Below are 115343 nucleotides of genomic sequence, written 5' to 3'. Positions count from 1 at the left end.
GCCAAGCAAATCGCCTGGGAATCCTCTCCCATGGCAGATTTGGATCAATGGACCTCCCCTGTCTTGTTCATTCATTCGGACGATGACCGTAACGTGGGATTTTATCACAGCGCCGATCTGGTCCGGCGTTTTGACGAGTTGGGAAAACCCTACGACTATCTGGTCATTCCGGGAGATACGCACCATTGGATGCAGTTTTCGAATCGGCTACGGGTTAACGAAGCCACCGTGGCGTATTTGGGAAGGCACCTGCTTCAAAAATAATAAAGCCGATGCGTTTCGCTGGCATATAAGCCACTAAAATGGACTATTCCAATAGGAGTTGGTTTGATTGACGGTCCAGCAAGAGGGTCGAAGGAGTGCTTTTCGTTTCAATCTCCTTCCCACCCGGTAGCACTTTGGTACCGGCAGTTTTGCTATGAATCATGATCCAGTCGCGGTTTCCATACGCGATATCTCCGTTGTCTGTATAGATGCTTACCCCTGCTTTTTCCCAGATTTGGCGAAACACTTCCGCGTTCACAATGGGGACCCCGCTGTACCAGGCAGTATGCGTTGCCTGTTCTTTCATGCCAATTGCAGGCAAATTCAGGCCCTGATAGGTACCCAGTTGAGTCATCTCGGGATCCTCCGGGTAAAAGACGGGATCATAGGCTGCCGTAGCCTCCATCGGGTCCAGGGTTGTCCAGGTATCTCCAAAAATAATTTTCAGGGCTTCATCGTAGTGGGTTGTCTTTAGGTTGATTCCAGTCAATTCCGAAACAAACCGGGATTGGTGGCCTTTTCCGTCCAGGTATCCCGGGGCGTACATCCAAACCAGATGCCGACCTTCAGCCGCTACTTTATTTTTTATCAGTGCTCTGCTACCTGCGTCCATTACAAACGTGTTGAAGAAAACCACTGCTTTATAAGAGGATAAGTCTGCTTTCTCCAAATCCGCAAGGTGTATGGCATCAAAAAGGGCTCCCGAATAAAACAAGGCAAGGCTGCTGTAATTGATCAATTGGGGGGTAATGGGGCAGGGTTGCTGCCGGGTGCTTCTCGTGTATTTGATACTTTCCGTGTCGAACACGGCAAGTACCTCTGCCCCGGACTCGTATTCCTGGTGGAGCAGGGTGTCGGCAATGGCCTTTAAGGCACCAATGGTCTCCATGTACCGCGGATGATCCCAGTAACCGTTGGTACCCGCCTGGTCGTTTCGCTGGTTGTTTGGGTGGAGGTGCATACTGGCCGGGCCAAAATCGTAGAACCACAGGCCCTGTCCCTTCAGCAATGGGTACAACACGTTGCGGCGAATCATGGATACATTGGCCGTCAGGGCTTGTTCGTAGGCTTCCCGGTTTTCGGTCAATCCCTGATAGGGCCAGACCCTTCTGGGTTGTTGATCGTATTCGTCCAGCCATAGTTTTCCATTCAGTAGGAGAGAATGGTTGAGCGTTCTGGACCGGTAGGGCTCCCCGGGCTGGTAGCCACTATCCGGATAGTAGGATTGGGGTCCACTCAGGTAGTCGATCTGATCCGAGGCCAGGACTTTCTGAAGTGCCAGGTGTCCTCCCGCCGCCTCCCGACCAAACACGGAAAAATAGTATCCGTAAAAGGCTCCGGTGAGGATGGGCCGGGGCCAGTTTTCCTTGACGGTTGAACAAAAATCGATGATCAAATCCGCTACCAGTTCGTGCTGGCAGCTGTAATAATCGATTACATTTCTTTCGGCCTGCGGATCACGAAAGATACCGGCAGATGTATGACTGCGTTCCTCGGTATCGGGTATACTTGCGCTAGCAAAAGAAGCGGTACTGTCAGCCCATGCCCGCTGCAGCGCGGTCTGACTACCGTATTTCTGTTGTAGCCATTCGCGGAAATGGGCTTCCATGGCAGAACAAAAATCCGCTTCGTTGCGCATGAAGCCCCATTGATGCCACTCTCCATAGACTCCGTTTGCCAGGTGCATCCCGATGAGTCGATCTCCCTGTGGAGTTTTTGAAAAGGATTGGCAAAAGGCAGCCAATTTTTCCCTGGCCTCGGATTGCCAGCGCTTGGATGCAAAACTGGCCCGCATGGGAATTCGGGCATCTGCTTCCAAAATCCGGCTAAAGCCTAGTTGTTCATCCGGCATGGGTTCCACACCATCGTATCGGGTCATCTCTTCCGGATGTCGCTCCATCCACCACTTTGGAGCATTGAGGTGGAATCGAAAAACCACCCCGGCATCGGGGCAAACTTCCAGGACACCGTCTACCTGTTTTTTGGCCAGGGAGAGATCCAGGCTTCCGTCCGCTTGCCAGAACTGCTCCAAAAACAAATCCAGTTGGTACAGCCGTATGCCCTGCTCACAAAATTGCCGGATATTGTGCTGGGGGATTTCCTCCCAGGACCAGCGGCCGCCAGGGACATCGGTTAATCCGTATTGAACCGGCGCTACCGGCGTTCCGTTCAGGAAGATGGTGGGCTTTCCTTTGTAGGGACCTACCGCTGCGGAATAAGCTGCGCCATCTTCCTGGTATTCGGATTGGCAGCCAAAAGCCCATCCGAACAGGGCCATTAAAAGCAAATTCCTCCCAAGAGTACCACACAATAGGCTTACATGCATCGCGATCAATTTATTTTGACTAGCTTTTCTAAAACACTTTTGTGAACGGATAGAAAATTCTCCGTACCGGAATGGTTGACAAAGTAAGGGACCGGTCGCTCATCCGCTATCACTTGCTTGTATACCTTCCTTGCCGCAGTTCGAACCGAAGGGCTTTGCTGAATCATCAGGACCCAAACCTCCTCATCCGCTTCCAGTTTCTTTTTTAGATCCTTCGAATTTACTCGGTTTCTGGTACGAGTACCCGGGTCTTTTCTCGTACGCATGGCCGCTTGCGTGTTTCAGACCTATGTTATTTTAAGCGTCGGTCAGCAGCACGGTCTTTTCATCGGTTTAGATTCACTGGATAAGTTACTCAATAGCGGCTATATTTTTAATCATCCCTCCAAAGATAAATCCATGAAAAGGTAGCACGGAATACCAATACAGCCTGCCCAACAAGCCCAAGGGTCGAAAGGTTGCTGTTTGAATCAACACCTTGTCTTCAATCTTGAATTCCAGCCAGGCCTCTCCGGGTAATTTCATTTCTGCGTACAGCAGGAGCCGCTTTTCCTCCTTGTCGGCAATGAGCACCCGCCAGAAATCCAGGGTCTCGCCTGCGGAAATTTCCGTCTCACTTTTTCTTCCGCGGCGCATGCCGACACCGCCTACCAACTGATCCAAAAAGCCCCGCATTTCCCAAAGCCAGTTGCCGTAATACCAGCCGGTTTTTCCACCAATTTTCCAGACGGCCTGTAGTACCGCTTCCGGGTGGCTTATTTCTTGCCTACGTACTTCCACAAAGCAGCCGTTTACCGGTACTTCCATGTATTGGGTGAGCCCTTTTTGGAGCAGGTCACTGGTCTGCGCATCCTTCCAGCTTGACAAGACCTGGTTTTGTTCGATCTTATCGAATGCCATTCGTATGGCATCCTCGTAGCCGATAGGGGTAATACCCAGTGTGGACGCCAGGTTATTCGGTGAACAAATCACCTCAATTTTCATGCTGTTGACCAGGTTCTGGGCCAGGGCGTAGGAGGTGGAGGTGACAAAATACAGCCAATAGGAGGAGATTTTTGGTGTCATGACCGGCACGATCCCAATCCTTCGGGTCAACCCTCTGATTTTTGCAAAACGCTGCAGCATTTCCTTGTAATTGAGAATGTCCGGTCCGCCAATATCGAAACTTTGGTTATAGGTTTCTTCTTTCAAGATGACCCCATTTAGAAATTCGATCACGTTTCGGATGGCTATCGGCTGACACTTGGTTTTTAGCCATTGTGGAGCAATCATGACCGGTAGTTTTTCTACCAGGTCGCGGATGATTTCGAAGGAGGCGCTGCCGGAGCCGACAATGATCCCTGCTTTGAGGGTAGTTAGGGCAAAGCGAGCGTTGGATAAGATGTGTTCGACGTTCTTACGAGAGGAGAGGTGTTTGGACAATTCCGCATCGTTGACAATACCGCTCAGGTAGATAACCTGCCTGGCCCCGGTCTTTTCCAGGCGGTCCCGGAAATTGTTGGCGCAGGTAGCCTCCATTTCTTCAAATTTCCCACTTTGGGTAGACATGGAGTGAATGAGGTAGTAGGCCAGGTTAATATCTTCAGGGATATTTTGCAGGCTGTTTGTATCCAGAAAATCGACTTCAATTACACGAAGGTTTTCCGGAGCAAAACGGTGGCTATTGAAGCGGTTTTTGTCCCGGACACAACAGATTACCTGGTGTCCTTCCTGTAAAAGTACTGGCAATAAGCGCTGGGCAATGTATCCGGTCGCTCCTGTAAGTAGTATTTTCAATGTGGTGGTATTAATTGGTTTTTGGGAGCCAAACCAGGGCATTTTTTGAAGTTCCGATTGTACCTGCACCGCTCGGTCCCAAGTACCGTCTGGATGGCTTTTCGGATCCCCTGCCTGCGCCCGTTTTTCCTTAATGTACGAATTCTTTCCGGCATTCCAGCGTTGTAAACGAAAGTACTGCCTGAACCGTCGGTTAATGTTTTATGCCGTGGGCAGTAACTCAAAGCGCAGCTCGGGTAAAATAATCAGCGTCTCGTCTTTCATGCCTTCCTTTTGCCAGTAAACCTGATGGTTGACCCTTGCGGCTTTCAGTTGGTATCCTTTCTTTGCCAGGTGCTCCAATTGTTTGAGAAACTGTTTCGAAAAGGTCAGCACGGTTTTTCCATCTTCTGTCACACAACGCTGCCCATCCACCTTGAGTGAGGCACCGCTTTGTAGGTTTTCCAGCAAGCCTTGTCGGCGCATAAAAAAGTCCAACCAAACGTCTTTGAAGGACAATTGCATGGCCAACTCTGTGGGAGCTGTGTAGACCCGGTGGTCTGTTTTTCGTTCCACGCCTTCCGCGGCAATGGTGTCCAAAAATGGCCGGTTGAGGTGAATGCTGAGGAAATTTTTGGCACGTGTCAGCGCTACGTATAGCAGCCGCTTCTCGGGGTCCGTTTTGGGCGTAAAATTGGGCAGCAGGACATACACATTGTCAAATTCCTTTCCCTTCGCTTTGTGAATGGTGGAAACCAGCACCGTATCGCCGTAATCCGCATAAAAGTCTTCCAACTTGGATTCCCGGACAAAGACCAATAGGTCCGACAGGTATTTTTTTACAGGGTGACTTCGTTCAAAATCTGTCAACAATTGGCTGATAGGAATAAACTTGGAACTTGATCGGAATTTTACCTCCCATTTCCGTCGGGCCTCGGCCCAAGTTTGGTCATCGATTAGAACGACGGCTTCACCTCCATACAGCAGGCTCAAAAAAGACCGGATCTCGTACAATTGGAGCAGGTTGAATCCCTCGTTGCTTTGGATCAGCCGGCAGGGGAACCCGTTTTTGGTGAGTAAGCCGGCGACCTGAAGGGATTCTTCATTGGTCCGGGTCAACACACAGGTACTGCCCGATAGTCCAGCCTGTATGATGCGTTGCACCAGTGGTATCACCAGTTGGTCGCTGTGGTACCGAACCAGCTCGATTTTTCCAGCCTCGGTCTGCGTGGCGAGGATGGGGGTTTGTTTAAGACGGGTTTTAATAGTACCTGCGAATCCGTTCGCAAATGCGACCAGGTTGGGTCTGCTTCGGTAGTTTTCGACCAGTTCGTATTGAACTGCCTTTTTATCGCTGATAAATTGCTCCAGGTATTTTCCACTTGCGCCTCTGAATTCGAAGATGTTCTGGTCATCGTCTCCCACGGCTATTACGCGCATTTCCTCGTTTTCTTCCATAAGGGCCTGAATCAACGCAAATTCATCCCCGTCCATATCCTGTGCCTCGTCGATTACCAATACGGCTTTGCTAATCCAGCTTGGCTCCACCTCTCCGTTTCTGATTTTTTGGACGGTCATGGGAAGTATCTGCTCGGATTTTTCCAGGTTGCCCACTTTTCCCAGCAGGTCGAAGCAATACGAATGAAAGGTTTTGATGGCGATGTAACCGGCAGCATTGCCCAGCAGGCCAAAGAGGCGTTTTTTGAACTCGGTGGCGGCCGCTCTGGAGAATGTCAACATCAGTAGCTGCTCGTACTTAATGTCCTCCATCAGTACCAGGGAGGCTAATTTGTGCACCAGAACTCGCGTTTTTCCGCTTCCAGGTCCGGCCGTAACTGCCAGGTACTGGTTTTTATGATCGTTGATGATGCGCAATTGGGTTGGGGAAAGTTCGCCAAAAAGCTGCCTGAATTTTGCCGGGGTGATGTTTCGTTTGATTTCATTTTGCCGGCTTCCTTTGAAATATTTTTGCAGGAAGGCGGCATAATTTAGGTGAAAATAATCTTCCACAAACTGTAGCGCATCTTTGTAATCGCTGATCATCCGATTGGCATACTCGCCGACAATGTGGATTTGCTGGACTTTGTTTTCGTAGAAGTGTTGAAGTTTCTGGTAATCTTCCACTTTGTATCGCCGTTTATTGTCCTGCTCCAGCCGCTCGATGTTGAGACGGTTATACACCACCAAAAAACCACCTTCGATCTTTATGGCTTCGATACGCGACAAAAAAAAGAGGGCATCCTCCACTTCCTGACTGCTCGCTTCCCGACGGAATAGGCCGGGGGCTGTTTCGAATTGCGTTTTTAACTCTTGCACAGAAAAATCCACGAGGATTTCCTGTGCCTGAATTGACGCGGTATCCCTGACCTGGCTGGTTTTGTCAAACAGGTAGCCGATGACAAACCTGCTTAATTCATGCCGCAGTTCCAATTTGCTTTTCAACGCCTCCCTGTGCAGCATACAAACCACCGCCAGGTGATTTTTTGAGGTATAGTGTTGCTTTTTCTTGATCCAATTTTTGATTGCCCAGAAATTAAAGATGGTTTTGATCTTTTGCGGAGAGGCATCGGTACAGCCCGAGTTTTCGGCTTCTTCATTCAATGCTTTGAGGTGAACGGTTCGTTCGGTTTCCCCGATTGCTGTCAGTAGGAAATTTTCCAGTTTCCCGTAGGATTCCAGGATTTCGAGCGACCGGGTTTTGTTTGCTCCTTTTCTGAGATAGGCTTTGAGGTCTTTGGCATCGGCCAGAATGTTTTCCTCCCGTAATAAGTTGATGATGTTGATGACTTCCTCCCGAACCATGCCCAGGTGGTCGGAGATGTAGTCGATTCTGGATTCGCCGACTTCATCCGATGCCTCGCTTCTGGTTTTGCTGGAAAATAGCTTTTTTATGATGCGCACACCGCCCTCTTTTTCCTTTTCGAGAAATTTGTTGGAGGCATGGATTTTTTCGATGGCCTCGTTAGCATTTTTGGAAAGGATACTGTTTGCAAAAATCCGGGGCATGTTCTGCCCTCGTTTGAGGTAACCGGCTTCTTCCAATGCTGCGATGGCCGTGGTGACCCGGGTTTCCAATTCGATGATGTTGTCATCCCAGCCCGCTTTTCGCGCGATTTCCAGCGCCGATTGGGAGGCGACGGATCGAAATCGGGTGATGTCTTTGATTGCTTTCCAAATCTGCTGTATTTCTTTGATGCTGAGTTTTGTTTGATTCAGTAGGATAAAATGCTTGCTCAAGTCGTCTTCATCAAACAGCACGTAGCAATCCGCCGTGATTTGTTCGTCTCTGCCCGCTCGCCCCGCTTCCTGAACATAGTTTTCCAGGGAATCGGATATGTCAAAATGAACGACCATTCCAACATCCTTTTTATCGACGCCCATTCCAAAGGCGGAGGTCGCCACCATGATGGAGACATCACCCCGGATAAAGGCATCCTGGTTTTCCGTTTTTTCGTTTTTGGGCATCTTACCGTGGTACGGGCGGGCAGGAAAGCCGTCCCGATCGAGCCTATCGGCCAGTAAATTGGCTTTGCGTGTCCGGGATACATAGACGATCGTAGGACACTGTTTTTCTTCGAGGAGGTCCCGTAGCGTTTGGTATTTTTCCTCTTCGCTGCGCTTGGGATAGACCTTGTAATGCAGGTTGGTGCGCGAGGAAAGGGATTGGAACAAAATTAGCTCCAGGGATAACTTTTCCCGAAAATAGGCGCGAATGTCCCGAATCACCTGTTGCCTGGCCGTGGCGGTGAAACACGAAACCGGAATGGCGTCTTCCAGTTGTTTTTTATTTTGAAGGTTATTGATGAAATCGCCGATGTACAAATAGTCGACCCGAAAATCCTGGCCCCAGGAAGAAAAGCAATGGGCTTCGTCAATAACAAACCGGGCGATGGTTCGTCCCAGTAGGAGGCGTTCAATGCTTTTGGAGCGCAAGGATTCGGGCGAAATGTAGAGTAGTGATACGGAACCATCCTCCACCCGCTCAAAGGAATTGGCCCGTTCGATTGGGTCCAACAAGCCGTTGATGGTGGCGACTTCTGTTATGCCGGATTTCTCCAGATTATCCACCTGATCTTTCATCAGCGATTGCAGGGGAGAAATCACCACCGTAAGTCCTTTGGTGCTTTCTCCCGACATGAGTGCAGGTACCTGAAAGGTAATGGATTTTCCGCCTCCGGTAGGAAAAACCGCTAAAATCGACTTGTTGTCGATAGCCGCCTGAACGGCTTTTTCCTGCAAAGCTTCCCCACCAAAGGTCCGGTAGGAATCGTAGCCAAAATAGTGCTTGAGTGCCCGATGACTATCCAGCGACTGCTCGCAATACGAACAGCCCTCCAAGCATGGCTTGCCTCTGAGCAAAAAAAGTAGCCGTTGAACCTCTGGATAATTTTTGTTCACCCAGGGAGGTGTAATGGAGAATTTGTCCGCAGCACCGATCAAAGCCAGGCAATAGGCCAGTTCGACTGGCTGCTCGGAGATGAGCTGCGATAGCTGACTGTTTTCACAGATTTTGGAAGCGTATACCTGCCGAATTAAATTTTCGGTGCTGTTTGGTTTGCTTTCGTACGAGATATACCGAAAAAAGGCCGAAAAATAGCGTTGCTTTCCCAACAGTAAAAAATAAAGCGCCTGCATTTCGGGATCTAGTTTCTGGAAGGCGGCCACTTCGTCGAAAAAAAGATCCTTCGCCTTGCGGGCATCGTTTAAGGGGTTGTTCAGCTCATCTGTCTGCAGTTTATCGTCTTTGAGCAAGGCATGGTAGGGCCGGGATGGAAATAGCAGCGGAGAAAAATAGAGGGTATCGATCACCCGATCGTCGCTTAGCCAGGAGAGGTGTCCCGCTTTTTTGAAAAAGGCGATGTCGTGGTTAAAAATATTGTGGCCACAGATAAACCGTGAATTTTCGATAAAGTACAAAAAGCCGCTAATCGAGCGGTCCCGGTAGAACGTTCCTTTGTCAGAAACTGCGGCCATGTCAAAAATGGTATGGCTCACAGGGTCGATCTCGGCATCTATAAAAGTGATGGTTTCCATGCGCGATTGGTCAGAAAAAACGGACTATGGGGTGGAGAGAATGTCCTATTCACCCAACTAGCTAACCGATTTTTTCCAAGTTTAAAAAAATCGTTTAAAAAATATGCGTTTTACATGGAATTTCGTCCCAGGTACTGACAAACTTACGTACAAAAAGGGGGATAACCGCTCCCTTTTTTTAAATCGGGGTTTTGTCCTCAAGCCTATCTTGACCATCTATTTCATGGCAGCTATTGGCAGGTCCAGCGCTTTTTCCGGAGGTATTCGGGACATCACGAAAACCCTATTACGGTCGCATTCCCCGGTAAAAATCCCGCATCACCTGTATCTTTTCCGGATTTTCCAGGAGGGACTGTTCGGAAAATAGCATGATGCCGGATGCGGGGGCGCTGGACCCTTGTTGCAGGGCTTTTCCAAACTCCTCTGGGCTTACCTCGCCAGGTTTGTCGTGTGCTTGCACAATGGGCCAGACCAGCGGGCCGGCGGAGGTGATGGTCTGCCCCAGCCATTTTAGGTAGTCTCCCGACCAGCTTACGGGTCGGGCCAGCATCCGGTGGAAAAGCATGGGGGCGAGTACATCCACCCGATCGGCCAACGCCGGTACGTGTATGCCCAGGGTTTTGTACAAGGCCCCGCCGTGGTCTTCCGGGAACCAGGCGCAATAAAAGGCCCCTAAAAGTGCCTTGTGCTGCTCCTCTCGTAGGATTTTCCCTAAATCGTCTACCCATTGATTCAATACCTCATTTCTCCATTCCCTCCAGACATCCTCCTGGTTTTCGAGGACCCATTGTGCCCTGCCTGCGGTGCCTTCGGATGGAATGTGTAGCGCTTTTGCTGCTTCAAAGAGGCCGGTACACCGATCGCAAAAGCAGGTTTCCGGAAGTATCGGTCGGTCCGTTTCAAATTGAGCATGCCAATGTAGGTAGTCTAAGAACACACCATCAACCGAATAGTCACGTAGCGTCTCTTTGAGTTGTTCGACGCGGAAGGATTTGAAATCGGGATCGGTCGGGCATATCCCCATAAACCAATCTGCCGGAGCTGCCCGTTCACCCGCTGCATTGATAGGCCAGGCCTCCGGATGGGTTTCGATGTAGCCTTTGCCATTCAGGGTGGGGAACTCTACGAACACCTTGCAGCCTTGAGCCTTGGCTGTAGCATGGAATTCTGGATTCAGGGAGGCTCTTCTGACGAAAACGGCATTGACCCCCAGTTCGTCCAGTTGATAGCCGGCGGTAAGCATTCTTTCCGGATTGCCATAAATCCCTTTGACAAACGCACGCTCGCCGATGGTTTGAGAAATAACGGCAAAGGGAAACAGCAGTAGGAAAAGCGTCAAAAAGACAACATTTTTTATCGGGGATATCTTCATTGGGTTGGGTGTGTACTGGTTTCTGTGGCTACTCAATTATTTGCGCAAGCTTTCCCTCAAAAATCGTGAGGTCCGCCTGATCAAAGAGCACCATTCGTATTGTTCGGATGGTTTGTAAGGAAGGAATGCTGGATTTGATGGTACGCAACGCTATTTCGGCTGCTTTTTCTTTCGGGAATCCGAAGATGCCGGTGGAGATGGCCGGGAAGGCGATTGACTTTACCTGTTGTTTATCTGCCAGTAACAGGGCATTGCGGTAGCAGTTTGCGAGCAAGGTATCGGAAGGCTCATCCCGCCCATAAACCGGTCCCAGACAGTGGATCACATAAGAATTGGGAAGTCGAAAAGCAGGCGAAATGACGGCTTTTCCCGGACGGATGGGTGCCAGGGGGCGACAGGCTTCAGCCAGGTCGGGTCCGGCAGCTCGATGGATGGCACCGGCCACACCTCCCCCTGATTCCAATTGAGCGTTGGCGGCGTTGACGATGATGTCAGCATCGGCTTGTTGCGTGATGTCTCCCACCACGAGTTCAATCTGGGCCAGCGGTGGTTTTATTTCGTTCATTCCTGAATGTAATCTTTTTGTGAAGGATTACCAAAACCAGTCACTGAAAGGGTTTACGGGTTTTCCAGACAAGTATTCTGGTTCGATCGGATTGCTTTTTGCCTTCGAATCCGTTCAAAACACATCGGTAGCTGTCAATTGGCAAGCGCTATTTTTGCAATAAGTGGCCAATGATCGGCGATAAAGACTCCTTCCCGGATACGATGGCTAATCTCGTAGGAATTCACGATAAATTTATCGTTGACAAAGATGTAGTCTACCGTAGGTTGAGGCCTGAGTTACCAGTCTTCCTCAAACGCACTTTCTTCTGTATTCCCGCCCGGGAAGTAAACGATCTCAGGAGCAAGGCGCAGCCTGTTGGTGCGGTGGTAAGGACAGGCATCATGGGTATCAACATACGCAATTCGTATAAAATGAATGAGGGACAACGCAGTGAAGAATCGTTTAGCAACTGGACTTATTCGCTCCACCACACGGGACTCTTGCGGAATTTTTCCTTTTTTTTACATCTGGGTTGGTTTTCCGTCCTCACCGCATGGCGTCATGCAGGCCAGCAGCTCGGGTACGGGCACGGTAGCAATTCCGGATGTGATATCGGACATGGCATAGGGTATCACCAGTACGTTGTTGTGGATCAAGGCTCCGCAGGAATACACCACGTTGGGTACGTAGCCTTCCCGCTCTTCTTCGTTGGGTGTAAGCAGGGGTTCTTCCAGGCGGGCGATTATTTTCGTCGGATCGTTCAGGTCAAGCAACATGGCCCCGATGAAGTATTGCCGCATGGCGCCGACCCCGTGGGTAAGTACCAGCCAGCCTTCGTTAATCTCGATCGGGGAGCCACAGTTTCCAATCTGAAAAAACTCCCAAGGCAATTCGGGCTCTTGAAGAAGGATGGCCTCATCCCAAAAATGCAAGTGATCCGAAAACATGATGTAATTATTTTCTCCGTCCACACGGGACAACATGGCGTATTTCCCGTGTATTTTCCGAGGAAACAACGCCATGCCTTTGTTTTGGACGGCTTTGCCGTTCAGCGTAATGATGTCAAAATTGATAAAATCCTTCGTTTCCAGTAATTGGGGCAAAATGCATACACCGTTGTAAGCGGTATAGGTAGCGTAATAGGTAAAGGAATCAGTATCCGTATAAAATTTTACAAACCGGGCGTCTTCGATTCCGCGGCTTTCGTTTGCAGACAAGGGAAAAATGACGTGCTCGGATATGTCGTGTTTCTCCTCAAATTTGATGAAGTAGTTTGAATCGGCCAGCCAGGCGATATTTTTCACGGCTTCGGTATCGAAAGCGCGTTCGGTATTTAGTTGTACCGCGTTAATCCTGTTTTTTAGTTCATTAAAGCTAAATAAATTGTCCAACCCTTCGAAAATTCGGACGCTGGTTTCGTTCCAGGCATGCATGTTTTCAAGCTTAAGTTGAAATAAATGACGGTCATACGACTGATCGTGCCTGATTCGGGGCGTATCCACAAATTCGCTTACCGGGTTAATCAAGAAGGTGCAGTCGGCTTTAATGGTACCGCTGCGAAAGACGATGGAGGAGATGTGGCCCTCTCCGGTGGCTCTCAAACTCATAATAAACCGAATACTTCCTTCCGGTAACCCCTCCTGATTCGGATGTGGCACGATGGATGGATTGAAAAGGGCGGCGGACTCAATGGAATATTCCATGGTAAAAAAAGCACCAATCAGTAATTGCCGTGTATGGCTTAGGCTGAAGTCTTCATCCAGGTAGTGGGCTACCTTACCGAAATTTCGGGTATAAATCGCTTCGATGTTTTTATGCCGACCGATAAAATGCTGATTGATGTGAAAAAGAAGTTCCTCGGCTTTCGCTTCGGTCATCTTTTGTACGCGGTCGATTATTTTGGGTATTCGGTGGATCTCCGGAATGTGTGCCCGGGTAATCACCCGGGAGGTATTTCTGACGATTTTGATTCGTGTGCGTTTTACCATTGGTTTATTAAAAGAGCGGTCGTACATGTCCGGGTTTTTCTCGTTTTGTAGGCAATTTTGCCTGAATAGGTGGTTTCTGCGGCTAGGTGGTTACTAGCTGTTCGTACACTTGAAGGTACTGATCCGTCATTTTTTCCTTGCTGAATGAAGCGTTTGCCCAATCCCGGCAATTCTTTCTTTCGATGGAGGGAAGGGCGTTGACAGCGGCCACGGCTTCTTCGATCGTATCGACCAGAAATCCTGTTTTTCCGTCCAGGATAAGTTCCGGCATGGAACCCAGGTTAAACGCAATGACGGGAGTACCGCAAAACATGGCTTCTGCCACACTCAAGCCAAAGGGTTCTCGAAAGGAGATCGGATGTAACAGTGCACAGGCATCCCCCATCAAGCGATCCCTATCCACCGGTCCCGAATTGCCAACAAAAACGATATCTTCGTCATTGAGGAACGGAAGTACCCGTTCGTCGAAATAGGCCTGGTCCTGGATTAGGCCGGAAATGATTAATTTTTTCCCGGATTTTTTTGCAATTTTTATGGCCTCGTAGGTGCCCTTATCGGGGTGTATTCTTCCAAAAAACAACAGGTAATCTTCTGGCTCGGGTTGAAAGGTGAATTCACTGGCATTGATTCCGTTATACACGGTCTGCAGGTAGTCCAGGTCCGGATGGCGGTCGGAGTTGCTTATTGACACGTAATACGTGGAGGCGTTGTATTTTTTATAGACAGGTATGATCCGCTGGGAGGAAAAGCCGTGAATCGTGGTCAGCATGGGTGGCCTGATCAAGCGGGAATAGCTCAGTGGAAGGAAATCGAAATGGTTATGAATCAGGTCAAAATCATCTGCTTGTTCCATTAAATGGCTGATATGGAGGCATTCCCAGACTTTCGGGTCACTATCGGGGTTTTCGGCGTAGCCGGTTTGGCTGACATAGGCCAATTTTCCCTGCGTAATGGAATTTCCGGTGGCGAATAGCGTGACGTCGATGTTTTTTTCAAGCAGTCCTTCGGTTAGGTTGGAAGCCACCTGTTCCCAGGGACCATAGGTCAGCGGTGGGGTTCTCCAGGCAATGGGTGAAAGAACGGCGATTTTCATAGGAATTAACGCAAAAGATGAATTAGGCAGAATACGCGGTAGCTGGCGGGATTTTTCTGCCTATCGACCCTGCCCGGTGGTTTTTACCAATTGCTTTTCTTCAAATTCTTCAAAGGCCTGCAACACGATCAAATAGGAAATCAGGTATGCCAGGGAGCTTTCGGCCCCCTGGTTTCGGTTGATTCCATTGCTTTCGAAGCCATCGCAACAACCTTTGGTTTCGAAGTCGAATAGACTCATTCGTAAATCGTTCTCGCCGAGAAACCACATAAAACAGGAAAAGAGCTTTGATAGGTATTCCTTGTCTTTGGTAAGGTGAAAGGCCTGCTGATACATCAGAATCATGGCCAGTGCATCGATGGGTTGTTGGGCAAACTGAGACCGCTCGCCCTCTTTTTGATACCAATTTTCGTTACCGATAATGGATAGGTAACCGTCATGGAGGGTTGTTTTTGTTAGAAAATCCATGCTTTCCAGGGCCACTTCCCGGATTCGTTCCTCCGGAAGTATTTCGGCTGCATGCAGTAGCGCAAGGGGTAAAATTCCATTGTCATAGGCCAGCAATGGCTCAAACCATTTCCAATCTTCCGTTCTGTTTGCCCCGTAGTGATTGACCAGTTTGTGTGCCAGGTTTCTTAGGGTTTCTACCATGGACTCGTCGGAAGGGTTGGATGTAAGGTAGTAACTAATTCCCAACATGGTATTGGCGATGCCCCGGATGGACTGAATTTTTTCGAAGTTTGGCAAAGCGTCGAAAAACACGAGCTTTCCAGTCTGGTAGTACGCATCATTGGGGGCGTTGCCCAGGAGGTATCCCAGTGCCCAGATGGTGCGCCCAAAGGAATCCTCGGATCCCACCTCGTCCAAAAATTGCCTGCTGAAACTAAGAAAATTACGGAAGGTGCCGTCTTCATTCTGCATAAAATGGATGTAGCTCAGGTAGATGGGGGCGAGGCTTAGGGCTATTTTATTTTTTGTCTGCCGATAGTCCATCAATACCATTAGTAGCGCACGGGCATTGTCATCCAGGCAATAGCCTTCTTTGAGATTGGGAATGCCAAATTTTGCGTGCTGAATAATGCCCGTATCGTCGGTCAGGCGTCGGATATGGTCCAAGGAAAAAGGCGGAAGCATCAGGGGGTCAATCAGGGTCTCCGGCCGGGACACAACCTCCGGTTTATCCCGGCAGACAGCCCTTGCAAGCGCTACATACTTGTCGCCGGATTTGGACCAGGTGATGGTTTTTCCGTAGTCGCGTGCTTTTTTGCGGATCTTTTTCAGCGCTTCCGGGTCATCCAATAGTTCCAGCAGGATGGTGGAAAGAGCCACAGAGTCATTAAAACCAAACAATCGGCCCCGTCCCTCGGCCAGAAGCTCAGTTGCGTGCCAGTAAGGGGTGGAAATAACGGCAGACCCGACGCCAACTGCATAGGAAAGGGTACCACTGGTAATCTGCGCCTCGTTTAGGTAGGGCGTGATGTAAATATCGGAAGCAGCCAGGTATCTAAATAGTTCGTTTTGATCGATAAACTCATTTAAGAAGATTACATGTTCTTGCAGGTGTAGGGTTTTTACGAGCAGGTGTAGGAAATTGCGGTATTCTTCGCCCGAGTGGTGCAACACGTTCGGATGGGTTTTTCCCAAAACCATATAAACCACATCGGGGTGTTTTTCAATCACCTTTGGCAAGGCCTTGATGACGGTTTCGATCCCTTTGTTCCTGCTGATGATGCCAAACGTGAGTAAAAATTTCTTTTTTTCGAGTTTGAAGGCCTTTTTCGACTGTTCCTGATCGTACTGAATATCGGGAACACCGTGTTCAATCAATTCGATTTTACCTGGATCTACATCGTAGATGGAATGGAGAAATTCAATGGCCTTGTGACTCATTACAACAATTTTGTACGCCATTTTGCAGATTTGCTCCAATACTGCCTTTTCGTTGTAGGAGGGTTTTTCCAGAATCGTGTGAAGTGTAACGATAAGTGGAATTTCCAACCGATGCAGCAGCGGCAAAATATACATGCCATTCTGCCCACCAAAAATACCGAACTCGTGCTCCAAAATGCACAGCTCTGCCCCGCTTAAATTGATGTATTTCACGGCTTTCAGGTAGTCGCGTTGCTGTTCCTGGCGAATGACTACTTTCACTTCCTCTGGATAGGCATATTCCAGGTCATGATCATTCATGGCTACCACGAAGCCTTCCACCGGATTTTCTGCCGGGAGGGTATCAGCTTTTTCCTTGTCCGGATCGGCGACCATGGCCTGGTAAAGGTCTTGGGTGAAAATACCAATGCCGCATTCGCGAGGGGGATAGGTGCCGATGTATACAAGTTTCATGGTTTCACCACAGCAATAATTAGGCCTCGATGGGATTTGGTAACATATAAATCGGAATCGGGGAATACGCACAAAATACCGGACGGCTCTCTCGCGGCAATAAAGAAGTAGTTGTGGCAGTCCGGTATTTCTGCTAAGCGCACCCCTTTTGCAGGCTATCTGGAATATACCGCTGAAACGTAGTGCCCGCAATGGTGTCAGTTTGCCAAATCGGGATTTTTGTAACGTTGGTAAAGGACTAGGAATCCGGGGTACTAGCGATCGAGCAAAAAATCGTGTAACAGTTTACGGTAAGCCTGACTGTATTGTCCGGCTGCATCTTTTAAGCAGATTCCGAGCGAATGGCTGTTGGGTTGTACAGACTTTCTAAAGCAACAGATTTCCCGGTGGGGTGGGCGTTCCGGTCGATCGTAAATCTGATACCGGACACTCCGGTGGAGGTCGGAATGGAGCGCTAACTCGGCAAAACGTTTCATTTCCGTGCCAGGCAAAATCAGCCAAAAGGAGCCTTCCTTACCTAAGACTCGATTGACGCCTTTCACCAAATCTGTCAACGACAATTGATCATCGTGAAGGGCCCAATTTCTTCCGGGGTCTTTCGACTTGAGGTGATTCGCAAAATAGGGGGGATTGCTTGCGATCAAGTCGTATTTTTGGTTGGAGTTTTTCGCATACGCTTGAAAGGGAAGATGAAATAGTTTCATTCTTTCTTTCCATGGACTCTGCTGAATGTTTTCGGAAGCCTGGGTAAAAGCTGCTTGCTCAATTTCCACCCCATGCACTTCTGCGTCTGGAAATCGTTGGGCAAGCATAAGTCCAATAACACCCGTTCCCGCTCCGATGTCCAAGATTTGTTTTGGGCCCGGGTGTTGAGCCAAGGCTCCTAGCAAGATCGCATCGGTGCTCAATTTCATCGCACAGCGGTCCTGACGAATCAAAAATTGTTTGAATTGAAAATAACTATTCGCCATCCCTATAACAGGCCGTTCTCCTGCGCGGCTTCGTAACCTGCGTCGATTTTCAGACCAGGACCCGAGGCAGCAGCGACTGCCAATTGGTCGCAGCGTTCGTTTTCTATGTTGCCATCGTGGCCCTTTACCCAATGAAACCGAGGTTTATACTGAAGATGAAGCGGAATGTATTTTTTCCAAAGGTCGGGATTTTTTTTATCCTTAAAGCCCTTTTTTTGCCAGCCCCAGATCCAACCTTTTTGGATGGCGTCTACCACGTATTTGCTATCGGAATAGATGGTAATGGGGAGGCCCGCTACCTTAAGCGCCTCCAAGCCCCGGATAACCGCTAGCAGCTCCATGCGGTTGTTGGTAGTCAGGCGAAAGCCCTCAGCGAGCTCCTTTCGCAGGTCTTTGTATAGCAACACCACGCCGTATCCCCCGGGGCCCGGATTGCCTCGGGAGGAGCCGTCCGTATAGATTTTTATCATAACTGTTCGTCATATCAACGATCAAAAGTACATTAAATTCTGATAGTGCTAAAATCTCGCCACCCTTCCTGTGATAAATCGACTGCTACCTGGAATGGGGTATCCCGGTGGAAGGCATTTGTAAGAAGCTGGGGCGATGTGCTGGAAGATTGACATTTCTGTTGTAAATTCAACGCTGATTCAAAACCAATTGCCATGTCCGAACGTGCTTCCTCTCTTCTCAAAACGCTGTTAGCTGGCCTGCTCTCGCTCGTTGTTTTCTGTCCGCCTACCGCAAATGCCCAGGAAATGGGTTTCGAGGAATACGAGCCTGTATCCACGCTGGTAGTTCCCGAAAACCCGGTAAAATCGGCAAAATTCCCCTTTGTCGACATTCACAGCCATCAATGGAACGTGACACAGGAACTGATCCATCGCCTGGTATCCGAAATGGATGAACTGAATATGGCCACCATGGTGAATCTTAGCGGTAAGGGATTTGCCAGGAGCCGGAGTGAAATCGATGCCCAGGCCTACTTGAATTCGATGATCCGCCGGTTTAACGGCGTCGCTCCGGGTCGTTTTATTGTCTTTACCAATTTGGGGTTCGAGGGTTTTGGAGGCGAAGATTGGGTGAAAAATGCAGTAGAGGAGCTGGAAACGGACGTAAGAAATGGTGCCAATGGCTTGAAGATTTACAAAAGCCTCGGACTTTCTATCAATGATATCCAAGGCAACCGGGTACCGATTGACCATCCTGACCTGGACCCGGTATGGGCCAAGTGCGGCGAACTGGGCATTCCGGTGCTTATCCATGCGGCAGACCCGGCCCCCTTTTGGCAGCCCATGGATGCCCGCAACGAGCGCTGGCTGGAGTTAAAAATTAACCCCAACCGAAAACGAGGCCCGGACAACCCGGCGCCTTTCGAGCAAATCATTGCCGAGCAACACCATGTGTTTCGCAAGCACCCCAAGACCACCTTTATCAATGCCCATATGGGCTGGATGGCTAACGATCTGGCAAAAGCCGGACGTCACCTGGAGGAATATCCCAATGTAAACTTTGGTATTGGAGCAGTTATAGCCGAATTCGGTAGGCAGCCCCGCATGGCACGGGAATTTTTTATCCAGTACCAGGACCGGATTCTTTTTGGAAAGGATGCCTACAACAAAGAAGAATTTTACACCTATTTCCGGGTGTTGGAAACAGCCGATGAGTATTTCCCCTACTACAAGAAATACCATGCCTTCTGGCGCATGTACGGCCTGGACTTGCCGGACGAAGTATTGAAAAAAGTTTACTATAAAAATGCCTTGCGGATTATCCCCAACATGGATGCGAGCCTTTTTCCGGATTGATTCCCTACGAGATATCTACCGCCGGATTGCTTTTTCCTCGTACAGATCCATTAGTAGGAAGTGACGGTTTCCCGGCCTTTTGCTGGTTTCCTTGTCTGTTTTTTCTTTTTCATCTTATTGATCCAGATAAGGGTGCCGGTGACAGGCAGGCTGGTTGCTATCAGGCAGGAAATAAAATACAGCAACTTGCTAAAGGACCCGTACACGTCCCCCACATGCAGGGCTTTGATGGACCGGGAAATACGTTGGTTGAAGGGTTGATCGCGAAACAACGCCACTTGCTTTACTGCTTTTGTGCCGGCATCCACTACCACCTGGTCCGAAGCGGCGGGCGCAAAAAAGCCTGCCCTCTTTTTGCTAATGCGTACGTCTGTTGCCCCTTTCTGAGGCAGATCAATGCTGTAGCTTCCTTTGTAGCCCAACGCCAGGTCGGCCACTTCCACGTATTCTTCCATAGGAAACAAGGCCATTGCTCCACTTTCTTTCGGTGCGGCATTGGTCGTTGCAGCACTTTTTTCCGGTTTGGCTTCCCTGCGCTCCTGATAGGTGCCGAGGGTTTTTTGCAAGCCTTCCCGGTACCAGGGGAAGGACCAGAAAGGCCCGGTGACCCCCATGAGGAAAAGAACGAGTGCGGAATAAAAAGCCAGGGTATTGTGTAAGTCGTGGTTGATCCGTTTCCAATTGCTGTCGAATTTGATTTTCAACCCTTTCCGCCAATAGCGGGCTTTTCTGGGCACCCAGATGATCAGACCGGTCAGGACTCCTATGGTAAACAAAATAGTGGCACTTCCCGTGATGTAACTTCCCAGCTTGCGGTTTTCCAACCCACCGATCAATGGCTCTTCTATTTTGTCCAGGAGCAGCCAGCGATGCAGGCTAAAGAGCTTCCCCATTACCTCCGCTGCAGGGTTGGGTTCTTTGCTATTGCCCAGGTAGGCAGCGGTATACGGATTGAAAAAATAGGTCGTCCCAAAACGGCTAAGGTCCCCCTCGGCCCTGGCGGTCACCTGCAAGCTGCGGTTGGCCTCGTAGGGAATTTTTAGTCCGGTAATATCTCCTTCGATATATTTCTGTCCATTCTCAAGAATGGTTTCCACCGCTAACCTGGTTTGCCCGGGAGGCACCTCTACCCGGTAAAGATGGGAGGCAGCCCACTCCCTAATTTCGGTATTGTAGACATACAAGGTTCCGGTTAGACATACGATCAGCAACACAATGCCGCTAATCAGTCCAGCCCAGAGATGAATGTCGTTAACAAATTTTCGGATTGTAATCCAGGACAGGTTGGTGCCAGGTGTATTCATGGGAAAAACATTTGCTAGTATTTTTAGCGGAATCAAGTCAGTACGGATGTCCCCGCCTTGTTTGAAACCGGATCAAATGGGTATTTATTCTCACTGCCTTCGTTTGGGGTAATGCTACTAGCGGAGCATCCCGCAGCAGTGTCTGTCAGCCAAGCAACAAACCAGCCCTGCGAAAGCGCAGTGCAAACCTCCGACAAAGGACGGCGCCTTTCCGACCAAATATATACAATTATTATTTAGATTTAATCTAATAAAGCCTGAAATTTTTTATCTCCGGGTAGCACTGCTTTTTTCGGGTAGTGGAGGGCGCTTTAGCCCCGTCGAAAATTGAGGAATAGAAGGACCAAACTATCCATGGCTACGCGATTAGTTCTAGTGGAACCCATTCGTCTGGGTGTAAGCGAGTCACTCCTAGTGCCTCCTCATCCAGGTCTTTGTCCCCTTCGTTTGGGATAAAGGGATGTATGATTCTTCCATCTTTGGTACTGGTCACCACCACGCCAAGCGTCCCCGATACTCCCTTAGCGAATGCGGTCGAGGGGTACGTGCGATTAGTGGCCAAAAAAATGGTAGAATTGTGCGTCGCCTCCCAACAAAACAAGCCTGGCTCCGGTGTTCACCTGGACCAAATTCTTCCATTTTTGGGTGTTTTTAAAAAAAAAGGCAGTTTCAAAAAACTGCCTTTTATTGTATTTTATTCAATCAACTCCTCAAGTTTAGGCCTCCGCCTCGCTTTGCTCGTAGGAGTAGAAGGACTGATCCCTTCGGGCCAGGGAAGATTTTCCACCGCTTAGGAATTTATCCACCTCTACGGCACATTCCCTACCCTCGGCAATGGCCCATACCACCAGGGATTGACCCCGACGCATGTCCCCGGCAAGAAAAACCTTAGGGACAGAACTTTGGTAATTTTGGGATTTGGGCAGCCCGTTTTCCATCAATTCCACGTCAAAAGCTTCCAGAAGCCCAGATTTGGGCCCTAGGTAGCCGATCGCTAGCAATGCCAGGTCGCAAGGAAGCGTCTTTTCAGTACCTTCGATTTCGTAAAACTGCATTCTTCCGTTTTCTTCCTTCCACTCGATTTCCACTACTGTAAGACCTGTAACATTTCCATCGGCATCTTTGGTAAACTCTTTGGTAAGTACCGACCATACGCGTTCCGCTCCTTCTTCGTGGGAACTGGAGGTTCTCAGCGTCATGGGCCATTCTGGCCATGGATTGAGGGTGGTCCTGCCCTGTGGAGGCTTGGGAAGCAGTTCCAGTTGCGTTACGGAAGCTGCTCCGTGGCGGTTAGACGTACCGATGCAGTCACTCCCCGTATCGCCGCCACCAATTACAATCACGTGCTTGCCTTTTGCATGGATCGGATTTTCATCCAACTCTCCGGCGATTACCTGATTTTGCCGTCCCAGAAAATCCATCGCGAAGTGTACGCCCTGGGCATCCCGGTTGTTGATTTTCAAATCCCGGGGGTGCTGTGCTCCAGTGGACAAAACAACGGCATCGTAATTTTGAAGTATGTTTTCGGCTTTGATATTGAACCCAACCTCGGTGTCCTTGCTGAATATGACACCCTCTTCGTTCATCACATTTACCCTGCGCTCAATCACCCATTTCTCCAATTTGAAGTCAGGGATGCCATACCGAAGCAGGCCACCTACTTCCTTGTCTTTTTCAAATACGGTGACTTCATGCCCCGCCTGATTTAACTGGTCTGCCGCGGCAAGACCCGCAGGCCCGGAACCAATGACTGCTACCTTTTTACCAGTCCGATGGGCTGGGATTTTTGGCTTGACCAAATCAAGTTCGTAAGCTTTTTCTGCAATGCTCTTTTCTATCAACTCGATCGCCACCGGGTCTTTGTTGATGCCCAGTACACAACTGGCCTCACAGGGCGCAGGGCATATCCTACCGGTAAACTCCGGGAAGTTGTTGGTGCCGCGAAGGATGTTGTAGGCCAATTCCCATTCCTTGTGGTAAACCGCATCGTTAAAATCCGGAATGACATTGCCCAGGGGGCAGCCGTTGTGGCAAAAGGGGATGCCGCAATCCATGCATCGGGCTGCCTGCTGATTCAATACCTTGGGGTCCAAGGGTTTGTATATTTCTTTGTAATCGTTTTTCCTATTTTCAGGCGACCGTGAGCTTTGTAGCTGTCGTTTGTATTTTAAGAAACCTTCCTTATCCGCCATATTACACTAATGTTTTTGAATTTTCCAACGCTCTTTTTCTCAGTACTTCTTTGTAGTCTCTTGGGATAACTTTGATGAAGCGCGCTTTGTTTGCTTCCCAATCTTCCAGAATTGCGTTGCCGATATTGCTGGACGTGTATTCCAAATGTTCTTGCAGTGAAGCTTTGATGGTAGCGTAATCGTCTTCGTTCAGTGGGTCGATGTCTACCATTTCTTTGTTGATATTGCCTATATTTTCTTTGAAAATGTACGCAATACCCCCACTCATACCGGCAGCGAAGTTACGGCCGATTTCGCCAAGAATCACTGCCAGGCCACCGGTCATGTATTCGCAGCCATGATCCCCGATTCCTTCAACGACTGCTTCGACTCCCGAGTTCCGCACGCAAAACCGCTCTCCGGCTTTTCCTTTGATAAAAGCCTTGCCCGAAGTGGCACCGTAGAAAGCCACGTTGCCGATAATGATGTTATCTTCGGCTACGAAATTGGCATTTCGGCTTGGGAAAACAACCAGCTTTCCACCAGAGAGCCCTTTTCCGAAATAGTCATTGGCCTCTCCTTCCAATTCAAAGGTGATGCCTTTGGCCAGGAAACCACCGAAGGTCTGTCCGGCCGATCCCTTGAATTTAAAGTGGATGGTATTGTCCGGTAATCCGGGGCTGCCAAAAAACTTGGAAACCTCGTTGGATAGCATGGCACCCACCGTTCTGTCTACGTTTTTAATCTCAAAACTTCCCCGCACCGGATTTGCTTGTTCGAGCGCCGGGGTGGCCGCCTGGATTAGCTTTCTGTCGAGTACTTTTTTCAGTCGGAAATCCTGATCGATTTGCTTGTAAATACCCACGTGGTCCGGAACTTCCACTTTGTGGAAAATCGGGCTCAAGTCCAATTTATCCCATTTCCAATGGTTCATCTGCCCATTGGCTGCCTTAAGCACATCGCTTTGACCGATCATTTCGTTCACCGTACGGAATCCCAAAGAGGCCATGATTTCCCGAAGGTCTTCGGCCAGGAAACGGAAGTAGTTTACCACGTGATCCGGATCGCCTGTAAAGAGCTTTCGGAGTTCGGGGTTTTGGGTAGCGATGCCTACGGGACAGGTATTGAGGTGGCATTTTCGCATCATGATGCAGCCTTCCACCACAAGGGCTCCGGTAGAGATACCCCATTCCTCGGCACCAAGCAGCGCGGCGATGGCGAGGTCCCGGCCCGTGCGCAATTGCCCGTCGGTTTGCAGGGTTACCCGGCTTCGCAGGTTGTTTTTCACCAGGGTTTGGTGGGCTTCAGAAAGACCTAGTTCCCAGGGTAATCCGGCATGCCGGATGGAGCTCAAGGGAGAGGCTCCCGTACCACCATCCGCTCCGGAAATCAAGATTACATCCGATTGGGCCTTGGCTACCCCTGCTGCCACGGTACCAACACCGGCCTGAGAGACCAGTTTTACGTTGATCCGGGCTTTCCGGTTTGCATTCTTGAGGTCGTAAATAAGCTGCGCCAAATCCTCAATCGAATAGATGTCGTGGTGTGGCGGAGGTGAAATCAATCCCACGCCCGGCGTTGAGTGCCGTACCCGACCGATCCAGTCGTCCACCTTATGCCCGGGTAGCTGTCCACCCTCTCCAGGCTTGGCTCCCTGGGCCATTTTGATTTGCAACTCGTCGGCATTGGCCAGGTAATTACTTGTAACGCCAAACCTTCCCGAGGCCACCTGCTTGATCGCAGAGCGTTCCCAGTCTCCATTGGGCTTTTTCTCAAAGCGGATTTCGTCTTCTCCACCTTCCCCGCTATTGCTTTTCGCACCGATTCGGTTCATGGCAATGGCCAAGGTACTGTGGGCCTCGTGGGAAATGGACCCAAACGACATAGCACCGGTGGCGAAGCGTTTCATAATCTTTTCTACCGGTTCCACTTCCTCTACAGGAATGGAAATACGTTTTTTAAACTCCAGTAGTCCCCGCAAGGTCAATGCATCCTTGGTTTGGTCGTTTATCTTTTTCGCAAATTTTTTGTACAATCCGTAATCCCCCAGCCGGGTCGATTTTTGCAATAAATGGATGGTTTCGGGGTTAAACAAATGCTTTTCTCCCCGCCGCTTCCATTGGTAAATTCCACCTGCTTCCAACAAGGGACTTTCGGTCTCGTAGGCGGCATGGTGGCGGACCAATACTTCGTCTGCCAATTCATCGAAGGACACTCCGCTGATTCTACTTACAGTGCCTTTAAAGCACCTTTCGATGACTTCCGGACCCAAACCGATCGCTTCAAAAATCTGTGCACTTTGGTAGGATTGCAGTGTACTGATTCCCATTTTGGAGAGTACTTTAAGTAAGCCTTTTCCAATCGCTTCTTTGTAGTTTTCAAACAGCTTTTTCTGCGGTATCTTTTTGGAAAGCATCTCGTTCTCGTTGAGGTAGAGAAGCGTTTCCAAGGCCAGGTAGGGATTTATGGCACTGGCACCGTACCCGATTACCGTGGCAAAATGGTGGGTTTCACGGATATCTCCGGCTTCCACCACGATTCCCGCTTTGGTTCGGATTTTCTGATTCACCAGGTGGTGATGCACGGCCCCAACGGCCAGGAGTGACGGAATGGGGGCCGTTTCCTGTTTGCAGTCTCTATCCGAAATGATCAGTATATTTTTACCTGCCTTGATCGCGTCCTCTGCGTCCTGGCAGAGGCGGTTCAGTGCCTCCAGGAGGCGACCGGGTTGGTGGTCGGCTGTAAAGTGTGCATGCAAGGTGGCAGACCGATACCCTCTGTCTTCCAGGTTTCTCAATTTTTCCAGATCCTCGTTCAGCAACACGGGCTGAGATATGTGGATTTGCCGGGTATGTTGCGGACTTTCTTCCAGGATGTTGTGGCTTTCACCGATTCGGGTGAAAAGTGACATCACCAATCGCTCCCGGATGGGGTCGATGGGTGGATTACTTACCTGGGCAAAAAGCTGCTTGAAGTAATTGGAGATATGCTGGCTTTGTTTGGACAGTACGGCAAGTGGCGTGTCGGCACCCATGGATCCAATCGGCTCATAGGCGGTATCACCCATGGGAGCGAGCAGGACTTTCAGGTCTTCCTGACTGTAGCCAAAAATGGTCTGCCGCTTGCGAATGTTTTCGGTGCTGTAGGGTAGGGAAAGCTCCTTCGGTGAAGGAATCAATCGCAACTTCAGCCGTTCTTTTCGAATCCAGGCGTCATACGGTTTTCGATTACACACCTCAGCTTTGACTTCCTCATCGAAGGCTACCTTTCCTTTTGCCAGATCGGCTAGCAGCATTCGGCCGGGGCTAATTCGGCCTTTTTCCAAAATGGTGGCATCCCGAATAGGCAAGGCTCCTGCTTCCGAGGAAAGGATAAGCCGATCGTCAGAGGTAACGAAATAGCGGAGTGGACGAAGCCCGTTACGGTCTAGTGTCGCACCCAGGGATTTTCCATCCGTAAACAATAAGGCCGCAGGGCCGTCCCAGGGTTCGACCAGGGACGCATGGAATTTATAGAAGGCTTTCTTCTTCTTGTCCATGGTTTTATTGTCTTGCCAGGCTTCCGGCACCAGCATCATCATGACGTGAGGGAGGCTTCTTCCGCTAAGGGTCAATAGCTCCACCATGGCGTCCAGATTGGCAGAATCCGAATGCTTGGCATTGGTGATCGGCATGAGCATCTGAAGTTCCTCGTCCGTGAAAAGCGCCGTTTTCATCAGCGTTTCTTTGGAGCGCATTTTATTTAGATTGCCCCGGATGGTGTTTATTTCCCCATTATGCGATAGGAAACGGAAGGGTTGCGCCAATCGCCAATTTGGGAAGGTGTTCGTCGAAAAACGAGAATGCACGAGTGCGATTGCGGAGGTAAGCTTGTTGTTTTGCAGGTCTTTGTAGAAGGTTAGCACCTGATCCGTTCGCAGCTGTCCTTTGTAGATGACGGTTTGGCTGCTGAAACTTGCAAAGTAAAACGCATCGTTGACACCGGGGATGGTTGCATTGATGACGCGGGTGGCATAGTTTCTCAGCACGTACAACTTACGCTCCAGGTCGATGCCCGAAAGCCCGTCCTGATGCCGCACAAATACTTGCTCAATAATGGGCATTACTTCCAATGCACCGGATCCGGGTACTGTTTCATCGGTAGGTACGGACCTGTAGCCGAGCAAATCGAATCCAAGCTCCTGAATTAGTGTGTTTAAATGTGTTTTGCTTTTTCTGTATAGTTGCTTGTTTCTGGGGAAAAAGACCATGCCAACGCCATAGCTTCCTTCTTCCGGTAACCCAAAACCAAGCCTTAGCGTCACCTCTTTCAAGAACGTATGGGGAAGTTGGATGAGGATACCGGCACCGTCCCCGGTTTTGGGATCACTTCCTCTTCCACCTCTATGCTCCATATTGCTAAGCATTAGCAAAGCATCACTTATCGTTTCGTGGCTTTTTTGGCCTTTCACATTCACAACAGCCCCAATTCCGCAGGCATCATGCTCAAACTGTGAACGATATAATCCTTGATTCATTCTGGTATATTTATTTGTAATAGGTATTCCAATCGGTTTGAAAAATTCACAATAAATTTTTCAAATTTTAAATTCTAGACAATAAAGGTAAAACAAAAATGAAAGAAATGTTCAGAACCAAATAAAAAATTATCATTAACAGAATAAGAGATTACCCTTAAATCCGAACCTATTTGAGCTTATTTTACGTTTGTTTTGAATTTTCTGGTTCGATTTTTAACCACTTTTTAGAAAGTCTTCGGGTTGAAGTGCTCATTCAAGCTCGCTTTTCGTAATTTTAAAACTACAAAAAAAAATCAGAAAAATAAACCGGTCCCTACAAAAATTAAACTGAATCTTTTAATAGTCCGGTAGATCGGTAATGGGCTCAGTCGGAATGGTCCGGAATGTTTTTGTCTATCGGGGCATCCAATACCACTTTTACTTTTTTTATTTTCCGGGTGTCTACGGCAATGATGGTAAACTCAAAGTTTTCAAACCTGATTTTAGTCCCGTTTTTTGGTAAATTGGAATTTAGTTCCAGTAATAACCCCCCCAAGGATTCGCTTTCCCCCTTCACCTCGTCGAATAGTTGAATGTCCAAATCCAGCTTTTTGCAAAAATCGTTCAACGATATCTTTCCTTCAAAGATATACGTTCGCTCGTCGATTTTTCGAAACAGGTGTTCTTCCACATCATCGAATTCGTCGTTGATGTCTCCGATGATCTCTTCGATCAGGTCTTCCAAGGTCACCAGACCCGAGGTTCCGCCGTATTCGTCCACGACGATCGCCATATGTACCCGTCTGTTTTTAAAATTCTTTAACAGGTCTGCCAGTTTTTTATTTTCAGGAATAAAATAGCCTTTTCGAATCAGATCCTGCCAACGAAAATGTTCATCTTTATCAATGTGGTCGAGCAGGTCTTTGATGTAAAGGATACCTTTGATTTGATCGATGGTGTCTTCGTAAACGGGTATTCGCGAATAGCCGCTTTTATTGATCTTATCCATCAACTCATGAAAGTCCATATCCACATCTACTGCTGTAAGGTCCATGCGCGAACGCATCACTTGTTTGACAGACAAGGTGCCGAAATTTACAATCCCCTTTAAAATATCCCGTTCGTTATTGCTGGTATCCACCGAGGTGATTTCCAGCGCCTGGTGCAATTCATCCACGGATAGGGAATAGCCTTTTCGCTCGATGCGTTTTTCAATGACGTTACTCATGGCCATCAGCGCATAAGACAGGGGGCTGAGCAGCAGGGAAAAAAAATACAGAAAAGTGGACGTCAGCCGCGAAAAGGCCACCCTGGCGGCATTGGCATAGACCTTGGGAACGATCTCTCCAATAAATACAATGGCGAAGGTCACGCCTACCGTTTGAAAAAGGATGATGACAATGCCAGTGGTATCCGTTCCGAATACCGTCCAGGTAAAAAAAGTAGTCAGCGTGACGATGCTGATATTGATCAGGTTGTTAAGGATTAAAATGGTGCTCAACAATTTCTGGGGATTTTCTATGAGCGCAATCACTTTTTCCGATCGGGAATCCGGAGTTTCCCGGATAGACGCAATATCCTCGTGGTTCAACGAAAAAAAAGCTACCTCTGAGCCAGAGACCAATGCGGATATAACCAACAAGACGATGAATAGAATCGCATTGGATACCACGTAAACCGGTGAAACAGCCAGAACATCTGCCAGCAGCAGCAAACTCGGGTAGGGGTCGTCCATTAATGTATGAAAATTAATTTTTGCAAAACTACAGAATTTTAACGGAACCCGGTTGGCTTAGAACGGTAAATCGTCAGAACCATCTTCCTCATTTTCAAAGGATGGCTGCTGGGCCATTTGGTTACCCCGTACACTTTCCGGATTGGCGGCAGTTTGGCCCGATCCCGAGGAGGGATTATCCGGTCCCATATTTTTGGAGCCCAACATGGTAAAACTCAGTACCCGGATTCGGACTTTTTTGCGATTGTTTCCTTGATCGTCTTGCCAGGTATCGGATTTGATTTTGCCTTCTACGTAGATTTGGCTTCCTTTTCGTAGGTATTGCTCGGCTACTTTGGCCTGTCCGTCCCATAGCTCCAGGTCATGCCACTCGGTATTTTCTACGCGATTTCCGGTCCGGTCCTTGTAAGCCTCCGTAGTGGCCAGCCGCAAATTCGCCACGACTTTGTCGCCTTCCAGGTGTTTGACTTCCGGGTCGGCACCCAGATTGCCTACTAAAATTACTTTATTTACTCCTGCCATGGTTTGTCGTTTTTAGTCAGATTGGATGTAAAAATTATAAATGAAATATATTGAATTATTTTTTTTGATTCAAGTACCGAACAATCAATTTGGGCTTTCCCAATTCCTCCAGTCTTTGGCGGTCTACCAGTTGGTACCCGTTTTTCTGCGCCCATTTTTCAAGCTTGACTTGTTGGTCCTCCGGGATGGTAATATTCACAAAGGACGCATATATTTTCTGGTGACTTAGCAAGTGTTTCCAGGGCTGTTGTGTTCCTTGTTCAAAAACCGGTCCAAGGGACGCTAATTCCCGTAGGACTGACAGGTTTTCAGGTCTTGGAGAAAGAATCTGCTCCAAAGAAGTAAATTCTTCCAGGGGGAAGTCGACCAAACCTTGCCAGATATCGCTTTCGGTCCGTTTGTGAATGACAACATGGCCTTCCACCTGTATGTGGTGGTAGGTAAAAAACCGGGAGCGGACTTTGGTCTTTTTTTCTTTCAGGGGCAGGCTGGATACCAGGTTGCGGTTCCAGGCCAGACATCCGGATGAAAGCGGACAATTTGGGCAATCCGGGTTCGAGGGGGTGCATTGCAGGGCGCCAAACTCCATGATCGCCTGGTTGTATTGATCCGGATGCTCGCCTGGAATGAGCTGATTGGCAAGGACCTGAAATTCTTTCTTACCTGCATGGGAGGCAATATCGGTGGAAATGCCAAAAAACCGCGCCAATACCCGGTACACGTTTCCGTCTACCACTGCCACCGGCTCCTGGTAGGCAAAGGAGGCAATGGCTGCTGCAGTGTAGGGGCCTACGCCCTTTAGCTGCAGCAAGGACTCGTAGTTTTCTGGAAACTTACCCCCTCGTTCCTGGACGATTTGCCGGGCACAGGCATGGAGATTTCGGGCGCGGCTGTAATAACCCAGCCCCTGCCAGGTGCGGAGAATGTCTTCCTCCGGTGCTGCTGCCAGATCTTGTACGCGGGGAAATCGGCTAACAAACGCATGAAAATACGGCAGGCCCTGAGCTACCCGTGTCTGCTGGAGAATGATTTCGGACAACCAAATGATATATGGATCCCGGGTGGCTCTCCATGGCAAATCGCGACGGTGAAGGGGATACCAACCGAGAAGTTTTTCAGTAAAATAGGTACTAGTCAAAATATTTAGAGTTTGTTTATTCACCACTTATCTAACAAAACAAGGTAATTTTATTCATTTTATTTTTTAATTGGAATGGTTATTGTAAATTTGCACTCCCAAAATTACTTGGTTAATAGGAGGTTAAGCCTCTATTAAATTACACAACAAAATTTTAAGACAGTGACTAAAGCAGAGGTAATCACAAAGATTTCGGAGAAGACAGGAATTCAGAAGGACGATGTTACACAAACCGTGGAAGCGTTCTTCAGGGTCGTTAAGGATTCAATGGCAGAAGGAGAAAATATCTATGTCAGAGGTTTTGGCAGCTTTATTAACAAAAAGAGAGCTAAAAAAATTGCGAGAAACATCTCTAAAAACACGGCAATCGTGATCGACGAACATTACGTTCCGGCATTCAAGCCATCAAAAACTTTTATCGAAAAAATCAAAAATAGCCAAAGCGTGAAAGAATTGGCTCCGCAGGATTAATTTCTGGTAAAAAGAAAAGATGAAGAGATCCCAAATTATTTTCGTTGTTGCAGGGTTGTTGCTGATTTATTTTCTCTATTCCCTACCCCTGGTAGTGGTGGATAATGATCAGGAACAAGGAATGGCAGGTACCGAAAGTAGTTTGGGATCTGACGTTAATCCGGACGCTACTTCCCACGGAGGTTCGCTGAATGCAGCCGATCAGGAAATGATCGAAAAACTGATGGCAGAAATGGAAGGGGAACCGGATGACGAAAATTTTGTTATATTTGCTGATTCCATAGGTAGGGTCTATGAGAAGAGTGGAAAGCTCGACAGCGCTGCCTACTATTTTGGGCTGATCGCAGAGAAAGTGCCTGGCCCTGAAAACTGGGAAAAAGCCGGAAATCAATACTACGAAGCATTTGGCTTTGCCATGGAAGAGGAAAAGACCAGAAGGCTCGCAGAAAGAGCGCGGTTTTACCTGGGTAAAGTCTTGGAGGCTTCTCCCGAGCGGTTGGACCTGAAGACGAAAGTGGCGATGACGTACGTGTCTTCCTCCAATCCCATGCAGGGTATCACCATGTTACGGGATATTCTCGAACAGGATCCCGACAACGAGGAGGCATTATTCAATATGGGCATATTGTCCATGCAGAGCGGTCAGTACAAACGCGCCGTTGAGCGGTTTGAACGGCTGGTAGCCAATCACCCTGACAACATTCAGGGTCAGTTTTATTTGGGCGTGAGCCTGTTTGAATCCGACCAACGAAGTCGGGCGAAGACACAATTGGAATCCCTTAGGGAACTAACAGATGATCCACAGATTTTATCCGGGATCGAAAATTATTTGGATAGACTATAATTTAAATGAGTGTTAAACTTTAAACCATAAAATTATGCCTTGCGGTAAAAAAAGAAAGCGACACAAGATCGCTACGCACAAGCGAAAAAAACGATTGCGAAAAAACCGACACAAGAAGAAGTAATTTTTACCCTTCTTTCATTTTAAACGTTCTTTTATTTCATAACAGAGACACAATTTGAGTTCAGAATTATTAATTGATTCATCTCAAAACGGTAGTCGCATTGCTTTGTTGAAAAACAAAAGCTTGATTGAGCTTCACGTTGAAGAAGAAGACAACAAGTTTAAAGTCGGAGATATCTATCTTGGTTCTGTAAAGAAAATCGTCAATGGTCTAAACGCCGCGTTTATTGACGTAGGTTTTGAAAAAGACGCATTTCTACATTACCAGGATCTTGGACCCCGGGTGAACAGCCTTAACAAGCTGGTGAAACTTATCCGGAACAAAAGCCATCAGGGAATCAGCCTGAAGGGCTTTGAAAGCGAGCCTGAAATTGACAAGCTGGGAAAGATTTCCCAGGTATTGTCAAAAAACAATCAGGTTTTGGTTCAGGTAGTGAAAGAACCGATTTCAACCAAAGGACCGCGACTGTCCTGTGAGCTCTCCCTTGCTGGTCGATACCTGGTTTTAGTGCCTTTTTCTGACACGGTAAATGTATCCAAAAAGATACGCAGCGCCGAAGAACGACGAAGACTTGCCCGGCTTATCACATCCATCAAACCTGCAAATTTTGGGGTAATCATCCGTACCGTGGCAGACGGACAATCTGTCACCGAACTGGATAAAGATCTCAGAAATCTCCTCGAAACGTGGGAAGATGGCATGCGGAAGCTGCAAAAAGCCAAGGTGAAAGACAAAATCATCGGAGAAATGAGTTTGGCCTCCTCTATTATTAGGGACCTGCTCAACGAATCGTTCGACGCAATCACGGTAGAGGATGAAGTAATTTACGATCAGATGCGATCTTACATACGATCGATCGCTCCAGAAAAGGAAAAAATTGTTAAGCTTTTCAACGGAAAAGCAAAGCTCTTTGAAAGTTTTGGTATAGAAAAGCAGATCAAAAGCCTGTTTGGAACCACCGTCAGTCTGCCTCAGGGCGGGTACCTCATTATTGAGCATACAGAAGCCCTTCATGTGGTGGATGTCAATAGCGGAAATAAATCCAATCAGGAAAATGATCAGGAAAATACCGGCCTCAAAACCAATTTGGTGGCGGTAAAGGAAATTGCAAGACAATTAAGGCTACGCGACATGGGTGGTATCATCGTGATTGATTTCATTGACATGAAAAAGGCCGATAACAAGCGGGCCATTTTCGAAGCAATGAAGGAAGCGATGCGGGATGACCGATCCAAAAACACGGTTCTCCCGCTTACGAAATTCGGACTGATGCAAATCACCCGTCAACGCGTCCGACCCGAAATGAACATTGTCACCAAAGAAACCTGCCCTTCCTGTAATGGAACCGGAAAAATCCAGGCATCGATCCTGGTAGCAGATAAATTGGAAAAAGATTTAAACCATCTTGCAACACACCAAAACGAATCGAAGATTAAAATAGCCTTGCATCCTTATCTGTATGCCTATTTTACACACGGCATCTTTTCCAAAAGGATACGATGGTTTTTTAACTACTACAAATGGATAAGTCTGATCAAAGATTCTTCACTACCGGTGACGGAGTACAAATTCCTGGATAGTTCAGGAGAACCTATAGAAGTTATTGTAAAAAGCGAGTCTGAGTAAGACTCGCTTTTTTTCTTTTTACAGCAGGGTTTTTGGGTTTGGACCGTATTGATTGTCAGGCTTGCTGTCTTCAACGAAAAATACGAGCAACACAATCAGCCCCACGATCGGAATCAGCCCGATGGCGATCCAAAATCCCGACCTGCCCGTATCGTGTAGGCGGCGGACGGCAACGGCTATTCCGGGTATCAATACGGCCAGGCTGTAAAGCCCACTTAAAAACGTGGAATCCAGAATGGCGCCGACGATACCGATACCGATACTCACCAAAACGTTGAACAAGACAAAATACCAGTATTCACTTCGTCTTGCCCTGCCGTCAAACTTGGCATACTTGTATTTCAGCGCATTCAGATAGTAATCGAAGGGTTGTGGTTGGGGGTTCATACGTGTGCGGTTTTATGGATGGATGGTTACGAGAAATAAACTACTGATTTTTGTGTAAACTTCCAAATGATCCGGCCTTACCTCGGGCCAATGCTCAGCTGTTCAAGCTGGTGATTTGGTGAATTCCTTTCAGCGTGAGGTGTATGTCCACCAAGTCAAACTGATCGTTTAAATGGTCCATGACGGCCGACAAGCCCCCGGTGGCGGCGATCTTGTAGCTGCAGTTGGTCTCCGCGGAGATGGATGCCAGCATGCCTTTGACCAGGGCAGTATATCCGTAAAAAATTCCCGCCTGAATGGAATGAACCGTGGTTTTTCCCAGAATGGAAGCCGGCATTTCGAATTGCACTTTTGGCAATTTGGCCGTTCGGCTGAACAAGGAATTGATGGCTGTTTTGATACCCGGAACGATGTTAATTCCGATCACTTTTCCCGCATCGTCCACGGTGCTGAAAGTAAGCGCCGTCCCAAAATCCACCACAATACAGGCCTCTCGGAATACGCTGTATGCAGCGGTGATATTGGCCATCAAATCGCTGCCAATTTCGTGGGGATTCCCTGTATGCACCGGGAGTTTGTCGTAGCTGTAGCCATTGATAAGGTAGGGTTTTCTTCCAAAAAAGTTTTTGCAGCACTGCATCAAAACGGGTTCCAGGTCCGGTACCACGGTACTCAGTCCGATCGCGTCTACCGATTCCAGCTTCCAATCATTTTCCAAAAAGTAGTGACCAAGCAACTTTTCCAGCTGCAAAACACTCAGCTTTTTGCGCGTATCTACCCGCAATGTGGGATGCCAGGTAGCGGTTTCTTCGCTATACAAGCCAAAAACGACCGTTGAATTCCCTGCGTCGATGGATAAAAACATGGGTTGAGGCATTGGTTTCTCAAAGATAAACAGGCAAGCGAGTCCCGTTGGTATGGATCCCGGTTTATTTCGCAAGAAACCGGGATGTTTTTGGGACAAATAAGCTCCTTTTTACTAATTTCAACCTATGTTTCAAGTGAGAAAAGGAAAAAAAGCGGACCTGCCGGCAGTATTCCGCCTCATTCAGGAGTTGGCCCTGTATGAAAAAGCCCCCCACGAAGTGACGAATTCCGTAGAACGGATGGAAAAGGACGGTTTCGGCCCCAATCCCGTTTACGGATTTTTTGTCGTAGAAAGAAAAGAAGATGCTTCCATCATTGGGACGGCGATTTATTATTACCGATACAGTACCTGGAAAGGCAAAAGACTGTACCTGGAAGATTACATCATTACGGCCGAAGAACGAGGCAAAGGCGCGGGAAAACTTCTTTTTGAAGCCGTTTTGGCGAAAACATTGGAGGACGGCTGCACGGGCATGATGTGGCAGGTGCTGGATTGGAACGAACCCGCCATTGGTTTTTATAAAAAATACGGAGCCAGTTTTGAGGGGGAATGGCTCAATTGCCACCTTCAGGCAGAGGAGATCGCCGCACTTATCGAAAATGACTAAGGTATTTCCAAAAGTGAAAACCTCTGGCAGTTAAATTTTGTTGTACACGTATGAAAGGTTTCAGATTCACCAAGTTTTCACCCCAAAAAGATCCCGACAAAAATACCTTTGAACAGCTACTGGATATATTTCTTCAGTTGGTCACCATGACCGGTGGAGACGTGGCGGAAGCGCTCAGCTGGCTGACCAATCTGGACAAACGGTACCAAATGACCAACCCCGGTTATGGAATCGGTGATTTCATCGAAGATTTGAAAAGTAAAGGGTACCTGGACGAAAAGCAAGGAAAAGGGGAATTCAAAATCACCGGTAAATCCGAACAAACCATACGGAAGAGTGCGCTGGAGGAGATTTTTGGTAAGCTTAAAAAGGGCAAAGGCGGTCAACACAAGACCACGCACACAGGGCCCGGTGAGGAACGGGGTACCGACCGAAGGCCTTTTCAGTTTGGCGACAACCTGGATCAAATTGCGCTTACCGACTCGCTGCGCAATGCGCAGGTAAACCACGGCTTTTCCGGGGATTACCTGCTGACAGAGGATGACCTGGAAGTGGTCGAAAGCGAGGTGCGCACGCAGACCTCCACCGTGTTGATGATCGATATCTCGCATTCCATGATTCTTTACGGAGAAGACCGCATCACGCCGGCCAAAAAAGTGGCCATGGCCCTGGCCGAACTGATCAAAACCCGGTACCCGAAGGATACCTTGGATGTCATCGTTTTTGGAAACGATGCCTGGCAGATCGCGATCAAGGATCTCCCCTACCTGCAGGTAGGGCCGTACCATACCAATACGGTAGCTGGCCTGGAACTGGCTATGGATTTGCTACGGCGGCGCAAAAATCCAAACAAGCAGATTTTTATGATCACCGATGGGAAACCCACCTGCCTCAAAGTGGGCATCAAATACTACAAAAACAGCTTTGGTATCGATAGCAAAATTCTGAAAGAAACCTTAAAACTGGCTGCGCAATGTAGGCGACTGAAAATACCGGTTACTACGTTTATGATTGCTTCCGACCCCTACCTTAAGGAGTTCGTGAAAGAATTTACAACCGTCAATAACGGCAATGCCTATTACAGTAATCTGAAAGGCCTGGGTCATTTGATTTTCGAAGATTACAGGAGAAACCGAACGAAACGCTTTTAACGCATGGAATACGAAAAAATGACCAACAAAGAACGAGTAAAAATACAAACGCTGGGGCAGTTGAAAGCCGTCGGCTATGCCAGCAAATCCATTAAAGAAGAATTAAGACAAAACCTCATCCATAAAATCAAGAACCAGGAAAATGTGTTTGAGGGTATCTGGGGATACGAGGATACCGTGATTCCAGATATCGAACGAGCCATCCTATCAGGACATAACATCAATCTTCTGGGTTTGAGGGGTCAGGCCAAAACACGGATTGCGCGGATGATGACGCTTTTACTGGACGAATACGTACCCGTGGTCAAAGGCTCCGAACTTAACGACGATCCCATGCGGCCGATTTCTTCCTTTGCCCTTGAGTTGATTCGGGAAAAAGGAGACGATACGCCCATTGTCTGGTGGGCCAGGGAAGACCGGTATACCGAGAAGCTGGCAACACCCGACGTGTCCGTGGCCGACCTGATCGGCGATGTGGACCCGATCAAAGCGGCTACCATGAAGTTGTCCTACAACGACGAACGGGTGATCCACTTTGGGCTTGTGCCGCGCTCGCACCGCTCCATTTTTGTTATCAACGAACTTCCGGATTTGCAGGCCAGAATTCAAGTGGCCTTGTTTAATATCCTTCAGGAAGGAGACATCCAAATCCGGGGTTTCAAATTACGGTTGCCTCTTGACATTCAATTTGTCTTTACCGCCAATCCGGAAGATTATACCAACCGGGGTAGCATTGTGACGCCCCTAAAAGACCGGATTGAAAGTCAAATCATCACCCACTATCCGAAAAGCATTGAAATTGGCAGGAAAATAACCGCTCAGGAAGCCAAACTGGCAAACCGCCCGCTGGAAAAAATCCACGTTCCGGAGTTCATGAAGGATCTGATCGAACAAATAGCGGTGGAGGCTCGGGAGAGCGAATACGTAGACGAGAAAAGCGGTGTGTCCGCCAGACTTACCATTTCTGCCTACGAGAATCTGATCTCAGCGGCAGAACGCCGCCTGTACCTCAACAATGAAAACGAAACCATGGTACGGGTAGTGGATCTGATCGGAGTCGTTCCGGCGATTACCGGCAAAGTGGAGCTGGTCTACGAAGGGGAGCAGGAAGGGGCCGGACTGGTGGCCCATAACCTGATAGGGAAGGCCATTCGAAGTTTGTTTACCCGGTATTTTCCTTCCCCGGAACAAAAAAAGAAGGACAAGGAAGGCAATCCCTACGTATTGCCGTTGTCCTGGTTTGGGGAGGGCAACGAGTTAGACCTCCTGGCATCCCACAGCGATAAGGCCTACAAAACGGCCCTACACAACGTGCCCGGTTTGGAAAAAATCGTTACGGAATACGTGAAAGACCTGCCGGAAAAAGAAAAGGAATTCTACATGGAATTTGCTCTGCATGGACTAGCCGAGTACAGTCAGTTAAGCAAAAAATTGCTGGATACCGGCATGCAATTTAAGGACTTGTTTAGTAGCATGTTTGATCTGGGGAACCCCGGAATGGATGACGATGACGAGGAGGAAAATCCCTTTGAATAAAAGGTCTGCCCCGCTGCTCTGGTAGTCAAAACGGGTTCTCCCATTACTTACCTTACCCTTCCTTTCGGATCCTTTGGGATCGGCGGGACGGGTATTTTTATTTTCAAAAAGCTAATAGTACCGACCGATCATGGGGTGGTCGACGATGGTTTTTTTTAGTGCCAGCGGATCGATGGTACCGGGCACCTTGTAATGCACCTTTCCTCCAGGTTCGATCAACAAGGTCAATGGCAGGCTGCCGTCCCAATCGTTCTTTACCACGTCGATGATCGCGTACTTGTCTTCGGTATCCACCAGGTAATTGGTGGTGGCGGAGTACTTTTTCTGAAGAAACTTGAGCGCTTTATCCGCCGATCCGGGATCGTCCAGGCTGACGGAGACGAATTCAAAATCCCGGTCCCCATACATGCGTTGGATTTCGATGAATTCGGGATACTCCACAATGCAGGGACCGCACCAGGTGGCCCAGAAATTCACCAGTCGTAGCTGATCGCTGTCATTTTTCAGCAGCTGATCCAGTTCGTCCAGGTCAATTTTGCTTAGGTCGACCGGCTTTTTCTTCCAGTCTTCGTTTACCTTGAGGGTGTATTCATTTTTCCAACCCCATTTGATGGAGCAGCCAAAAGCGGGTGTGGTGGCCCGGTCGGAAGCCAGTGCTTCTCCCCGTAGTGTCGTTTCTATGGCATGTATGGCATCGTCTGCTTCCCCGGTTCCCGGTTTTTCAGAGGCATCGATTCTTCCCTGATAGGTGAGTTTCCGGTTTTTGTCGAAGACAAAAATATGTGGCGTAGCCGTAGGGCCGTAGGCGGTGGAAAATTCATGCACGTCCCCATCGTACAAATAAGGGAAGTTAAAATTCATTTCCTGTGCACGAATCTTCATGCTTTCGAAGTCATCGTTCAGATCGGTATAGCCCAACTCTTCGGGGAGTACAGCGATGGGAGAATTGGGAGAGATGGCAATGAATTGGACCCCCTTTGGGCTGTAGGCGGTAGCCAGATCGATGAATCGCTGTTCGTAAGCCTGGGCAGTGGGGCAATGATTGCAGGTAAAATTGATGACCAATACTTCTTTATCGGCGAAATCGGAAAGTTCATGGTAGTTTCCGTCCACACCGGGCAGGCGGAAATCTGGTGCGGGATCACCGATGGCTAGGGTTTGGACGGGTTTTTCGTCCACCGCTTGAGGTTTGGGCGTAAAGAATGCTTCGGAGGTCTCAGAAGGCTTTTCCTGGGAATCCTGCTGGGGTGCCCCGCAGGCATGCAGGAGGACGATGGCGAATGCTACCAAAAAGCAGGCTCCGGATGGAATCGTAATGACGTCTAGGCGATTCATATCGGTAAGGGTTTCATGTACGGGCAATGGACGTGTAAGAAAACGACTCGTCGTCCGGTATTAAATATACAGAATAAAAACGATCGGATGAAACTAGATCGCGGGTAAAAAATGGGCCTCGCCGATCCAGAGACTTACGCGGCGGACTTGTGATTTAAAAGGCCTCTTCGACTTTAAACGAACGAATGGTAAAAAAAACTTCGCTTCCCTCAACGAAATAGCGCGTAGGACTTGCACGCACGTAGATGGATTTTCCGGATTCGTCAGCCAGCAGGACCATCTGGTGATCGCCGAAATAGGCGCATTGTCTTACGGTACCGATCAGGGCCTGTTTCAGGCTTTTCTTAATTTTTATTTCCTCGGGGCGGAAAAGAAGCTTGACGCTGTTGCGGAAATTGCGGGATCGCTCGTCTGCGATAAAGCCGAAGGAGGTATAAAAACCGTCTTCCGTAGCGGTAGCGATGACCTGGTTTCTTCTACCAAAAAAGTTGGCCACGTAGGGATTAGCGGGGTTTTCGTAGAGATTTTTGGGGCTGTCCAACTGTTGGAGATAGCCTTTGTGGAGGATGGCTACCCGGTCTGCGGTGGAAAGAGCATCGCGGGTGTCATGGGTTACAAATATCGCGGTAACCCCCGTTCGTTTAATGATTTGCCGAATTTCCTCCCGTACCTGATCCTTCAACATGGCGTCCAGATTGCTGAACGGTTCGTCCATAAGCAGAATGGATGGGTTGGGGGCAATGGCTCTCGCCAGGGCTACGCGTTGCTGTTGTCCTCCAGAAAGTTGATGGGGGTATTTGGAATAATTTTCCTTCAGTCCTACCAGTTGCAGGGTTTTCCTGGCAATTTCCGCGGGGTCTCCCTGCGTCTTCCGCACGCCGAATTGTACATTTTCAAGCAGATTCAGGTGGGGAAAGAGGGCATAATCCTGAAACACCATGCCCACGTTTCGTTCGTTTGCTGGTACGGAGCGATTGCCGGAGACCAGGGTATTTGCTGACAATACAATGGTTCCGGCGTCCGGGTGCTCCAATCCTGAAATCAGCCGCAGCAAGGTAGTTTTACCGGATCCACTTTCGCCCACAAGGGCCAGAATTTCACCTTTTCGTACACCAAAGGAAATATCCTTTACCGCATAGTCTTCAGAAGCCGAATATTTTTTATCGATTCCTTGCAGCCTGAGTATGTTCATTCAAAAATTTCTGAGTATGCTATAGGTTTACCCTGCGGATCATCCTGTTTAGAAAAACGATGGGTATTATTCCCGTAAGGATAATGATCAGGGAGGCATTGGCCGATTCGGCTATCATTTCGTTGGTGGCCATGTCAAATGCTTTGGTGGCCAGGGTTTGATAGTTAAACGGACGAAGGATCAAAGTTAAGGGTAATTCTTTTAAAACATCGACAAACACCAGTAATATACCACTCAAAAATCCTGCCCGGATCAGCGGCAAATCGATTTTCCACAAAGTCTTCCAGCTATTTTTCCCCAGAAGCCGACTGGCCTCGTTTACATGTATGCCAATCTTCTGAAACCCGGCATCTATCGGGTGGTAGCCCACCGCCAGAAAGCGGACCATATAGGCAAAAATCAGGGCGTAGACTGTACCGGAAAGGACTATTCCAATAGCGCCAGCGGGCAGGCTTTCCCGCAACCAGCGATCCAGGCCCAAAACCGGTATCATGATGCCCACGGCGATGACCGCACCTGGGATTGCGTATCCTAGCGTTGCAATTCGGCTAACGTTTTTTAGCCACTTAAAGGGACTCAATCGCAGGCTATATACTAGCGTAACCGATACCACCGCCACCAAAGCACCGGTGCCGGCAGCCAGGCCAAACGTGCGCAAGATCAAAAAGAAAAACGCTTCATCCATCGTTTTTTGGTAAGTCAGGCCAACCCAATGCAAGATCTGTAAAAAAGGGGCAACGAAGCTCAGGAAAAACAACAGGGAACAGCTTAGGGTCAACATCCAACTTTTCCGGGCGGACAAGCGGCGCTTGACAAGCGGTTTGGAGACGGATTTGTTGGAGGCAAAGCGACGGTGCCCACGCTGCACACTTTCCAGCAGCAATATTCCAAAAACGAAAAGCATGAGGATAGCGGCCAGGTAAATGGCCGTAGTCACATCCCCCAAGGAAAACCAGGAACGGAATATTCCCGTGGTAAACGTGCTGACCCCAAAATATTTTACCGTGCCATAGTCATTCAGCACTTCCATGGAGGCCAGGGCAATACCTCCCACGATCGCCGGCCGCGCCATGGGCAGGGCAATTCGACGAAAGGTGTACCAATCGTTTCTTCCCAAAAGTGCCGAAGCCTCCTGCAAGGTGCGGGATTGTTGAAGAAAGGAAGCCCGGGATAGCAGATAAACGTAGGGAAAAAGGGTAATGGATAAAATAAACACGGCACCAGGCAGGTTCATGATGTCCACAATGCTTCCCACTACCTGAATGTCCAGGGTATTCCGCAAAAATGCCTGCAGGGGACCTGAATAATCCAGCATGCCCGTATAGGTATAGGCCATGATATAACCCGGGAAGCCCAGCGGCAAAATTAGCAGCCATTCGAAATACCTTCTACCCGGAAATCGGTAGTTGCTCACCATCCATGCGGTGGATACGCCGAGTAAAAACGTGAAGAACGCAACGCCAAGTAAAAGAAAGAGCGTATTTGTAAAATACCCAATCAGCAGGGTATCCCGTAGGTGCGTCCAGCTCTCTCCGGGAGCGTCAAGTAGTTTAAATAGGATCGTAAATATCGGGGTAGCAATCAACAGCAGGACCAGCACAGTGCCGGTCATCCAATTGTTCCACCAATACATTCGTAGTCTAGCAACTTCCAATTTCCGATCCTTCTTTTCGCTTACTTATTTCCAGCCTACCTCATCAAAAATCATTACCGCCCGGCTGTTGTTTTCTCCCAGCAGCGAAAGATTGATGGAATCGGCCTTAAACGTTCCCCAGCTTTGAAGCAACTCGGATGGCCTTACGTTCGGATTTACCGGATACTCGTAATTCACATTGGCCAGCACTTGCTGTGCCTCCTCCCGGGATAAAAACTCGATCAGGCGAACCGCATTTTCTTTATTGGGAGCATGACGGGTGACGCCGGCGCCCGAGATGTTGATGTGGGTTCCGCGGTCGTTTTGATTGGGAAAAAAGATGCCCACTTGCTCGGCCGCTTTTACCGTTTCCGGATTGGAATCCTGCAGCATGATTCCGATATAATAGCTGTTAACTATGGCTACATCGCCCTCCCCGGATGCAACGGCTTTCACCTGATCCCGGTCGCTGCCCTTGGGATCCCTGGCCATGTTGGCCAAAAGGGCGGCTGCCCATTCCTGCGCTTTATCGGGCCCATGTGCCACAATAATCGAGGCCAAAAGGGACTGGTTGTAAATATTTTCGGAAGAACGTATGAGCACCCTTCCGGCCCATTGCGGTTCGGTCAGGCTTTCGTAGGAGTCCAACGATTCGGGTGTGACCCGCTCCTTGTGGTAGGCGAGTATACGCGCCCGGTACGTCATGCCAAACCATAATCCTTCAGGATTCCGGAATTTCGCAGGAATGTTTTCATCCAATACTTCGGAAGAAATTGGCTGAAATAAGCCCTTCTCCTGTGCCCGGTGTAGCCGACCTGCGTCTACGGTGATCAATACATCTGCTGGGGATCCTTCGCCTTCCAGCTCCAGCTTTTGAATCAGTTCGTCTGCACTGGCACTTACCACATTTACTTGGATGCCGGTTTCCTCTGTAAAGGCGTCGAACAGCTGCTGGTCGGCATCGTAATGCCGGTGGGTATAGACATTGACTACTTCCTGGTCTGTTGGCTTTTGGCTACAGGAGAAAGACGCTGCAAAAAGGAGAGAAAATAGAAAAAGGGATTGAATTCGTTTCATAACTCGGTTGGTTTGCGCACAAAATTAGGTATTATTTATATCAAATCTAAATAAAAAGAAAAAGATTTTTATATTTGCAACACTGCTTAAACAGGGAGGCAACTCCATACCCTTTACTCCTGGTACTATGACCATTCAACAACTGGAATACATCCTGGCCGTAGACAAGTTACGCCATTTTGGGCAGGCTGCAGAAGCTTGTTTTGTCACCCAGCCTACATTGAGTGCTCAGGTCAGTAAACTGGAGAAAGAATTGGGAGTCATCCTTTTTGACCGGTCAAAAATGCCCGTGATTCCTACCGAAATTGGCGAGCGAATCATTGCTCAGGCAAAGAAGGTGGTTTCAGAAAGCAAAGGTATTTTCGAGTTGGTGGCGCAGATGAAAGGAGATGTGAGCGGCCTGATAAAAATGGGGGTAATTCCCACGCTTGCGCCCTATTTGCTGCCGCTTTTTATCCAAAACTTTATTCAGAAATATCCCCGGGTGCAATTGCAGGTACAGGAGATGGTGACCGAGGACATTTTAAAGAAGCTAAAAAACGACGAGTTGGATATTGGCCTGGTGGTAACCCCGCTACACGAGGCAGGTATTCTGGAAAGACCCATTTTTTACGAGAAGTTTTTTGCTTACCTGTCTACGAATCACCCGCTTCTCCGGCAAGCACAAGTGGGTGCGGAGGAAATCCTATCCGAAGACCTATGGGTGTTGCAGCAAGGCCACTGCTTTCGGGATCAGGTGCTCAATCTTTGTGACCAAAACAAGTTTCAGCGGATGAATTTTCATTACGAAAGCGGTTCTTTGGAAGGCTTGAAAAACATGGTAAACCGGTACAAAGGAATTACGCTTCTGCCGGAACTGGCCACGGAGAGTTTGAATGACGACGAAAAAAAACGCCTGAGGCCCTTTCGGGGAGAGGCGCCAATTCGCGAAGTCAGCATCATATTGACCCGGAGCTTTTTAAAGCAAAAGCTGGTGTCCCTACTTTTTGACGAAATACGCAACGTGATACCGGCGCACATGCTTTCCAACAAGGAAGGAAGGTTGGTAAGTTTTAAATTATAAGGGAAAATCCTTTAAAAAGCATTAATTTCGATCTTGAAATCAAGAACGAAAAACACATGTCCATTCAGCGTTACATAGCAGCAAATTCTCCTCGTTTTTTAGATGAATTGGTAGACTTACTGAAAATCCCATCTGTCAGTGCAGACCCGGCCTATGGGGAAGAAGTGGTAAAAGCCGCGGAATATGTCAAAGAGAAGTTAATTGCCTCCGGGGTAGATACGGCGGAGATTTGTGAAACTGCTGGCTTCCCCATTGTCTACGGGGAAAAAATCGTGGATCCGGCAGCTCCTACCATCCTGGTATACGGGCATTACGATGTGCAGCCGGCCGATCCCCTGGAGTTGTGGGAGTCCCCTCCCTTCGAGCCGGTAATCAAGAAGACCGAACTTCACCCCGAGGGTGCCATTTTTGCCCGGGGTTCGGCAGATGACAAGGGGCAGTTTTACATGCACGTGAAGGCATTCGAAGCCATGTTAGCTGAAGGCTTGCTGCATTGCAATGTAAAATTTATGATCGAGGGAGAGGAGGAAGTTGGCTCTGAAAACCTGGACCACTTCGTTCAGCAAAACCAGGAAAAACTAAAGGCAGACGTGGTATTGATTTCCGATACCTCCATGATCTCGCTGGAACACCCCTCTGTTACGGTGGGTTTACGCGGATTGGCCTACATGCAGGTGGAAGTAACGGGACCAAACAAGGACTTGCACAGCGGCACCTTTGGAGGATCGGTAGCGAATCCGATCAATGTGCTGTGTAAACTAATTGCTTCCCTTCACGACGAAGATAACCGTATCACCATCCCGGGCTTTTACGACCAAGTGCAGGAATACGATGCGGAATACCGGAAGCAATTGAATAAGGCACCGTTTGACCTGGACGAGTTCAAGCGAAAACTGGACGTGGAGGAAACCTACGGCGAGAAGGGGTACAGCACCATTGAGCGGGTGGGTATCCGGCCTACGCTGGATGTGAACGGGATTTGGGGCGGCTATATCGGGGAGGGAGCAAAGACCGTCTTGCCCTCCAAAGCCTTTGCAAAGATATCCATGCGCCTGGTGCCGGATCAGGATCACAAAAACATCGCGCGGCTGTTCGAGGAGCACTTCCTAAAAATCGCCCCCCCAGCGGTGAAAGTCAAGGTGGTACCGCACCACGGCGGACAAGCCGCCGTGGTACCGACCGATTCCATCGGATACAAGGCGGCAGAGGCAGCCATTCAGGAAGCGTTCGGGAAAAAGGCCATCCCAACCAGGGAAGGCGGATCCATTCCCATCACGGCGTTGTTTCAAAAAGTCCTGGGGCTGGACCCGATTTTACTCGGTTTCGGACTGGATACGGATGCCATCCATTCGCCCAATGAGCATTACGGGGTGGCCAACTACCTAAAAGGCATCGAGACCATCGCCCTGTTTTTTAAACATTTCCATCAACTGTCCCGGGAGGCGTAGCACGAAGACCCAATTCGCCTTGCACAGGAACTAATCCAGCGGCTTTTTAATTAATAGAAGCAATGGTTTGATTCCTGATTCGATCAACGGTTAATGAGTTTTATGAAGGCACCCTATTTAGTATCCCTTGTTTTTTTGTTTGCCTGCGTTTCGGCCCTCCACGCACAGGTTATTTCTCCCCCCAAGTGGGACATACAGTTGGATAATCCGGAGGCCGAAGTAGGCGAGGAAGTGACGCTGGTTTTCAAAGCGGACATACCCCTCAACTGGTACATCTATTCCAACGACTTTGATCCGGAATTGGGACCCTTGCTTACCGAAATCGTTTGGGAGGAACAACGTGGTTTTCGTCCTGTGGGTCCACTGAAAGCGATCGACCCGAAAACCAAATACGAGGAAGTATGGGAAGGAGACGTTACCTATTTTGTCAGGGAGGGCGAATTCAGGCAAAACTTGCTGATCGAGGAGGAAGCGACACTGATACAGGGCACCGTGGAATACCAAATGTGTTCCGATATTACCAACCAATGCATCAATTACCAGGAAGATTTCTCGATCTCACTGGGCGGCGCAGGAAGTGCTGCTTCCACATCAGAAGCCGCTGACGCGGATCTTTTTTCCCAGCAGGAAGGCGGGAGCCAAGAAGGGGAACCCGCAGAAATCTCCCTGGAGCAGCCCGAATCCTCCCTGCTCGGCTTTATGCTAATTGCCTTCCTGGCAGGATTGGCTGCCCTGCTGACTCCTTGTGTATTTCCAATGATCCCGATGACGGTGACTTTTTTTACCGGCAGGGCGCATTCCAAATTTCAGGGCTTTCGAAATGCCTTTCTTTATGGCTTTTCCATCATCGCCATTTACACCATCGCCGGAACGATCGTTGCGGCACTGCAGGGGCCGGAGTTTGCCAACTGGCTTTCCACCCATTGGCTACCCAACGTGTTCTTTTTTGCCGTTTTTATTTTCTTCGCCCTGGCTTTTCTGGGCTTGTTCGAAATCACCCTTCCTTCGGGTCTGGTGAATAAAATCGATGCCAAAGCGGATAAGGGGGGAATGGCCGGTATTTTCTTTATGGCCTTTACCCTGGTATTGGTTTCCTTTTCCTGCACGGGTCCGATCGTTGGGTCCATCTTGATCAGTTCTGCCGGTGGAGCCCTCTTAAAGCCCATTTTGGGAATGTTCGCCTTTTCTTTGGCCTTCGCCCTCCCGTTTACCCTGTTTGCGATTTTTCCTGAATGGTTGAATTCGCTGCCAAAGTCCGGTGGTTGGCTCAATTCCGTAAAGGTGGTACTGGGCTTTTTGGAACTGGCACTGGCCTTCAAGTTTTTGAGCATTGCCGATCAGGTGTACCATTGGGGCATACTGGACCGGGAGATTTACCTGGCCATTTGGATTGTCATTTTCGCCCTGTTGGGGCTCTACCTGCTTGGAAAATTGCGGCTTCCGCACGACAGCCCGCTGGACTACCTGGGTGTACCCCGATTGATGCTGGCCATGACCACTTTTGTCTTTGTGGTGTACATGATCCCAGGCATGTGGGGAGCGCCGCTTAAAGCGCTGAGTGGCTACCTGCCGCCTTTGTCTACCCACGATTTTGATTTAATCAAAATCAGTCGGGAAAATGCCTCCGCGGCGGATCAGGAATTGGATGAGGTGCCTAAGTACGCCGATTTTCTTCATTTCCCGCACGGTATTCAGGGTTATTTTGACTACCAACAGGCACTGTCTGCCGCCAAAAGGCAAGACAAGCCCTTGTTTATCGATTTTACGGGGCATGGGTGTGTCAATTGCCGGGAAATGGAAGCCCGGGTATGGTCTGATCCTCGGGTGCTGAAACGGTTAAAAGAGGATTTTGTAATGGTGGCCCTGTACATCGACGAACGCTACACACTGCCTGAGTCCGAATGGTACATTTCCACGTACGACAACAAAGAAAAAACCACGATCGGCAAGCAGAATGCCGATTTTCAGATTACGCGTTTCAACAACAATGCCCAGCCCTATTACGTGATTTTGGACCAGGAGGAGGAATTGCTCGCGAGTCCCATTGGCTACGAAACCGACATTCAGGCCTTTATCGAATTTTTGGATGGCGCCAAAGAAGAATATGCCAGGAGGCAGTAAGTGAGGAGCAGTAGCAGTTGGGCTACATTGACCCGGGGAATGGAAAAAACTCCAATGCGGTATCTTGTATCTTTTTTCGAAAAGGTAGCTATCACGGGTAAGGTGTCCTTCGTTGCTGTGGTTTTGGTCCGCAGGCTAATCAGAACCGAGTTGTTTGTTTTGAATCGCTTCGATGCGGGTGTTAGTCACCAACCACTGGTTTTGGAGGCATGAACTAATCCGGCGCTTTTCCGGGAAGGGTTTCAATCTTTCCTGGTTGGACGTTGTCTAACGCTGTTTTCAGGCCTTTTACGAGCTAGGCTGAGTGAGCTTGAGGAAGCGTCTTGCCAGAAAATCAGTTTTGAATCATTCCGCTTATTTTTATTACAAAATATCCAAACAATTGCCGATAATTTGGGTTTTGTAGATGAATTAAATGACAAAACCAATGAGTACTGAGACAACCAATCAAGAAACATGGCCAGATTTAGCAATAGGCCTTTACGATAAGCTGACCGGCAGAAATGCCAGAATTAATTATGATTTTAAGGAATTTGTCATCGGAGTACCAAAAAGAGTAGGTTCCGGGGAAAAGACGGAGTGGACGCTAAATGGGCAATTGAGCATCACCACATCCGAAGGTAAATAGACCTACCTGATGAAAAAAGTCGTCGTAAAAGCAGATTTATCTCTGGTAAGTAACGCCCATCGGATTACCGTCAGTAACAATGGTAACCAGTTGTTGGTAGATATCATTGGTAAATCTGCTTTCCATTTGCCCTACCGACAGTGGCGAGATACCTACAAGTTTCGGAAGCGGGCAGTTTATCTGGATCAGGAAATACAAATCAGACGAAACCACAGTGACTTGTTGAAAGTAACAAATGGAAACATTAAGATTGATAGTTACCTGGGTGTTTTCAAACTCCTGATCAGGTCCCTATTCGCTTAGCTTTTTTCAACCCGAATTTACATAAATCACACTTGGATTTACCGCATGTAGCCGATTGAATAATTTAAATCCGGTGAGCAAAATAACCTGGACTAGCAAAAAACATCCATTCTTTCAGCAGGTTACGTTAGGTAGAAAAAAAAGAGGCTGTCTCAGATGAGCGGCCTCTTTTTTTGATTCACTAAAATGGGCTAGTCTTTTTCAAAAACCCGCACGTAATCCACCACCAACTGTTGGGGGAAGTTGGTGCTGGCATCCGGGCTTCCCGGCCAGTTGCCGCCCACCGCGAGGTTGATCAGGAGGAAAAACGGTTCGCGAAATTCGTCCATGGCATTTCCGGTTATAGGGATTTCGTGATAGGCCTCGTTATCCAGCAGCCAGGTGATCGATTCTTCGGTCCAGATGATTGAAAATACGTGAAAGTTGTCGTTTAAAATGGCTCCTTCGGCGAGCGAAGTTTTGCCGCCTGCAGTGGAATAGGTCCCGTTAGTATCCCAGTGAAGGGTTCCGTGTACCGTATTATCCCGACCGTCGGCTGCTCCGCCGATCATTTCCATGATGTCGATTTCGCCGCAGGCTGGCCAAGGAGTAGTGGTGATGCTTTCGCCCAGCATCCAGAATGCCGGCCAGATGCCCTGCCCTTTCGGCAGCGCAGCGCGTATGTCAATCCGTCCAAATTGAAACTGTTGCCGTCCCTGTGTCTTTAGTCGGGTGGAGGTGTAATTCCGTCCTCCGATGGACTCCTCTTTGGCGGTAATTACCAGGTAGCCCTCGTTCACCCGGGCATTTTCCCTGCGGTAAAACTGGAGCTCGTTGTTTCCCCAGCCACATAAGTTCGGACACCCGTCTCCGGTTTCCGCCACCCAATCATTGGAAAGCGTCGTGCCTTCAAACTCGTCCCGCCAGGAAAGGGAATACCCCTCGTAGCTTTCCGGAGAGGTAAAGCCGGAGCTGGGTATTCCCAGGCCCAGATCCGCTTCGGAAATGGTGACCGATGCTTCTTCGCTAATAAAATCGGTTTCCGTAGCATGCGCTTGCACGCGAATCGTAAAAACGCCCGGCTCGGTGTAGCGGAAAGTTGTCTCGTTTCCGCTCACCAATTCCGGCATTTCTCCATCGGTACCGAAACTTACCCGAAAGAAGTTGGCTTTTTCTGCGGTGAAGCCAATCCGAACCTGCCCATTGGCCCGTTTGTCCAGGGAGACTTCCAGGTTTTCCGGCAGTACCACGCGCGCATCCACCTCTTCCTGATCGCAGTTACAAAAAGCGAACAGCATGAGTAGTAAGGAAGGTATATGCACAAGCTTGGTCATCACAATCAGCATCATTCGGTATCGGGAATTAACACAAAGCTCCAGAACACGGTACCAGAGCCGGAAACATCAATGGTAATCGTCAGTTCTTCGACTCCATCTTCATTCGTGTATCCAATTACCTCGTAGGTGACGGCACGATCCGCTTCAGGTGGGCCCGCTTGGTATTCACCGCCATTGAAAGCCTTGGGGAGGGCTATGAAAGCCCCCGTTCCGGTAACCGTGATTTGGGCATTTTCCGAGTCGGTCGCGTCGGTAAAGCTAAAGGCGTGCGTTCCTGCTCCCCAGGCTTCTCCGGCGGTTCCTTCCAGGTTGGATGCCGGCTGACAGCCTTCTTCCACACCCATATACGCTTCTCCAAAAATATCGTCTACCGGATCGTAGGTATAGGTACCGTCCTCGCTGAAAACAAAGCGGTCATTAAACAAGCAGGCACGATCTCCCGAAATATCCTGTCCATTGGGATAAAACTCGTCGCTTCCCGGTGCCGGGCCCACCCCGAAGGCGCCCGCTGCAGGTTTTAGTTTCCAGGCTTTGCTCCCCTCTCCGATCAGTGATTGAAGGGATAAGGTTCCGGGAGCTATTGGGTCGGGTTCGGGTTCCGGTGTTTCCTCCTCCGGGACGTAGTTTTCGGGAATCAGCCGAATGTACCAGGCAAAACCGGTATTGGCTTGGTCCACAAAGCGAAGCAGTATCTCGTTTTCTTCGATGGAGACGATCTGATAGGTCCTTCCTCCGGCGAAATATCCCAAAAACCCTCCCTGGGAGATGGTCAGTTCCGGGTAGTTGTCTTCCGGTTCGGCAATGCTCCACTTGAGCCCGTCGGGGGCTTCGTAGGGAGCAGAAAGGTCGCCCACGCCCGGATCAAAAGCGCCGGGGAAATTGCTTCCCTGGGCCGAATTCAGGTAGACCAGCCCGTTGGTTTCCATGTCGAAATTAAAATCGGCCAGGAAGAAGGTGTACCGATCCGTGTACATGCCGGACCCCGCTTTTTCGTTGGGTTGTGCCTGGTACCACTCGGGGAAGTCGCCTGCCTGAGAAGGGTTTGGTCCTAAGCCAAAATGGCCCAGTCTGTCGGCATCTACTTTCCAGGTTTTTCCTTCCGCTGCCTCGGCCCCACCGGTGAGCAGGTTGTAAAGGGGTTTGTCCAAAAGCAAGGGGTCGGTCCGTTCGATGACGATCTGCTTACGCATGGTGACGCTGCCTCCGGCATTAAACACCGTCAGGCTTACCGTGTAGGTACCGGCGGAAGGATAGGTGCCGGTGACCGTGGATCCGGTGCCGGAGCTTCCGTTACCCAGGTCCCAGTTCATTATAAAGAAGTCATTGGCAGCGGTAAACCGAAGAATATTGTCGCTTTCTTCGGTAGGTTGAAAGCTAAAATCTGCCTGGTCCTCGGTAGGAGGGGCCTCTTGTAGCGTGTATTCCTCGAAGCATGCCGCCAGCAAAAACAGGGGCAGCATCAATACGATGAAGTTAAGGTATCTTTTCATGAGTTTATGCAGTTAATATCCTGGATTTTGTTCCCAATTGCCACCGGCCAGATCGATCTCCACCTGTGGGATAGGAAATAGTTCGTGTTTTCCGCTTACGAAGCCATCGATTTTTTCAGCCGCCTGTCCGGTTCGTACCAGATCAAAGAAACGGAGCCCTTCTCCGGCAAGTTCGAGTCTTCGTTCTTCCAGAATGGCCTGGTAGAGGGCTTCGTCGGAACTGCTGACTGGGGAAAGCGAAGCCCGGTCCCTCACCTTATTGAGTTCGGTTCGTGCGCGCTCATCGTTTCCAGATCGCTGAAATGCCTCAGCTGCCATTAACAATACATCCGCCCAGCGAATTACCCGGTAGTTCAGGGGGCTGGTCAGGTCGTCATCCGGTAGGCCAAGTTCGTCCTTTCGTTTGATGTACTTATTGTTGAAGTAGCCGGTGTGGCCGCCGCCGCCAATGGCATAGGTGATTTCATCTGGATTGGGCTGTGCCGCGATAAAGGCTTCCAGGTTTAAAATACTGGCATGCCGGCGAACGTCGCCTTCTTCGAACGCCTGGTACAGATCATCCGTAGGCAAGTTGTAACTATTGCCATCGCCATATACCGGGCCGGTGTATTGCCGGATGCTTTGAAACCCCACGGCCGCATTGCCATTCAGGCAAATCAGGCAACCGTAGTCTCCACCCTGCAACCCACTGAATTGAATGGTGAATACGTCTTCGGATACGTTTTCGTTCTGAACCAGAAATAGGGTTTCGTAATCCTGAAATAGCGCGTAGCCGGATTCGTTGGTGTCTATTAGCTCCCCTAGTACGGTGGCAGCCTCGGCATGTTTTCCTTGATAGAGCAGGGTTTTTCCTAAAAGCGCCATCGCGGCTCCTTTGGTCATTCTGCCGGTTTCGCTGACCGTCCAGGGAAGTACCGTGATGGCGGCACGCAGGTCGGACTCAATTTGTGCGTATATCTCGGCTTTTGGGGTACGGGCAGCGTCGGGAATTTCGCTGATGGAAATTCGACGGTCTACTATCAGGGGCATGTCGCCGAAATAATTTACCAGATTGAAATAGAAATAGGCCCGTATTGCCTTTGCTTCTGCGAGTATCAGCTCCTTTCCATCGAAATCAATTTTGTCTTGATTTTCAAACAGGTAATTTGCCCGGGCGATACCGGTGTAGTTGACCCGAAGTACAGCTCTTAATTCGTCATTGACGCCGCCATGGCTCATGTTGTCTATTTCGTGCAGTCCGCGGGAGTCATTGACGCTTTCCCCCCCGGCAATGGCATTGTCGGAGGCGATCTCTCCGATCCATAGGTTGAGGTAGGCCGGCTGCATCATGTCGTAAACTCCGACGATGGCCCGGTTAAAATCTTCTTCTGTATTAAAGAAATTTTCGGCATCCTGGGTATATTCCGGATCGATATCCAATAAACTATCGCATGCGGTGACCGTCCCCAAAAAGAGGACGAGTGACCATTGATATATTTTTGTCATGTCGTTTAAAATTTAATTGTAAAACCAGCCATAAATGTTCGTGCCTGTGGGTATATCCCATTGTCCACCCCGGCAAATAGGGGGTTTCCGGAACCTACATCCGGGTCAAATCCCTGGTAGCGGGTTAGGGTCAGCAAGTTGTTGGCTGCCAAATAAAACCTGAAATAGTTCATGCCGATTTTTTGTGAAACCGCTCCGGGAAGGGTGTAACCTACCTGAACGTTTCGGAGCCGAAGAAAGGAGCCGTCTTCTACGTAGAAATCGGAGAAAACGGTATTCCGGGTGGCTCCGGTGGTGAGTCGTGGAAATTCATTGGTGCTGCCTGCTCCAGTCCAGCGATTCAGGTTGTACGCCAGCTGATTGGCGAAGGGCTGTTGCCTTTCGTAATTTCGGATAATTTCCTGGCCGAGGGCCGCATAGGCATTCGCACCGATATCAAAGCCTTTGTAATCCACCGACAAATTGAGCCCCATGGTCATGTCTGGAATGGGAGAACCCAGATCGGTACGGTCGCTATCGTCTCCAAAATTGATGATGCCGTCGCCATTTTGATCCACAAAGCGAAAATCTCCCGGTTGGGCCCCGGGTTGGTCCACAGGGTTGGAGGCTATTTCCTCGGCGCTTTGGAAAATACCATCTGTTTGGTAACCAATAAAGTAGCCTACCGGAAAGCCTTTTTGAAACCTACTGGCCACGTTGCCTCCCACACTAAAGGGCGCTCCCGGAATGAATTCGAATCCCAGGGGAACGGCCGTCACTTCGTTTTTCAGAAGGGTGAGGTTGTAGTCCACGCTGAAATTTACTCCCTGGCTTCGGGCTGTGGCGTAGCCAAGCTCCAGTTCAATGCCGCGGTTCATGACATCACCGGCGTTAATTACCGGTGGTGAACCGCCCGGACCATATGCGCCCAACAGTGCGGACACATCCGGTTGAAACAATAGGTCTTTGGTGTTTTTGACAAAATAGTTAGCCGTAAAATCCACGTTGCCGAAAAGAGAAAAGTCCAAGCCAATATTTGTTTGGTAGGTAGTTTCCCATTTAAGGTCCGGATTACTTTTGTTGCCAATCGCAGCACCGTTTACGATGAGGTCGTTAAACACGTAGGTAGCCGAGCCATTTAGCAGGCCACGGTAGCGAAACAGGCCGATCTGATCGTTTCCGGAGACACCAAAACTGGCTCGGAGTTTCATGAAATCAATGCCATTTACATTAAAAAAGGGCTCGTCGGAAAGGACCCAGGCACCGGAAATGGCCGGAAAGTAGCCGATCCGATTGTTAGGGCCGAAATTGGTGGAGCCGTCCCTCCGTAGAATAGCGGAGAACAAGTACCGTTTTTTGTAATCGTACTCCGCCCGGACAAAGGCAGAAGTCAGTCGCTGCCGGCTTTGGAAGGAGCCTGTATTGTTTAGAAACCCACCCGGTGCCTGGTTTGCAGAAATGTCCGCAAAAGCCAGGTCATTATTGGGGATGTTAAACCCGGTACCGTTCAAGCCTTCGCTTCGGTTGCCCACCAGGGACAGGCCAACCATTCCTTTTACCCGATGTAGCTGGGCAAAGGTACGGTCGTAGTTCAAATAGGTTTCCAGGTTGTAGTCCAGAAAGGTATTTCGTGACTCAAACACACTGGCACCCCGCTCAATCTCGAGTTCGCCCACATCTACCAATACCGGATCCAGATTGGCATTTCTGGCGCTATTCGCAAATTTGCCCGGACCGTACCAAACGAGCGGGTTAAATGCTTTGGCGTCCACCATCGCAAAATTGTACCCGGCCCTACCGGTCCAGGTAAACTGCTCGTTGATGGTATATTCTAACTCTTCCTTACCTACCAGCTTGTTGACGTAGTTGTTGTTGTAGGTGTTTTCCATCTGAGCCAGCGGATTGATGATATCGTTTACATTTTCCAGATAGGAATAGCGGTCACCTACGCGAAGGGGTTCGGTAGGGTAGGCGTTCACGGTGTTGTAAAGTACCGAACCGATACCGCCTTGAGGCAGGCCACTACTTTCTTCGTGCGTGAAGAGTAATACGTTCGTAAATTTGAGTTTGGGAGCGACTTGGGTGGTGAAGTTTATTCGGGCATTGTACCGCTCAAAATTGGCTTTGGCACCTCCCACAATACCGTCTTGGGCAAAGTAGCTTCCGCCAATGGAATAACTGGTTTTTTCGGAGCCTCCGGTCATGGTTAGGTTGTACTCCTGTATGGGCGCCTGTTGGAACACCGCATCCTGCCAATTGGTCCCTTCACCCAATTCTACGTTGGCAAAGGGCAGGGCCTGTCCTCCCGCAGCAAAGGCTTCGTTCTTTAAAATCGCATATTCCCGGGCATTCAGCAGGTCTAATTTTCTAGCGGTTTCCTGTACGCCGTAGTAGCCACTGAGATCCAGTTGCGGTTTGGATCCCAGCGTTCCCTTTTTGGTTTCGATTAAAATCACACCATTTGCAGCCCTGACGCCGTATATACCGGCGGTCCCATCTTTTAGTACATTGACCGATTCGATATCATTGGGGTTGAGTGCGTTTAGACCCGCGGCGTCGTAAATCACGCCATCCACCAGGACGAGCGGATCGTTGTCTCCAAAGGTGCCGATACCCCGAATCCGGATGTTGGAAGTCCCGCCGGGCGCACCCGAGTTGGTGGAAATGTTTACACCGGCGAGTTTACCTTGCAAAGCCTGGTCTACCCGGGGCATGTTCATTTTCTCGATGGCCTCACCTTTTACCTGAGACGTGGCGCCGGTCAATTCCCGTTTGGAGGAAGCGCCGTAGCCGATGACCACGACTTCATCGAGGTTGGATACATCTTCTTGCAAGGTTACCGAAAGATCGTTGCTGTTTTCGACGGTGAGTGTTTGGCTTTTAAAGCCGAGGTAGGAGAATTGAAGCTGTTCTCCCGGCTCTGCACGGATGGAGAAGTTTCCATCAATATCCGTGACCGTTCCCGAACTGGATCCCACTTTCAGGATGCTCACTCCCGGGAGCGGAAACCCTGTTTCATCGGTCACCTTCCCAATGATTTCATTGGACTGCGCCCAGCCGCTAAGGGACAGGAGCATGGTTACATAAAGTACAAAAACATGTTTCATATTATTTGGATTTATTTCGACGGCAATTTCGTACGCGTTTTTTAGTAACGAAAAAATATTGCTACATCAATAGTACTACAAGGCTCCTTTATTGTTTTCACAAAAACTCTACAGAATGGGTAAAAAAGCGTCTTAAAATTGAAATTTTGGCAGTTTTTGATTTTCACAGAACCTCAATATATATAAAGGACTAGTACATCACTAAGAAAAAAGCTATATTCACTGATGGGATCAGGCTTGCTCCATACATGAACCACATTCTCGGCATACTTTTATTCCTAACAGGTGTTACATCCGGACTGTCTCAGTCGGTGGGCTTGCCCTTTTCCCGGTATTATTCCAGTCAGGAATACCAGGGGGGAATTCAGAATTATGCTATTACCCAGCATGCCAGCGGCCTACTGTATATTGCAAACAACTATGGATTACTCGTTTACGATGGCACCAGCTGGAGAAGATTTTCACTGCCCAACGGCACCAAGATTCGCCACGTGCAGGTGGACGAAACTGGTTCCGTGTATGTATCCGGACAGGGGGAATTTGGCGTCTTTTCGGCAGATAGGTTGGGGCAGCTTCGGTTTCAGTCCTTGAAAGACAGCCTGCCCGAAGCCCTGCAAAACCTGGAGGAAGTATGGAAAGTATACGTCGGTGAGGAGCGTCTCTTTTTCTGTTCAAGTAGCCATATTTTTATATTTGGTCGGGACCATGCATTTGTCCGAGCCATTGAAAGCGAACCTGGTTTTGATAGTTTTCATTTCAGTAATAACACCTTATTTGTTAACGAAAGAGGACATGGTCTGCAACATCTTCAGAACGGATCCTTTCAGGTAATCAACGGCAGTTTTGGAGACAAATTGGTAACGGGCCTGTTACCGCACGGGCAGGAAGGGCAATTGATCTTCACCCGGGATAGTGGGGTGTACAGCAGTTCCGGTGAAAGGCTCGAAACGTGGCAGGCCATCCGGGGTCGTACGATCAACGCTGCCTTGCGGCTACGAAACGGGAGTATCGCAATAGCCACCCAATTGGATGGGCTGTACCTCATGGATCGAAATGGAATCGTACTACTCAAGATGAACCGGGAGAACGGATTGAATAACAGCTCCATCATTTCCCTCTTTGAAGACTTGTCCGGCAACCTTTGGCTGGGCCATAACAACGGTCTGAGCCTGATTCAGCTTAGCTTGCCGTTTACTAAAATTGACCAGTTTTCAGGGCTTAGCGGTACGGGCTATCACGCGCTGGCAGACCAGGGTACCGTCTATTTTGGCACCAACAACGGAGTGTTCGTCAGTGAAACTGGTAAGGATTCCGGTGTGAGACGCGTCCCAAATTCTACCGGGCAGGTGTATCAACTTAAGCGCCTACAGGGAAAGGTTTTGGTCGCGCATAATGATGGGGCCTTTGTGCTGAAGGAAGGAGTTGCGGAACGCATTGAGGGTCCCGAAGGAATTTGGAATTTTCAGTCCCTAAAAAATCATCCCAATTTGCTCCTGTCCGGCGGCTACTTTGGCTTGCACCTTTTTGAGGTGGATGAAAATACGATCCGGTATCGGAAAAAGATTGCCGGTTTCGATGAATCCAGCCGCATCATTGAGCAGGACGAAAAGGGAAATATCTGGGTTGCACACGGATACAAAGGACTGTTTAAGCTGCAATTGGACGAAGGACTGGACCTGTTGCAAGTGGATTATTTCGGATCCGAGCAAGGCCTGCCTACCGATCTTCTCAACAATGTCTGGAAGGTCAACAACCGACTAGTATTTACCACGGAAGGGGGAATATTTAAATTCAACGATACGCGTAATTCCTTTGAACGAGATCCGTTTTTTGCCGATTATTTTGATTCGGGTAGTTTGATCCATTTCATGGCAGAAGATCAAATGGGAAATATCTACTTTATTGGCGAAACGGAAACCGGAGTGCTGGAACGAAAAGTAGATGGCAGCTATAGCAAGCATTTTCAGGAATTCAATCCCCTGCTACCGCTGCTCAATGACGACTTGCAGAACATCGCTCCCATGCGGGGCAATGAAGTGCTTTTTGCTGCCAATGAAGGCTTTGTTCGGTTTAGCCTGAATGACAACACCTTTTCCCCGCCGATTTTCCCAACCTTAATCCGGGCGGCCTACCTTACCGGTGCTTCCGATTCGCTCATTTTCGGGGGCAATGTAGGCGCGCACCTCGATACGAATCCGGTCGTCATTCCGTACCGGCAAGCCAATCTCCGCGTTGAAAGCAGCAACCCTACGCCCAATAATGAGAAGGATTTACGGTACCAATATTGGTTGGAAGGCTTTGAAACGGATTTTGGCGAATGGGTGCCGCAGCGGGAAAAAGCCTATACAAACCTTAGAGAAGGAAATTACACCTTTCACGTTCGCAGTAAAAATCTGTTTGGGGTAATCAGTCCGGAGGCTACTTATTCCTTTCAGGTGTTGCCTCCCTGGTACCGGAGCCGCATGGCCTATTTGATGTATTTTTTCCTGTCAGCCCTACTTAGCTTTGTCCTTTACCAAGGAACGGAAAAAAGGTTTCAGCGGAAGACGCAGCAACTAAAAACCGCCTCACAGGAAGCCATCGAGGCGAAGGAGTCGGAGTTAAAGGTAAGCCGAAAGGAAGTGGAACGACTCAAGACGGAAAGGTTAAAGCAGGAAATCAAAATCCGCGACAAGGAGCTGGCCGCTGCTACCATGCATCTGCTAAACAAGAACGGGTTTATCGATCAGATGCGGAATAACCTGAATGCCATTACGAAAAAAAGCAAAAACCAGGAAGTGAAGGCCGAAATCCAGCGTGTGATCAAGACCATCGAAAAAAACATTGCCGAAGATCGGGATTGGGAGCAGTTTGAAATCCATTTTGACCAGGTGCACGGAGATTTTATGAGCCGGTTCAAAAAGGCATACGAAAACCTGAGTCCCCAAGAGATCAAGTTGAGCGCGTACCTGCGCATGAATCTTTCCACCAAGGAAATAGCTTACCTGATGAATATTTCTGTCCGGGGCGTGGAAATTGCCCGGTACCGACTCCGCAAAAAGCTGAATATGGAGCGAAGCGATAACCTGCAGGAATACATTCTTAAATTTTAGGGTGGCATGCGAAAACAGGGGAATTTTCCGTGTATGCTAAAATTAGCTTGACGATTTTTTGTACCACTCCGCCCTTTTATTTATATGCCCTGCTTTTCTTATATAGTCGGAAACAAATACCGTGATCCCGATTTTTGGGTTTAAAAAAAGTTAATGCGCGCAGTGAGCGCACAGGGTTCGCGACGGGAAGGGCCGGGACTATCGTCGATTTCCGGTTACCGACCAGCCGGGCGTGAACGCTAGATGTAGCCAATCCGCTGGATTCATAACCTTCATCGGTCCAAAAACGAAATCCTATGGGTAGGAGAATTTATTACAAAGCCATCATCAACCCGATCGTAGCTACCGGCAAACCTTGTGCGAACTTTTCCTGAAAACGCCGTGCGTACCCCCCTATTCCGCCGTTGCTACTGTTGCCTTTGGTTGTCTGTAACTTTCTTACGTATTTCTCCGCAACGGATAATCAGGGGAGCACATCCACGATGATTCGCTTGTATCGGGTAAGGGCAGGGACGCCATCGTCGGTCACTTCCAAGATCAGGTGTAGCTCGCCGGTTTTACCCGGCTGCGGAACGACAAAATGGGCCAGGGGTTGGTCGGCATCGGTGATGGTCAGCGGAGTAGCCGTGCGGCCGTTGGAAAGGGTAAATTCTCCGGGCTCTCCATACAGGTACCAGCGAAAATGCAGGTTGTCTCCATCGGGATCAGTGCTTGAGGCCGCGTTCAGCTCAATCCGATCGCCAACCGTTGCCTCCATGCGCTCCTCCATGTCCAACCGGGGTACCGGAGGGTGGTTGGCTTCCGAATAGCTTTTGATGGTCCAATCCATTCTGGCAGAAAAGTCGTTTTGAAAGGCCTGCCTCCATCGGAAGATGGTGGCTTTGTTGCTGGTGTGCCAGGTCCCGTCTGCGCCCAGTACCTCATCCATGGCATCTGTCCAGAGCGGGCGGGTTTCGGGTTCGGAAAACCAGGACTCCATTCGCGGCTGGTAATATTCATAGCGTCCGCCCCAGCTGCCCCAATCGGGACGCTCCGGATTGCCCAGGCCATTGGGAATCAGGTACAAGAAGCTTGGCGAATCTCCTTCCATCAAATATTCGGTAATGGGGTATTCGGCACCCAGGGGTCCTTTGCTTCGAATGTGTTCGTCCAGCCAGGGATTGTCTACAATTTCAAAGTCCCCGCCGGCAAACCTGCCGTGAAACTTGTCCCCGCTGATGCCGGACCAGGTGCCAAAATGGTAGGCTCCCAAGCTGTGCACGCCCGGACTGGCAATGTAAAACAAGTCCGGAAAGTTTTTGCGCAACCAGGGACCGCTGTCGTCCTGGTCGGAGATTGTATAGACCCGTAGCCTGGCTACAAAGCGGCTGAGGGCTTCGGGAGATCGGGTTTGACGTACCTTCCATAGTGCCTGTGCCAGGCAATTGGAGCCACCCCAGACAAGTACCCAAAGGGGTCGGTTATCAGGTTGATCCACGGTTTGAATAATCCAATCGGAGCCCGGGGAATCCATTCCCGGCCCCACCGCTTCCATCCCGTACCTGGCTTTGCCTTCTTTTACCAAAGACCGCAGGTAGCTCGCCTCCGGGTAGCCCTTCTCGTGTTGCTCCAGGTTGTCCCGAACTTTTTCATAGGCATCCAAAATCTCCAGAATGCGCCAGGCTGCTGTTTTATTGGGTTGGTGGCGGGAGGTGGTCGCTACCAGCCCGGCCACGTCCCATTGGTTGGCATAGGTCAGGAAGCGGACCAGAGACTGGGCATCGTCGGGTTCATTTTCAATGTCGGTAAGTACAAGGACCCGGTTTTTTACCAAGGTTTCCTGGGCGGTTAGCGTGCAGGTTAGCAGGAGGAAGGTACTGGTCAGGAAATAGATCAAAAGCGTTTTCATTCCGACAATTTATTAAAATTTTGCCAATCCGGGTTGCTGCTTTTGTTTTGTTTGTTTTTACTTTTGAGTAACCTGCCGCCCATAGCCGTGGGAACAACGTTTGTAACGACCCAAAATAAACCACTGTATGCCTTTTGTTTTTCGATTACCGGGCTTAGTGCTCTGCCTGTTCTTTTTGTTTTCTGGTTCGCTTTTGCCTGCCCAGGAGGTAAAGCACCGGATTCTGGTGAGTACGGATGTAGGAGGGACCGATCCAGACGATTTCCAATCGCTGATTCATTTGTTTATGTATGCAGATCAGGTAGCCATCGAAGGGCTGGTCTCGTCGCCTTTTGGAGCGGGAAGAAAATCGGCGATTTTGGACATGATCGATTTGTACGAGCGAGATTTTCCCCGGCTTGCTGCTCGGGCGAAGGGCTTCCCGTCGCCCGACTACCTGCGGGAGGTGTCGAAACAGGGAGCACTGAAAAGCGCACCGTATGCAGGCCATGCCCAGTCAACCGAGGGCTCGGACTGGATTATCCGCTGTGCCCGGAAGCAAAGCGAGCAGCCCTTGTGGGTGTTGGTTTGGGGAGGCCTGGAAGACCTGGCCCAGGCACTGCACGACGCTCCCGATATTGCAGATAAAATTCGTGTTTACTGGATCGGCGGTCCCAACAAAAAGTGGAGCGTCAACAGCTATGCGTACATCGCCCAAAACCACCCGGACCTGTGGATGATCGAAGCCAATGCCACGTATCGGGGCTGGTTCATGGACCCGGAAGCTCCCGCTCATCTCAAAGGAGACGCCTATTATGCCCGTTACATCCAGGGTAAAGGTGCGATGGGAGTAGCATTTAAGAACTATTACGGGGGTCGAATCAAAATGGGGGACACACCATCCCTGGCTTACCTGCTGCATGGAAGTCCTGCCGAACCGGAGGGCGAAAGCTGGGGCGGAAGTTTCGTACGGATCGACCGTAGTTCCCGACAGGTGTTTGCCGGAGCCAGCAGCGCTGCGGATACCGTTGCGGCCTACGCTACCCTGGAATGGCGGTTTGAAGGGCCGGAGCTAGCGATACCTGCCGACAGCACCTGCTTTCGTATGGAGATTTTGGGCCAGGTTTGGCCGGGCTATTACCTGGGTCAGGGGGTTTACGGCATCCGGTATTCCCCCAAGCGAGCCGAAACGGCTAGCTACAAAACGGAAAGTGGGTTTCCCCAACTAAATGGATTGCAAGGCGGCTACACGAGTACCAATCCCTGGCCGGGCGAAGCCTCCGCTACCGATATGGCGCTTGGGGAGCATTGGTACAGTGACCGTCCGAACCCGGCTCTGTTTATCGAAGACCAGCAAGGGGCGCAAACCATTGCCAAATTCCGGGAGGAGTTTTTACTCGACTGGGCCGACCGATGGGATTGGCTGGCCGAGTAGGCCTGCATTCTCGCTGAATTACACAAACAGGAATTTCTTTTATGATGGCAGAAAATTTCGCCTTACGGGAGAATTGGCCTATGAAAGCCAGTTTGCCTCAAAAGACAGAGAGGGTTGAAATGCTTTTGAATTGGGATTGAAGGTAGACAAGTGCTTTTCTTTTCCTGACTGTTTCCTTAAAACTGTGTTTCCTTTTTCTGGAATAAGACATCTGATCTGTCTTCTGTTCCCTGAATTCAGACCTTGGCCTTTTGCTTCTTAGCTCTGAACAGATGCTGAACAACTGGTATTCAAAAACCCTCTCATAACATTCCCTGAGTAATTTTACATCGCTTGGAAACCTGTTGTATGATTGATAACAATGGGATCCCTGCCTGCGGCTCGCTGTCATAAGCAGGACATGCCTGTTGCTGACATCCTACTTCCAGTGAAGGAAAGCACCTCTTGAAGCTTCTCCCGTGCGCAGTAGGGTTCAATAAATGCCTATATACGGGTCATAAAGGTCATATCTTTGAACTGCCGGTCTTCGGACAGTACCTTTCAGTAGGAATACTTCGGCGACCAATTGGTATTAAAACACCCCAGTAATTGTTTGTCATTGAAAATAAGATAGGACGTCAAACATGAGGGCAAACATTCCTTTGGCACAGAATCAGCTTGGTACACCTCTACCGGGACGTCCCCCGGGAAGGCAGGAAATCAGCTCTTCCCAGGGAATGCGATCGTGAAGCTGTCCTAACAATGAGTTCTTGAAAAAGTGAAATTTTGGAGAATATCCGTCAAAGTCTTTGAATGGAGGAAGCTTAGCTATTACGCAGTCATAAGCATTCTCTTCACCCCACATGTCCGGTAATTTAATTGTTTCTTTACCGATTAAACCTTCTTGATTTCAATGCATCAAAGATGAACAAATAAAAAATAGAATTATAATGAAAAATTTAGAAGCCATGAAATTACGAAAGCTCACCATCTTACTATTAGGCATTATTGTTTCAATCTTTACTTTGCAAGGCTGTATGCAAGATGAAGAGGCGAATCTTGATTCAGCAGATCAAGCTCAGGAAGTAGAACTGATTGAGAATTCTGTTTTGGCAGAAAATTACTCAGATGATGAAGTAGCATTAGCTGATATGGCCGAGTTTCAAGCCCGGACCGGGTATAACAACAGAACTTCAGTATGCTTTATGACCACTTGGGACAGTGATAACAGAATACTGATTATTGATTTTGGCAATGGGTGTGTAGGACCCTATGGCAAAGAAAGAAAGGGTAAAATCATCGTTAGTTATGCTGATGAAGAAGGCCTTTTTATGTCTGATAGAACCATCGCCTTCGATAATTATTTCGTAAATAATGTCCAAATTACGGGAGAAATAGTGATCGAAAGAGCAGTTAGAAACGAAGATGGAAATTTACAGAATACGTATACAGTTACAGATTATGCGCTCACATTTTCCAATGAAGAAACTTTCACAATCAATGGCAATCGGATACGAGAATGGATAGAAGGTGAAGGCGATAATAACCCTGCTGCTCACAAATTTGAAATTAATGGGGTACTAAGTGGGGTTTCCACCAGAGGTGTAAACTGGTCACAAACCATTTTAGAGCCAATCATTGTCGATTTTGGCTGTTCCACAGAAGGAAACATGTTGAGAACGTCAGGATCGAAAGAGATAAAGTATAGTCTGAGGAATCGTGAAAGGAGCAGACTGGTAGAATACGGGGATGGTAACTGCGATAATGAATACATAGTAACCATCGGCAATAGAGTAGTAACCATACAAGGCGAATAAATTGAAAAATAGTGGTAAAAAGTGTGCGCTTTGCATGCTTTTTACCTTATTTTTTTGGCAATATAAAGTAAAAAACAATGTAGTTGACTTTTTCAATCCTGTAATGAAAAAAGAAGAGACAAAGTTGTTGGAGAAACTCAAAAGTGCTTCGGGGAAAAGAGAGGGCTTTCAAAATTTGTTAAACATCTATCAGCAAAAATTATACCTGGCTATCAGGAAAATACTTATTAATCATGACGACACAAATGATGCATTACAGGAATGTTGCCTAAAAATATGGAATAAGATAGATGAATTCAATGGAAATTCAAGCCTATATACTTGGATGTATAAAATTGCCATCAATGAAGCTCTGATGTCCTTAAGGAAACGGAAAAAATTTTTTAAGAATGAAGAACACTATAATCAATATTTACAGGAACAACTGCAATCCAATTTGGAGATTAGTGGAGATGAAGTTCAACTACTTTTGCAGAAGGCCATTTTACAACTTCCTGAAAAGCAGCGATTGGTATTTAACCTGAAATATTATGATGACTTGAAATATGAAGATATTGCAAAAATTACCGATAGCAGTGTTGGAAGTTTGAAAGCGAGCTATCATCATGCCGTAAAAAAGATTGAAAATATCTTAAAACAATATTAAACCATTTGTAAATTATACCATCTAACAAAAAAATAGAAAGTGAAAAGCAATAAACGCCATATAATTAAGATAAAAGAGATAGAAAAGAAACATGATTTCATAGCTCCGAAGGGGTATTTTGAAAACTTTCAAAATGAGTTATTTGACAAGATCGACAAACAAATTGAACTCGATTCAAACTATCCTAAAAATAATAAAAAGGAAAAGACTTTTCGCTTTGTTTCCTACTATTCCATTGCAGCTTCGATTGTGTTGTTGTTGTTATCAATATTTGCCTATAACCAGTGGGAAAAGGTCAATAGTACAAACTTGACAGACCACGGAGCACTACTATCTCAGGTTACTGACGAAGAAATCATCCGGTATCTCCAATTTAGCAATATTTCATATGAAGTGATAGCTTCCTCTATGGATGAGGATCAATTCTTTGAAAAAAATGAGCATAACTTCAAGCTTGAAATTGAAGATTCAGATGAGGCTGAAGCATTATTGGAATATTACAGTTTATAATAATAAAACGATGAAAAGCTTAATTATAGTTACAATGTTGTTATTCTTGTTGTTTGATTTGCAAGCACAGAATGATAAAATAGAAAGTGCACGTATTGCCTACATCACGCAACAGTTAAATTTAAGTCCTGAGAAGGCGGAAAAATTTTGGCCCATCTACAATGAATTTTCACGAGAAAGAAGGGCATTGCAGCAGGAATATATTCAAGTAAGAAAGCAATATCAGGAAGGAGAACTAACTGAGTCCGAAAGTGAAAAACTTTTGGAATTGGGAATGAAATTAAGAGAAAGAGAGTTGCAATTGGAAAGAAAATATTCTGAAAGAATTGCTTCCGTGATTAGCAACAGGCAATTAATAGCTTTGCGAAAAGTCGAAAATGATTTTAAACGGATGTTATTGGAGAGACTTAAGGAAAGGAGAAATAGGCAGGAAGGTATTCAATATAAACAGGAAAGATGATTTAGTGATAATTAACTAATTTTTAATACAATTAAATTACGTTGCGAAACTATTGTCACCAGCTGCCAAAGAATAATTGGCTATATGGATGATTCCGCAGAGTCATATCTTAAGATTCTAAATAGTGTTTAGTATCAGGCTATGACTCTTGTAGCCCCTTCCCGCAGGGTGCAACAAATGCATCCATTGCTCATTTCCACCAGTTTTTCGTCGGTTCGGGAAAGGCTGATTTCATTCGTTACCAGTTGACTATCTACGTTGAGTTCGCTCATATCATTGACGATCAGGGCTACCTTCAAGCCTTGTCAGGTATGCAATACGTGCTTGAGTACGGTGGTTTTCCCCGCGCCGAGGAATCCGCTGAGCACCGTTACGGGTAGTTTTTTTACGTTTTTCATGGGTTCAATCGATTTTTTGGCAGGCGGCAAGAGGTCGCCGATTGCCGGATATGCTTCCAGTTGATCAGGTGTGCGAGCGCGATGCTCAAACCGCCTGCGCTGCTCAAGACTGGCTCTCCCCAGTCACTGTGGAAGTAATGACCGCTGCCAATGAGTAGAAATCCCCCGACAACCAGCCAAAGAGGCCGAGTTTTCTGGTGGTATTTGCGATAGCCTTGTGCCATGGCAAGGGAAGCAAACAGAAAACTCAGCAAAATAACGGCCTGTTCGATCGCTGGATTATCTAGAAACTGAAGGCCTGTAAGTGGGGCCAGGCTTAGCAGTAAGGGAAGGGCTGCGCAATGTACGGCACATAGCAGGGAGGTGGTGAAACCGACAAAATCTAAATGGAATCCAATAAAATGACTTTTCATAGCAGTACGTCTCAACATGCAACAGGAATGCAAAACTACTGCTTTTTATTTAAAATGCAACAAAGTTGCGTTTTTGGTTTTGTAAAGGTAAGCGTGCTACTAAAAAAAGCGCTAGCACAGCGATCGGCAGGTAGTTGAGCGGGAATGGCAGCAGTTTTTTGGTTGGATTGGCTTGTTCGGCAGCAATCAACGGATGCAGGGCGAGAGAAGGAAGGGCAAGAAACGGTAGCGATCCCGATGTTTTTGTGCGGCTGCGAGGGTTAGTTATTTCAGGTAAAGGATGTTGGCCACGGGGCGCTCGCCCTCCGGATCAAAAGCCCGGTTATCGGAGGGGTGGTTGACCAGTCCGGTTTTTGTCGCTTCGTTGACAAACAGGCTGCTGCTTCCTCCGCCGTCCAGGTTCATAGCGTCCGATGCTCCCAGCCAGCGCAGGACCTTTGCGAGTTCATTTAGCCGCATTCCTTGTGCCTGGGCGTTTCTACCATCCACCACCAGAAGCAGGAGTTTTTTATCGCCTGTTAGTGCAACCGCGCTGCGGGGATGGCGGTTGTCATTGAACGAATTTTTCCGAAGGTCAATTGCCGTTCCTTGCTGGAGTAAAAGCGGGCCCGAAAGCAGCACATTTGGAAAAGCGCTATTTTGGTAGTCAAGCCCTTCGGTAGGCAGGATGGCGATGGATTTTTTCGAAAGCACTAGCAGGGCATTCGCCCGGTCGGTTGTTGCCCGGCTTTCGTTGATCACCGATCCATTTACCTTGATGTAGTCCACGGCTCCTCCGTTTTTCATATCGAAAAAACCCCCGTTGATTGCAACGATGGCCTGATTTTCAGCGGCGAATTGGCTGGTTTTTTTCAGTTGGCTAGCATCTGCCGCGAGTCCCAATTTTTTACGGTGCTTTTTGAGATCGATTTCAATAAAATTGATCTCCTGCTGGCTTTGAAAGAGGTTTTCAAAATGACCTTTTTTCCACACCACGCCCCGTTTGACGGGTGTGGTGCTCCATTCCTTGGTGACAATGGTCAGGGAATCCGCCAGCTGGGCGAACAGTATGGATGGAATAATAAATAGCCACCAACACAGCGCAAGGGTTTTCAATTGCCTCATCTCATTTTTTGAATGAAAGATAGGTATTTTGGCCCGTTTATGCGGCATTTTCAGAAGACGGGTTTATCAATCAGCGCTGTTTGATTTTACAGGGCTGGACCAGGCAGCTTTCTAAAAGACGGTGGATTTCCCGCTCTCTACGCAAAGAAAGGGGCATAAAAAAGCCTGCCAAAAAAAGGCAGGCTCAATAGCTTTGTGTCGGGGTGGCAGGATTCGAACCTGCGACCTCCTCGTCCCAAACGAGGCGCGATGACCGGGCTACGCTACACCCCGTGCTTATACTCTCAAAGCGATGACAAAAGTAATTCTTTTTTTGGCAATTCAAAAATGATAAAAACAATTTATCGGATTATTTGACCGGCAAACGCCTTGCTTTCGTGGGATTACCTTTGGCTTGCACTAGAGTTCGGGAAAAACATTGCTTTTGAAGATTTTGATGGCGATGGAAAGCAGGATAATCCCAAAAATCCGTCGCAATACATCCAGGCCTGTTTGCCCCAGTTTTCGCTCCAGCCAATTGGTACTTTTGAGCACCGCGTAAATGATGATCAGGTTTAGGACGATACCCACGGCAAGATTGGCCTGGGAATATTCGGATTTGAGCGTCAGGATGGTGGTCAGCGTGCCTGCGCCTGCGATCAGGGGGAAGGCGATGGGTACGATGGACGTGCTGGTGGAGCTGGCTGCCGGATCAGGTTTGAATATCTCGATGCCGAGGATCATTTCTGCCCCCAATGCAAAAATGATCAAAGCCCCCGCAATGGCAAAATCTTCCACCCCAATCCCAAATAGTTCCAGGATGGACTTTCCCAGTATCAGAAAGAGCACCATTAGGATACCGGCAGCGATGGTGGCCTTTCCACTTTGGATATGCCCTACTTTCTTGCGCAGATTGATGACAATGGGTATGGAACCCAGGATATCAATCACCGAAAAGAGAATCAGTGTGACCGAAAGTATTTCCCTGAAATCAAACATGTAGCCATTGTATCAATAAGCCTCCAGAAAGTGGATCAATTTGGTAAATTCGGTATCGGTAATGGCCGGAAAGTTGGCAATCCGAAAACTGGTGGGTTTAAGGGGGCCGTAGCCACTGCCCATTTGCATGCCCTGAGCTTCTGCGGCCTTTTTGATAGACTGGATAAAGGCTTCCTCCCCGCCAACACCCAAAACGGTGCGGCTGCGGTTACCGGCTTCGGTCACCAGAAAAGCCAGCGCCGGGGAGTTGTCTACCAGTTGCTCCAATTGCCTCATCCTGCGTTCGGTTTGCTCCTGTAGCGCGCGAATACCAGGCATGTCCCGCAATACGCGGTTGAGCAAGTAGATGCCCAGTACATTTGGGGTATAGTGGGTTTGGTAATTGTCGGCGTTTTCCAGCATGAAATTCAGGCTATTGTAGCGGCCGTATTCTCCTTTCCGCTTTGCTTTTTCGATGGCTTTCGGAGAAAGCAGCAGGATACCAAGGCCGGCAGGTAGGCCAAAACATTTTTGCACCGATGCAAACCACACATCTGCAAGGGCAAAGTCCAGGTAGATGCCACCCATGGAGGAGGTGGTGTCGACGGTCAGCATTTTTTCCGGAAATTTCTTTGCGAGCGCAGCCAGTGTCTCATTCGACACCTGTGTGGCGTTGGACGTTTCGTTTTGGGTGATGGCGAGCACGTCGAAATCATCGCCTACGTCCAGGTCTTCTACAGAAAAGGGCTGGTTTTTGTCCAGGACCAGGGAGCCAGTTTCCGGAAGGATGAGTTGGGCAAAACCGAACCATTTTTTCCCGAATGAGCCCGAAAAAACATGAAAAGAAGCCTTTTCTACCAGGGATTGGGTGATGATCTCCCAGTTTTCCGTGGCACTGGAGGTGAACAATAGCCGGTAATCGGCCGGAATTTCCAATTTTTCCTTGATCCGATTTTCGGTGTCCCGGTACAAATCCATGAAAACGGCACTGCGGTGGTTGGCACTTAGGATTCCCTCCCGGTACGCATCCTGAAAATAGTCGGGCAGCTTATCGTAAACTTTGGAAGGCCCCGGAGCAAATGTTAACATCATTGGTTGGAATTTTCTTTTTCGATAAAATACTGTAATCCCAGGTCATACCCCAATAAACCCAGTCCTGCGATCATGCCCACACATTGGCTGGACAGAAAGCTTTTGTGTCGGAACGCTTCCCGCTTGTAAATGTTTGAAATGTGAATTTCCAGCGCCGGGCTAGAAATAGCAGCCAGGGCATCGCCAATGGCAACGGAGGTATGGGTATAGGCACCGGCATTGATCAGAATGCCGTCCACCTCAAATCCCACCGCATGTAGCTGGCTTACCAATTCCCCCTCCCCATTGCTTTGGAAATAAGAGAGATCCAGTTGGGGGTATTTTTGAACCAGGGTCTCAAAATATTCTTCAAACGAGCGGCTGCCGTAAATTTCCGGTTCCCGTTTCCCTAGCAGGTTCAGATTGGGTCCGTTAATGATCGCTATTTTCACGTTTTCTGGCGTTTAAAATGGGACTGAAGCAAGCGACAAAGGTAAACAAATGCCAGTAATTTGGGGATTTATTCCGGTAGATTTTGTTCGTTTATTCCGGCTGCCCACTAAAAATAGGCGGCTTCCCGAGGATTATTTCGGGCTCGCTTGCTTTACGCTAGGGAAGGTACGGCTGGTAGTTGGCTTTTTTTCTGTTTTCCGGGTTGTGGTTCCCGTTGCGCTCTTTTCGATTTTGACCGGAACCCCGTACATTTACTGCATGAGTTGGGAAAAGGAGATCAGTGGTTTTGGCTATTACCTTAAAATTGAGCGATCGCTGAGCGAAAATTCCTTGTTGGCTTACCGACAGGACGTGGAAAAGCTGGCGGCCTTTATGAGCGAGCACTTTCCGGACCGAACACCCCTAACCACCGAATTGCATCATTTACGGTTATTTGTCGATTCGCTGGCAAGTGGAACCATTTCCGAATTTACTCAAGCCCGTATCGTTTCGGGTGTGAAGGCATTTTACAAGTACCTGCTCTACGAGGACAAGCTTCGGGATAGCCCTGCCCTGCTGTTGGAGGCGCCCAAGCTAACGCGTACACTGCCCGATACGCTGAGTTATCCCGAGATCGAACGCATCCTGGAAGCCGTACCGCTGGGCACACCGGGAGGGCACCGAAACCGTGCCATGCTGGAGATGCTGTATGGAAGTGGACTGCGGGTATCCGAATTGATTCACCTGAAAAAGAGTCATTATTTTGAGGATATAGGTTTTTTGCGTGTGATGGGAAAAGGGAGCAAAGAACGGCTGGTCCCTGTGGGAAAGTCAGCGGCCCATTACCTACGGATATATCTGGAGGAGGTGCGGAAACATGGCCCCATTGCAAAAGGGCACGAGGAATACCTCTTTTTAAACAACCGGGGAAAGAAACTCTCCCGGGTGATGGTGTTTTTGATGATCAAAAAGACGGCCGCAAGTGCCGGAATTACCAAAAAAGTCAGTCCGCATACGTTCCGACATAGCTTTGCCACCCATCTGGTAGAAGGTGGGGCCGACCTTCGGGCTGTGCAGGAAATGCTGGGGCACGAAAGTATCACTACGACGGAGATTTACACCCACCTGGACAGGGATTACCTGCGGCAGGTGCTGAACGAATTTCTTCCTGGAAATGGCTCATAGGGCATTTTTCTGAAACATCGGGAGCTAGGGAAGCTTTGGGCATGTTTTTTGAATAGGGCTAAAATCCAGTAAACGACAGCAGGTATGGAACGGAAACGCAGTAGCAGTAATAAAAATGTGTATTTTTTTGGACTGGTGCTATGGCTAATGACCCTGCCTTCTCTGGCGGTAGCGCAGGAGAAATTAAACAAATTGCTTCGGGAAAGGGAAACGTTGCATCGGGAATGGCAGGTTTCGGAAAGTAAAAAATCAGGCCTTTTTGGTAACCGGACCAAGAAAGACATGAGTGCTACCAACGAGTGGATGGATCGCATCATCCGCAAGGACAATCAGATCATGCAGGAGCTCGAAATGCTGAAGGATATCGAAACCACGGAGATTAGCTATGAAAAAGAGGATTACAAGTACGTGGCCCAAAAGGCAGAAGCCGATATTGTGAAATTAAAACGCGCGTTGTCGGAAAAGGACGAAGCCATCCGTAAGGAAGAAGACGAGAAACGAAGGTATGAGTGGACGACTTTGTTGTTTTTTTTGAGCACGCTGATACTCGGCTTCTTGTATTACCGGAAAAAAAGGTAGCGGTTTCGGCCCGGCAGTTGGGGTTGAGGGGTTTTGTTCCGATTTTCTTTTTAAAATCAATGGGGTTTTGATACATTTATTTTTTATAACCAACCCAACAATGAGCAAACTGATCATAAATAGCTTTGAAGATTTCCAGCAGTACATTGGCGAGGAACTGGGCCAGTCGGATTTTCACCGGGTGAGCCAGGAACAGATCAATCTGTTTGCAGATGCCACCCTGGACCATCAGTGGATTCATACGGATCCGGAAAAAGCCCGGGCAGAAGGCGCCTTTGGCGGTACGATTGCCCATGGGTACCTGACCCTTTCCCTGGTCCCGTTTCTCTGGAACCAGATCGTACAGGTAAACAATCTCAAAATGATGGTCAACTATGGGATCGAAAACCTCCGTTTTGCCAATCCGGTAAAGGTAAACGATGAGATTCGAATGACCGCGACCCTGGCAAACATCAGCGACCTCAGGGGTACGATTAAAACCGAAATGAAGGTAAAAATTGAGATCAAGGGAGAGCGAAAGCCAGCCTTATCTGCCCACTTGATTTTTCTCTACCACTTTTTGTAAGCGGTTCGGTGGCGGTTCCATTTCGGGAATAAACAAAAACAGCATCCACCGGATGCTGTTTTTAGCGATGTTAAAAAACCTAATCTAAACTTATTCCAGTCGGTTTCGTTCTTCGGTACTTCCGCTCCGCTGACTCACCTTGAATTGCTCTCCCTGGGCGAATTTCCAGCGTAGCGTAAACCGAACACTTTGCATGCTGTTGTACTGCTGCACGTCGGTATTGATGCGGTCAAAATCGATGTTTCCCTTAAATTTCATCGTTCGGAAAATATCGGAACCGTTCACTGTCAGGCTCAATTTGTCCTCGTAAAAGGTTTTGGTGATTCCGGCATCTACCCAACTCATGCCGTTGATGACCAGCTGTCCGTCCCGAAAGGGGCTCCGGTAGATTCCCACCAATTCCAGCTTAAAGCCTTTGGGAAGCAATACGTTGTGCTGGCTGCGCACCATGAATGAAAATTGCTTTTCGTCCAGCAGTTCCTCTCCCAGTTGCGATTGGAAGGTATTGCCGTTGAGCTGCAGCATGTTGCTGCTGCTGTACCATTCGGCAAACTCCACCGGCACCACCGCCCGCAGGCTCAGGTTTTGGGTACGGTCCAGGTTTTGCATCTGAATGCTTGTTTTCCGGTTTTCCTCGTCTTGTACCATGATTTGACCAAAGGCATTTTCGGTTTGTGAAAAGGAAAGGGAAAACTGGTACGCATTTTTGAGGATATGGTTCATCTCCAGGTTGTTTGCATACTGCGGTTGGAGGTCGGGGTTGCCTTCTTCGGTGGTTAAGGGGTCGATGTAGAAGACAAAAGGGTTGAGCTGCCGGTAGTAGGGCCGGGTGATCCGGCGATTGACGTTGTATACGATTTGGTAGTCGTCCGATACCTGCTGCTGCAGGTAGGCGCTGGGAAAAAGGTCCAGGTATTCCTGGGTATTGATTTCCGAGCGAGTGACCGAATTACCCTCAATGGCTGCATATTCTGCCCGAAGGCCCGCTTGCAGCGCTAGTTTTTCAGTCAGTGGCGTCTTGTAGGAAACGTAGGCAGCGAGCACATTTTCGCGATAGATGAAATGATTGCTATTGGGGTCCGGCACAAAGGGGCCTTCCTCTGTGCTTTTGGAGATATCCAACAGGTTATCGGAGCGTACCCAACTTCCCTTAAGGCCGGTTTCCAGTTCTTTCTCGGCTCCCAGAGGCTTTGTGAAGTCGACCTTCGCGGTGAAGATGGAATAGTCCATTTCGTTTCCGGTACGGATTCTGTCTGAACTACCCTGAGAGGTGTTTTCATTTTGCCAGTACCGGTTATCCAGCATGCTCAGGCTGCCGGCATCCATGCGGGTATAGTCGATATCCGCCGAGATCTTTGTTCCGAGCGTATCGAGTTTGCCGGTATAATGGAAGTTACCAAATATCCGGGCATTGTCCGATTCGGAATCGTTCAGGGCGTTCAGGTAGTTGAGGTCTGTATTGTCGGGATTGGAGATAGCGGTCAAGGAATTTCCATCCTCGGCTCCTTTTTGTCCGGATGCCTGCAGGTTGATTCCCAGGGAGTGCCTGTCATTGATTTGGTATTCCGTTCCTCCGGAGAAAAACAGGTTGTTTCGAAGCAGTTTTAGCCGTGCATTCTGGTCAAAGGCAGACAGTCCGTTTTCCAATTGAAACCGTCGCAAAATTTCCAGGTCGGTAAACCTCCCCCATTGGTTGTAATTTAAGCTGGCATTGGAGGTCCATTTGTTCTGTTTTATGTTGAGGGTGGCTCCTGCAGAAGGGGTATGCAATCCGTTGAATTGACTCCCGGCATGCACGTTGCCATTGGTACCGTTAAAGTTGTTTTTCTTCAAAACCAGGTTGATTACCCCGGCAGCACCTTCGGCATCGTATTTTGCCGGAGGGTTTTGGATCACCTCGATGCTTCGGATATTATCGGCTGGCATGGCACGGAGAAAATTCGCCAGGTCAGCTGCGCTCATGTAGGTTTGCCGATCATCGATCAGCACGATAAGTCCCGTACGCCCGTTCAATTGAATGTTCCCATCCGCGTCAACAAACACGCCAGGAGAACGGCCGATTACGTCCAGGGCGTTGTTTCCCTCCGCCATGACGGTACCTTCTACGGTTACCACCGTCTTGTCGGCTTGAATTAACACATTCGGACGGGCAGCATTTACCGTTACCTCGTCCAGTCCCGCCATTTCGGATTCCAAACGCAAGCTGCCAAAATCTTTTTTTGTCCCGGGGTTTAGCCGGAAGGGCTGGCTTCGAAATGACTCGAAGCCAATGCTGGAGATACCAAGAATTAGTTCCTGGGGGTAGGGAGTCGTAAGCAGAAAATTACCCGCTTCGTCGGTAACGGCCCCGGTTACCAAGTCTCCGGTAGCGGCTTCAAGTAGCAAAACATTTGCAAAGGGTACCGATGCGTCTGCTTCGTCCCGGACACTACCGGTGACGGCAGCGCTCTGTTCCTGTGCCGCCAGGTGGCTGAGTCCGAGTAGAAAAAAGAAGGCGGTAGTAAAAATGTACCTGGTAAAGTTCATGGTTGTATGCATTTATTCGTTTCATACCATGCCATGGGAAAAAGGTGCCAAAACATAAAAAGCTATGTAAAACGCTGAAAAACAGACAAATGATAAAGTGCCGGCTTTAGCTACTGTATCAATACCGAACACATGTCCTGTACGGTATGCGGACAAAAAAATCCGCCCGGTAATCGCCGGGCGGATTTTTATAGCAAACGAAATAGGTTTGTTTCTTGCTTAGATGGCAGCAGCGTATTTTTTGGCTACTTCTTCCCAATTGACCACGTTCCAAAAAGCGGCGATGTAGTCTGGTCGTCGGTTTTGGTAATTCAGGTAGTAGGCATGTTCCCATACGTCCAGACCCAGGATGGGTGTTCCTTTAGTTTCCGCGATGTCCATCAGGGGATTGTCCTGATTAGGCGTCGAACTTACCTGCAATTCTCCATTGGCTACACTCAACCAGGCCCAACCGGAACCAAAGCGCGTAGCTGCGGCGTTGGCAAATTCCTCTTTGAATTTGTCAAACGATCCGAATTTTTTATCAATGGCGGCAGCGAGGTCGCCGGTGGGGGCGCCTCCTCCGTTTGGTGAAAGGATGGTCCAGAAAAGTGAGTGGTTGTAATGGCCTCCCCCGTTGTTTCTAACGGCTCCTGATGCGGAAGATATTCCCTGCATGATTTCTTCGATGCTTTTGGAGGCCAGGTCGGTTCCTGCTACGGCATCGTTAAGCTTGGTTACGTAGGCATTGTGGTGTTTTCCATGGTGTATTTCCATGGTCTTTGCATCGATGTGGGGTTCCAATGCATTCTTTTCATAAGGTAAACTAGGAAGTTCAAAAGCCATTTGTTGTGTTTTTTAGTGAAACATAAAGTTAGTTGATGGTATAGGTTCGTCGTGAAAAACCTACTAGTACAAACCAATGAATCTTAAAAATGGTTCTTTTATTCCCTTGAATATCTAATTTCTAAGATTTTTAAAAAATGCCTGCAATAAATTCTTGGATTCATCCGCTAAAAGGCCGTTGGAGATTTTCGTTTTTGGGTGGAGCAGCGGCTGGGAAATTCGGCTATATCCGCGTTGAGGGTCCGCGCTGCCGTAGTGTAGTTCGCCCAGTTGAGCCCAAAAACACGCGCCGGCGCACATCGGGCAAGGCTCAAGGGTGACGTATAGTTTGCACTCGGGCAGGTACTTCGCGCCCAGGGCGTTGGAGGCAGCGGTGATAGCGAGGATTTCCGCATGAGCGGTCACGTCGGTTAGTTTTTCGGTTTGGTTGTAAGCGCGGGCGATGATTCGGTCCCGAACGACGATCACAGCTCCCACCGGGATTTCCCCCTCTTCGAGGGCGATTTCCGCCTGCTTGAGGGCTTCGTTCATCCAATATTCGTCCGAGTAGCGTTCCAAACCTCGGTTAAAAAAACAGGTCCAGAATTTCTTTGCGCACGCCTTCGTTAATAACCAAGGCCAAAATCAACGATACGATCAATCCAATCCCTGCCTTGACCAAATCATTTTTGGCCAGACGGTAGGCGCGTACCAGTCGGGCTTTGCGTTTTTTCAATTTTCTGGATTTAGCCAGCGCGATGGAAAGTTCCCGGCCACCCAATAGTCCGATAAACACCCAGGTCGTACTCATGGGCATGTTGCTATAGGCTTTGAAATAGAACAAAATGACGGCATACACCAAATCCACAATGGTAGCAGCCCGTACGTCCGTCACCCGGGTTTTCTCGTTGACGATGCCCTGTATTTTATCGCCTTTCATGTAAAAAAGTACCCCCAAACCCAGGAACACAAAACCTGTATAGACCGAAAATTCCCATACGCCCAACTGCCTGGGGAGAAACACGGCAATATTCGCCGCATCCTGCATGATCCACACGGCCCAGAGGCATCCGGAAGTGACCCACTGCAGCACGTACCAGTAGTTTCCGGGCTTTCCCTTCAGGTAATTGGTTACAAATTTTTCGAGAATGTACCAGACAATGATCGCCGCAAAAAAGGCCAAAAAGTATCCAATAAAACTTTTTTGCATTACCCCCAGTATGGTTCCGGCTTTATAGGTAAATACATTTAGTAGGAGGAAGGTCGTTGACACCGGCATCCGGAGCCGGGTCATGATCAACAGCACAATCGGAGCAGCAATTTGTAAGAAGACGAAGCTTTGCGGGGCTTTGTCCAAGCCGTCTACTTGCAGGCGTTGGTAGCTAACATCTCCATTGTAGGTAAACCAACTATAGGTCACCGTTGCGACAAAAATCAACCCCATAAACAGCCAGAGGTAGTACCATTTCCTATTCTGGTTGGAAGCGATAAACGTACCGATGGTCTGAATGCTGTCGTTTGCGATGGCTGAATAAGCGGCCAATGCAAACCCAAACCACATGGCAGCATAGGTATACGGCGTAATGATTCCAGCGATTGATATCAGAATACAAATGATCAAAAGAAAGGATTTCTCTTTTTTGGTAAAATCAAAAAGGGAATAGGCTGCTTTGGATAAGGCATCCTGGTTGATGTTTTGATCTTTCAGTTTGGCCATAAGCTGGATTTGCCGGTGAAATACGGTCGCAAATTAAACAAGAATTTCTAAGGATAATGTTACCAAATTGTTAAGTCCCAGGCGAAAGGTATAAAGTACGCCGAAATGTACCGGCATTTTCGCCCTCCTTCTTTGGTCAAAAATAGAAAATTTTATTTTCACCCAAGCTTTTTTGTTTTTTAATCAATTCTACAGGAGGTTTACAGAAGATTTAAATTTTAACACAAGTTTTATCCGAAATGTGTGCATTTCTCTTTGGTCTGTCCGTATTTTGCAAGTTGAAAGGGCCAATTTCTAATCCCATTTTTGAATGACCACTACTCCTGCGGGCAATGCCTATAAGAAAAACCTGATTTTAGCAGTCACCGTCATCTTTGGTTTGCTGCTGTTCATGTTTTCCATTGATTTTTTGACGTACTCGCTGGCCCGCTTAAACAATGAGGTAGCCAATACACTATTTATGGCTACCAGCAATCCCTTTGTCGGCTTGTTTATTGGTTTGCTGACTACGGCCTTGATTCAGTCCAGTTCCACGGTTTCGGCCATGGTTGTGGTCTTGGTGGCCTCGGGTAACCTGACCCTGGCCCAGGCAGTACCTTTGATCATGGGGGCAAACATCGGGACCACCCTGACCAGTACGCTCGTGGCCTTCGGCTACATCATGAAAAAGAAATCCTTCCGAAAGGCGCTTTCGGCAGGTGTTTTACACGATTTGTTTAATATTATTACCGTGATCCTATTGCTTCCCCTGGAGGTATATTTCGGATTGCTGAGTAAATTATCTGCCTGGATTACCCAGGGATTTGGCGACGGAAGCACCACTTTTGAGGGAGAGCCGGGGTATCAGGGCTTTTTTCTCAGGCCCTTAAGCATTTATCTGTCCGAATGGTTACAGTGGCCCTTGCTTGCCTTATTGGTGGGGGTCATGTTATTGGTAGGTAGCATCAAGGTCCTTTCCTCGATGGCCTACCGGTCGCTGATTACGCCCAATTTTAAAAAAGTACGAAAACATATTTTCAATTTCCCCTACCGGTCTTTTGCCTACGGCATGTTTTTTACAGCTGCCGTTCAGTCAAGCACGGTGACCACCTCGCTGATGGTAACCGCCGTGGCCACCGGCAAGGTGGCATTACGAAAGGTTTTTCCTTTTATTATGGGCGCCAATCTGGGGACTACCATCACTGCCGTGATCGCCGCGCTTTACAAAACCGAGGCGGCCATTAGCGTGGCCATCGTCCACGTGCTCTTTAACCTGATCGGAGCCATGCTCTTTCTTCCTTACCCGGGATTACGGGAGATTCCGGTTCGCATGGCCCGAAGTTTTGGAAAGAAAACGGCGAGTACCCGGTTCATCGGCTTTGCGTACATCCTGCTGACCTTTTTTATCATTCCCTTTTTTCTCATTTACTTCAACCAGTCCCGATGATATTCGGATCCCTGGGGCAGGGGTACCCTGCCGATCAATCCCCCTGTTCTAAAAAGGCGTCCATGATGCGGTGCCCATTGCTGCTGCCAATCCGATCGGCTCCAGCGCGGATCATCTCCACTGCCTGCTCCAGGGTTTTGATGCCACCGCTGGCTTTGATCCCGACTTGGCTAGGCAGGAGCTGTCGCATCTCGCGGATGGTGGCTGCGTTGGCTCCTTCCGGGGCATATCCGGTGGAGGTTTTCACAAAATCGGCCCCTGCATCCCGGCAGAGCCGGCAGGCTTGTTTCAATTCTTCCGTACTGAGATAGGCCGTTTCTACAATCACCTTTAGCAGTTTTTCCTCCGCGTGTATGCGGCTGGCCAGTTGCGCCAGTTCTATTTTCGGCCAGCTCATTCCGGATTTAAATGCCGTCAGAGACCAGACCACATCCAGTTCATCAGCACCATCCTCCATCGCCTGCTGGCACTCGGCCATTTTGGTCTGGCTCATGTTGTATCCAAAGGGAAAGCCAATGACCGTGACTACCTGAATGTCTTCGGCAGCCAGCTCCCGTTTGACCTTCCTCACCCAAAAGGGAGGAATGCAAACGGCGCGGAACCGGTAGCGACGCGCCTGCTGGATCAGTGTTTGGATGGCTTTTTCGTCCACAGCCGGATGCAAAGCAGTGTGTTCAATATATAGCTGCAAATTTTTCATAATCAATCTTAATACGGATATTTGAGCCTGTATGGAATACCTCATTTTAGGATTTGGATGGGTGCTTTTTTATGGCAGCCATACCTTCCTGGCCAGCCTCAATATAAAAAGAAAAATCAGGTCCCTGCTAAAAGGTCTGTATAAATGGTACCGTTTGGCTTACAGTGTGTTTTCCGGGCTGTTTTTTCTGGGCTTGTTTTTTTATGCAGGCAGTATTTCGTCGCAAAGCCTGTTTGCCCCCGGACCGGGGAGCACCTACCTCGGGTTTATGTTTGCTACCTTTGGTACCATTATCTGCGTGAAAAGCATGCGAAGGGTGTCGGTAACCCGTTTTATCGGGCTGCGCCCCCAGGACGATATTGCTGAAACAGAGCCCTTGGTGACCGAGGGATGGTACCGGCATCTGCGGCATCCCCTCTATGCCGGATTGATCCTGATCTTTGTCGGATATTTCCTGTATGTACCCAACTGGGCCTCCCTGATTCATTTGATAGCCTTGTTGGCATACCTGCCGTTGGGGATTCATTTCGAAGAGCAGAAGTTATTGGAAGTATACGGGCAGGAGTATGCTGCCTACAAAACCGATGTTCCCGCCATTATTCCCCGATTCCAAAAATGAACGAACTGATAGGGTATGCTGTCGCGTTGCTGCTGGTACTGGCCCATTTGGTTATGGCCAGCCTCTTTTACCGGCATATCAACAAAAACCCCCGGCTTTCTTTTCATGAGAAGAACGACTGGCGGCTAAAAGCCCTGGTTTTTCCGGCCTATTACTGGTTTCGTTACAAACGGGAGCAGGGCAGCTCCTCCTGAACGGGGGATGGCAGCGGCTTATCGGAAACCTTCCGTTATTCGACTCAGGGGTTTATTCTGTGGAGGGGCTTGGGATCGGCTAGCAGCTGGTGGGCCCGCAGTTTACGGAAAAAATATATCCCACTTCCGGCCATTAGGAGCACACTCAGACTCATCAAGACGAGTAGTCCTTGCGAATAAAATCCAAACCAACTCATGCTTTCATAGTTGCCAAATTGCTTGAAAATCAAGATGCCGGAAGAGCCCAGGTAGCCAAAGCTGTCTACCAGATACATCAGAAAGCCCACATTTCCCGCGTACTTAAAAGAAGCAAGTAGCCGGTCAAACAGTAGGCAATTGAAGGGGATGTAGGCCATGTAGGTGCCAGTGCCGGTGGCCACCATCCAATAAAACGGGGAAAGCCAACCGTTTACCATGGCCAGGGTGGCTGCCAGGGCGAGTACCAGGCCGGATACAATGATCAAATGGTAGATAAACAGTGCTCTGAAGTTGTTTTTAACGAGTACCAGCAGGCCCATCATCAGCAAAAGGATGAGGGTGATGGGAATTTCCGTCTGGGTGAGTAATTCCGGTGCGGCCGTAACCTTTAGGTCTTTCCATATCTCCACCACAAAATTATCGCGAATATCCCGAAAGGCCGTTAAAACCATGTAGACGAGAACCAGTATGATCAGTCCAGGCCTGAAACGTCGAAAAAACGTGCGTCGGTCTTTCCCATTCATGGATTTTCGCTCCGTTTTCAGCGCAATATCCGCGCCGCTGGGTGACGGCGTATGATCGAGGAAAAAAACACTGGTGAGCAATAAAGGAATAAACAGGGTACCGGTAAGAAAGGGCATCCAATAGGGGTCTACCCCCCAATCCACCAGGAGGTAACGACCGACTGTCTTTACAAAGCCCGAGGAAAACACGAAACTGACAGCCAATATACTCCCCATCATTTCCGTAAATCTTCTGCCTTCCAGGTAGTGGAAGACCAATCCCCAAATCAAGCCCAACGGAAAACCGTTGATCAGGAAACAAAGAATGTTCCAGGGAGCGGGGAGTAAGGCGAATCCCAGCAAGCCCAGCCAGGAAATACCAATCAGGCGCAGGGTCAGTCGGGCCCGGTGTTCGGCTTTGAGCTCGGCAATGCGCTTAATTCCATAAAACTTGCTGGCCATGTACCCCAGCGTTTGCAAGAGGATCAACCAAACCTTCAGGTCTATTCCCCACCATTCCTCGCCGGCAAAAGTCGCCGAAGCAAAGGGCTTGCGAAAGGCATACATGCAGCTGTAGGTCAAAAACGCCATGGAGCCGGCAAAAAGGCTCATGATCAGAGGAGGCGCTGACGCCAGTTTTTTTGTAAGCGAGGGAAAGGTAATCATTCGCGCACGGGCTCACCAATTTCCGCTGCTACCAGTGGCAGAATATCGATCAGCCGGTGTACGATGTGGGAAGGCTTGTGTGGCGCTAATTGTGCCTCCGTGTACGCACCTGTGGTTACGGCTATGCTGAGGAGGCAACCTGAGTTTAGGCCCTCGTTGATATCCACCTCGGTATCTCCGATTTTAATGACCTCGCTGGGGCTACCTATGCCGAGTGCGGCCATCATTTTTAGGATCATATCCGGGTGAGGACGCCCCTTGCTGACTTCGTCGCTACATACCGTGATGTCGATGAGTGGGTGATTTTTCCAGCCGATGCGTTCTAAAATGACATCGGCAATGGGCCTGCTGAAACCCGTGTCCAGTCCCACCTTAATTCCCATTTGCTGCAAGGACTCGAACACCTCCAGGGCATCGTCCATGGGTGCGATATCCGGACTCTCCTTATAAAACTGAATCATTTCATCCACAAAGCTGTCATGAATCGTATCCACCAGCTTTTCTGATACACGCTCTCCTTCCGGTGTATGGGCTACCAGCATTTCCTTGATCGCCAGTGGTTTTGGGTAACCCATTTTTTCGTTTGCTTCCTTTAGCGTGACCGCCGTGTATCCATGTTTGGAAAAAGCCCTGACAAACGCTTCCGCTACATTGCTTTGGTCTTTTATGGTGGTACCAGCCATGTCAAATACGGCCAGCTTGATGGGGTTTTTCATTTGTTTAAACGTGTTTTTTAATAGTCCTAACTTTTCCTGCACCAAAAATCGCATCGCCCATCGCCAGGCTTGCTTGTGAGAATCGCCCACGCTTACATCATGTCTGCCTTAGGCAGGGCCGATTTCATGCCTTTTGGAGAACCGCGATGAAGGCGGATAATTTGCGGGATAAATTACTTAAAAAAAGTCGCAGTAGAAAGCCAAAGGCCTTCATCCTTCCGTTAATTTATCGTGAATTTGGTTAGGCATTGATCGGGAATATGAGTAGTTTTCTTTCAAAATACGAAAGCTATGAAAAAAACAGCCCGGGAAACGGTGGACGAGGTCTTTTCCTTGTACGAAGCGCATGGAGATGCGGACTACATCGGTGAACCTGTTTCCCAGTTGGAACACATGAGTCAGGCCGCGCAACTGGCCGAATCCGAAGGATATGGACCCGAAGTGGTATTGGCCGCTTTTTTTCACGACTTGGGCCACCTTTTTGCACAGCGGGAGGCGTTGGAGCAGATGGGTGGATTTGGGGTAATGGACCACGAAAAGCTGGGGGCAGACTACCTGCGGCAACTGGGCTTTCCCGAATTGGTGGCGCGCCTGGTGGAAAGCCATGTGGAAGCCAAGCGGTACCTGACCTATAAAAACCCGGATTATTTCAACCGACTCTCGGAGGCAAGCAAGCAAACCCTCAACTACCAGGGAGGCGTGATGAGTCCGGAGGAGGCGGCGGCATTTGAGGCCGACGAAAACCATGTACTAATCCTCAAAATGCGGGAATGGGACGAAAAGGCCAAAGAAACCCAGGTACCAGTCCCCCCTTTGGATCCCTATAAGAAGATGGCACTGGAACTGTTGGCCTGACTGTTACGCGTCTGTTTGGAATCAGGGTTCGGAGGTGACCAGATCCTTCACACAGTGTACCCAGGTATCCCGCGAGTTCAGGCTGGGCACCAGGTCCCAACGTTCGCCGCCTTGTTCGATAAACTGTTCCTTGTACTCTTCGCCCACTTCCACGGTGGTTTCCAGGCAATCGGCAACAAAGGCCGGTGAAAAAACGAGCACTTTCTTGATTCCATCTGCCGCCATTTCTCGAATGAGGTCTTCGGTGTAGGGCTTGATCCAGGGATCCTTCCCCAGCCGGGATTGAAAGCAGGTCACTACCTTTTCCTGGGGCAAGTGGAGCTTTTCGGCAATCAGTCGGGTGGTGTGAAAGCATTGTGCCCGGTAGCAAAACTGGTTCTTTTTGGTATAGTGGGCACAACAATCGCCCAAACGGCAGTAGCCATCCACGGATCCTTTTCGTATCTGTCGCTCGGGGAGGCCGTGGTAGGAAAAAAGAAACCGGTCGTATTCCTGGTCGGCCATCATTTCCTTGCCCAATTCGGCCCAGGCTTCCAGAAACAGGGGATGGTCTACGAAATTGCTGATAAAGCGGATGTTTGGGATAATCTGCCAGGTACGGGCGAGTTCCATGACCCGATCGATCACCGAGCCGTTTGTGGCGGAGGCGTATTGTGGAAACAGCGGCAATACCACGATTTCCTTTACATTGGCTTTGTTTAACGCTTTCAATCCCTCCTCAATTCCCGGCGATTGATAGCGCATGGCTATTTCCAATTGGTACTTGGAATGATCGATCAAAGGGAGCAATTTTTCTTTTAAGTCCTGGGTGTGGAAAAGCAGGGGAGAACCCCGTTCGGTCCAGAGTTTTCGGTACTCTCCGGCCGATTTGGGTGCCCGAAAGGGGGCAATGATCAGGTTTACCAGCATCCACCGGGGGATAAACGGAAAGTCGATTACCCTTCCGTCCATTAAAAATTCTCTCAGGTATTTTCGGACATCTCCGGTAGCGGTGCTATCAGGCGTACCCAAATTTACCAGCAAGATGCCTGTTTTGGCTTTATTTTGACTCATGAGTTGTTGCTAACCTTTAATTTTATTTCAGTAAACCGAAATTACAAGCTTATGTTAGAAAATACCAGCAAAATATAGCCGCTTTGCGGAATTTGCAATCCCGGGGTCCAGATAAAAAAGAGGTTTGTAGTCCCCATAGCGAGAATGTACACTATCGAGAACATTTTTTATTACTATATTGGGAAAGAGTAGGTCCATGAAAACTATGAAACTAGACAAAAAAGCGTTTACCATCCAAAGTTTCGAAGAAGCTGCGGATCACCAAAAACAGCATAAAAGCCTTTCGGAGGAAGATAAAAGGGATGTTTTTCTTCACCTGATGCAAGCTGCCTATGGGTTTGTAGGTACTGCCTGGCCTAAGATGGATATGAGGTAAGAAGTCTGATCAAAGATGGTAGCACTTCTTAATCTGTTTAATACTGATTTTAAAGACTTTATTGAAAGTCTGCACAAGTTTGATGTGGCGTATTTCCTAATTGGAGGATATGCAGTAGTTCTGCACGGTTATATCAGAACGACCGGAGATTTGGGTAAAAGCAACAAAAGAAAACTAATGAAGTCATTTTCATTTTTTGGATTACCCACCAATGTTATACGTCTTGATCAATTTTTGAAAAATGACAGGTACCAAGTTTTTTTTGTTTGGAAGACCCCCTACGGCTATCCATAGTGTGACTGTAATTCAAGGTATTGACGTGAAACTCATAAACATTTCTGATTTGGTAAAAACCAAAAAAGCCAGCGGCAGGTATACGGATTTAGATGATCTTGAAAATTTAAAGAGCAATGAAGAATAAAAAGCTCAGGCATCTCCTAATTTTATTTTTTTTATTGGTTCTTAGCGGAAACGTAATGGCACAGGGTGTTCCAAACATCCTGATCGCTTATTACTCCGGTTCGGGCAACACCCAAACCATGGCGGAGGCGGTAGCAAGTGGAGTGGCACAAGTGGAGCATGTCAATTATACCATCAAACGCGTTGAAGAGCTGACCGAGCGGGAGGTCTTGAAGGCTTCCGCCATCATTTTGGGTTCTCCCGTATACAATGCCAATATGGCGCCCCAGGTGCAGGCGTTTATCAATAGCTGGCCATTTGAAGGGAGACCCCTAAAAGATAAAATCGGTGCTGTATTTGTCACGGGTGGTGGCTTTTCCATAGGGGAAGAATCGGTCATGCTTGCCATGATCCGTGCCATGCTGGTTCATGGGATGCTGATCGTAGGAGGAGCCGAAACAGAAGCAGCATTTGGAGCCTCGGCAATTACCGGAGAGGGTGAATTTGCCGGAAAAGAGGTGAATCCACTGTTTTTGAATAAAGCAGAAGGGCTGGGAAAAAGAGTGGCGGAGTGGGTAGTAACGTTGAAAAAGGAAAGGTAGCGATGACAGAATTATCTGAGTTTTCCCGCGTTAGTAAAGAATTACCTCGCCTATCCGTTTGTTGTTGGAGGCATTTGCATCTTTGGTGTGGATGATAAGCCGGTACTTCAGCTTTTTCCCCGGTTGTCGGGCCGGAATCTTTTCCGGGGCGGTGTAAACGATCGTTTGCCCCGGTTCAATGGCGTCTGTTTTGGTATCAAAACTCATCATTTTTCCATTTACTTTAAAAAACACCCGGTAACTCTCGGCCGGAGCCGTGACGGTACCCGCGTTTTTAACGGAAAAGCGGAATATCCGGCTTCCCTCTTTTTCTGCCTCCAGGTAGACTTCCGCGGCCTCCAGATCAAATAGCGGGGCCTCTTGCCCCCAAACGGCGGGTGAAGCAAGCAAAAAAACACTAAGGATTCGTAAAAACATGTTACTGTAGGTTTGGAAAGAAAGATAAACCGGACATCGAGCGCTTCGGTAGTCAACCGCAGCGATGCCATTAGCCCAAGCCAAAGTCGATCGATTTATTCGGAAACGTAAGTTACCATTTTTTCTGTTTGGGAAGTTTTGTGGGCAGGTATTTTTTTGGCGGGAGGATCGGTTTGTTCCGATCCAATGCGGGAAGGCGTATTTCCAGAAGTGTACCCCTTGTTTCCGGAAAGCGGACCGCGGTTAACCAAAAAAAGCCCGACTACCGAAGCAGCCGGGCAAGGACATGGTATGCATGCGATGATTAATTACTTCCTGGAGCGGGTGCCGGGGTTGCCGGAGCCTCCAGACCCAATTTGGCCAATACCAGATCGGTAAAGGGGTCGTTGTCCTTGGTATACAAAAGAACGGGCGACTGCCCTGCTGCTTCCGAAAACACATGCGTGTAGTTGTTTTCGGCAGCTACCGCGTTGATGGCGTTGTACACCTTTGTCTGTACCGGCTCCAACAGTTCCTGCAGCTTCCGTTGATAGGAAGATTGAGCATCCTGTTGAAACTTCTGAATTTCCTGCTCCATGCCCTGCAGCTCACGCTCTTTGGTAGCGCGTGCTTCGTCGGTCATGGTCTGGGCAGACTGCTGATAGGATGCCACTTGCTGCTGGAAACTCTGCGTTTTGGTTTGGATTTGCTGCCCCAACTGATTGCTATAATCCTGGATATCAGCGTCAATTTGCTCCATCTCCGGCATCAGGCTCATAATATATTCCACGTTGGTGTACCCGATTTTCAAATCTTGAGCACTTGCTACAAATCCAAAGCAAAAGAGGGCTATTGCTGATAGGATGATTCTTGCTTTCATAATTGTTAAACTTTGTTAATTTTAATTGTTTTCTTCTAATCCTAATTCTTCTATGATAAAATCCGAGTAATCGTGCCTGGGGTCCGTATAGATTATGGACGTGGGGCTGCTTGCTTTGTCAAACAAAATAGCCAGCCCGTTTCGTTTGGCTACCCGGTCTATCGCATCGTAAATGGTGGATTGCAAGGGTTGCAGCAGTTCCGACTGTTTCTGGTACAATTGGCCGTTTTCGCCAAAAATACGGTTGTTAAAGGCCCTTGCTTCCCGTTGTTTTTCCCTAATCAGTTCCAGACGTTCCTGGTACATCTCATCTGTCAGCAATACCTGCTCTCCTTGCAGGTCACTGTACATTTGCTGTATTTCCTCTTCCAAATTTTGTGCCTCTTTTCGCCACTCCGAACTCACCGCCTCCATTTCTTCCTGAATCTTCTTGTAATCCGGGTGTTTATTGAGAATGTACTCGGTATCCACATAGCCCATCTTCTGCGCCGAAAGCAACATAGGGAAAAGGGAAAGCAAAAGTAACAAATTCAGGGATTTTTCCATAATTATCTGAATTGTTGCCCGATGGTAAAGTGGAACATGCCTCCACTTGGTCCGGGATTGGGGTTGCTGATGGAAGGAACTTCGTCAAATCCATAGCCCCAATCGATACCCAGCAGGCCAAAAGCCGGCATAAATATTCGGGCGCCAAAACCTGCAGATTTTTTCAGGTCATACGGATTGTAGTCCGCATAGTTGCCCCAGTTGTTTCCGGCCTCGGCAAATCCGAGCAGGAAAATGGTCGCCGAGGGATTGGGTGATACCAGAAATCGGAGTTCCATCACGTGCTTGTTATACACCACTCCTCCATACGGAACCGGTGCATTTGGCTGCCCGCGGAAGTCCCTTCCGGGAGTGATGGACTGGTTTTCGTAGCCCCTGAGTCCAATGATTTCCTGCCCCAGGGCAAAGTTCATCATGTTCATGCCGTCGCCTCCCAGCACAAAGCGTTCCAGCGGAATGATTCCGATGCGGTCTCCATACGAGCCCAGGAATCCCAGGTGGGTACGGGCACTTAGCACCAGTTTATTGGAGCCAAATACCGGGGTGTACAGGGATGCATCAAACATCCATTTGTGGTACTCCAGCCACTGGTATTTTTCCTCATCCTGAGATTCCTGATTGATATTCGGATTCATCGAGGTATAAGGCGGTGTGAGGGTCGCACTCAAGGTGATATTCGACCCGAAACGCGGGTAGATGGGGTTATCGATGTTGTTTCGTGCAATCGTCGTGTTCAGTGCTACACTTCGTGCGGTTCCCGTATTATAGGTCAGCCCGAAGAAATTTCCGTACTCGTCAAAATCGTATACCTGAAACTGCAGGTTATTGCTGACCTGAAAGTAGTCATCCGGCCAGGTAACCCGTTTGGCCAATCCGATGGATGCCCCGGTAATCTTGAAAGAGCCTAATTCTTGTCCGAAGTTGTTTTGATTAAAAAAGTCAATTTGCCGCTGTACAGAGTGATTGAAACTAAAGCTCAGGGCATTGGGTTTTCTTCCGCCAAACCAGGGCTCGGTAAAGGACATGCTATAGTTTTGAAAACTTCGTCCATTGGCCTGTACCCGCAGGGAGAGCTTCTGCCCGTCACCTACCGGCAGGGGACGCCACTTAGAAAAGTCGTTGATGTTCTTAATCGAGAAGTTGTTGAAGGTCAGGCCGACGGTACCCACAAAGCCAAATAAACCACCCCAACCTCCGGAAAGTTCGATTTGATCGTTGGGTCGTTCTTCCAGCTTGAAGGTAATATCTACCGTTGCGTCCTCGAAATTGGGCCGCATGTCCGGTTCGATATTCTCCGGGTTGAAGTACCCGATCTGGGAAAGTTCCCGGATGGTTCGTACCAGCGCGCTTCGGTCAAATTTCTGTCCGGGCAGGATTCGAATTTCCCGCATGACCACGTGGTCACTGGTTCGCTCGTTGCCCTCGATGGATACGCTATTTACGGTTACCTGCGGGCCTTCAAAGATCCGCATTTCTATGTCGATGGAATCGGCCTGCACGTTTACTTCTACCGGATCGATGGTGAAAAACAGGTATCCATTGTCCTGATACAGGGAGCTGACATCGTCTCCCCGTTGGGGGTCGTAATTCAGTCGTTTGTCCAGCTTTTCCTTATCGTAGATATCTCCTTTGTAAATACCCAGTTTGGCCTGGAGTTCTTGGTCCGTGTGGATGTAATTTCCTGAAAAACTGATGTTGCGGTAGTAATATTGTTGACCCTCTTCGATGTCAATGTCAATGTTGATGCGGCTGTCGTCAAAGCGATAGATGCTATCGGTGAGGATTTCGGCATCCCTGTAGCCCCGGCTATTGTAAAAATCGACGACCGAATTCTTATCGTCCCGGTAGTCACTTCGGACAAATTTGGAACCATTAAAGAAATTGAGTTTGAAATTTTTGTTGATGTATTCTCTCACCTGATCGTCAGAGACGGGGTTTCGTTTGGTAATCGCTTGTCCAAGATTTTTTGGATTGGCGTTGAGTAAACGGGAGACCAGGTCTTTGAAGATGTATACCCGGGCATGTTCATTCGTACCCTTCATTTTCTTTTTGATGCGGGTATCGGCGATGTTGTCGTTTCCGTAGAGCTTGATTTCGTTGATACGCACTTTCGTTTTCTTATCCACGTCAAAGCGCAGCTTCACGCTGTTGGGCAGGGTAGTATCCCGCTCCTGGATCACCTTCACCTCTGCATTCAGAAAACCCTTGTCCACAAAATAATCCCGGATATTCCGTTGCGCGTTGTTCAAGACATCGTCCCGGACCACCCTCCCGCGGATATTTACTTTATCTTCAAGTTCTCCTTCCTGGGTCTGGTTGATTCCGGAATATTCCACGCGGCTGAAGCGAGGTCTCTCGGTTAGGTCCAGTAGCAAGTAGATGTCGTCTCCTTCAATTTTGGTGACCAGGATTTTGACATCGCCAATGATTCCCTGTCCCCAAAGTTTTTTCAATGCACCAGAGATGGCATCTCCGGGAACGGTGATCTGATCGTCTACCCGAAGACCGGCCAGTGAAATGATGGCGGTTTCATCCAGGGTACTTAGGCCCACGGCTTCTATTCCAGCCAGGCGGTACTTTTTTGGATTGGAATAATCCAGATCGATTATATCCACCGGCTCTTGACGGGTATACCGGCTTTGCCCCAATCGAATCTGGGCTTCTGCCACTCCGGTCACTAGCAGCAAATAAATAATCAGTAAATAGTTTCTCATTTCAAACGATAAGTTTAACCCCCTAATCCCGGGGATTAGTGAGCTGAAATACCCCGAAAAACGACATGTGTTTTCGGGTGTGCACGGTCATTCGGAGGGCTTAATCTGGGCACCGGTTTTTCCAAACCTTCGTTCCCTTTTCTGATAGGCCAATATGGCTTCATGAAGGTGTTTCTTTCGAAAATCCGGCCACAATACTTCCGTGAAGTAGAGTTCGGTATAAGCCAGCTGCCACAACATAAAGTTACTGATCCGTATCTCACCACTGGTGCGTATCAGTAACTCGGGATCGGGAAAATCGGCAGTGTTCAAGTGGGAGGCAATGGCTTCCTGATTGATGTCTTTCTCCTGGATTTCCCCGCTGACTACTTTTTTGACAATTTCTTTTACAGCCTGGGTGATTTCCCAGCGGCCACTGTAGCTCAGGGCCAGTACCACGGTCATTCCGGTATTGGCATTGGTTTTTGCTTTTCCCAGGTTCAGGTGTTCCTTGCATTTGCCGGGAAGGCTATCCGTATCTCCTATGGTGGCGAGCCGGATGTTGTTTTCCATCATGGTGGGCACTTCGTCGGTGATGGCCTGTACCAGGATTTCCATCAGTGCATCCACCTCTTCCTTGGGCCGGGACCAGTTTTCGGTAGAAAATGCGTATAAGGTAATGAATTTCACGCCCAATTCGGCAGCTCCCTCAATGGCATCCCGAACGGCAGCAATCGCGTTTCGGTGGCCAAAGATTCGCATGGCACCCTTTTTTTGTGCCCACCTACCGTTACCATCCATGATTACCGCAATGTGTTGAGGGATATTCCCTTTATCAATCACTTCCTTCATTCCTGTGTACGCTTCCAAATTGTAATGAATTACAAAAATGACACTTCTTTTCCAAAAATTCTATCCTGTGGTCAATTATTGTAGGGATAGCATTTGACTTGGTGGAAGGAATAGCTGATAGAAACGCCCAAAAAATAGTACCAATCCCGGTCCGAGTGATTGCCAAAATTGATGGAATTGGGGTCTAGTGTTGGATTTCCCGTGCCGGGATCGGTTCGAAACCTCGGGATAGCATTTGGATCGTTGCCGATTTTATCCAGAAAGTCTGAAAAGGTAGCCTTGGCGCCGCCTTCAACCGAAAGGAGCAAGCGGTCCCGGAGCTTGTATTTGATTCCCAGACCAAAAGGAACGATGGCGGTACTAACCCGGTAGCTGCCTGGCTGTGGATCGGCTGCATAGGCCTGCCCATTACCAAAGAAGGTACCGATACCCAGGCCAAAGAAGCCGAAAGGGGAAAACCGGGAGGGTGACTGCTGGCTCATGTAATCCAGAAAATGGAATTCCATGGTGGCGGATGCTTCTACCATGGTGCCGGTAAAGTACGCGTCGCGAACCAAAGCTACCGGATCAATGGGATGAATGCTATCTGCCGCATTAAGCCTGCTCACGGAAAGCCCCACCCGCAGACTCCAGGCATTGTCAAAATTTCGTCTGCCAAACAACGTTCCCTGAATACCCAGTTGGGTCGGGTCGATGGTCCGGATAATGTCTCCGGTATAGGTCCCTGCTCCCAATCCCATTCCTACCTCGTACTGCTGTGCTCGGACAGTCAGGCCCTGCAGAAACAATACTGCGGTGAAAACGATCGTGTAATACCTGGTTTTATTCAAGTCGCTGCAATTTATAAACTACCCAACGAATAAAAAACCCCTCACAGTATATGCTGGGTTAAATATTGTTAAAACTAATTCCGCATGTCAAAGCCCCAATTCAATTTTTGCCTCAGGGTGTCGAAGAAGCTGTAATTCGGGAACTTAACCAATTTGGCCACGAATTTTTCTTTTTTGATCTTTAAGGCCACCGAAGCATCAATAGGTGTAGACCTGGAGTCTAAAGATACCAGAAATTTTTCGCTTCTGCCTTCAATTTTGAAGGTGATTTCACTGTCATCCGAGACCACGATGGGACGCACATTGAGGTTATGCGGACTCACGGGTGTGATGACAAAGTTTTTTGCTGCGGGGGAAATCAAAGGGCCTCCACAACTCAAGGAATAACCCGTGGAGCCGGTGGGCGTGGAAACGATCAGTCCGTCGGACCAATAGCTATTGAGGTAGTCCCCGTCTATGTAGGTGTGTACCGTGATCATGGAGGAAGTGTCCCGCTTGTGAATGGTAAACTCATTCAGCCCAAAGTTCAGCCCGTCAAACAAAGGAATGCTGGATTCCAGGCATACCAGGCTTCGGTCTTCCAGGGAATACCTTCCGGCCAGCAAGTCTTCTGCTGCAAGGGCGATTTCTTCTTTGGCAATGGTGGCTAAAAATCCCATTCTCCCGGTGTTGATTCCCAATACCGGAATTTCCAGCGCACCGATGCGGGCAATGGTATCCAGCAAGGTGCCGTCCCCACCAATGGAAATGACAAAGTCCATCGCTTTTATCCCAACTTCGCCTTCCTGAAGTACCGATGTACCCGGTGCAAATTCCGTGTCCCGGATGGATTTGAACAGGCTTTTGGTAACCCACACTTCCTGCCCCTGTTTTTCAAAGGCCTGGATTAATTGCTGTATGTAGGTGTGAAATTCGGGAACTATTGCGATGCCGTGAAGTAGGACGTTCATGTACGATCAGATGTCTAAAAATCGAAGCAAATTACCCAACCGGTCCTGCTCGCTGCTGATGCCTCCTTCTTCCTGGTACTGGTCGATGATTTTGTAGCCAAAACGTTCCAAGGTCGCTTTGATATGCCGCAACTCTACCTGATCCGTTTTTAACGTTACCTTGATTTTGCTATCGTCGAGGGGATCGTTGGAGATAAAGCTGCTGAGGATTTTGGCATTTTCAGACTCCACCACCCGGGCGATGTCGTAGAGGCTGTAATCGGTCATAAACATGGACAGAATCAGCACGCCACCCGGTGTTTGGATGGATATGGAGTCAGTGAACGCAGATACGGCATCTTCCTCGGTAATCACCCCCTGGTATTTTAATTCCCGGTCCAACACGGCCACCATGTTTACCTGGTTTTCGGAGGAGATTCGCAACACCTCGTAGATATGCCGGTCCAATTGCACCACACAAGAGTTCGCCAACAACTCCACTTCGCCAATGGTCAGCTCCGGGTTGTTGATATCGTAAATGATTTCGTCAGTGATAAATCCTTTGAAAACACCTTTTTCTACCACCGGCAAAATAGTTGTTCGTATCTCTTCCATCCAGGATAGGGCCATCTTCACCTTGTCCGTGAATTTCAGGGGTGGGATCAGATGGTTGATAAAGTCTAGTGCCCTCATGTAGCTAAAGGTATTAAAAGGATTCGAAAAATAAAACGCCTGCTGCCGCTGCTTGGTTCAAATCCGAAAGAATACATTGGATTTATGCAAAAATACTTCCCATTCAGGGTAGACCTGAGAGTGTGTCTGCCAGCAGCTGTGCCATTCCGCTTTTTTTTACGTAAAGGTCAATCCAATTTTGCAAAAGCTGCTCTCCGTGCTGCGTGAGATGGGCTTCTGGATGAAACTGTAGGCCCATGAGCGGCAGGTTTCGGTGGCAAAATGCCATGAGTTCTCCCCTGTCTGTTTCGAGCAGCACCTCCAGTTCGGCCGGGAGATCCTGCAATTCCAGGGAATGGTACCGCGTCACCTCAAATTGCTCTGGTAAGCCCGTAAATACCGGGTGCCTGCTTTTCTGGGATACCGTAGAAACCTTTCCGTGCATGGGGCGCCGACTTTTCCGAAGACTGGCGCCAAAATGCATACCCAATGCCTGATGCCCCAGACATACGCCCAGTACTGGAAGCCTGTGTACATAGGGGACCAGCAGCTTCATTAGGTTTCCGGCGCTAGCCGGTGTTCCCGGTCCCGGCGAGAGTACCATGGCCGAAAAATCCAGGGACTCCAGTTCGGCTGCCGATACGTCGTTGCGAAGGACGCAAACTTCCTCCCCCGACCGCCTCAGGTAATCCGCCAGCATGTGCGAAAAGGAATCGAAATTATCAATTAACAGAATCACCGATGGAGCTGTTTACGAGTTCTTTGATGGTGGCAATGGCGGTATCGATGATGGGCGTATAATCGTCCAATATGGCCACCATCGTCGGGGCTATTGGTACCAACAAGGGATAAATGACAGCGCCTTGCCGCATTTCCTCAGGCACCTCAAATTCAAAAGAATGGGCCACCCAGATCAAAAGACTGATCATGATAGACCATTTGATCAGCCCCAGGATGCTGCCGGCAAAATTGTCAAAGGTACCCAAAATGGTCAGGTCCAGCGCCTGTTTGACCAGGTAGGCCAAAATCCGGATGGTGATCGTCACTGCCAGAAAAATAAGAATAAACGCAACAAAAGGAAGCATAAAGGTCAGGCTCTCCACCCGCTCCGCCAATAGTTCTGCTCCCCAGTGCATGAACCGAAAGGCCAGAATGATGCCGATGAAAAATGCGATGATGGACAGGAGTCCAATAAATAGTCCCTGCCGGTACCCACTAAACGCCCCCACGGCCAATAGGCCCACTATGATCAGATCGATGGTGCTCAAGGTTGTGCCTATGAATTAAGCATGGCTTTGACTTTTTGGGAAATGAGTTTCCCATCGGCTTTCCCTGCCAGTTTTTTGGTGGCAACGCCCATGACTTTGCCCATGTCCTTTGGCCCCTCGGCCCCGGTTTCTGAGAGGATGGCCTGTAGTTCCACTTCCAGTTCCGCTTCGCTCAGCTGCTGCGGCAGGAATTCCTGAATAACCTGCAGTTCGGAATTTTCCAGGGCTGCCAGATCTTCCCGGCCCTGTTTCTCAAAAATTTCCAACGAGTCCTTTCGTTGTTTGGCCGCTTTGGTCAACAATTGGATTTCCTCTTCCTCGGACATGCCCTTGTCCCCACTTCCTTTGGTTTCTTCGAGCAAGATAAGCGATTTTATCGCCCTCAGCGCCCGCAACCGGTCCTTGTCCCGGGCCAACATCGCCTGCTTGATTTCTTTTTCTATGTTGATTTTTAGACTCATGGTATGCTAGTTAATGTTCGTTACCTGCGAAAAGCGATCCAAACCCGGATCCGGACAAAAAAGGCGAAGGCCTAAACTTCGGCTTCGTTACCATTGTTTACGCAATATATTTAATTTAGTGCAAAATTAACGCATATTTGGAACATGACGAAATTAAGTGTCAACATAAACAAAATTGCCACCTTGCGGAATGCCCGGGGAGCCAACAACCCGGACCTGGTGAAAGTCGCCCTGGATGCAGAACGTTTCGGTGCTCAGGGCATCACCGTGCATCCCCGTCCGGACGAGCGCCATATCCGGTACTCCGATGTGATGGCCTTAAAGAACCGGATAACGACGGAATTTAACATCGAAGGCTACCCCGATCGTCGCTACCTGGAGATCATCCGGGAAGCCCGACCCGCCCAGGCCACCCTGGTGCCCGATCCCCCGGAAGCCCTGACTTCCAATACCGGCTGGGACACGATCAGCCACCAGGACATGCTTCGGGATATTATCGCCGAATTGCACGACTATGGGGTTCGAACGTCGATTTTTATCAATCCGGAAGCCCGCTACTTTGAAGCAGCCAAAGCTACCGGCACCGACCGGGTGGAGCTGTATACGGAGCCCTATGCCAGCGGGTATTCCAAAGACCGTGAAACGGCCGTGGCTCCTTATGTGGAGGTAGCCAAGCTGGCGCGGGAACTCGGCCTGGGACTGAATGCCGGTCACGACCTGGACCTGCACAACCTGAAATTTTTGAAAGAAAACATTCCCTATCTGGACGAGGTGTCCATCGGCCATGCCCTGGTGTGCGATGCCCTGTACTATGGCCTGGAAAACACCATACAGATGTACCGCAGGCAATTGGACGTATAAAAACAAACGACGATGAAACTCAATTTCAAAAAAAGCGGCAACGGGAAACCCTTTCTGATTCTCCACGGATTATTTGGCTCTGCGGACAATTGGCTGGGGATCGCCAAAAATCTGGAGGAAAACTATACCCTGTACCTCATCGACCTCCGCAACCACGGCGACTCGCCGCATTCCGAAGAATGGAATTACCAGGCGATGGCGGAAGATCTCCGGGAATTGCTGGATGCCGAGGGATTGGATAGCGTCTACCTGCTGGGTCATTCCATGGGCGGAAAAGCCGCCATGAAACTGGCGTTGATGTACCCGGAACGGGTGGCCAAACTGATTGTGGCAGACATTGCCCCCAGGCCCTATCCCGTTCATCACCAGCACATCCTGGAAGCGTTAAACGCCGTGGACCTGGACACCGCCGATTCCAGAAAGGCGGCAGAAGCTCAATTGGAGGAATTCATTGATGAAAAAGGTATTCGGCAATTTTTACTGAAAAACCTAACCCGAACCGAGGGGAAATTTGCCTGGAAAATAAACCTGCCGGTGATTACCGAAAACATAGAAAATGTAGGTGAAGCCATCGATTCGGAAAAGCCTTTCGACAAGCCCGTATTGTTTTTGGGCGGGGCCAATTCGGACTACATCAAGAGCAGCGACAAAAAAGACATCGAAGCGCTTTTTCCGGACAACCGCATCATTCACCTCAAAGATGCCGGGCACTGGCTGCACGCGGAACAACCGGAGGCGGTAGTGGCTACGTTGAAGGCCTTTCTTGACGCGTAGGCCATCTCGCCATTGAAAAAAACAGTGGGATTGGAAATGCACCTATGGATCCGTTCAGACGGCCGCGGGTGCATGGCTATTTTCGATTGTCTTTTATTCCCATCTGCACCCTCGCAGGAAGGGCAGAACCCGCCATAGGTAATAAATTTCCAAATCGATCGCGACCAAAATCCCCCTTTTTAAGAGGGTAAGGGGGATTTTTTCGGTAACATCTTAAAATATCAGTTCGTTAATTTTAACTTATTTTGAAATCTTTACCGATGCGGGGCATTGCTGTCACAGCGAAAATTAACCTTTTAAAAAACCCAGAAATCGGGGTGCCGATGAGCTTTTTGTAATATATGGGAATCCTCCAGCCGAATATTTTTTTATTTCCTTATCGATTGGTTACATTTAAACTATTCGCAAAAAAAGAACCATGAACGGCCTAATTAAAAGCAGGGAACAGCTTAAGAAATGGAACATTCGTAGCAGTACCCTAACCCTGGCCATCTATATCCTTTATGGGGTGTTTTATCGCTTGGATCTGCCTTTATGGTACGAGTACTCCCTGATTGCCATTACCCTTTTTAACCTGGTGCTGGTAAGTGTACTTCTATACATTAGTTTGGCCAACCGGCATCTGGTCGATCATTTAAAAACGGCTGTGTTTTTAGGTGTTTTTAGATTGGCCATCAATCTGGTATTGTTGATGCTGATTGTGAATAATAGCTTTTAACCTGATTTCTCTCAGTGACGAGGAAGCCCGTTATTGCGAGACTTAACATTTAAAAAAACACAGAAATCGGGATGACGATGTGGTTTTGGGAATTTAGGGTTGTTCGTTGTATCCGGATTATGGGGTAGAATCAGCTATTTTTCCTTTATTTCTCGGTACTTTTTGATCAAGCAAAAAGTACCAAAAAATCAAGGCAAAAAAATCCTTCCCCCACAAGCCTCCTGCGCCCTCCCGAGAAAAATCGGGACAAGCCCGGTTTTTTGTCTGGCCCGCGCTCTTTGCGTATTTAAATGTCAATCTTCATTTTTTTGACCCATTATCCCCCGAATTTTCTCCACAAATAAAGCAATACGGTCAACAACAAACTAAGCAGAATGCTGGTCCCAACGGGAAGGTAAAAGGTAAAATTTTCTTTTTTAAACACCATATCTCCCGGTATGCCTTTAAATCCAGGAAATTTGGGCAGCCACCAAAGCAGCAATCCGGTAATCAGTAGCAGCAGTCCGATAATAATAAGTAGTTTTGCAACCGAAGGCATTCCATTTTCCATACCCAAAATTAATGAAAGCGAACGGAATACTATACCTGGTGCCGAATGTATTGGCGCTCGAGACCGGCCCTGCCGTCATGGCCCCGGTCGTCAAAGACGTCATAGCGGCCACGTCCCACTTCCTGGTGGAGGATTTCCGAACGGCCCGCAGGTACATCAGCAGCCTGAAATTAGGGATCAACCTGGAGGAGGTGCACATGGAAAAGCTGGATAAAAATACCCCGGACGCGCAGGTACGAAAACTCCTGGAACCGGCACTGCAGGGGCAGGATCTGGGCGTCCTTTCCGATGCCGGTTGCCCGGGGATCGCCGATCCGGGGGCCAGGGCAGTGGCCTGGGCGCACCGGCTGGGCATACGGGTGGTGCCTCTGCCGGGGCCTTCTTCCATGTTTCTGGCCCTGATGGGTTCCGGTTTTAACGGGCAGGCCTTCACATTTAGCGGGTACCTGCCCATCGAGCGAAAAGAGCGGATCAAGGCCATCAAAGAACTGGAAACTAGGGCACTAAAGGAAAACACCACCCAACTGTTTATGGAAACGCCCTTTCGGAACAACCGCCTGCTGGAGGATTTGCTGGAGCAGTTGGGTCCGCAGACCCTGCTTTGCATTGCCAGCGAACTGACCGGGGAAGGGGAAATGATCCGTACCCGAAAGGTGGCGGACTGGCGCAAGGAAAAGCCGGACCTGCACAAGGTTCCGGCCGTATTTTTGATTGGGGGAAGTTAACCCAAAAGGATAAACAATGAGCCCTGCCAGGAGCTATCCTTTTTCCACATGCTACGATCCGGCAAAAATACAAAGGCGACGCATAAATGATTATCGTTCTTGTTTCCGGGTAAGGACTGGCCATTGCAAATGGCCTTTTTGGTACGTATTTTCTGTTTACAATTTCGAAAAAAGTTGAGCGAAGTTACAAAGCCCAGCTTGGGTAAAAGGGATGTAGTTACACACGCAGCCCAGGCTACGGAGATTTACTGCCACAACCTGGCCGTTTCCAATAAAAAGGTGGTGCCTCCGCTTGATTCCTTAACCGAGATTATTAATTTGTCCAATGTAAACCGGGAGAGGGATGTTGGATACCGTACCTGCACACGCAACGTCCCATCCAGGAAATCGCTTACTACAATTGGTGTGGCGCCTTCGAAAAAATTTGATTTGTACGGTTATTTGACGTACATTTGTTAAAAACAGGTTACATCATGGACGTACAGTCAGGTAAAGACGAGCGAATCGAGTTAAGAGTGAGCGCTGCGGACAAAAGAATTTTCAGAAGAGCACAAAAACTAAGTGGAGACAAATCATTCAGTAGCTTTATTGTTAGAGTAGTTAAGCAACATGCAGAAGAAATCGTAGCAAAAAATGACAGAATTATTGCTACAGAAAAAGATCGTAACGTATTCTTTGATGCGGTATTCGGAAATTCAAAACCAAATCAAAACTTGGTTGAGGCTGCGAAAAGGTATAAATCAAAAAAAGCCTGAAGTTGGACATCGTTATTTTAGACAAGACCCATTACCGCAAGGCATTTGAATGTGAAGAGCAACAACTAACTCAATATATCCAAAAACAAGTTAGCCAGGATGTCAGGAAAAAGCTTGCAATTTGTTTTGTAGCAATAGATGCAAACAATCATGTAGTCGGGTATTACACGCTATCTAGCGAAAGCCTCGGGAGAGAACAGATTCCGGAAAAATATATTAAAAAAGTTCCTCAAAATTATAATGTTCCAGTCATTCTTTTAGGGCGACTAGCAAGAGACTTGACTGCAAAAGGAACAGGACTAGGGGAGCATCTTCTCTTAGACGCTCTATTTAGAGCATTTACACTATCTGAGGAAAGTATTGGGGCTATGGCTGTGGTCGTAGACCCAATTAATACATATGCAGTTAATTTTTACAGAAAGTACGGTTTCGAACAATTACCAGACAGTGAAAAAATGTTCATTCCAATGAATACGATAAGACAAATCATTTAATAAAAACGCGCCCGGAACTCCCCAAAGCGCCATTCTGTACCTGAAGACGTCAGCCATTTTTTTACCGGAAACAGGATCAGTCCTTTGGAATGGGAAGCCTTCCATTTACCGGAAGGGGTCAATCCACCTGCAGCAACAAAACAGTGTAGGTGGGAAAAAATTCCAAAAGGCCACGTTTAGGATCACCGTTCTTGTTTCCGGGTAAGGACTGGCCATTGAAAATGGCCTTTTTGGTACGTATTTTCTGTTTACAATTTCGAAACTAGCTGGGTGAAGTTACCAACTTCGCCTGACCGGGAGGAAGCGGGCAGGCGCAACGATTTTTTCACTATCCCTGGTAATACACGTTTATAAACGTTTATACACGTGTAAAAACACGAAAACTATTTTTGCATTCCGTATTTTCGATAGACAAGGCGCTGAATCAACTGGGGGCTGCGATTCGTACCGTATCCGCCTTTTTTTGAAACGGGGATGAACCAAGCAATGGACAGTCGTGCATGTAGTTGCGTGTTTGCGGCCGCGAATCGGTGCCCATCTTCGGGAGGAATCGGTAGGAGGCATACTTGGTCATATACCTTCCGGGGAAACCTCCAGGACAGACGGTGGGAAGCAGGTACCCTGATAGGCGCCTGTTCGCGAATTCCACGAGTATTGTTCCATATCGGCCGAATGGCTATGACGCATGGTACTGAAAAAGCTAGTTGGGATTTCTCCAAATTTTCCTATATTTAAGGGAGTTAACTCCGCCGCCCAAAAGGGAAGTAACCGCAAGGGCTGCGGTTAGCTAGTAGTTACCAGCAAGCGTAAAAAGACTACTACACGATAAAATATTAAATGAATACCTGATTTGTGAAATCAAAATAATTTAAAGAAGAACCTAGAAATTAAAATTTATGTCAAAAATATTATCATCTGAAATAGTATCTCTTGTTCATCACGTAAAATTAAATGAAAGTGGATGGTGGGAAAAGTCTATTCAAAATATAATTATTTCAATATTTGGAATAAATGGTAATACACCTATAAATGAAAATGACCTAATAATAAATTTCGAAAAAGAACTAAAAACTAATTTCGATAAAGTAAGAATAATTAAGCAATTCAATTTACTGAAATCTAAAAATGTAATTATTCCAATCTCAGATAAACTCTACTCTCTATCAGAGGATGTTTATACGGAATTCAGAGCATCATTCACTTCCCAAAAAGAAATTGAATTTGAGGCTGAAAAAAGATTCAATGAATTAAGTATTAAAATATGTCCCGAATTCACAACAAAACAATTATGGGAAGAACTAAACGAGCATCTTATTATTCCACTTGTTAGAGAAATAGGAGCAAAAACATATGAATTAATAAGTGGAGAAAACTCAATTTCTATTGAGCAATACGGCCAATTCAACAGTTTCATATCAAGGTATAAAAATGAAAAGACGAAAGTTCAATCCTTGTTGCTTAACTATTTTGATTTTAAAAATGAATATGTCAAAAAGTATATTTTACATCAGTTAAATGCTTATTTCTTCATTGAAGCAACAAATCTGAATCAACAAACCGTTGAACAGGTTTACACATTAGCTAAAAGTCAAACCAATCTTAAGGTTTTTGTTGACACTAATTTTTTATTAACGTTACTAGACTTACACGATAATCCCTCTAATGAAGCTGCATTTTCACTTCTAGAATTATTAGATGAAATTAAAAATCGTGTAAAAGTAAAGTTTTATGTTTTACCTGTAACAATTCTTGAATTTCAGAATTTAATCTCAAAATTTAAAGACCATTTAAAGAAGTTAAAACCAACACTCAATCAAGCTATAGCAGCGGAAAACACAGATGAATTTTCAGGTATAATAAAAAAATACTTCCAGAAATGCCACGAGAAGAATACTATTTTGAATATAGATGATTACTTCGACCCATATCTTGATAATTTCACTGTAAACATCAGAAAAAAAGGTTTAGAAATACAGCAGGATAATATGGACAAATATTCTACTGACCAAAGAGTTGTAGATGATTTGTTAGAACAAGTAGATTACCGTTTTAACCGTAATGAAAATGCAGGAAAATACCAGGGTCTTTCTAAAGAGGAAAAGGAACTACGTAAACAGAATATTTATGATAAATTTAATCACGATTGCCAATTATGGCATTACGTAAAAGATAAAAGGCCTTCATATATTGACTCAACAAAAGATATTATTAACTGGGTCTTGACTTTGGATTTTAGTTTCTTGGAATACGATAAGTTTAAACAGTATAAAAACACAAATACCCAAATAAGTATTTGTTTACACCCTAACGAATTTATTTCAATGCTTCAATTTTGGGTTCCAAGAACTGTAAAGTTTGAAAATGCAATATTAGGTAATTTTAGGTTGCCCTTTTTGTTTAAAGAGGTGGACGGTGAGTCTGAAAAAGTTAGCATTGAAATTTTGCGGGCAATGTCGCAATATGAAGATAATGAAAAATTCAGCAGTGAACTTGTTACTGAAATTTTAACCAATAAGGCATTACGTCAAAAAATTAAGGTCAGTAATACCATAGAAGAAAATGCTGCTTTGATTAAAGAGGAGTTATTCAATAAATATGAAGCAACTAAACAACTTCTAAATCTGGAAAAAGAAAAGAAAGAAAGTTTATCGGAAGAGTTAAGCATAGTCAAAATTGAAATTGGAACACTATCAAAAAAAATTGACGAACTTCAAGAGAAGACTAATCAGAAAATTGAGAAGGAGTTAGAATTAATACGTAAATCAAAATTTCAAGAGCTCAATAGTAAAAAAGAAGCTCTCGGAATCAAACTCGAACAAATCAAAAGCAGAATTTCAGACTACGAAGAACAAATAGAGAAAGCAAATGTGGAATTTGAGCGAGCTAGTAAAACCTTAAGTAATATCTTAAAAGCTACTTTTCTTGGTGAAGCAAAATTCAAGTCTGAATTAAAAGACAAAATTCATAGTAAATACTATGATTACAGCAAATACAGTAAATTAAATGATGAATTCAGGGAGCTTTCTAAAGAGTTCGATGATTTAATTATTCCCAAAATTGAAGAGAAAATAATTATCTATTGTGAAAATCAGAATTCAACTTTCTTCAATAAGCTTAATTTTCAAAACATTCACTTTATTCCTGAGAGTAACAGTAATGCGGTTTATATTAAAATATTAGCAAACCCTACTCACTTTGGTTTAAGGGACAGAGATTTTCTAACCGACAACGAAATACAGAAATTAAAAAAACAACACAGTAATTATTTGATACTAGACTATTACTGCTTTGAAAATTATTTATATCATCCAGAAAACATATCTGAATTGGAAATACAAGATTTTGATAAGAGTTGGTATATAGAAGAATTGATTAAGCAGAAAACTTCAAAATATGATAAGATTCTACTAAAACTGACAAATTCTAGAAACGGATATCAAGAGTTCAAATTACCTGATAATAAGTTCAGAGAAAAGGATGAAGTTGTCTGTGAATATCTTAAATCAGATGAAGTTGAAATTTTTTTAAAATCATTCAGCTTAAAAACGGAATTTGATAAGGCATTAATTTCCAAGTTCCAACTTACGACAGAGAAACTTTCTTCAACTGACTGGTTCAGAAAGAAAATTGAACAAATTTTAACTTTTTAATGGTTGTAATTATCAATTATATGAACAGTATATTGCCTCATAATAGGGGTTTAAGAGAGGTAAAGAAAAGAACGCCAGATGGTAACAGCGTGTATGTGACAATAGCGGGTGAAGTAGTAAATCGAAGGTTAGTGCGTTTAAAAAACTTTGTACTATACGGGCAGTTAAGTCCTTCTAATCCGCTACTGCACATACACGCAAACCGTTGTGCGGCATACAAGAAAAGCCAACCGCACAAACAGCACATTTGGTTTTTGCTGACACAAAAGCCAACGCTGAAAAAACCAAAAGAGCTGTTTTTAGTCAACGCTCAATTTAAAATACGATGACAGATTTCACAGAGAAGCTTAAAAAATATTGGAAATCAGAATCACTGTCTTTTATCGCAACCTTCACAAGGTTCAAGACGAAGGAAGGGTTCTTCAATGATTTTATAAATCCTATTAGCTTAAAAACTCTTTTTTACCCTGAATTTGATGGACTTGATATTGAGAACAAAAAGGTATCATTTTACTTACCTAATGCACTAAATCTTAAGGACGGTAATTACTATAAAGTTGATTTGGCCTATTCTGAGAAAGCCAAAAAGAAAAACAACCCCTATTCACTAATTGTGCAGGGCACGACCATACTTGACCAAGAAGTCATTAAAAATCACATCAACGGCTCAATTAATGAGGATCTCCTTAAAAATGTTTTTGAAATAAAAAGCATTCAAGAAAAAGATGCAGCTAAAGAACATATTCGTCTTCGATTTGAGCGTCTCAATAACCCAGAAGCAAATAAGATTATTGCAAATCTCATGCGTGAAATTGGAAAAGGGATGTACTCATCCAAACAACGCATGATCTTTGAACTCCTGCAAAATGCAGATGATGCACCTGGAAAAGAAAAGGTAGAATTTCATATTGATGTGAACGGTGACTATTTCTTTGTAATGCATGATGGCGCACCTTTTAGCAAAGATGATGTTGATGCAATAACTAGCGCAGCGGAGAGCACTAAACGAAAAGACAAGAAAAAAACGGGCTATAAAGGCATTGGTTTTAAATCTGTGTTCACAGATAGCGAAGAAGTGTGGCTAAAATCTGGAGGGTATCAGTTTGCATTTATTAGAAATAGCGACCTCTTTAGAAATTTTGAAACTTTCTATTTCGGTTCATCAGACTATCAAGAGTTTCCTCAACTAATTGAAAGACATAGAAAGAAGTATCAAAAAGATATTGTTACCTATAATAGTCTTACAGATATTCCTTGGCAGGTTATCCCTATATGGCAAGATAGCTTACCAAATGAATTTGACGATAGTAATTTCAGCGACTTTGACAACCCTGTGCAGTTTGCCTTAAAAGTTGGATCTTCAAATATTTATTCTGAAGATGGTTACTTAAATGCAATTGAGAATATTGTTAAAAAACCCGAGTTCCTTCTTTTTCTTAGAAATACATCAAAGTTTAGGTCTCCAAAGAACAGAGTAACGGTAACTAGATTTGATGAAGGTCATAAAATCAAGATCGAAAAAACCCGCGTTGAATATGTTGGTAAACAGGCTGTTCAAAATAGTTCTAACAAGGAGTATTTAAAGGAAATATATTCAGACATTCAGGTTAATAATGATGCCTTTCAAAATTTAAATATCGGTTTAAAAAAGATTGTTGAGAAAAACGACCTTAATGAAGATACTTACTATTTCATTGGTGCAGATGGCAATAAAATTGAGACTATACCACCGAAACTAGCTTCGGCAAATGAAACCGAAATTTCATTCGGTTTGACCTTGGTTGATGACAAAATAGCATCAGAGCAAGAGTACAAAGATGGGTTACCCAAATATTCGAGTTTGTTCACCTATCTACCAATGGAAGACACTCGCTTCCAACTTCCTTTTTTGGTTAATGCAGATTTTGTCCCCTCTTCTGACAGACAGCGAATCCAAGGTGATAACCTTTGGAATAAGTATATAATGATTAAAGTGGCTGAAAAGCATGTAGAGACCTTAGCACTATTTGCTTCTCGATTTCAGAATCAACCCGAACAAATTGAAACATACTTATCCATTTTACTAAAGACCCCCCTGCCTGATGATGACACAGCTCAGCATATCATAGAGAGTTACAACGAACGATACCAAGAAAGTTTAAGCATCACCAAAATTGTTGTGAATGATAAAAATGAGCTGCAATTACTTTCAGAAACAATTTTGGACACATCTGGCCTGACCGAGCTTTTCGGCAATGATATTTTTTATCAAATACTTTCTACTGAAAAGCGGCTGACTCATTCCAATCTAGAAAACAAATATCTCATTGAATATAGCTATTTGAATGTAGAATCGATTGACTTGGAAGAACTAGCAGGATCATTTACCGCTGAGGTATGTGAGTTACTTGGAAATGCAATAGCAAGTCAAAAATTGTACGAAGATCCCAGATTAATGAAATGGTTAAATCAGCTCGTGAAATACATTCCCAGCTTATTTAGTAAAATACCTTTCATTGTACACAATAATTCGCTTTTTTCAATTGAGAAATTAATAGAAGAAACTGACGCATGGATAATAAATGATAACACTAGAAAATATGAAAAACTGATCAAAGCATTAGGCTACCATGCCATAAATCTTGACTTGGATAAATATTCAAACATTAAGGACCATTTGCATAAGCTCAATGGTTATTTAAACGATAGGCATATTGCATATGAACGCATTGCTTCCAACGAGCTTCTTGGACACCTTGAAGTTAATTACAAGGTAGAACTCATAGATTTCTTGCAAAACAGTGAGTTCATGCTTGGTATAGGTGAAACCAAATACTTTGGAGAGCTAGCCCTTTTTGTTGATGAATCAGATACTGCACGTCCATTACAGCAATTATTGAGTCATGAATTTGACATGCCTATTATTAGCTTACAATCATATAGGGTCGCCCAGCAAGAATATAATGCAATGCCTTTACATCTTAAAAATGCTCTAATTTCAAGAAAGGCTATATTCAAGTCATTTATTCTTAACCCAATTCTTTTTGCCAATTGGTCCTCGACATATAATTCCAAAAACATAGAAAATTACATCACCGACCTTCAGCAGATATTCTCATGGGTAGATAATCCGGATGACATTTCAGCTTCAGAATGGGCTTCAATCCCTTGGCTATTTATTGATGATTCGCAAAGGTTTACCACAGCAGATCAAGTTTACTGGTCAAGTGCCTTCAATACACTTTCATCAGATAAATACAACTACATTAAAAGTATTTTCCACGAATCTGAGCTTAAACTGTTACCAATGCAGCAATGTGGTGCTTTAATAAAAGCGTTTAAACTTAAGACAGACAATGGTTCAGGAATAAACTGGCAGTTGACCAAAACCCTTCAATTAATGGAGGCAAACACGCTGTTAGATTGGCTAGAAATGGACGGGGACTCTAACGACTTCTTTGAAAAATACACAATAACGTCTCAAACTGCTTCTACCTATGATATTCAAGAAATCGGCAATGTTAACATTTACGATCCTTCTAATTTTGATTTTGACAACTATATCCAAAGTAATGAAGACCTAAGAAATCACTTTTATCAGCTTGATATAAAACTTTGCAGTGAAAACCGTTTCAAGATTGGACTGCTTCAAGGTGAAAGATTATTGAAAGCTATTATAAATTCAGGCTTTTACGATCAGTCCTTGGCTATTTTTCTGCCAAGGAATATTACTGTTGAACTAATTCATGAATTTGTTTCCAATTTACCAGAGTTATCCCTTAAAACGGATTTAGAATACGATAATGGTACTCCAGAACACTTCATTCTAAATAGCTTAATAAAACAAGTAGATAACATAAATGAGATACCCTCTGAGATAAATCAGACTATTGAAAATTTGAGATCTAAAATCACAATTAACGACACCCCTCTTTCCAATTACAACATAAGCGATAAAGTCACTTTTGGCATAAAGGAAAATCGAAAGGTTTTAAGCCTTTCAGGAATTTTAGAAGAATTTCAAGGTGATTCGGATGAGCTTGAAAATGTTAAGGAAGCCTTTGTTCATATCACTCAAAAAGAAAAGCTCAGAAAATTAATTTTTAGAACAAGACAACTCACGCCTGCTGAAATTCATACTAAAATAGAGAGTGAAAATAATCCCTACTACACGGTATCTCAGGTAGTTTTTCAAATACTAGATAATATGAACGGGGGTAATCGACAATGGAATAAACCCCACTTTGATGATTATTTTGAACGGCATGGAGATTCTGACCAACTACAGAACTCTTACAAGGAATTTTTCAATCAGATTTATGATCTCCAACTTACAGAACTAGGTGGTTTTCATTTTCACGGCTTTGATTTAAGCAAAACTGTCTTTAAAGGTTTTGCTATTGATTCGGAATTAATTCCTTCATGGCTTAATGAATGGGCGTTACAGGAAGAATCAAAACGATTTAGTTTTTTATCATCCTTAGGTTATCATAGCGCTGAAAGCCCAATTGTTAACTTACGTAAAGCTATGGTGTCAAACTCTTATAACGAGGACACAGCTGTAAGATACCTTGAGGAATGTAAATCTAACATGCAAATTCTTTGGAATACTATCGTATGGCTCTCAGACTACAATTCAGATATTATTACTCGCAACATCGGTCTCATTCAACGCATTAATAATTCCATAAAATTTCAGCCTAATGCCATTCAAAAGATTACAATACCTGTATTGAACATTATCAAAAGCGATGGTTTAAGATATTACTTATTGAAACCAATGGAGATAAGTCAAGAGTTAAAACATCTAAGCATCCAAGCTGATTTTTCGAACACTATTTTCTCAGCAATAAATGATGGGTCAAATGTTATTATTGATGAGAGTATTGGCAACCTAACGTCATATTTTACAATAAATGATATTGAGATCGTAGAACATGTAGATGAGCTTAAATTAAGGAACAACTCCAAACCATGGGAAGAAGCATTTTATCAAAAATGGGAATATGCTGAGGATTATTCCATTTTCATTTATGAAGGGCAAGAAATACCTTATTTCAGAGAGTATGATGGAATCCGGATCAATGAATTTACAAGTGACTTAAAGGTCTTTTATCAGGGAGAGTACTATGTTTCGCAGCTTCTTAAGTCAGACATATTGAATAATTTACCTTCAGAGTTTCCCCATGAAAAACTGGAGCTATTAAAAAATTGGCACTATAAAACACTCCAAAATGAATCCCTGCTAGATGAAGACAGCTTTGAGTATAAGGAAGACATTGATCGATTGATTCAAAATAGATTAGGCATCTCTGAAGAAGACCAGAAAAGGGAAAGTGGCAATGCCAAAACTCATGCCGTTTACTTTTTAGATGAAAATGGATATGACGTAAGTCAAGTGAATAATGCTGGTTCAGCATTAACCAATATTGTAGATCCAAACGGGAATCATATAAGCTGCATAGTTCGCAGCGCCAAGGGCGGTTTGTTGTATTTAGACAAAGAGCATTGGGATATGCTAGAAGACAATGCAATATATCTTGTGGTTATATATCCGGGTAATAGTCCTCGTCTTTTTAAACATCGTCTTGAACTCCTTGAAGAAGAGCTAGCAGAGAATGTGCTATTCAGAATACCGAACAACAAGTTAACTGATGAAATTGATGGTGTTTTTGATACGCTCGAATCTGAATCTCATTTAATACTGGTAACAAGTGAAAAGATGAAAGAGAGTCTATTCTCTAAACTAAAAAAAGGTAAGGCAAACTCTAAGGAAAATAATTCTGCAGTTGCCGGAGATAACTTCTCATTCGAATAAGCCATGGTAACTAAGCAGCATCAAATTCAATTTTATAAAGAAGAACTCATGGAACTTGAGTTTTCAGTCAAGAGTATTTTCAATGCGACTGGTATTTCTTTGTTTCAAAATGGCTCTATTTATGTTGGACAATATCGCGGCATAGATACCTTAAGAGGTAATGCTTTTGTTGACATACCTTCAGGTGAAAAATACCATGCACCCAGACTTGACCAGAGACTTACTTGCTTTACCTTAAAACGAGGTTATGAAAAACCGAACAGTTGGGCTAACCAAACTTATTCAGACCTTCTGAAAGACCGGAATAGATCGGAAACTAAAATTGTTGATTATATCCCTTCCAAAAGGAATGGTTGGATCACCATGCTAATTCGCGATTTGGAGGCAGATTTTATTGAGAACTTAGAATACAATCAATTAATTGCATTTGGACCCACAATACCACCTTTCGAGTATCTGAAGAATTTAATGGATTTTAGCACTAGCTTAAATGTGAACGGTAGTGAAATATGGGAAAACCTATTAAACTTTAAATACTCCTTAATTTCTGTAACAAATCCTAACCTTCTAACAGAGGACATAGATATAGCTGGTGCAATAATAGATGACGTTGAAAAAAACAACGTTTATGTTTTTCAAGGACCTCCAGGTACAGGAAAGACCCACCAAGTTGCGGATATTGCATCACGATTAGTGCTGGATAACAAGTCAGTTTTGATTACAGCATTAACTAATAAGGCTGCTGTTGAAGCTTGTGAAAAGCCTTTCTTTAATAAGCTTTTCAATGAAGGTCGAGTCTCTAAGCTTCCTTTGTCAATCGATGAAAAAAAGAAGTTTCCTCAGCTGTTATCTACAAAGGATTTGATTCCGGTAAAAGGCCACTTGAAATTATCAACGTATTATCAGTTCTCGAGTATTTGGCTTGAACAAAATGAGACTTATGACTATATCATTGTAGAAGAGGCTTCACAAGCCTACTTAACTACAATAGCTGCGGCATGCAAAGTTGGTAAGAAAGTAATAGTTGTTGGTGACCCAAGGCAAATTGTGCCATTCGTAAACAATAAAAATCACAAAGTTTTTCCAAATATTGACCATCTTATTCATGGAATGAATACGCTCAGTCAAATTCGTGAGTTTTCTTTTAATCGCAAAATTGAGACGCGGAGACTAACAAAGCGCTCCACTGATTTCACAAATAGTTTTTACGACAACACTATTCAATCCAAATCTTTATTTGAAACAATTGACTCTGATATTTCAAAAACTAATTCACTCAGTTCAATAATTCACAGCGAAGGTGGTCCGAGCCTGATACAATTCGATTCTAAGGCACAAGATGTCTTGCAACAAATGATTCGTTTTTTAGTACAAAGTGTTGATGAACTGCTTACTATTAAGGGCAACTCAATTGCAGTCTTGACCCCTTACATAGAAACGCTTACTTATTTGCAACAAAACCTAAAGTCCAAAACAAGTTCTCGAAATTATTCGATTGAATCAGTTGACAGGGTGCAAGGTTTAGACGTTGATTATTGTTTCTACGTGATACCTAGACCAAGTTCGTTTTCTTTCAATCTCAACCGATTTAATGTTGCTACGAGCAGAGCTAAAAAAGCAACTTTTATCCTAGTTAGAGACGACTACTACAAGCAGGTCAATTTACCTGCAGAAGTTGAATTCTACATGACGAAGCTAGAAGATAGTTTGTCATTTGAGTATGACAATATCTCAGGTCTATGCAGAATTAAAAATTCGAATACTAATAATTCAAAAGATGAAGAAAAAATAAAGGTTAATACCGATAATGATCAAATGGCTTCTAAGCCCCAACTTGGTTTAAAGGTTGTTGGCCATATTGATGTCAGTAAGTTTGAGCGCCCCAAAAAAGAACTTAAACCCAATAAGAAGAACATCTATATCATTGATACCAACGTTTTTGTTGATTACCCTGAAATTATTTCAATAATAGATAAAAAATATTCCATCGTATTGTCTGCTAAAGTCTTAGATGAATTGGATAAGCTCAAGTCCACTCTAGACAATGAAGGCCAGCAAAAGGTGCAAAAAGCCTTAAAATCAATTAACCTCAATATTGATAGTCGAGATATATCAATGGAAATAGCAGATACTAGCTTATTACCAGCTGATTTCAACAAACGTTCCCCTGATAATATGATCTTATCAGTGGCTTTGAATTTTCAGAATGAAAATCCAATTATCCTCACTTCAGATAATGGTTTACAGATTAAAGCAAAAGGGCTCTCGATAACTACGATTTCATTGAAGGAATTTCTCAAACAACAAAAAAGACGATAATCATAGTAAATGGAAAAGCCTTCCCTTATCAGCCACACACATTGCCAAGCCGCTCAACGCCCAAGCGCAATCCAAAGCTTGTCAATAAGTGTGGCTGAGCAAACGCCCGGAAAGAAAAAGAAAAGTACGACCGCACAACATTGTATAAAAGCAATAGCGGGTGAAGTGGTAAAATCAAGGTCTGTGCATTTAATAAACTTTGGTGGTGGCGGACAGGTAATCGCTTTGAAATTCGCTACTGCTCTTATACTTGACCGTTATGCAACACCCTAAAAGAACACCACGGATAAAATAAATGGCATTTAATGAAATTACAAATCCAAAATTACCTCAGCCAAATATACTCCGAAATACAGGAATGCTACTCGGACGAAATCAATCTGCAAGGGGAGGATTTTAAAAAGTATAGCATATTTGACTTTGTAAACTTTCACTTGATTTACCAATATTTTCTAAACGACAAGCCTGATAAAAGGGATTTTTTAATTTGCATACCCGAAGACGAGTACAGGGAAAACTTTTTCACTTCAATTTTTCACTCAATAGTCTTAATCAAACTTTATCAAAATTATTTTAACTACAAGAAAATTTTTCCAATTCTGAATCAAGGAGATTTGGTCTATGGAAAATTTAATAAACAACATAGAATTTTAACGATTAGAAGTGCTTATCAAGGAAAAGTTTTGGCAAACTACAAATTCCCCAAAAGAAATGAATTTGGAATAAGTGATTTTTCTCTTAAAAAACATGACTTTACAAAAGTAAATCCAAATGTAGTTGATAATAAAAATACCGCAAAAAACATAGATTCATACCGTGATTTTTTAACAACTATATTTAGTGAAGATTTCCCATTTATCACAGACTTCAAGAACAGAACGTTGGTAATTGCCGAAAAGAAGTTTTTCAAAGAAAGTAAATTTTTGCCAATTAGATACACAAATAAAAACGGGAAAATCAGCAATGATTTACCATTTTTCAGCTACTTGGTGGAATGTTGCAATGACTTCGATTCTGCACAAAACTTTCTACTAAATCAAGACGAAACGTTTGACGAGGTAATAATTATTGGAGATTCCAAGTATCGTGATGATTTTGACTTCATTCTGCAAGAAAAATATCGAGACAAGTACAAAAACATCATCATTATTGGCACAGAAAAGCCAAGTTCTGAAAATCAATTTTTAGAATGGTGGTGGTCTAATGACGAAGTAAAAATTGCCAATAATGAATTGCCAAATAACACGCAAAAAGTTTGTTTGCAAAATGACATTCTTTATTCTCTATTCATAGAATTAAAGGAGGAAATTCAAAGAATAAAAGATAAAAGCAAGGTAAACCTTGCCTACACTTTGAAGTACACGAATTTTTTCATTAGGATGATTTTGGTAAACACCAATTTGTCAAAAGGAATTTATCAAGAGTATTTAGACCGCCTAAATCAATATTTTCAAAGCGAAGCCTTTGCAGAAGAATTAAATAACCTCTTTTACGAAAAAGACATTTACAATCCCGATACAATCAAGGGTTACACAGACCGGATTTTTAATTTGTTTTCAAAAATTTCAAGCTCATTGGAAAGCGAAAATTTGAAATGGAATTACATCAAGCAAAAAGCAAAGGAAATCACTCCTAAACCTATTTATTTGGTCGTAGAAAAGAAAAACTTTGATTCAGTTTCTGTTCAATTAAAAAACGAAAAAATTAGCAACATTCAACTGATAAGTGACAAAAGAATTGACGGTTCAAAATTCTATTTGGACAAGTGGTTAAATTACAACATAAATTCTCAAAACAAACTGGTAATTGTTCCCTATTTAAACAATATGGAATTGTACACAAAAACCAAGGCGATAAAAGGAGATTGCGAGGTTCTTTGCTATGAGAATTTAGATGAAATATCATTTGACAATGTTGAACAAGCCTATCAAAATCAAGAAAAGGCGAATCTAAATCATAAAGACCGATTAGAATTTTTCAAAACTAATTTCACTCATTCCTCAGAAGTTAAGAAAAGGGATTTAGATGATATTTTTTCATTTGATTTCAACAATGAAAGCTTCAAAAGTAATCCCTATGAAGCTCTTGATTTGCCGAAAGAAAATGCTGTTTATGAAATTCATTTTAGTGACGGAACCATAGACAAATTTGATTCGTCAAAAGGTGTTTTCCTAATTGAAAATGGCGAACAAATAAAAACAACTATTGGAGAACTGTACTGTAACGCAACTATTCGATTTTATCAAAACAATAGCAAAGATGATTTTAGAAAAATCCTAAAAATCTTTGACACAGACAATTTATTGGATTCGTTTGACAAGTATTCCGACAGTTGGAAACAGACATTAAAAGATTTGTCTTTACAATTTGGTAGTACAGAAAAACTTTACGACTCCCTTTTCCAAACCTACAAAATCCATTACAACACATTCCGAAATTACATAGATACTGATTGTGTAACACGGTTTCCAAGGGTAAAAACAATGGAGGTTATCCGTGATTTCTGTTTGAAGAATAATCGTGCAGATGAACTGATTGTAACTGAATTTGACAAGTTCAAGATGTATTCTAAAAAAGACCATTCCATAAGGCAACAAGCAGGAAAAATTTTAGGCAATGATTTATTGGACTATATCGCTTCAAACAAAG

At 46.7% G+C, this 115343-nt stretch carries 93 protein-coding genes, 1 tRNA gene and 2 pseudogenes (2 of these 96 only partly in view); 39 read left to right on the top strand and 57 right to left on the bottom strand.

Annotated elements, in window-relative coordinates; translation table 11 throughout:
• A protein-coding gene (locus BMW71_RS05495; RefSeq protein WP_092170669.1) for a S9 family peptidase crosses the window boundary here: on the top strand, positions 1-264 show its 3' end. 1839 nt of this gene lie to the left of the window's left edge; the window shows 264 of its 2103 coding nt (coding positions 1840-2103); its start codon lies off the left edge, out of view; it ends in the stop codon at positions 262-264.
• Positions 265-307: 43 nt separating this feature from the next.
• On the opposite strand, the gene BMW71_RS05490 is transcribed toward BMW71_RS05495, so the two are convergent.
• The 11 genes from BMW71_RS05490 to rnhA form a co-directional block, all read right to left on the bottom strand.
• The gene (locus tag BMW71_RS05490; RefSeq protein ID WP_143057560.1) at positions 308-2590 is read right to left on the bottom strand and encodes an alpha-amylase family protein; all 2283 of its coding nucleotides are present in this window, start codon (positions 2588-2590) and stop codon (positions 308-310) included.
• 5 nt (positions 2591-2595) lie between these two features.
• Complete coding sequence (locus tag BMW71_RS05485; protein ID WP_092170664.1) at positions 2596-2856, bottom strand: hypothetical protein; 261 nt, start codon at positions 2854-2856, stop codon at positions 2596-2598.
• Between the two features lie 85 nt (positions 2857-2941).
• Entirely contained in the window at positions 2942-4366 is a 1425-nt protein-coding gene (locus tag BMW71_RS05480; protein ID WP_092170661.1) for an SDR family oxidoreductase, read from the bottom strand.
• A 201-nt stretch (positions 4367-4567) separates the two neighbouring features.
• Positions 4568-9379, bottom strand: coding sequence for a RecQ family ATP-dependent DNA helicase (locus BMW71_RS05475; RefSeq protein WP_092170659.1), 4812 nt, complete (start codon positions 9377-9379; stop codon positions 4568-4570).
• A 286-nt stretch (positions 9380-9665) separates the two neighbouring features.
• Positions 9666-10718: a hypothetical protein gene (locus tag BMW71_RS05470; RefSeq protein ID WP_218145560.1), complete on the bottom strand. Its 1053-nt coding sequence runs from the start codon at positions 10716-10718 to the stop codon at positions 9666-9668.
• A 61-nt stretch (positions 10719-10779) separates the two neighbouring features.
• Positions 10780-11316: a macro domain-containing protein gene (locus BMW71_RS05465; protein WP_092170653.1), complete on the bottom strand. Its 537-nt coding sequence runs from the start codon at positions 11314-11316 to the stop codon at positions 10780-10782.
• A gap of 503 nt (positions 11317-11819) precedes the next feature.
• Positions 11820-13286 carry a glycoside hydrolase family 130 protein gene (locus BMW71_RS05460; RefSeq protein ID WP_218145559.1) on the bottom strand — a complete coding sequence of 489 codons (1467 nt, stop codon included), beginning with the start codon at positions 13284-13286 and terminating at the stop codon, positions 11820-11822.
• Positions 13287-13368: 82 nt separating this feature from the next.
• The gene (locus BMW71_RS05455; RefSeq protein WP_092170647.1) at positions 13369-14379 is read right to left on the bottom strand and encodes a glycosyltransferase family 4 protein; all 1011 of its coding nucleotides are present in this window, start codon (positions 14377-14379) and stop codon (positions 13369-13371) included.
• Between the two features lie 60 nt (positions 14380-14439).
• A complete protein-coding gene (locus tag BMW71_RS05450) occupies positions 14440-16722 on the bottom strand; it encodes a glycosyltransferase family 4 protein (RefSeq protein ID WP_092170645.1) in 2283 nt (760 codons plus the stop codon).
• A gap of 254 nt (positions 16723-16976) precedes the next feature.
• Positions 16977-17693, bottom strand: a complete 717-nt coding sequence (locus BMW71_RS05445; protein WP_092170642.1) for a tRNA1(Val) (adenine(37)-N6)-methyltransferase — start codon at positions 17691-17693, stop codon at positions 16977-16979.
• A 2-nt stretch (positions 17694-17695) separates the two neighbouring features.
• Positions 17696-18163: a ribonuclease HI gene (gene rnhA, locus BMW71_RS05440; RefSeq protein WP_092170639.1), complete on the bottom strand. Its 468-nt coding sequence runs from the start codon at positions 18161-18163 to the stop codon at positions 17696-17698.
• Between the two features lie 288 nt (positions 18164-18451).
• Here rnhA and BMW71_RS05435 point away from each other — a divergent pair, with 288 nt between their 5' ends.
• Positions 18452-19501, top strand: a complete 1050-nt coding sequence (locus tag BMW71_RS05435) for an amidohydrolase family protein (protein ID WP_244891130.1) — start codon at positions 18452-18454, stop codon at positions 19499-19501.
• 50 nt (positions 19502-19551) lie between these two features.
• On the opposite strand, the gene BMW71_RS05430 is transcribed toward BMW71_RS05435, so the two are convergent.
• From BMW71_RS05430 to mutY, 7 genes are all read right to left on the bottom strand, one after another.
• Positions 19552-20805 (bottom strand): PepSY-associated TM helix domain-containing protein, encoded by a 1254-nt coding sequence (locus BMW71_RS05430; RefSeq protein WP_092170634.1) that lies wholly within the window; start codon positions 20803-20805, stop codon positions 19552-19554.
• A 358-nt stretch (positions 20806-21163) separates the two neighbouring features.
• On the bottom strand, positions 21164-21367 hold the full coding sequence (locus BMW71_RS05425) for an energy transducer TonB (protein WP_092170631.1): 204 nt from the start codon (positions 21365-21367) through the stop codon (positions 21164-21166).
• A 154-nt stretch (positions 21368-21521) separates the two neighbouring features.
• Positions 21522-22997, bottom strand: coding sequence for a glutamate synthase subunit beta (locus BMW71_RS05420; RefSeq protein ID WP_092170629.1), 1476 nt, complete (start codon positions 22995-22997; stop codon positions 21522-21524).
• 1 nt (position 22998) lies between these two features.
• Positions 22999-27492 carry a glutamate synthase large subunit gene (gltB, locus tag BMW71_RS05415; RefSeq protein ID WP_092170627.1) on the bottom strand — a complete coding sequence of 1498 codons (4494 nt, stop codon included), beginning with the start codon at positions 27490-27492 and terminating at the stop codon, positions 22999-23001.
• Positions 27493-27859: 367 nt separating this feature from the next.
• Complete coding sequence (gldE, locus tag BMW71_RS05410) at positions 27860-29209, bottom strand: gliding motility-associated protein GldE (protein WP_092170625.1); 1350 nt, start codon at positions 29207-29209, stop codon at positions 27860-27862.
• A 57-nt stretch (positions 29210-29266) separates the two neighbouring features.
• Positions 29267-29731 (bottom strand): single-stranded DNA-binding protein, encoded by a 465-nt coding sequence (gene ssb / locus BMW71_RS05405; RefSeq protein ID WP_092170622.1) that lies wholly within the window; start codon positions 29729-29731, stop codon positions 29267-29269.
• A gap of 55 nt (positions 29732-29786) precedes the next feature.
• A complete protein-coding gene (mutY, locus tag BMW71_RS05400) occupies positions 29787-30869 on the bottom strand; it encodes an A/G-specific adenine glycosylase (protein ID WP_092170619.1) in 1083 nt (360 codons plus the stop codon).
• 138 nt (positions 30870-31007) lie between these two features.
• On the opposite strand from mutY, the gene BMW71_RS05395 reads away from it, so the two are divergent.
• The 3 genes from BMW71_RS05395 (at position 31008) to BMW71_RS05385 (ending at position 33934) form a co-directional block, all read left to right on the top strand.
• Entirely contained in the window at positions 31008-31340 is a 333-nt protein-coding gene (locus tag BMW71_RS05395) for an HU family DNA-binding protein (protein ID WP_262485666.1), read from the top strand.
• A 19-nt stretch (positions 31341-31359) separates the two neighbouring features.
• Complete coding sequence (locus BMW71_RS05390; RefSeq protein ID WP_092170614.1) at positions 31360-32184, top strand: tetratricopeptide repeat protein; 825 nt, start codon at positions 31360-31362, stop codon at positions 32182-32184.
• A 178-nt stretch (positions 32185-32362) separates the two neighbouring features.
• Complete coding sequence (locus BMW71_RS05385) at positions 32363-33934, top strand: Rne/Rng family ribonuclease (RefSeq protein ID WP_092170612.1); 1572 nt, start codon at positions 32363-32365, stop codon at positions 33932-33934.
• Positions 33935-33952: 18 nt separating this feature from the next.
• Here BMW71_RS05385 and BMW71_RS05380 read toward each other — a convergent pair whose 3' ends face one another.
• A complete protein-coding gene (locus tag BMW71_RS05380; protein WP_092170609.1) occupies positions 33953-34321 on the bottom strand; it encodes a DUF805 domain-containing protein in 369 nt (122 codons plus the stop codon).
• 94 nt (positions 34322-34415) lie between these two features.
• Entirely contained in the window at positions 34416-35198 is a 783-nt protein-coding gene (locus tag BMW71_RS05375; protein ID WP_244891091.1) for a type III pantothenate kinase, read from the bottom strand.
• 115 nt (positions 35199-35313) lie between these two features.
• On the opposite strand from BMW71_RS05375, the gene BMW71_RS05370 reads away from it, so the two are divergent.
• Genes BMW71_RS05370 through BMW71_RS05360 form a run of 3 tightly spaced genes read left to right on the top strand, consistent with a single transcriptional unit; the run spans position 35314 to position 38483 of the window.
• Positions 35314-35796, top strand: a complete 483-nt coding sequence (locus tag BMW71_RS05370) for a GNAT family N-acetyltransferase (RefSeq protein WP_092170603.1) — start codon at positions 35314-35316, stop codon at positions 35794-35796.
• 50 nt (positions 35797-35846) lie between these two features.
• Positions 35847-36947, top strand: a complete 1101-nt coding sequence (locus tag BMW71_RS05365) for a vWA domain-containing protein (RefSeq protein ID WP_092170601.1) — start codon at positions 35847-35849, stop codon at positions 36945-36947.
• A 3-nt stretch (positions 36948-36950) separates the two neighbouring features.
• The gene (locus BMW71_RS05360) at positions 36951-38483 is read left to right on the top strand and encodes a P-loop NTPase family protein (RefSeq protein ID WP_092170599.1); all 1533 of its coding nucleotides are present in this window, start codon (positions 36951-36953) and stop codon (positions 38481-38483) included.
• A 111-nt stretch (positions 38484-38594) separates the two neighbouring features.
• Here BMW71_RS05360 and BMW71_RS05355 read toward each other — a convergent pair whose 3' ends face one another.
• The 4 genes from BMW71_RS05355 to BMW71_RS05340 form a co-directional block, all read right to left on the bottom strand.
• Entirely contained in the window at positions 38595-39818 is a 1224-nt protein-coding gene (locus BMW71_RS05355) for a redoxin domain-containing protein (protein ID WP_092172693.1), read from the bottom strand.
• A 154-nt stretch (positions 39819-39972) separates the two neighbouring features.
• Positions 39973-41010, bottom strand: a complete 1038-nt coding sequence (locus tag BMW71_RS05350; RefSeq protein ID WP_092170597.1) for an ABC transporter ATP-binding protein — start codon at positions 41008-41010, stop codon at positions 39973-39975.
• Positions 41011-41029: 19 nt separating this feature from the next.
• On the bottom strand, positions 41030-42664 hold the full coding sequence (locus BMW71_RS05345; protein WP_244891090.1) for an ABC transporter permease: 1635 nt from the start codon (positions 42662-42664) through the stop codon (positions 41030-41032).
• A 24-nt stretch (positions 42665-42688) separates the two neighbouring features.
• On the bottom strand, positions 42689-43720 hold the full coding sequence (locus tag BMW71_RS05340) for a Fe(3+) ABC transporter substrate-binding protein (protein ID WP_092170590.1): 1032 nt from the start codon (positions 43718-43720) through the stop codon (positions 42689-42691).
• Between the two features lie 127 nt (positions 43721-43847).
• Here BMW71_RS05340 and BMW71_RS05335 point away from each other — a divergent pair, with 127 nt between their 5' ends.
• The 5 genes from BMW71_RS05335 (at position 43848) to BMW71_RS05315 (ending at position 49283) form a co-directional block, all read left to right on the top strand.
• A complete protein-coding gene (locus BMW71_RS05335; protein WP_092170587.1) occupies positions 43848-44783 on the top strand; it encodes a hydrogen peroxide-inducible genes activator in 936 nt (311 codons plus the stop codon).
• A gap of 56 nt (positions 44784-44839) precedes the next feature.
• Positions 44840-46231, top strand: coding sequence for a dipeptidase (locus BMW71_RS05330; RefSeq protein WP_092170585.1), 1392 nt, complete (start codon positions 44840-44842; stop codon positions 46229-46231).
• 102 nt (positions 46232-46333) lie between these two features.
• Positions 46334-48352, top strand: a complete 2019-nt coding sequence (locus tag BMW71_RS05325) for a protein-disulfide reductase DsbD family protein (RefSeq protein WP_244891089.1) — start codon at positions 46334-46336, stop codon at positions 48350-48352.
• Positions 48353-48779: 427 nt separating this feature from the next.
• Positions 48780-48980, top strand: a complete 201-nt coding sequence (locus BMW71_RS05320) for a hypothetical protein (RefSeq protein ID WP_092172690.1) — start codon at positions 48780-48782, stop codon at positions 48978-48980.
• 9 nt (positions 48981-48989) lie between these two features.
• On the top strand, positions 48990-49283 hold the full coding sequence (locus BMW71_RS05315) for a hypothetical protein (protein ID WP_092170579.1): 294 nt from the start codon (positions 48990-48992) through the stop codon (positions 49281-49283).
• A 191-nt stretch (positions 49284-49474) separates the two neighbouring features.
• On the opposite strand, the gene BMW71_RS05310 is transcribed toward BMW71_RS05315, so the two are convergent.
• Genes BMW71_RS05310 through BMW71_RS05295 form a run of 4 tightly spaced genes read right to left on the bottom strand, consistent with a single transcriptional unit; the run spans position 49475 to position 56660 of the window.
• Positions 49475-50611 (bottom strand): glycoside hydrolase family 16 protein, encoded by a 1137-nt coding sequence (locus BMW71_RS05310; RefSeq protein ID WP_317041127.1) that lies wholly within the window; start codon positions 50609-50611, stop codon positions 49475-49477.
• Entirely contained in the window at positions 50608-52089 is a 1482-nt protein-coding gene (locus BMW71_RS05305; protein ID WP_092170577.1) for a PKD domain-containing protein, read from the bottom strand. Before BMW71_RS05305 ends, BMW71_RS05310 begins: the two co-directional genes overlap by 4 nt.
• A gap of 12 nt (positions 52090-52101) precedes the next feature.
• A complete protein-coding gene (locus tag BMW71_RS05300; RefSeq protein ID WP_177179580.1) occupies positions 52102-53574 on the bottom strand; it encodes a RagB/SusD family nutrient uptake outer membrane protein in 1473 nt (490 codons plus the stop codon).
• Positions 53575-53579: 5 nt separating this feature from the next.
• Entirely contained in the window at positions 53580-56660 is a 3081-nt protein-coding gene (locus BMW71_RS05295) for a SusC/RagA family TonB-linked outer membrane protein (RefSeq protein ID WP_092170574.1), read from the bottom strand.
• 248 nt (positions 56661-56908) lie between these two features.
• On the opposite strand from BMW71_RS05295, the gene BMW71_RS05290 reads away from it, so the two are divergent.
• Entirely contained in the window at positions 56909-59752 is a 2844-nt protein-coding gene (locus tag BMW71_RS05290; protein ID WP_177179579.1) for a triple tyrosine motif-containing protein, read from the top strand.
• Between the two features lie 463 nt (positions 59753-60215).
• Here the strand turns inward: BMW71_RS05290 and BMW71_RS05285 are convergent, their stop codons facing one another.
• A complete protein-coding gene (locus BMW71_RS05285) occupies positions 60216-61640 on the bottom strand; it encodes a DUF1593 domain-containing protein (RefSeq protein WP_092170569.1) in 1425 nt (474 codons plus the stop codon).
• A gap of 127 nt (positions 61641-61767) precedes the next feature.
• Here BMW71_RS05285 and BMW71_RS05280 point away from each other — a divergent pair, with 127 nt between their 5' ends.
• The 5 genes from BMW71_RS05280 to BMW71_RS05260 all read left to right on the top strand — a co-directional run bounded on the left by BMW71_RS05280 (position 61768) and on the right by BMW71_RS05260 (position 66466).
• Positions 61768-63054, top strand: a complete 1287-nt coding sequence (locus BMW71_RS05280) for a nucleoside hydrolase-like domain-containing protein (RefSeq protein ID WP_092170567.1) — start codon at positions 61768-61770, stop codon at positions 63052-63054.
• A 929-nt stretch (positions 63055-63983) separates the two neighbouring features.
• Positions 63984-64850 carry a hypothetical protein gene (locus BMW71_RS05275; RefSeq protein ID WP_092170564.1) on the top strand — a complete coding sequence of 289 codons (867 nt, stop codon included), beginning with the start codon at positions 63984-63986 and terminating at the stop codon, positions 64848-64850.
• Between the two features lie 103 nt (positions 64851-64953).
• Entirely contained in the window at positions 64954-65496 is a 543-nt protein-coding gene (locus tag BMW71_RS05270; protein ID WP_092172681.1) for an RNA polymerase sigma factor, read from the top strand.
• Between the two features lie 39 nt (positions 65497-65535).
• Positions 65536-66006 carry a hypothetical protein gene (locus BMW71_RS05265; protein ID WP_092170562.1) on the top strand — a complete coding sequence of 157 codons (471 nt, stop codon included), beginning with the start codon at positions 65536-65538 and terminating at the stop codon, positions 66004-66006.
• Positions 66007-66016: 10 nt separating this feature from the next.
• A complete protein-coding gene (locus BMW71_RS05260; protein WP_092170559.1) occupies positions 66017-66466 on the top strand; it encodes a hypothetical protein in 450 nt (149 codons plus the stop codon).
• 134 nt (positions 66467-66600) lie between these two features.
• Here the strand turns inward: BMW71_RS05260 and BMW71_RS05255 are convergent.
• The 7 genes and pseudogenes from BMW71_RS05255 to aroQ form a co-directional block, all read right to left on the bottom strand.
• A pseudogene (locus tag BMW71_RS05255) lies at positions 66601-66864 on the bottom strand (GTP-binding protein).
• Entirely contained in the window at positions 66861-67277 is a 417-nt protein-coding gene (locus BMW71_RS05250; protein WP_177179578.1) for a MerC domain-containing protein, read from the bottom strand. Before BMW71_RS05250 ends, BMW71_RS05255 begins: the two are co-directional and overlap by 4 nt.
• A 264-nt stretch (positions 67278-67541) precedes the next feature.
• Complete coding sequence (locus BMW71_RS05245) at positions 67542-68381, bottom strand: phosphodiester glycosidase family protein (RefSeq protein ID WP_092172678.1); 840 nt, start codon at positions 68379-68381, stop codon at positions 67542-67544.
• Positions 68382-68579: 198 nt separating this feature from the next.
• A tRNA-Pro gene (locus BMW71_RS05240) sits at positions 68580-68654 on the bottom strand.
• Positions 68655-68780: 126 nt separating this feature from the next.
• On the bottom strand, positions 68781-69359 hold the full coding sequence (locus BMW71_RS05235; protein ID WP_092170553.1) for a MarC family protein: 579 nt from the start codon (positions 69357-69359) through the stop codon (positions 68781-68783).
• A 12-nt stretch (positions 69360-69371) separates the two neighbouring features.
• Positions 69372-70427, bottom strand: coding sequence for an aminotransferase class V-fold PLP-dependent enzyme (locus BMW71_RS05230; RefSeq protein WP_092170551.1), 1056 nt, complete (start codon positions 70425-70427; stop codon positions 69372-69374).
• Positions 70427-70861 carry a type II 3-dehydroquinate dehydratase gene (gene aroQ / locus BMW71_RS05225; RefSeq protein ID WP_092170548.1) on the bottom strand — a complete coding sequence of 145 codons (435 nt, stop codon included), beginning with the start codon at positions 70859-70861 and terminating at the stop codon, positions 70427-70429. The genes BMW71_RS05230 and aroQ overlap by 1 nt, the downstream gene beginning before the upstream one ends.
• A 259-nt stretch (positions 70862-71120) precedes the next feature.
• Here aroQ and BMW71_RS05220 point away from each other — a divergent pair, with 259 nt between their 5' ends.
• The 3 genes from BMW71_RS05220 to BMW71_RS05210 all read left to right on the top strand — a co-directional run bounded on the left by BMW71_RS05220 (position 71121) and on the right by BMW71_RS05210 (position 73170).
• Positions 71121-72026: a site-specific tyrosine recombinase gene (locus tag BMW71_RS05220; protein WP_092172675.1), complete on the top strand. Its 906-nt coding sequence runs from the start codon at positions 71121-71123 to the stop codon at positions 72024-72026.
• An 84-nt stretch (positions 72027-72110) separates the two neighbouring features.
• Positions 72111-72605, top strand: a complete 495-nt coding sequence (locus BMW71_RS05215; protein ID WP_244891087.1) for a Clp protease ClpB — start codon at positions 72111-72113, stop codon at positions 72603-72605.
• 100 nt (positions 72606-72705) lie between these two features.
• The gene (locus BMW71_RS05210) at positions 72706-73170 is read left to right on the top strand and encodes a MaoC family dehydratase (RefSeq protein ID WP_092170546.1); all 465 of its coding nucleotides are present in this window, start codon (positions 72706-72708) and stop codon (positions 73168-73170) included.
• Between the two features lie 90 nt (positions 73171-73260).
• Here the strand turns inward: BMW71_RS05210 and BMW71_RS05205 are convergent, their stop codons facing one another.
• The 4 genes from BMW71_RS05205 to BMW71_RS05190 all read right to left on the bottom strand — a co-directional run bounded on the left by BMW71_RS05205 (position 73261) and on the right by BMW71_RS05190 (position 78217).
• Positions 73261-75696, bottom strand: a complete 2436-nt coding sequence (locus tag BMW71_RS05205) for an outer membrane beta-barrel protein (protein WP_092172670.1) — start codon at positions 75694-75696, stop codon at positions 73261-73263.
• A gap of 219 nt (positions 75697-75915) precedes the next feature.
• Positions 75916-76521 (bottom strand): superoxide dismutase, encoded by a 606-nt coding sequence (locus BMW71_RS05200; RefSeq protein WP_092170543.1) that lies wholly within the window; start codon positions 76519-76521, stop codon positions 75916-75918.
• A 114-nt stretch (positions 76522-76635) separates the two neighbouring features.
• Positions 76636-77079 (bottom strand): nucleoside deaminase, encoded by a 444-nt coding sequence (locus tag BMW71_RS05195; protein ID WP_092170541.1) that lies wholly within the window; start codon positions 77077-77079, stop codon positions 76636-76638.
• 7 nt (positions 77080-77086) lie between these two features.
• Positions 77087-78217: a hypothetical protein gene (locus tag BMW71_RS05190; protein ID WP_092170538.1), complete on the bottom strand. Its 1131-nt coding sequence runs from the start codon at positions 78215-78217 to the stop codon at positions 77087-77089.
• A gap of 310 nt (positions 78218-78527) precedes the next feature.
• Here BMW71_RS05190 and BMW71_RS05185 point away from each other — a divergent pair, with 310 nt between their 5' ends.
• Complete coding sequence (locus BMW71_RS05185; RefSeq protein ID WP_092170537.1) at positions 78528-79643, top strand: Na/Pi symporter; 1116 nt, start codon at positions 78528-78530, stop codon at positions 79641-79643.
• A gap of 34 nt (positions 79644-79677) precedes the next feature.
• Here the strand turns inward: BMW71_RS05185 and deoC are convergent, their stop codons facing one another.
• Positions 79678-80343, bottom strand: coding sequence for a deoxyribose-phosphate aldolase (gene deoC, locus BMW71_RS05180; RefSeq protein WP_092170534.1), 666 nt, complete (start codon positions 80341-80343; stop codon positions 79678-79680).
• Positions 80344-80374: 31 nt separating this feature from the next.
• On the opposite strand from deoC, the gene BMW71_RS05175 reads away from it, so the two are divergent.
• A complete protein-coding gene (locus tag BMW71_RS05175; RefSeq protein WP_092170532.1) occupies positions 80375-80962 on the top strand; it encodes a methyltransferase family protein in 588 nt (195 codons plus the stop codon).
• A complete protein-coding gene (locus BMW71_RS05170; RefSeq protein WP_092170529.1) occupies positions 80959-81156 on the top strand; it encodes a hypothetical protein in 198 nt (65 codons plus the stop codon). Before BMW71_RS05175 ends, BMW71_RS05170 begins: the two co-directional genes overlap by 4 nt.
• Before the next feature lie 44 nt (positions 81157-81200).
• On the opposite strand, the gene BMW71_RS05165 is transcribed toward BMW71_RS05170, so the two are convergent.
• Together BMW71_RS05165 and BMW71_RS05160 are read right to left on the bottom strand one after the other, a co-directional pair.
• On the bottom strand, positions 81201-82523 hold the full coding sequence (locus tag BMW71_RS05165; RefSeq protein WP_092170526.1) for a DUF5690 family protein: 1323 nt from the start codon (positions 82521-82523) through the stop codon (positions 81201-81203).
• The gene (locus BMW71_RS05160) at positions 82520-83239 is read right to left on the bottom strand and encodes an HAD-IA family hydrolase (RefSeq protein ID WP_092172667.1); all 720 of its coding nucleotides are present in this window, start codon (positions 83237-83239) and stop codon (positions 82520-82522) included. Before BMW71_RS05160 ends, BMW71_RS05165 begins: the two co-directional genes overlap by 4 nt.
• Before the next feature lie 291 nt (positions 83240-83530).
• Here BMW71_RS05160 and BMW71_RS05155 point away from each other — a divergent pair, with 291 nt between their 5' ends.
• On the top strand, positions 83531-84094 hold the full coding sequence (locus tag BMW71_RS05155) for a phosphonate degradation HD-domain oxygenase (RefSeq protein WP_092170524.1): 564 nt from the start codon (positions 83531-83533) through the stop codon (positions 84092-84094).
• Between the two features lie 21 nt (positions 84095-84115).
• On the opposite strand, the gene hemH is transcribed toward BMW71_RS05155, so the two are convergent.
• The gene (hemH, locus tag BMW71_RS05150; RefSeq protein ID WP_092170522.1) at positions 84116-85147 is read right to left on the bottom strand and encodes a ferrochelatase; all 1032 of its coding nucleotides are present in this window, start codon (positions 85145-85147) and stop codon (positions 84116-84118) included.
• 205 nt (positions 85148-85352) lie between these two features.
• Here hemH and BMW71_RS23665 point away from each other — a divergent pair, with 205 nt between their 5' ends.
• Positions 85353-85523, top strand: a complete 171-nt coding sequence (locus BMW71_RS23665; RefSeq protein ID WP_177179576.1) for a hypothetical protein — start codon at positions 85353-85355, stop codon at positions 85521-85523.
• A 410-nt stretch (positions 85524-85933) separates the two neighbouring features.
• Positions 85934-86524 (top strand): flavodoxin family protein, encoded by a 591-nt coding sequence (locus BMW71_RS05135; RefSeq protein ID WP_092170515.1) that lies wholly within the window; start codon positions 85934-85936, stop codon positions 86522-86524.
• A gap of 30 nt (positions 86525-86554) precedes the next feature.
• On the opposite strand, the gene BMW71_RS05130 is transcribed toward BMW71_RS05135, so the two are convergent.
• The 11 genes from BMW71_RS05130 to BMW71_RS05080 all read right to left on the bottom strand — a co-directional run bounded on the left by BMW71_RS05130 (position 86555) and on the right by BMW71_RS05080 (position 96051).
• The gene (locus BMW71_RS05130) at positions 86555-86941 is read right to left on the bottom strand and encodes a hypothetical protein (RefSeq protein WP_092170513.1); all 387 of its coding nucleotides are present in this window, start codon (positions 86939-86941) and stop codon (positions 86555-86557) included.
• 304 nt (positions 86942-87245) lie between these two features.
• Positions 87246-87800 (bottom strand): OmpH/Skp family outer membrane protein, encoded by a 555-nt coding sequence (locus tag BMW71_RS05125; protein WP_092170511.1) that lies wholly within the window; start codon positions 87798-87800, stop codon positions 87246-87248.
• 21 nt (positions 87801-87821) lie between these two features.
• Positions 87822-88346, bottom strand: a complete 525-nt coding sequence (locus BMW71_RS05120; RefSeq protein WP_092170508.1) for an OmpH/Skp family outer membrane protein — start codon at positions 88344-88346, stop codon at positions 87822-87824.
• Positions 88347-88348: 2 nt separating this feature from the next.
• On the bottom strand, positions 88349-91060 hold the full coding sequence (locus tag BMW71_RS05115) for a BamA/OMP85 family outer membrane protein (protein ID WP_092170506.1): 2712 nt from the start codon (positions 91058-91060) through the stop codon (positions 88349-88351).
• An 87-nt stretch (positions 91061-91147) separates the two neighbouring features.
• On the bottom strand, positions 91148-91891 hold the full coding sequence (locus BMW71_RS05110) for an isoprenyl transferase (RefSeq protein WP_092170502.1): 744 nt from the start codon (positions 91889-91891) through the stop codon (positions 91148-91150).
• 71 nt (positions 91892-91962) lie between these two features.
• Positions 91963-92721, bottom strand: coding sequence for a type IX secretion system protein PorG (porG, locus tag BMW71_RS05105; RefSeq protein ID WP_092170499.1), 759 nt, complete (start codon positions 92719-92721; stop codon positions 91963-91965).
• 74 nt (positions 92722-92795) lie between these two features.
• The gene (locus tag BMW71_RS05100) at positions 92796-93671 is read right to left on the bottom strand and encodes an NAD kinase (RefSeq protein WP_092170496.1); all 876 of its coding nucleotides are present in this window, start codon (positions 93669-93671) and stop codon (positions 92796-92798) included.
• A gap of 6 nt (positions 93672-93677) precedes the next feature.
• Positions 93678-94343: a CBS domain-containing protein gene (locus tag BMW71_RS05095; RefSeq protein ID WP_092170493.1), complete on the bottom strand. Its 666-nt coding sequence runs from the start codon at positions 94341-94343 to the stop codon at positions 93678-93680.
• Positions 94344-94446: 103 nt separating this feature from the next.
• Positions 94447-95061, bottom strand: a complete 615-nt coding sequence (locus tag BMW71_RS05090) for an anthranilate synthase component II (protein WP_092170491.1) — start codon at positions 95059-95061, stop codon at positions 94447-94449.
• Entirely contained in the window at positions 95045-95590 is a 546-nt protein-coding gene (locus BMW71_RS05085; RefSeq protein WP_092170489.1) for a CvpA family protein, read from the bottom strand. Before BMW71_RS05085 ends, BMW71_RS05090 begins: the two co-directional genes overlap by 17 nt.
• A gap of 8 nt (positions 95591-95598) precedes the next feature.
• Entirely contained in the window at positions 95599-96051 is a 453-nt protein-coding gene (locus BMW71_RS05080) for a GatB/YqeY domain-containing protein (protein WP_092170486.1), read from the bottom strand.
• Between the two features lie 144 nt (positions 96052-96195).
• Here BMW71_RS05080 and BMW71_RS05075 point away from each other — a divergent pair, with 144 nt between their 5' ends.
• From BMW71_RS05075 to BMW71_RS05065, 3 genes are all read left to right on the top strand, one after another.
• Complete coding sequence (locus tag BMW71_RS05075) at positions 96196-96912, top strand: pyridoxine 5'-phosphate synthase (protein WP_092170484.1); 717 nt, start codon at positions 96196-96198, stop codon at positions 96910-96912.
• A gap of 12 nt (positions 96913-96924) precedes the next feature.
• Positions 96925-97686, top strand: coding sequence for an alpha/beta fold hydrolase (locus tag BMW71_RS05070; protein ID WP_092170481.1), 762 nt, complete (start codon positions 96925-96927; stop codon positions 97684-97686).
• 418 nt (positions 97687-98104) lie between these two features.
• Positions 98105-98404 carry a hypothetical protein gene (locus BMW71_RS05065; protein WP_092170478.1) on the top strand — a complete coding sequence of 100 codons (300 nt, stop codon included), beginning with the start codon at positions 98105-98107 and terminating at the stop codon, positions 98402-98404.
• A 316-nt stretch (positions 98405-98720) separates the two neighbouring features.
• On the opposite strand, the gene BMW71_RS05055 is transcribed toward BMW71_RS05065, so the two are convergent.
• Positions 98721-98954: a DUF2905 domain-containing protein gene (locus tag BMW71_RS05055; protein WP_244891086.1), complete on the bottom strand. Its 234-nt coding sequence runs from the start codon at positions 98952-98954 to the stop codon at positions 98721-98723.
• 11 nt (positions 98955-98965) lie between these two features.
• On the opposite strand from BMW71_RS05055, the gene BMW71_RS05050 reads away from it, so the two are divergent.
• From BMW71_RS05050 to BMW71_RS05035, 3 genes are all read left to right on the top strand, one after another.
• Positions 98966-99679 (top strand): SAM-dependent methyltransferase, encoded by a 714-nt coding sequence (locus tag BMW71_RS05050; RefSeq protein ID WP_092170473.1) that lies wholly within the window; start codon positions 98966-98968, stop codon positions 99677-99679.
• A 473-nt stretch (positions 99680-100152) separates the two neighbouring features.
• Positions 100153-100434, top strand: a complete 282-nt coding sequence (locus BMW71_RS05040) for a type II toxin-antitoxin system TacA family antitoxin (protein WP_092172661.1) — start codon at positions 100153-100155, stop codon at positions 100432-100434.
• 2 nt (positions 100435-100436) lie between these two features.
• Positions 100437-100928, top strand: coding sequence for a GNAT family N-acetyltransferase (locus BMW71_RS05035; protein ID WP_092170467.1), 492 nt, complete (start codon positions 100437-100439; stop codon positions 100926-100928).
• A gap of 47 nt (positions 100929-100975) precedes the next feature.
• Here BMW71_RS05035 and BMW71_RS24110 read toward each other — a convergent pair.
• Positions 100976-101083, bottom strand: a pseudogene (locus BMW71_RS24110) (transposase); the annotation flags it as partial.
• Positions 101084-101824: 741 nt separating this feature from the next.
• Here BMW71_RS24110 and BMW71_RS05030 point away from each other — a divergent pair.
• From BMW71_RS05030 to BMW71_RS05005, 5 genes are all read left to right on the top strand, one after another.
• Entirely contained in the window at positions 101825-104578 is a 2754-nt protein-coding gene (locus tag BMW71_RS05030; RefSeq protein ID WP_092170464.1) for a hypothetical protein, read from the top strand.
• 325 nt (positions 104579-104903) lie between these two features.
• A complete protein-coding gene (locus BMW71_RS05020) occupies positions 104904-110375 on the top strand; it encodes an ATP-binding protein (protein ID WP_092170458.1) in 5472 nt (1823 codons plus the stop codon).
• Positions 110376-110378: 3 nt separating this feature from the next.
• Positions 110379-112694: a PIN domain-containing protein gene (locus BMW71_RS05015; RefSeq protein WP_092170455.1), complete on the top strand. Its 2316-nt coding sequence runs from the start codon at positions 110379-110381 to the stop codon at positions 112692-112694.
• A 9-nt stretch (positions 112695-112703) separates the two neighbouring features.
• Complete coding sequence (locus BMW71_RS05010) at positions 112704-112967, top strand: hypothetical protein (RefSeq protein ID WP_092170453.1); 264 nt, start codon at positions 112704-112706, stop codon at positions 112965-112967.
• A 32-nt stretch (positions 112968-112999) separates the two neighbouring features.
• Positions 113000-115343: the 5' portion of a hypothetical protein gene (locus tag BMW71_RS05005; RefSeq protein ID WP_092170450.1), read on the top strand. Its footprint extends 107 nt past the window's final position; 2344 of the gene's 2451 nt are visible here — the first part of the coding sequence; the start codon lies at positions 113000-113002; its stop codon lies off the right edge, out of view.

Origin of the sequence: Cyclobacterium xiamenense (assembly GCF_900109255.1) — a bacterium.
Lineage (GTDB): Bacteria > Bacteroidota > Bacteroidia > Cytophagales > Cyclobacteriaceae > Cyclobacterium > Cyclobacterium xiamenense.
This window is presented reverse-complemented; position numbering and strand designations above follow the sequence as displayed.

Bases quoted from the DNA above. Each gene is read 5' to 3' on its own strand.
- BMW71_RS05340 (WP_092170590.1), bottom strand. From the start codon at position 43,720: ATGAAACGAATTCAATCCCTTTTTCTATTTTCTCTCCTTTTTGCAGCG.
- BMW71_RS23665 (WP_177179576.1), top strand. From the start codon at position 85,353: ATGAAACTAGACAAAAAAGCGTTTACCATCCAAAGTTTCGAAGAAGCT.
- BMW71_RS05235 (WP_092170553.1), bottom strand. From the start codon at position 69,359: ATGTTTGATTTCAGGGAAATACTTTCGGTCACACTGATTCTCTTTTCG.
- BMW71_RS05390 (WP_092170614.1), top strand. From the start codon at position 31,360: ATGAAGAGATCCCAAATTATTTTCGTTGTTGCAGGGTTGTTGCTGATT.
- BMW71_RS05370 (WP_092170603.1), top strand. From the start codon at position 35,314: ATGTTTCAAGTGAGAAAAGGAAAAAAAGCGGACCTGCCGGCAGTATTC.
- BMW71_RS05185 (WP_092170537.1), top strand. From the start codon at position 78,528: ATGACCACTACTCCTGCGGGCAATGCCTATAAGAAAAACCTGATTTTA.
- BMW71_RS05315 (WP_092170579.1), top strand. From the start codon at position 48,990: ATGAAAAAAGTCGTCGTAAAAGCAGATTTATCTCTGGTAAGTAACGCC.
- BMW71_RS05055 (WP_244891086.1), bottom strand. From the start codon at position 98,954: ATGGAAAATGGAATGCCTTCGGTTGCAAAACTACTTATTATTATCGGA.
- BMW71_RS05375 (WP_244891091.1), bottom strand. From the start codon at position 35,198: ATGCCTCAACCCATGTTTTTATCCATCGACGCAGGGAATTCAACGGTC.
- BMW71_RS05305 (WP_092170577.1), bottom strand. From the start codon at position 52,089: ATGAAAAGATACCTTAACTTCATCGTATTGATGCTGCCCCTGTTTTTG.
- BMW71_RS05040 (WP_092172661.1), top strand. From the start codon at position 100,153: ATGGACGTACAGTCAGGTAAAGACGAGCGAATCGAGTTAAGAGTGAGC.
- BMW71_RS05125 (WP_092170511.1), bottom strand. From the start codon at position 87,800: ATGAAAGCAAGAATCATCCTATCAGCAATAGCCCTCTTTTGCTTTGGA.
- BMW71_RS05220 (WP_092172675.1), top strand. From the start codon at position 71,121: ATGAGTTGGGAAAAGGAGATCAGTGGTTTTGGCTATTACCTTAAAATT.
- BMW71_RS05485 (WP_092170664.1), bottom strand. From the start codon at position 2,856: ATGCGTACGAGAAAAGACCCGGGTACTCGTACCAGAAACCGAGTAAAT.
- BMW71_RS05175 (WP_092170532.1), top strand. From the start codon at position 80,375: ATGGAATACCTCATTTTAGGATTTGGATGGGTGCTTTTTTATGGCAGC.
- BMW71_RS05205 (WP_092172670.1), bottom strand. From the start codon at position 75,696: ATGAACTTTACCAGGTACATTTTTACTACCGCCTTCTTTTTTCTACTC.
- BMW71_RS05460 (WP_218145559.1), bottom strand. From the start codon at position 13,286: ATGGTAAAACGCACACGAATCAAAATCGTCAGAAATACCTCCCGGGTG.
- BMW71_RS05250 (WP_177179578.1), bottom strand. From the start codon at position 67,277: ATGAAAAGTCATTTTATTGGATTCCATTTAGATTTTGTCGGTTTCACC.
- BMW71_RS05295 (WP_092170574.1), bottom strand. From the start codon at position 56,660: ATGAAACATGTTTTTGTACTTTATGTAACCATGCTCCTGTCCCTTAGC.
- BMW71_RS05330 (WP_092170585.1), top strand. From the start codon at position 44,840: ATGTCCATTCAGCGTTACATAGCAGCAAATTCTCCTCGTTTTTTAGAT.
- BMW71_RS05065 (WP_092170478.1), top strand. From the start codon at position 98,105: ATGAACGGCCTAATTAAAAGCAGGGAACAGCTTAAGAAATGGAACATT.
- BMW71_RS05455 (WP_092170647.1), bottom strand. From the start codon at position 14,379: ATGAAAATCGCCGTTCTTTCACCCATTGCCTGGAGAACCCCACCGCTG.
- ssb (WP_092170622.1), bottom strand. From the start codon at position 29,731: ATGGCAGGAGTAAATAAAGTAATTTTAGTAGGCAATCTGGGTGCCGAC.
- BMW71_RS05285 (WP_092170569.1), bottom strand. From the start codon at position 61,640: ATGAAAACGCTTTTGATCTATTTCCTGACCAGTACCTTCCTCCTGCTA.
- BMW71_RS05275 (WP_092170564.1), top strand. From the start codon at position 63,984: ATGAAAAATTTAGAAGCCATGAAATTACGAAAGCTCACCATCTTACTA.
- BMW71_RS05075 (WP_092170484.1), top strand. From the start codon at position 96,196: ATGACGAAATTAAGTGTCAACATAAACAAAATTGCCACCTTGCGGAAT.
- gltB (WP_092170627.1), bottom strand. From the start codon at position 27,492: ATGAATCAAGGATTATATCGTTCACAGTTTGAGCATGATGCCTGCGGA.
- BMW71_RS05200 (WP_092170543.1), bottom strand. From the start codon at position 76,521: ATGGCTTTTGAACTTCCTAGTTTACCTTATGAAAAGAATGCATTGGAA.
- BMW71_RS05465 (WP_092170653.1), bottom strand. From the start codon at position 11,316: ATGAACGAAATAAAACCACCGCTGGCCCAGATTGAACTCGTGGTGGGA.
- BMW71_RS05165 (WP_092170526.1), bottom strand. From the start codon at position 82,523: ATGATTACCTTTCCCTCGCTTACAAAAAAACTGGCGTCAGCGCCTCCT.
- BMW71_RS05435 (WP_244891130.1), top strand. From the start codon at position 18,452: ATGGGTTTCGAGGAATACGAGCCTGTATCCACGCTGGTAGTTCCCGAA.
- BMW71_RS05280 (WP_092170567.1), top strand. From the start codon at position 61,768: ATGCCTTTTGTTTTTCGATTACCGGGCTTAGTGCTCTGCCTGTTCTTT.
- BMW71_RS05420 (WP_092170629.1), bottom strand. From the start codon at position 22,997: ATGGCGGATAAGGAAGGTTTCTTAAAATACAAACGACAGCTACAAAGC.
- BMW71_RS05215 (WP_244891087.1), top strand. From the start codon at position 72,111: ATGGAACGGAAACGCAGTAGCAGTAATAAAAATGTGTATTTTTTTGGA.
- BMW71_RS05450 (WP_092170645.1), bottom strand. From the start codon at position 16,722: ATGAAACTTGTATACATCGGCACCTATCCCCCTCGCGAATGCGGCATT.
- BMW71_RS05245 (WP_092172678.1), bottom strand. From the start codon at position 68,381: ATGAGGCAATTGAAAACCCTTGCGCTGTGTTGGTGGCTATTTATTATT.
- BMW71_RS05020 (WP_092170458.1), top strand. From the start codon at position 104,904: ATGACAGATTTCACAGAGAAGCTTAAAAAATATTGGAAATCAGAATCA.
- BMW71_RS05130 (WP_092170513.1), bottom strand. From the start codon at position 86,941: ATGTTTTTACGAATCCTTAGTGTTTTTTTGCTTGCTTCACCCGCCGTT.
- BMW71_RS05170 (WP_092170529.1), top strand. From the start codon at position 80,959: ATGAACGAACTGATAGGGTATGCTGTCGCGTTGCTGCTGGTACTGGCC.
- BMW71_RS05320 (WP_092172690.1), top strand. From the start codon at position 48,780: ATGAGTACTGAGACAACCAATCAAGAAACATGGCCAGATTTAGCAATA.
- BMW71_RS05325 (WP_244891089.1), top strand. From the start codon at position 46,334: ATGAAGGCACCCTATTTAGTATCCCTTGTTTTTTTGTTTGCCTGCGTT.
- BMW71_RS05290 (WP_177179579.1), top strand. From the start codon at position 56,909: ATGAACCACATTCTCGGCATACTTTTATTCCTAACAGGTGTTACATCC.
- BMW71_RS05300 (WP_177179580.1), bottom strand. From the start codon at position 53,574: ATGACAAAAATATATCAATGGTCACTCGTCCTCTTTTTGGGGACGGTC.
- BMW71_RS05350 (WP_092170597.1), bottom strand. From the start codon at position 41,010: ATGAACATACTCAGGCTGCAAGGAATCGATAAAAAATATTCGGCTTCT.
- BMW71_RS05355 (WP_092172693.1), bottom strand. From the start codon at position 39,818: ATGAATCGCCTAGACGTCATTACGATTCCATCCGGAGCCTGCTTTTTG.
- BMW71_RS05365 (WP_092170601.1), top strand. From the start codon at position 35,847: ATGAAAGGTTTCAGATTCACCAAGTTTTCACCCCAAAAAGATCCCGAC.
- BMW71_RS05135 (WP_092170515.1), top strand. From the start codon at position 85,934: ATGAAGAATAAAAAGCTCAGGCATCTCCTAATTTTATTTTTTTTATTG.
- BMW71_RS05100 (WP_092170496.1), bottom strand. From the start codon at position 93,671: ATGAACGTCCTACTTCACGGCATCGCAATAGTTCCCGAATTTCACACC.
- BMW71_RS05335 (WP_092170587.1), top strand. From the start codon at position 43,848: ATGACCATTCAACAACTGGAATACATCCTGGCCGTAGACAAGTTACGC.
- rnhA (WP_092170639.1), bottom strand. From the start codon at position 18,163: ATGATAAAAATCTATACGGACGGCTCCTCCCGAGGCAATCCGGGCCCC.
- BMW71_RS05080 (WP_092170486.1), bottom strand. From the start codon at position 96,051: ATGAGTCTAAAAATCAACATAGAAAAAGAAATCAAGCAGGCGATGTTG.
- BMW71_RS05310 (WP_317041127.1), bottom strand. From the start codon at position 50,611: ATGATGCTGATTGTGATGACCAAGCTTGTGCATATACCTTCCTTACTA.
- hemH (WP_092170522.1), bottom strand. From the start codon at position 85,147: ATGAGTCAAAATAAAGCCAAAACAGGCATCTTGCTGGTAAATTTGGGT.
- BMW71_RS05120 (WP_092170508.1), bottom strand. From the start codon at position 88,346: ATGGAAAAATCCCTGAATTTGTTACTTTTGCTTTCCCTTTTCCCTATG.
- BMW71_RS05230 (WP_092170551.1), bottom strand. From the start codon at position 70,427: ATGTTAACATTTGCTCCGGGGCCTTCCAAAGTTTACGATAAGCTGCCC.
- BMW71_RS05050 (WP_092170473.1), top strand. From the start codon at position 98,966: ATGAAAGCGAACGGAATACTATACCTGGTGCCGAATGTATTGGCGCTC.
- BMW71_RS05070 (WP_092170481.1), top strand. From the start codon at position 96,925: ATGAAACTCAATTTCAAAAAAAGCGGCAACGGGAAACCCTTTCTGATT.
- BMW71_RS05490 (WP_143057560.1), bottom strand. From the start codon at position 2,590: ATGCATGTAAGCCTATTGTGTGGTACTCTTGGGAGGAATTTGCTTTTA.
- BMW71_RS05260 (WP_092170559.1), top strand. From the start codon at position 66,017: ATGAAAAGCTTAATTATAGTTACAATGTTGTTATTCTTGTTGTTTGAT.
- BMW71_RS05095 (WP_092170493.1), bottom strand. From the start codon at position 94,343: ATGAGGGCACTAGACTTTATCAACCATCTGATCCCACCCCTGAAATTC.
- BMW71_RS05270 (WP_092172681.1), top strand. From the start codon at position 64,954: ATGAAAAAAGAAGAGACAAAGTTGTTGGAGAAACTCAAAAGTGCTTCG.
- BMW71_RS05110 (WP_092170502.1), bottom strand. From the start codon at position 91,891: ATGAAGGAAGTGATTGATAAAGGGAATATCCCTCAACACATTGCGGTA.
- gldE (WP_092170625.1), bottom strand. From the start codon at position 29,209: ATGGACGACCCCTACCCGAGTTTGCTGCTGCTGGCAGATGTTCTGGCT.
- BMW71_RS05430 (WP_092170634.1), bottom strand. From the start codon at position 20,805: ATGAATACACCTGGCACCAACCTGTCCTGGATTACAATCCGAAAATTT.
- BMW71_RS05190 (WP_092170538.1), bottom strand. From the start codon at position 78,217: ATGGCCAAACTGAAAGATCAAAACATCAACCAGGATGCCTTATCCAAA.
- BMW71_RS05015 (WP_092170455.1), top strand. From the start codon at position 110,379: ATGGTAACTAAGCAGCATCAAATTCAATTTTATAAAGAAGAACTCATG.
- BMW71_RS05030 (WP_092170464.1), top strand. From the start codon at position 101,825: ATGTCAAAAATATTATCATCTGAAATAGTATCTCTTGTTCATCACGTA.
- BMW71_RS05210 (WP_092170546.1), top strand. From the start codon at position 72,706: ATGAGCAAACTGATCATAAATAGCTTTGAAGATTTCCAGCAGTACATT.
- BMW71_RS05475 (WP_092170659.1), bottom strand. From the start codon at position 9,379: ATGGAAACCATCACTTTTATAGATGCCGAGATCGACCCTGTGAGCCAT.
- BMW71_RS05160 (WP_092172667.1), bottom strand. From the start codon at position 83,239: ATGAAAAACCCCATCAAGCTGGCCGTATTTGACATGGCTGGTACCACC.
- BMW71_RS05445 (WP_092170642.1), bottom strand. From the start codon at position 17,693: ATGGCGAATAGTTATTTTCAATTCAAACAATTTTTGATTCGTCAGGAC.
- BMW71_RS05155 (WP_092170524.1), top strand. From the start codon at position 83,531: ATGAAAAAAACAGCCCGGGAAACGGTGGACGAGGTCTTTTCCTTGTAC.
- BMW71_RS05115 (WP_092170506.1), bottom strand. From the start codon at position 91,060: ATGAGAAACTATTTACTGATTATTTATTTGCTGCTAGTGACCGGAGTG.
- BMW71_RS05010 (WP_092170453.1), top strand. From the start codon at position 112,704: ATGGAAAAGCCTTCCCTTATCAGCCACACACATTGCCAAGCCGCTCAA.
- BMW71_RS05360 (WP_092170599.1), top strand. From the start codon at position 36,951: ATGGAATACGAAAAAATGACCAACAAAGAACGAGTAAAAATACAAACG.
- deoC (WP_092170534.1), bottom strand. From the start codon at position 80,343: ATGAAAAATTTGCAGCTATATATTGAACACACTGCTTTGCATCCGGCT.
- BMW71_RS05380 (WP_092170609.1), bottom strand. From the start codon at position 34,321: ATGAACCCCCAACCACAACCCTTCGATTACTATCTGAATGCGCTGAAA.